Below are 115343 nucleotides of genomic sequence, written 5' to 3' on the forward strand. Positions count from 1 at the left end.
TCTTTTTATTTCTTCTGACTTTGCCTCTTGAGCTTTTGTCTCAGCAAGTTCTGCAAACAACCTTTGTAAAAAAACAAGCCCAATCACAGCCGGGAAAAGTTTGTAACATTGCCTTTTTTATTCAGAATAATTCGGAAAATGAGCTGCAGGCGATACCTACCTTTACTTTGCCTGACGGGTGGAAACTGGTTACCCAAACAAATACTATTCAGCTAAAACCTTCTGAAAAAAAGTTTAATATACTGTCGATGCAGATTCCTGTAGCTTATGCCGTTGGAAATTATACGGTGGGGGCGCAGTTTAAATCGGTAGTAAACGGTGCTGTTCTGCAACGTGATTCGATAAAAGTGCAGGTTTTAGAGCTTGAAAAAATAGATGTCCAAAAACTGGACAAGCCAGACTATGTTTATGCCGGCGAAGAGATTCGTGCCAGCTACCTTCTGCAAAATAGAGGAAATACCGACAAAAGCTTTTTTATCGAAACCCAGAATTGCCAGGTGGAAGGCGGGGCTGAAGTACGGCTAAAAGTTGGCGAGTCGAAAACCATAACAGTGGTAAAACCTACTTCGGAGGAATTGGTGAACAGCGAAAGGGAATATTACTCCATCCGCGTAAGTTCCGGAAACCGTGTTTTGCAGAGTGTTAACAGTTGGTCGCAGATATTTCCATCGAAAAATATGAAAAAGGACCTGTTTTTTCGGTTTCCGGTTTCGGTTTCGGGAACCTACCTGGCAGTTAACAGGGATGAAAAATACGAGTCGACTTACCAACTGCAGGTCCAGGGGCAGGGAGCTTTAGACGAGGCAGGTAAACATCAGCTGGAGTTTCTGGCACGCGGGCCAAGTAGCACCAATTTGAGCTACCTCGGGTTGTACGATCAGTATTACATGATGTACCAAAACCCTAATTTTATGCTATTCGGCGGTCAGAAGAATTATATGTTCACACCATTAACCGAGTCTTCCCGATACGGAATGGGTGTTGAAAGCCGGGTTCGGTTAAATAATGGTTTGGAGTTGGGATTTACCTATGTCGATCCGCGCTTCTTCGAAGAAATAAAGGACGAAATGGCCGGTGTGCTGGGGTATCATTTTAATGAGGGTAATAAAGTTGAAGCTTATTACATCTCGAAACAATTTGCGGTTAACGACGACCGGGCACAGTTGGTGAGTTTAATGTCGGAGTTCTCGCCTTTTAAAGGAACTGATGTTGAGCTGGAACTTTCGCGCGGTTATTTTAATAATGATGCTGACAACGCGTACCGGTTGAACATCAACTCGCAGTTTTCGGTGTTTAATGTTGCCGGAAACTACTATAATGCCGGAAAGAATTACCCGGGATATTACAATAACTCAAAGTTTTATTCGGCCAATGTTTCAGCAAGGATGAGCAAGAAACTGAATTTAAGTGTATACGCCCGACGCGATTTTATGAATGCACAGCTCGACACCTTTTTTGCAACGGCTCCGATAACTGAATCGTATCAGGGAAGTGTTGATTATAAATTAGGTTTGCAAAGTCACCTTAAACTTTTTGTACGACAGTACGAGCGAAAAGACAGGTTGAGTTTTAATAAATTTCATTATAAAACGCGTTCGGCAAATATCCGTTTCAGCCAGAAATATCGTTGGATTAGGTACAGTTTAACCGGAGAAGCCGGAAAAACGACCAACTTTCTACTCGAACCGGGCGAGAATGAACAAAACAGCTTCAGGGGAACGGGTGATTTTACCATCAAAATAAATTCACGGCATTACATCAGTGCTTTTGGAACCTGGTCGAATATCAACGAATTTGTGTCGGGGAAGCAGCAAAATCTAACAGCAGGTTTGTCGGCATCAAGCCAGATATCAGATAATTTTAACGCCAATTTTTACGTGCAAAACGCTTACGATATCGACGATTATTACAAAAACCGCAACCTGATGCAGCTCAGCCTTAATTACAATTTCCTGAAAAGCCATAGCATTTCGCTGCGTAGTTTCTACACCATTTTTAAAACCGAACTTGAAGAGGCCGAGTTTACCCTTTCGGCCACTTATGCCTACAAATTTGGTGTGCCGCTTAAGCAGGTAATAAAAGCCGGTGTTATCAGTGGTAGGGTAAGCAACGAGCAAGGCGAACCGGTTGAGGGCGTTTGGGTGCGACTGCTAAATCAAACGGCAGTTACCGATAAAAACGGGGTTTATACGTTTGATTTAGTGCGGCCGGGAACACATTTGGTTTCGTTTGACGAAAGTAATTTTCAACTTGATGAATTAACAAATATTCCCAACCCGGTGGAAGTGAATGTTTTTGAAGATCAGGTTTCAACTATCGATGTACGGATTTTAAAAGGTGCCGTGCTCAAAGGAAAAATTCTACTCGAGGAAGCCAGATTAAAAGCAGCCGCAGATGAAAATGCCACTCCGGCGAACATCATTATCGAGGCAAAATCAGCGCTGGATGAATACCGGATAACCACCGAAAAAGATGGATCATTTGTATTTCCATTGCTAAAACCGGGTGAGTTTACTTTTGAAATCTACGCCAATTCAATTCCGGGCGGGTATAAAATCGATCAATTGGAATATAAGTTTTCGCTCTCCGAAGGCGAAACCAAAGAAATGGAGATTGTACTGCCCACCAAAAAGAACAATATAATTTTTAAGCCAGCCGGAAATACGATGCTAAAAAGTGGTTTAGGATTGAAGTTACAGTCGGAAGCAAAGAAGAAGGAACCTGAAGTATCGGAAGATGAAACGTTTTACAGTATACAGATTGGGGCTTTTAGCCGGAAGATTCCTGATGGAGATCCGTTTTTTCAGAATGAGCAGTTTTATTTCGAAAAACAAATTGATAACTTACACAAATATTATATTGGGCGCTATCCGGATAAAAAAACAGCGAGAAAAGAGCTAGGCCGATTAAAGGTTAAATTCAGTAATCCGTTTATAGTTGTGTTTGATAAGGGACAGGTATTTAACTTGTACCGTTACAAAAAATAGGACAAAAGAAATGAAGACAATAACTACCATAATAGTTGCTTTGTTATTGGGGCTGGTGTTGTGCCGGAATGCCAGCGCGCAGTTTGATGAAAAAAATGTTCATATTGGATTTTCGCTTCCCGAAGTGGCTTTAATGGATGTTGAATACATTGGAAACGGGACCATCGAGTTTGAACTTTTGCCTGCTGCCGAATCTGGTGGATCTCCGGTGATACGTCAGTTAACATCACAGGAATTCTGGATTAACTATTCATCAGCATTAGGTAAATTCAGTCCCGATCGGTCAATTGTGGCGCAGATCGCGGGAGGAACTGTGCCCGAAGGTCTGGAGTTGTATATTCTGGCTGCCGATTATTCGGGTAATGGGGAAGGAAAGACAGGTGCTTCAGCCGGTAAGGTGTTGGTTGGGAGCGATCCACGGCCAATAATAACCGGTATTGGAAGCGCTTATACCGGCAACGGAATTGGCAACGGGCACCAGCTAAATTTCGAGATCGATATTAGCCAAATGGAAAAGGTTTCGGCAAGCGGCTCACACGATTTTACCATTTTGTATACCTTAACCGATAACTAATAGTATGAAACGTTTTTCCTTTTTAATAGTGCTGTGTTTTTTTGCCTTTGGTATTTATGCCCAGGGTTTACAGTTGGCATTAACAGGCATGGTAACTTTTAACGAGGTGCAGATAAAAGTTAGCGATCCGGGTGAGGATATAGAAGCAGTAATTACAGCTAATTCGGGCGTTCAGTTATCGGTAGAATCACAGAATTATTGGGAGCAGAATAATGAAAAGTGGCGCATTTATGTGCACAAAACCAATGTGGAATGGGCAGATGAAATTAGGCTGGAGGTAAGACGTCAGGGCGATGGCGATAAATTAAATAAAAAGAGTGGAGGCAATGTACATGATGGATCCACTTTTGCGGAAATTAAAGACAATCCCACTTATTTTTTCCGTGGAATGGGATTGATTTCAAACATTCCGCTGGATTTCAGAATTAACGATATTTCGTTGTCGTTGGGAGCCAACAATTTTGAAACCGATGTGGTTTTTACCATTTATGATGATTAACTTTATCGATAGTAAAGCGTTCTTGCTGAATAAGAAATCTTAACTTAGGAAAAAAGTAGTGAGCACATGCGAAAACTTCTCTACATAGCTCTTTTTATTGTTGCCATGCTGGCTTGCGAAGATCGCGAGCCGGAGCCAATTATTGTACCCAGTTGGATGAAAGCACAACTTGCTGAACTTGAAGATTCGGGCAATTGTTACGGGTGTAGGGTGCAGCGCTGGACCTACAACGAAGAATATTTCTATCACCTTTACTGCGATCACTGGTCGTGTTCCAATTGCGAAGTTTATCACAATAACGGAACTCTTGTGGAGTGGGGTGTTACGGTTGATCCGGTTGATTTTGATTCACTCAAGTATCGCCCCACCATAGTTTGGGAGTGTGGCGATGAACTGGAATAGGACATTCTTCTTATAGAGTCGTTGGACTTAAATCTGCGCGGAATACTAAATCAGGCCATAATTTCAACCCGGTTCCCATCCGGATCTAAAATAATACTTTCGTAATATCCGTCGCCGGTTGAGCGTGGCTCACCAATAATCTTAAACCCATCTTTCCGAAGTGTATCAGTTAATTCATTTACTTTATCTCGCGAGCCCACTTTAATGGCAAAATGAATGAGTCCGGTAAACTGTTTTTGCGGATTATCTTTCGATTTCGGAATCCCCGGCATTTCCATCAGCTCAATACGGCAATCCCCGTTAAACGATAAAAAATACGAGCGATATTCGCGGCTGTGGTTGTGGTACACGTCACTCGACGATGCATCGAAATAGTGCATATAAAAACTGCGCATTCCCTCAAGGTTGTAGGTCCAAATGGCCAGATGTTCGACTTTCATACATAATTGTTTTTAGGCTTCCTAAATTTACAAAAGCAAACGCTTAAAAAACAATAGTGGCACTTATTTTTTGCAATCCCATTCAGAAAAAAACTGTGCGAGGAAATTTTCCATAAAAACATGGCGTTTTTCAGCAATTTTCTGCGCGGCTTTTGTGTTCATGCGGTCTTTTAACAACAACAACTTTTCGTAGAAGTGATTGATGGTTGGCGCCGTGGTCTTTTTATATTCTTCAAAACTGTTGTGAAGTTGCGGCTCGATATCGGGGTGATGGAGCAAACGCCCCTTATTGCCTCCGTAAGCGAATGTTCGTGCAATGCCTATGGCGCCAATGGCATCCAGCCGGTCGGCATCCTGAACAATTTGTGCTTCAAGGCTTGAGGTTTTTGTTTCAACACCGGCCCCCTTAAACGATACCTGTTCAATAATCTGTTCAATTTTATCCGCGTCTTTTTTGCTTATGGAAATCTGTTCTAACCAGCTTTTTGTTCTTGAAGAGTTTTCTCCATTGCCCAGCTTCCAGTCGTCGAGATCGTGAAGCAAAGCTGCCATTTCAATCAGAAAAAGATCACCGCCTTCGTTTTCTGCCAGGTGAACAGCCATATTTCGTACCCGGTGAATATGCCACCAGTCGTGCCCCGAACTATCGGATGCAAAGTGCTGTTTTATAAAGTTTTCCGTGGCTGAAATCAGCTCATTTTGTTGAATATTAGACCCCATAATTCGAATTTTAGCTGTTAAAACTAGTGTTTTAAACCATAAAAAACGTTAATATTTCATTCTGAATATTGTAATAGGCAGAAATTCAATACATTGGAAGTGGACGGTTTTTAGTGCTTAGTTATCGAAGTCACATTGAAGAATTGATTTTTTGCTATTTTTGCCGCGTTTATTTAAGCAGACAGACTTGCTTTAAGAGGGACAGAAAAAATATGATTGACAAAACAAGATTGACTTTGCCGGCATTGTTTTACAATTCGGTAGAGAAATTTGCAAATAATACCTCGGTAAAATTTGCCGGTGAGGAGGATTTCACCTACAGGCAAATGGGAGAGGATGTGGAACTTTTGGCCGAGCTTTTAGTTGAGCTGGGCATTGGAAAAGGCGATAAGGTTGCCATTTTAAGCGCCAACATGCCCAACTGGGGGAAAGCCTTTTTTGCCGTTTCGGTAATTGGAGCGGTGGCCGTTCCAATTTTACCTGATTTTCATTCGAACGAGATTGAAACCATTATAGAACATTCCGAATCGAAATTACTTTTTGTTTCCGAAGGTTTATATAAGTCGGTGAGCCAGGGAGTTACAGAGATTGTTCAACACATGATTTTGGTGGATAATTTTGCGGTTATTCCAAAAGAAACTCCGGCCGATCATTTGAAAAAGTTAGAATCTTCGATACCGCAAACAACCCGGAAATTTTTGCCGGTAAATGTGGAGGAAGAAGAACTGGCTTCGATAATTTATACATCGGGTACCACGGGAAATTCAAAAGGTGTGATGTTAACGCACAAAAACCTGGCGTGGACAGCACAGCAAAGCCGCACTCTACAGGAAATTAATCCGGATGACCGGTTTATCTCAATCCTGCCATTGTCGCACACACTCGAAAATACCGTTGGATTTTTGTTGCCAATGATGTATGGTGCATCAGTGCATTACCTGCGTAAACCGCCGGTAGCCTCGGTATTAATGCCCGCTTTACAGCAGGTAAAACCTACAATAATGTTGTTGGTCCCGCTGATTATCGAAAAAGTATACAAAGGAAAAATTCAGCCGACTTTTGAAAAAAGCGGACTGATGCGTTTTTTAAGTTCCTTTGCTCCAACACGCAAATTATTGCACAAGGTTGCAGCTAAAAAATTGCATAAAACTTTTGGTGGCGAACTGCGCTTTTTCGGAATTGGAGGAGCAAAACTCGATCCAACAGTTGAGCGCTTTCTTTTTGAAGGAGGGTTTCCGTACGCTATTGGTTACGGTTTAACCGAAACGGCACCTCTTTTGGCCGGAGCAGTTGGTAAAAACCGCAAAGTGGGGTCAACCGGAATTGCCATGAAAGGTGTTTCGCTGCGAATTGCCAATCCCGATCCGTCAACCGGAGAAGGTGAAATTCAGGCCAAAGGCGAAAATGTAATGAAAGGTTATTACAAAGCACCGGACATTACAAAAGACGTGTTTACCGAAGATGGCTGGTTTCGAACCGGCGACCGTGGAATGTTCGATAAGAACAATTTGCTGTACATAAAAGGCCGCATCAAAACAATGATTGTTGGAGCCAGCGGCGAAAATATTTACCCGGAGGAAATCGAATCGGTGATCAACAAAATGCGTTTTGTATTGGAATCGCTGGTAGTGGAGAAAAAAGGTAAACTGGTTGCCATGATTCATTTGAACACCGAGGAAATTGAAGAACATTTTAAGCAGTTGAAAGAGGATGCTCAGAATTATATTTCGGAGCGATCGGAAGAAATTCTTGAGGAGATCATGAAAAAAGTGAACCAGGAAGTAAATAAGTTCTCGAGGATCAACAAGGTGGTGTTGCAGCCAAGTCCGTTTGAACGTACGCCAACACGAAAGATTAAGCGCTTTTTATACGCTTAGCAATCACGATATTTTAACAAAAGGGAGAGACTTATGAAGTCTTTCCTTTTTTTGTTTGCCTGCAAAGGAATAATTCAGGACAATCTATTAGAATTTGTTACTTTTGTAGCCACAAAAATCACTTAGTAAATGGTAACGGAATCAAGATATAGTGCAAGGGGTGTTTCGGCCTCGAAAGAAGATGTGCATGAAGCGATTAAGAATGTAGACAAAGGACTTTTCCCAAAGGCATTCTGTAAGATCGTTCCCGATATTTTAGGGGGCGACGACGAATGGTGCAATATTATGCACGCCGATGGTGCAGGAACAAAGTCGGCATTGGCTTATATGTACTGGAAAGAAACCGGTGACGTATCAGTTTGGAAAGGAATTGCACAGGATGCACTTATCATGAATGTTGACGACCTGCTTTGTGTGGGTGCCACCGATAATATTTTGGTGTCGTCGACCATTGGCCGCAACAAAAACAATATTCCGGGCGAGGTTATCGCAGCCATTATTAACGGAACCGAAGAGTTGTTGGCCAATCTTCGCGAAATGGGTGTTAGCATTTATTCAACCGGTGGCGAAACTGCCGATGTTGGCGATTTGGTTCGTACCATCATTGTTGATTCTACCGTTACCTGCCGCATGAAAAAAGCGGATGTGGTTTCGGCCGATAAAATTGCTGCCGGCGATGTAATTGTTGGTTTGTCATCGTCAGGAACCGCAAGCTATGAGACAGAGTACAACGGCGGAATGGGAAGCAACGGATTAACTTCAGCCCGTCACGATGTTTTTGCCAATTACCTGGCCGAAAAATATCCGGAGAGTTTTGATCCGGCAGTGCCTGCGGATTTGGTTTATTCAGGAGGAAAGAAATTAACCGATGCTGTTGAAGGTTTGGATATTGATGCCGGGAAACTGGTGCTTTCACCAACACGTACTTATGCACCTGTAGTAAAAAAAGTACTGGATAAATACCGCTCACAAATATCAGGAATGATTCATTGTTCGGGTGGAGCTCAAACAAAAGTGCTGCATTTTGTCGACAATGTTCATGTGATTAAAGATAATATGTTTCCGGTGCCTCCGCTATTCAAATTGATTCAGGAGCAATCGGGAACCGACTGGAAAGAAATGTACAAGGTGTTCAACATGGGGCACCGTTACGAAATATACTGCAGTGCCGATGTGGCCGATGAGATCATTGAAATCTCAAAATCGTTTAACATCGATGCACAAATTATTGGAAAAGTTGAACCTTTCGACGGTAAGAAATTGACAATTAAGTCGGAGAAAGGCGAGTTTATTTATTAAAGAAAACCATGGCAGAATACGCATTATTAGAAAAATTTGAATCGATAAAGCACCGCTTCGAGGAAGTAGAACAGCAGATTACCGATCCCGAGGTGATTGCTGATATGCAGCGTTACGTAAAGCTGAACCAGGAATATAAACACCTGCAGAAGTTAGTGGCTAAATTTCAGGAATATAAGAACATGGTCGATAATATATTGACCGGAAAAGAAATGCTGGCCGAAGAAAGCGATGAAGAAATGCGCGAAATGGCGCGTGAGGAAATCGAGGAATCGGAAAAACGCATACCTGCTATTGAGAAAGAGGTTAAGTTATTGCTTGTTCCTGCTGATCCTGAAGACGCCAAAAATGCCATTCTTGAAATCCGTGCCGGTACCGGTGGCGACGAGGCAAGTATTTTTGCCGGCGACCTGTTCCGTATGTACAGCAAGTTTTGCGAACAAAAAGGTTGGCGTATGGAAGTTACCAATGCCAATGAAGGTACGGCTGGCGGTTTTAAAGAAATCGTTGCTAACATTACCGGCGAAGGTGTTTATGGCGTTATGAAATACGAATCGGGAGTACACCGTGTGCAACGTGTACCACAAACCGAAACGCAGGGCCGTGTGCATACATCGGCAGCAACTGTGGCTGTTCTTCCTGAAGCTGACGAGTTTGATGTGGAATTAAGAACCGAAGATATCCGTCGTGATGAATACTGTTCGTCAGGTCCCGGTGGACAGTCGGTGAACACCACGTACTCGGCAATTCGTTTAACACACATTCCAACAGGAATTGTGGTGACTTGTCAGGATCAGAAATCGAAATTGAAAAACCTCGACAAAGCAATGGCCGAATTACGTACGCGTTTGTACAACATGGAGTACCAGAAATACATCGACGAGATTTCATCGAAACGTAAAACGATGGTATCAACCGGCGACCGTTCGGCAAAAATCCGCACTTATAACTGGCCGCAAGGACGTGTAACCGATCACCGAATTAACCTTACATTGTACAACCTGCAGGCAATTATTGGCGGCGAAATCGATGAGATTATCGACAAACTGATGATTGAAGAAAACGCCGCAAAACTAAAAGAAGCAGAAATTTAAAAACAATAAAATGGGAGTCTTCGGACTTCGGTCTTCCGGCTTCCGACTTTTTTAATCATGAATCAACAGCAACTATTTGAGCAGATCCAAAAAAAGCGCAGTTTCCTTTGTGTAGGTTTGGATACCGATATTCAAAAAATCCCGCAACACCTGAAAGACACATCCGATCCGATCTTTTCATTCAATAAAGAAATTATTGATTCAACCGCCGAATTCTCGGTGGCCTATAAACCCAACCTGGCGTTTTACGAAAGTTTGGGATCAAAAGGAATGGAAAGCCTGGAAAAAACGGTGATGTATGTGAAATCGAAATACCCTGAAATTTTTGTGATTGCCGATGCCAAACGTGGCGATATCGGTAACACATCAAATTTATATGCAAGGGCATTTTTCGATCATCAGGATTTTGATGCGGTAACAGTTGCACCTTACATGGGCGAAGATTCAGTAAAGCCGTTTATGACTTACCTCGACAAATGGGTGATTCTTTTGGCACTGACATCGAATAAAGGAGCTTACGATTTCCAGTTTATCGAAGACAAAGAAAGTGGTGACAAGCTGTTTGAAACTGTTTTAAAAACATCGCAAAACTGGGGAACTACAGAAAACCTGATGTATGTGGTTGGCGCTACAAAAGCGGAGAAGCTGAAAGAAATTCGTGAGATCGTTCCTGATCACTTTTTGTTGGTACCCGGCGTTGGCGCGCAGGGAGGCAGCTTGCAGGAAGTGGCTAAAAATGGAATGAACAGCAAATGTGGTTTATTGGTGAACTCATCGCGTGGAATCATTTATGCATCGTCGGAAGCTGATTTTGCAGAGAAAGCCGGTGCTGCTGCTGAAGAAGTTCAGAAAGAAATGGAAGTATTGCTGCAGGAAGCAGGATTGATTTAGATCGTAAAAATACAAGCATAGAAAAGGGATGTCGTTTATTCGGCATCCCTTTTTATTTAAATCGAAATTATTATTCTAAATCTGCTCCCAACCTCTTCGGTAAGTGTGCCTGATCCACTCTTCGGCCATTTTTAATGCAGGTAGTGTTTCGTATTGTTTATCAAATGTTGGGTCACCGTTTATTACCTCAAAATTGTCTTTTTTCAATACGCGGATAGTATCCGACGGGCTGATATTTTTAAAACGCATATTTGGACCGTCCCACTCCAGTTTGCGCTGAAGACTTTGCAAACGAACGGCCAGCACACCCATAACAACCATTTCGTTCAGTGGTCCGGCATACGAAAAGTTCGAAGAAGCTTCAACACGCGCGTCTTTACTTTCTTTGCAAGCTCTAATCCAGTCTTGTTCGTGGCCACCTTCCATGGCATTCGAAATACGTCGGATGGTTTTATCCGGCTCCTGGAAATGCGCCATCTCCGAAGTTGGTAACAAGGTTGGATTTGCCGCGTAAGTACCACACATAATTTTTCCACGTGTGCCGTAAAAAATACAACCGCCACCATCGTCACCCATTTGTTCGCCGTCTTTTAACTCATCGGGGCGGGGAGGCATAAAACCACCGTCGTACCAGTGAACGGTAACTTCGGGCATGGCAACTTTTGGCAGGTTATCGCGACGATCGAATTCGTAGCGAACAAACTCTGCATTTGGTGCCGAATCGTTGTTAAAAGGCGTTGAACTGCCTTCAACAGTTTTCGGATATTGTAAATTAAGTGCTTTAAAAACAGGATCGAGAATATGGCATCCCATATCGCCGAGTGCTCCGGTGCCAAAGTCCCACCAGCCACGCCAGTTCCACGGGTGGTAAATGGGGTTGTATTCGGTAAATTTTGCCGGCCCGATAAACAAATCCCAATCCAGAGTTTTGGGAATACGTTTTCCTTTTTCGGGGCGTGTTAATCCTTGTGGCCAGATCGGGCGGTTCGTCCAGGTGTCAACATGCGTAACTTCGCCAATTTTGCCGGCCCAAATCCATTCGCAAATTTGACGGATACCGTCAGCCGAATTTCCCTGGTTACCCATTTGTGTGGCAACGCCGTAACGTGTTGCTGTTTCAGTCATAATCCGCGATTCGTAAACTGAATGCGTCAATGGCTTTTGCAGAAAAACATGTTTCCCTTCTCGCATGGCCATTAAAGCCGGAAGGGCGTGCGTATGATCCGGAGTGGCAATCATCACTGCATCAATATCTTTCCGCTCTTCCAGCATCACCCTGAAATCTTTGTACTGTTTGGCGCGGTACCAACGCTCAAAAGCATTACGTCCGGCGTATTCCCAATCCACATCGCATAAAGCCACGATGTTTTCGGTTTCCATAAATTTCAGGTTGGTAAAACCTTTTCCGCCAACACCAATTCCGGCAATGTTGAGTTTGTCGCTGGGAGCTTTATGCCCCAAACCAGCTATAACGTTTGATGGAAGAATTGTGGCAGCAGCAATACTCGTTGCTGTTGTGCCTATGAATTTTCTGCGTGATAAATTGCTCATTTTCTTGTTTTCGAAAAAATACCCGGAAAAATAGAAAAAATCTTAGGCTTAACCTACTGTTTAAGGTTTTTGAAGAAAGATTAACACTAATTTGCTGTCAGCAAAAAAAAAGAAGCGACTGTTAACAGTCGCTTCTTTGAAGTTTCATGGCGTTGAAATTATTTTAGACTATTCAATTGGCAGAATAACTGCATCAATTACATGGATGATTCCATTTGATGCTGAGATGTTCACAAAACCGGGTACCAGCATCGCGGTATTTCCAACTGCCCAAATTTTCAGGTCCTTGTCAACATTAAATGTAGCACCTTCCAGTAGTGTTTCAATTGTTTTCGGATTCTTTTTAGGAACTACACTGTTTGCAGCTCTTCTTCCGTCAGTTACATGATATAATAAAACATTCAAAACTAAATCGGCCGGTAGATCATTAATGCTATCCACTCCCAAAGCATCGTAAAGGGCCATAAATGCGTCGTTTGTCGGAGCAAATACGGTGTATTGGTCGGTACCGTTTAAAAACATGTCAACCAATCCGGTTCCCAATTCCCCGTCAACATAAAAAAGTGCACCAACTAATTCTGAAAAACCAGCATCAATTGCAATTGCAGCAATAGAAGCATCACCCGGAGGTAACGATTTTCCGGCTTTTAGCATCGAGTCATCACTAAGTTCACTTTGAGGGATGTAATCATCGTTTTCTTTTTCGCAGCTAACAAATGCCATACTTACAATTATTGCTGCGGCGAAAGCCAAACTTCTTAAGTTTAACATGTTCTTAAAATTTACTGTTTTCATTGTTGTAGATATTTAATGAGTATTAAAAGTATTTACCTGAACAACAAAAATTTCTTTAATAATGTTTAAGAAAAAATGTAAAACAGTAAACAAAAAATATAAAATTGCCTGAGTAATAATCTATAATACCTATTAATACCGGCTTTTGGTTTAAATGTTAAGAAAAGTTAAAAATGCATTATGCATGCATGCTGGATTAACAACAATAAAAAAACCGAACTAAAAAGTCCGGTTTTTTTGCTGCGATATTTTATAAGCTATTAGCTTGCTTTTAAACGTCTGATACCCGATTTGTCGATCTGACTTTCGGCGTATTCTTTGGTAATGCGTAGCTCTGATATTTCATCTGAAGGCGCATCAAACATGGCATCGTTCATAATGTTCTCGCAAATCGAACGCAAACCACGTGCACCGAGTTTAAACTCTATGGCTTTGTCAACAATGTATTCCAACGCCTCTTCGTCAAATTCCAATTCTATGTCATCCAGCTTAAAAAGTTTTTTGTACTGCTTGATAACTGAGTTTTTTGGCTCGGTTAAAATGTTGCGCAGCGTTTCTTTGTCTAATGGATTCAGGTAGGTGAGCACCGGCAAACGACCGATGATCTCCGGAATCAGACCGAAAGATTTTAAATCCTGTGGCGAAACATACTGAAGCAGGTTTTCGCGCTCGATGCGGTCGGCATCTTTTGCGGCGCTGTAACCAATTACTTTTGTATTCAGTCGGTTGGCAATTTTGCGCTCGATACCGTCAAACGCACCACCACAAACAAACAATATGTTTTTAGTATCAACAGGAATTAGCTTTTGTTCCGGGTGTTTACGTCCTCCCTGCGGCGGAACATTTACAATGGAGCCTTCAAGCAGTTTTAGTAAACCTTGCTGAACACCTTCGCCTGAAACATCACGCGTTATCGATGGATTATCACTTTTGCGTGCGATCTTATCAATTTCATCAACAAACACAATTCCGCGCTCGGCAGCTTCCACATTGTAGTCGGCAGCTTGTAACAAGCGTGTTAACAAACTTTCAATGTCTTCGCCAACATAACCGGCTTCGGTAAGTACAGTTGCGTCAACTATTGTAAACGGAACGTGCAGCATTTTTGCAATGGTGCGTGCCAGCAACGTTTTCCCTGTTCCGGTTTCGCCAACCATGATGATGTTCGACTTTTCGATCTCGGTCTCGTCGTCTTCAACTTTTTGAGTCAATCGTTTATAATGATTGTAAACCGAAACCGAAAGCACACGTTTGGCACGATCTTGCCCGATAACGTATTGATCAAGAAAATCCTTGATCTCTTTTGGCTTAAGCAGTTTGATGTCATCCAGGTCGAAAGAGTTTGATGTTTTTACCTCTTCCTGGATAATTGAATGAGCCTGATCGGCACAACGGTCGCAAATGTGTCCGTCAATCCCTGCAATCAGAAGATTTACTTCCTTCTTTTCCCGTCCGCAAAACGAACACTTATCCATCTTCTCTTTATTTGACATTATTTGTTATTTCTAACTAAAATTTCATCAATCATACCATAGTCTACTGCCTCTTGTGCGGTCATCCAGTAGTCGCGGTCTGAATCTTTTTCAATTTGTTCTAGTGTTTGTCCCGAGTGGTCGGCAATTATGGTATACAATTCTTTTTTGATCTTCATGATCTCGCGGGCTGTGATCTCAATATCTGAAGCCTGTCCCTGAGCACCGCCCATTGGTTGGTGAATCATTATGCGGGAATGTGTTAATGCCGAACGTTTTCCTTTCTGTCCGGCTGTCATCAACACGGCAGCCATCGATGCAGCCATACCTGTACAAATGGTTGCAACATCGGCCGAAATGTATTGCATGGTATCGTAAATACCTAAACCGGCATAAACAGAACCTCCGGGCGAGTTAAAATAGATCTGAATGTCTTTCGACGGATCGGTTGACTCGAGGAACAGCAACTGTGCCTGAATAATGTTAGCTACAGTATCGTCGATTGGTACACCGAGGAAAATAATACGGTCCATCATCAAACGCGAAAACACATCCATTGACGCGATGTTTAACTGGCGCTCTTCAATAATTGTTGGCGAAATATAGTTGCCATAGGCCGATGTATATCTGTCCATTGTTAAGCTGCTGATACCGGCATGCTTAGTTGCGTATTTTCTAAATTCGTTGTTGTCCATTTTTTATAAGTGCTTGTGTAAAAAAAATAACTTTGCAAATACGTTTATCACGATTCACAAAGTTATAAAAAAGATTCATGCTGATGCACTCAGCAAAATATTTTCAGATGATTGCAGCGCCTATTGGGCAGTTTGCATCATTTCGTTGAATTTTTCCTGCGATACTTCTTCTTCCTGAATGGTAACTTTCTCTTTCACCACTTCTACCACTTTGTCTTCCAACAATTTTTTGTAGATGCGTTCTTTTTCTTCAGGTTTTTCAAGCATCATTTTTGCGAACGATTCCAGCTGTTCCTCCGGTGCATCGTAGATTCCGTACTGTTGAAACTGTGCCATTGCCATTTTCTTGGCAAAGTCTTCAGCTTCTTCAGCGTCAACTTTCAGTTCGTTTTCTTTTGCGATGGCATCTTTAATCAATTGCCATTTCAAATCAAGAATAAATGCAGGGAATTCGTTTTCGATTTGCTCCTGTGTTAATTCTTTGTTTACTGCCACCAACCAACGCTTCAAAAATTCCTCCGGCATTTCCAGCTCAGCTTTTTCAACCAGCGCGTCGCGGGTGTCTAATGCAAATTTATGATCAGATGAGAATACCAGGTTTTTAGACAGGTCTTCTTTGATTTTTGCTTTGAAATCCTCAAGCGTTTTAATTTCAGTCTCTTCGCCGTAAAGCTTTTTAAACAACTCTTCGTTTAATTCAGCTTTTTGGAACTGAAGAATTTCGGTAACAGTGTATCTGAATTCGCTTTCCAAAGTTTCGGCTTCTTCAGGCTTAATGTTAAGCATGTGCGCAACTTCGTGGTTATTTTCGAACGCTTTTACCGGGTTGAAAACGATGATATCGTCTTTTTTGCAACCAACAAATGCGTTTTTAATTTCTTCGTCTTTGATTTTGTCAACCGCTAAAAGTACACCTTCAGGAGCAATTCCGCCTTCCACTTCGTTGCCTTCAGCATCAAGCAGAACAAAGTTACCGCGAACAGTGCTGTCTTCTTTTGCTTCGTCGGCAGGAAGATTTTCTCCCAGCTGAGAAGCTGCCATGTCAACCTGTTGTTGAACCATCTCGTCAGAAACGGCAATATTGTAATAAGTGTATTTGTTGCGTTTGTCGAGCGAAACTTTTACTTCAGGAGCCAAAGCCACATCGAAAGCAAACTCAAACGACTCATCTTTTTCCCAGTCGATTGGTTTTTGTTTTTCCTCGTTTGGCATTGGCTCACCAAGTATCGGAAGTTTTTCATCAATCATATATTTCGACAGGTTTTGAGAGATCAGTTTATTTACCTCTTCAACCAAAACAGCTGTTCCAAATCTTTTCTTGATAAGGCCTGCCGGAACTTTTCCGGGGCGGAATCCTGGAATTGAAGCTTTTTGACGATAGTCTTTTAAAACATCGGCAACTTGTTTTTCATAATCAGTTTTTTCGATGGTAAGGTTGATTACCGCATTAACCTGGTCGATGTTTTCTAAATTAATATTCATGATGATAAATTTATTTATACCCCTAAAATGCAAAAAACGCCAACCCATTTTAAAAATTAGGGTCGGCGGTTTTTTTTGAGTGCGGATGAAGGGACTCGAACCCCCACACCATAGGTACTAGATCCTAAGTCTAGCGCGTCTACCAATTCCGCCACATCCGCGAATTGCGGCGCAAAGATATATAAAAAATTTATTCTGCAATAGCTTCCGCAAGAAAAATTCGGAAGTAAGATTTATTTAACAATCAATTCTTTCTTCTGAACGTTCTTTTTTGAAAATCCTGCCTCTTCAATTACATTATATCCTCCGGCTTCCTTCGTCAGCCAACTTCTTCAAAAGGAGGATTATCCAATTTCTACTGCACCGAGTTAGTGCGAATTCCTCGTCGAAGGGGAAAAGAAGGGGATGAAAAAATAGCCATTTCTAATCCGTATTCTTCGGTTTAATTAATTTTACGCTAGCGCCATTCTACAATCGTTCCGCGGTTTTCATCCTGCAATTCTTTTGGAACCGAGTCTTTAATTTCGCGCCAAAGCAGGTTAATTAATTTGTGTTTTGCATAGTGCCGCGAGTACACCAGGCTAACTTCACGCAAGGGTTTTATGCTGGTGAAATTCTCCACGTTGTAAGCTCTTTTTTGCGACATGGTAGCTTTTGCCAACTCTGGAATAAGTGTTATTCCACCTTCACGGTCAACAATGTTCATCAATGTCTCCAACGAGCCGGCTTCAAAATGGAATGGCAACTGGCTATCGGTTGTTCCCAGGTACGAACACAGGTTAATTACCTGGTCGCGGAAACAGTGCCCGTCGCTCAGCAGCCATATTTCGGGTGTTGCAATATCTTCAACCGTAATTTCTTTTTGCTTGTGCAATTTGTGTCCGCTATTGGCATAAATCAGCATTTCCTCGTAAAACAGTGGTTTCTCCAATATTTTTTCTTCATGCAGCGGAGTTACCAGAATACCAACGTCGATAAGGTCTTTGTGCAAAAGATTGATAATATTTTCGGTGGTTGCTTCCACCACCTTTATAAAAATATTCGGGTATTTCTTTTTGTAGTTTCCAACAAAAATAGGAAGTAAGTAGGGCGCCAGCGTTGGAATAATGCCAATGCGCAACATGCCTGAAACCTGGTTTTTATGGTCTTTTACAATATTGTTTATTTCTTCGGCCTGTTTTAAAACCACCCGCGCCTGTTCAATTATTCGAACACCAACATCGGTTGGGATAAGCGGTTGTTTACTCCTGTCGAAAATGATGATTTCGAGGTCTTCTTCCAGCTTTTTAATTTGCATGGAAAGTGTTGGCTGAGTTATAAAACAAGCCTCAGCAGCTTTGCCAAAATGACGATGAGTGTCAACGGCAGTAATGTACTCTAATTGGGTTAGGGTAATCATGGCGTAAGTCGATTTTTGATTTAAAGATAGAAAAAATCTATTATTCCGAGCACGAAGCCGGGTTTATTTTAATATTGTAAAATGATAACGGTTTGACTGGCAATGGAATCACTGTTTTAAACTCGGGTCTGCTGGCGGTACCACTCGAATGCCGCAACCGACAATGCATTGGAAATATTTAACGATTTGCAGCCTCCGGGCATGGGAATATAAACACTTTTATTAGCCATTTTAATAATATTTTCCGGAAGGCCGTGCGATTCGCTTCCGGCAAGCAATATGGTTTTCTGTGGTAGATTTTCGCGGTAAATATTTGTGGCTCCGTCGCAGGTTTCAACAATGGTAAGCTGAAAACCGGAACCCAGCAGTTCAATAAAATCGTTTTCCGAAATAAAACGCCAATTCATCTGGTCGTACGAAAATCCGGCCGTCTTTTTAATTTTCGATTCACGATGATTTTCCGATTCGCGAACAAACAAAGCTTCAGTGGCTCCCAGGTTATGAGCCAGCCGAATGATTTTGCCGATATTCTCAGAATTCGACAGGTGCCAGGCCGCAATTATTATGGCGCTGGTATCAGGGAATTTTTCGTTGTCTTTGGTATTAAAAAACTCTACAGAATTGGTGTTCATGATAATAAACCGGCTTTTCTTCGTTACTGTAAATAGTATTAAAATACTACTTTTGTACAAATGGTGAATTGCCAAAAATAAACAATAATATACGAATGAAGATTTCTGTTCAATACCTGTTGCTTTTAGTGCTAATAATTTTTGTTTCATGCGGCCCGTCGGATGAAGATAAGGCGCGTGTAAAGATCGATCTGGCTAAAAACCTGCTGGCTAAAAACGATACGGCTGAAGCGATTCGTCAGTTAGACAGTATTCCAAAACTTTACCCCGAAGCAATGTATTCGGCCAATGCGGCAAAAAATCTGTTACAGGAAGTTCGTTTTGAGGTGATGCAGCGGAAGGAGGCTGAACTTGATTCGTTAGAAGTTCAGGTTGCAGAGCTGGAAAAATCGTTTGTAAAAGAAAAGACTGAATTCGACCGGTATACTCAATATACACACAAACGCCAGACTTTTACCCGGGCGTGGGACCGTTCGTATATTCAGGTGCATTTGGATGAGCGCGGCGAATTGTATTTAAGCAGTAATTACCACGGAGAAAACTGGTTGAATCACACCGGGCTTCGGGTGTACGACAGTGGAGACGATGCTAAAACCGAAGAGATTCCGATTGGTTCGGTTGATAACCACCGCAGCGATTTTATGGAAGCGAAATGGGAAAAGGTATCGTACCGAAACGGTAAAGACAATGGCGTAATTGAGTTTATTGCCAATCATGTCGACCGCAACCTTAAAGCTGTTTTTCTGGGTAAAGAGTACTATTATATTATTCTGGAAACCTACGACAAAGAAGCTGTTCGCGATGCACTGGCTTTATCGAAAGCCATAAAAAAACGCAATAAACTGGAGCAGGAGATAAAAGCGCTGGGGCAGAAGATTAATATTCAATAGCTTCACAGGAATAATTGTAAGTGTTTATATGAGTTTTTTTGTATAAACCATGCGCGTTATTTTTCAACCAATAAATCGAATAAAATGCAAAAGAACGTATTGTACATTTTTATCGGGTTTATTTTTCTCCTTGCCATTTCAGGATGTAACAATAAAAGCTCTGAAAAATTAAGTATTGAGGCATTGCCGATTGATGCTGTGGTTAATGGAAATATTCTTACCGGGCCTTCAGTGCTTAACGATCCCGATCGTTTTGTTTGGGGTGGTAGCGTATTAAAAGGCGACGACGGCAAATACCACATGATTTACAATGTTTTTGAATGTGGCGACTCATTGCCGGCATTTACCGATGGTTGGGTGCTGCATTCGAAACTGGCTTATGCCGTTTCTGATTATCCCGACCGTGATTTTAAGTTAAAAAAAATAGTATTGCGCGGGCAGGCGCTCAATGGCGACAGCACAGCCTGGGACGCTCAAATGGTGTCGAATCCGCACCTCAAAAAATTCAAAGGGAAATATTACCTGTATTATATTGGCTCGAAAGATCCGGGGGTGCAGCCCGTAGGTTCGCCCGGCGAAAAGCTGAGTAAACGCAACCGTGTTCAGCAAAACCAAAAAATTGCAGTAATTGAATTTGATAGTTTCGAGGATCTGATGGAAGGTAATTTTAGCCGCCCCGACGAGCCATTGTTGTCGCCCCGAACCCGGGTAAAACCGGATAATATTGTTAATCCGTCGCCGGAAGGAACGCAACCAAAACCCGACAATATTATTGTGGTGAATCCGGCAGTGACTTACCGCCCGGCTGATGGAAAATACCTGCTGTACTTTAAAGGAAACCTTTACGATCCGAACTGGCGCGGCGTGCATGGTGTGGCACTTTCCGACTCTCCAACAGGGCCGTTTACGCCACTTGATGATATTATTTTTGATTTCAGAACTGAGGATGGGAAAATCGCATCGGCCGAAGACCCGTATGTTTGGTACCACAAAACGCAGCAGAAATTTTATGCAGTGTTCAAGGATTTTTCGGGCAAAATAACCGGAGCAGATCCGGGTTTGGCAATTCTTGAATCAATCGACGGAATAAAATGGACAAAACCTGCCGATCCGTTTTTTATGAAAAAACAAGTGGTGCTGCAATCGGGCGACACTATAAAGGTCGATCGTTTGGAGCGTCCACAAATGTTAATTGACGAAGAAGGAAATCCACAGGTTCTCTACGCAGCTTGTTCCATCATCAATATCAACCCGACAAAGAAAGGTGAGTCGTTTAATGTGCAAATCCCACTTCAGGTAAAATAAGGCGAAATTCTGTTATTTTTGGCTCCAAAATTATAGCCGGAAAACCAAAAAGAGTTACGGCCAACTAACCATTTGTTTATTCGTATGAGCCAAAATCCCAGCAGAGCAAAACAAGCAAAACTGATTCGGAATTTCAGAAAGATACACCGGATTACAGGCCTTGTATTATTTGTATTTTTTTTATTCGTTGCCATTTCCGGAATTTTATTGACGTGGAAAAAGAACAGTGGCGGTCTTATTCTGCCCAAATCGCAAAAGGGAACTTCAACCGAGTTGAGCGAATGGCTGCCCCTGGAACGACTGCAAAGTATTGCGCTTCAGGTTTACCGTGACTCTATTTCTGCTGAAACCGTACCCGAGTTGGATAAAATTGATGTTCGGCAAAAGAAGGGGATGGTAAAATTTGTGTTTAACGAAGGCTACTGGGGTATTCAGTTAGACGGTGCAACGGGGGCGGTTTTACAAATTGAACGCCGCTGGTCGGATTTAATTGAAAATATACACGATGGCTCGGTGCTCGATCACTGGTTCAGGACCGATGGCGGGCTAAAACTTTTTTATTCCAGCATTACCGGTTTGGCGTTATTGTTGTTTAGTGTAACCGGATTTTGGTTGTGGTACGGGCCAAAACGTATGCGGAAGAAGTTGGCACGCTGATGACACAGATTTTTGGGATATTCGCCGATTTTGAATTACCCTTTACGTTTGATCTTTAATTTCTGCCCAATATACAATCCGCGGTCGTTTTTCAGCTCATTTAACCGCATAATCTCATCAGCCGAAATTCCTGCATATTTCTGGGCAATGTCCCATAAGGTATCGCCTTTACGCACGGTGTAATATTCAAAATTCGGATCAAGAGGTTTTGTTGTACGCGTTGTGTTTGGTGTTGACGATTTCCCGATCGAAGCCTGTTTTTCAGCAAAACTCATACTGGCAACCTGCTCGTATTTTTCCTTGTCTTTTTCAGGAACGTAAATGGCCAGTTTCTGGCCCACACGAATGATATCGCGGTTAATGTTGTTCCAATACCGTAAATCGGAAGTACGCACATGAAACCACGACGATATAAATCCAACATTGTCGCCTGCTTTAACGGTGTAAACCACCTTTGCTTTCCCTTTAATGTCAACAGGCGTAAAGTAACTGCTGTTGCTGCTTGTTGGGTCCATTAAGGTATTGTTGGGGAAGTATTTGTTGCGTTCGAAAGCAAAAATTGCAGTATCCTGATCAACAAAATCAAGGATCACATCATTGGGCAGCACCAAAGGATAAGGTTTGTTTGCTTTGGCCGGAATCACATCGCGGCGATACATTGGGTTAAGCGCGCGCAGTTGTTCCTTTTCGATATGCAGTTTTGCACTTACCTGGTCAAAGTGCAGGTAGTCGTTCACCATTACGGTATCAACCGACAGTTCGATCTCCGGGAAACGTGGTACTAAGTTGTGCTCCTTGTAATATTCGAAAGTATAAGTTGCCGCAATAAATGCCGGTACGTAACCTCTGGTTTCGCGTGGCAACCGATAATAGATTTCCCAGTAATTTCTTTTTCCTCCCGAGCGGCGGATGGCACGGTTTACGTTTCCGGGGCCACAGTTATAGGCTGCAATGGCTAAATGCCAGTCGCCATATATATCATGAAGTTTTGTAAGATAACGGGCAGCGGCATCGGTGGCTTTTATCGGGTCGCGGCGCTCGTCAACAAACGAGGTAATTTCCAGTTTCATGTTGCGGGCAGTGCCGTACATAAATTGCCACAGTCCGTTTGCGCCAACCCGCGAGCGTGCCGTTGGATTTAGTGCCGACTCAATAATAGCCAGGTATTTAATTTCCAGCGGCATATCGTATTTGTCCAGCGTTTCCTCAAAAATAGGGAAGTAATAGGCCGATAAACCAAGCATCACTTCAACCAGGTCGCGACGTTTTTCGGTGTACATCTTTATGTAGTTATTTACCACCGAATTGTAAGAAAGATCAACAACCTGTTCAATTTCTTTAAAACGGTTGATGTAAACCGAGTCGGGCAGGTTTTTTGGGTAATCGAGTGTTCTTACTTCCGAATTGTCGAAATGAAAACGGTTCTGAATATCCCACGAGCTCATCATGCTGTCCATCTGATCCGAGAAAATAGGATTCAGCATGTCATCAACATCCAATGCGTTAAAACCGGTAGTGTCTGCTTCCAGTTGCAGGTCATCTAAAGTATGTGCGGTGTCAGCTTCCTGCGCCAAGGCGTTGGTAAAAAGTAGTAGCGAAAATATATAAATGATAATGTGTTTCATCTTAAAAAGTAAAAGTACAACTTACACCATAAACGTATTGAAAATCCTGGTATTGCATTGTAGGCTGCCAGTTAAATGTAAGGTCTTCGCTGATATCAAAATCGTACAGGTGCGCATCTACGCTGGCATCGATAATGTTCAGTCCGTAAAATCCAATAATACTGATAATTAGCAAATCGCGATTACGCCGGTAATAACTTCGTTGTTTGTCGAGCCCGGTTTTAAAATTGTTGTAATACGTAGGATTATTTAAATCGTAATACTGCGTGGCTTCCAAATCCATATATGAATTTGTTGGATCCTCTGGTCCGTATGGTCCGGGGCCGTCGGTTAAATCTGCATAGGCCTGACGCATAATTTTATAGTTGTCGTTGTTCCAGTGAATAAAATAACCGATGGTTCCAAAACCGGCATAAATCAACGGAATCTTCCAGTATTTTTTGTTGTAGGCCTGTCCAAGTCCCGGTAAAAAAGTTGAATAAAGGGTAGCTTTTTTAGGCGAATGTTCAACCTTCGTGGTTACTTCATTTGCCTGTGCAATAAAAGCAGAATCCTGCGCAGTGGTTTGCCCCAGCAAATTAAAACTGAAAAACAATGGCAGGCTAAAAAGCAATATTTTTGAAAAAAAACCGCGTTTAATCACACTAATAATTTTGCGCAAAAATAGAAAATACCCTTAGTAATTGTGTGATTCTTAAGGTTTATTTTTGATTTTCAAATATTTTAACAATTCTTTCCAGATCAGCTTCCGAGGTAAAAGGAATGGTAATCTTTCCTTTTCCTTTGTCGTTCATCGAAAAATCGATACGTCGGCTGAAAATCTTGTCAAGCTGCGTTTTTATTAGCTTAAACTCTTTTGGGAACTTAGGTTTTTTAGTCTCGATTGTTTTTTCTTCGCCTGAATTTAAATCGCGAACAACCTCTTCCACTTTCCGAACCGAAAGCCCGTGTTTTATAATCTGTTCGAAGATCATGATCTGCGTATCGGCATCATCAATGTTAATGATGGCACGTGCATGACCCATCGATATTTCTTTGTCGATCAATCCCTTTTGTACAATGGCCGGAAGTTTTAACAAACGCAGGTAGTTGGCAATTGTAGAGCGTTTTTTACCTACACGGCCACTCAGTTCTTCCTGCGTGTATTCCAACTCGTCCATCAGGCGTTGGTAGCTTAGCGCAATCTCAATGGAGTCGAGGTCTTCGCGCTGAATGTTTTCAACCAGCGCCATTTCCAGCATACCATCGTCTTTGGCTTTGCGCACATAAGCCGGTATTTTATTCAGTCCTGCCAGTTGCGATGCTCTGAAACGACGCTCTCCGGCAATGATCTGGTATTTGTTGTCGCCAACTTTTCGTAAGGTAATGGGCTGTATCAATCCAATTTCTTTGATCGAAGCTGAAAGCTCTGCCAGTGCCTCTTCGTCAAATTTTGTGCGGGGTTGAAAAGGATTTGCTTCAATCTTGCTTAATTCAATTTCATCCAGTCCGGCGCCTTGCTGCATTTTCTCAGCATCGTCGATCAATGCGCCTAATCCTCTTCCAAGTGCATTCCTTTTTGCCATCATACTTACTTAAGAATGTTTAATTTATAACAACATTGTCTTTCGACATTTTAGTCATGGCATTGCGCTGTAATATTTCGCGCGCCAGGTTCATGTGGTTAATTGCTCCTTTTGAGCTTGCATCGTAAAGTACCACAGGTTTTCCGTAGCTGGGTGCTTCACTTAATTTTACGTTACGCTGAATTACAGTGTCGAATACCATTTCCTGGAAGTGGTGTTTTACTTCTTCCAAAACCTGGTTCGACAGGTTTAAACGGCCGTCGTACATGGTAAGCAGGAATCCTTCGATTTCCAGTTCCGGGTTCAAACGGTTCTGAATAATCTTAATTGTATTCAGCAGTTTTCCAAGTCCTTCCAGTGCAAAATATTCGCACTGAACGGGAATGATAACAGAATCAGACGCGGTAAGGGCATTTACCGTAATTAATCCCAATGATGGTGAGCAGTCGATAAAAATAAAATCGTACTTGTCTTTTATCGTTTCCAATGCTGATTTTAACACTTTCTCGCGGTTTGGCAGGTTTAGCATCTCAATTTCAGCACCAACCAAATCAATGTGAGACGGAATTAAATCCAGGTTATCGATACCTGTGTGTAAAACCGCTTTTTCGGCTTCGATTTCATTTACAATACATTCGTAAATACTCGATTGTACATTCCTCAGGTCGAATCCTAAACCCGACGTGGCATTTGCCTGCGGGTCGGCGTCAATAATCAGAACCTTCTGTTCAAGTACTGCCAGACTTGCAGCCAGATTAATTGTTGTGGTTGTTTTACCAACTCCTCCCTTCTGGTTTGCTAACGAAATTATTTTTCCCATTTATAGCGTCTTTTTTATTCTTGAGCGGTTTCAAAGTTAACAATTTACCATTAACCAAAGTGAAATTTTAGGGGTAGCCCGGGGGATAATTTGGTAAGCGCTTGGATTTGAACAGAAAAGCGCTCAAATTTTTTGAGATTTCATCTCTTTTTTTAGCTGTGTTTGATCAACCGGAACGACCCCGACTTTCTCGCAAACCAATCCGCCTGCCAGGTTCGACAGCAGTGCGATTATTTTTGGCGGAAGGCCTGCTGCCATTGCCAGACTGGCCACTGCGATTACCGTATCGCCGGCACCTGAAACATCAGCAATATCGCGAATGGCAACCGGGTAATATTGTTCTTCTTCACCATTGATGATAAAAACTCCCAGTTCTGAAAGTGTTATGAGTATCAACTTTAACTGGTGCTCTGCTTTAAAGGTTTCAGCTGCCTTTTTCAGGTTTTCGAGGTCGCCTTTTTTTAGCGGGAACCTTGTACCTTCAACAAACTCTTTAAAGTTGGGCTTAAAAAGCGATACATTTTTATAGTTGCTAAAGTTTCGTTTCTTTGGATCAACAGAAGTCGGGATGCCTTTTTCCTGCGCCAGTTCGTTAATGGTTTTGAATAAATTTGGCGTAACCACACCTTTGTCGTAATCAACAAAAACGATCACATCAACCTGATGTGTTTCCATTTCTGTTTTTATGGCATCGATCAATTTGTTTTCCATTTCTTCCGAAATGTAATCAATTGATTCTTCGTCGATTCGAACGATTTGTTTGCCGGAACTAATTACCCGGTTTTTTACCGTTGTATTTCGCGACGGATCGATAAATATCCCCTCGGAAGAGACTTTGCGTTTGTCTAAAAGATTTAGGAATTCTTTACCGTTGTCGTCGTCGCCAACCACCGCAAAAAGTTTTGGAGTAGCTCCCAGTTCCTGAATATTCCGGGATACGTTTGCCGCGCCGCCAAGACGGTTTTCGCGTGTTGTAACGGATACAATCGGTACCGGAGCTTCAGGAGATAAGCGGTCAACTTTTCCCCAAAGATAGGTGTCAACCATAGCGTCGCCAATTACAATGGCGCGTATTTTTGAAAACCGGTTGAATATTTCGTCTACTTCTGCTTTATTCACACAACGATGTTATGAGCACAAAATTAAGAAAAAACAACGGTAGGCAAATGTAAAAACCAGAAACTTATTCTGTTTTTATAAAATTGTTGAGCGTAAAATGTTTTGTGGGAGAGTTTGATACTGGATACTTGATGCTGGTTACTGGATTTTGGATGCTAGATCATTGATACAGGAGACTAGAAGTTATTAAAATGTTGAATATCCAATTTTCAATGTAGAATTTCCAAAGCAGAACTTGTTGGATATTGAATATTGATCATTCAATATTGGTTATTTATTCTTGATACTTGATGCTGGATCATCCTGTGTTTGTTATGCAGGATCAACATCAATATTAAAAACGCAGCTGCTGTTTGATGGAAGATGCCTGACTGCTTTTACGGCAGCGGTGATTTCTTTTTTTACCAGATCGAGGTTAAGTTTTCGATCAATTTTTATCCAGATCTCTTTGTGGTGCCACAGTTGTATACGGCTAATCAGTGGATATTCCGGCCCCATAACAATTAGCTGTTTATGTTTTTTTAGTTCTTGTGCCAGTTGGTTGGCAGCCCTGTCGACGCTTTGAACATTTTTGTGTTTCACCACAATTTTCACCAGGCGGTAAAAAGGCGGATATTTAAACAGCTGACGTTCTTCAAACTGTTCTTTTAGCGTGGCCTGGTAGTTTTGTTCGCGAATCAATCCAATAAGCGGATGATCGGGTTGCGAGGTCTGAATCACTACTTTTCCCTGTTTGTGTTTTCGTCCGGCGCGGCCGGCTACCTGCGAAATAAGCTGGTAAGCACGCTCGTGTGCCCTGAAATCGGGGAAGTTGATCAGGTTATCGGCATTTAAAATTCCCACTACACTTACATGTTCAAAATCCAGTCCTTTGGTTACCATTTGAGTCCCGATCAGGATATCCGTTTTTCGGTCCTCCAGGTTTTTAACGATTTTGGCAAATGCATTTTTCGATTGCGTGGTGTCCAAATCCATGCGCGCAATCCGAGCATTTCGGAACAAGGGTTTCAGCTCGTCCTCAATTTTCTCGGTACCGTAACCCCGGGTTTTTAATTCGGGCGAACCGCAATTATCGCATTTATCAGGCAATTGGTAACTAAAACCACAGTAATGGCAACTTAACCTCCGCTTGTATTTATGATAGGTGAGACTTACGTCGCAATTGCGGCATTTGGGAATATCGCCACAGGAGAAACATTCAACGTACGGCGAATAACCCCGCCGGTTTTGGAAAAGGATGATCTGTTCGTTTTTCTCCAGCGCAGTTTCCATCATTTCAAACAGCTCGGGCGTTAAAAACGAACGCATTTGTTTGCGTTTATAAGCACGTTTTATGTCGGCAACAAGAATCTCAGGAAGTTCCATTTCCGAGTGGCGCTTCATCAGATTTACCAGTCCGTATTTGTTCTTTAGTGCGTTGTAATACGATTCGAACGAAGGAGTTGCCGAACCCAGCAAAACTTTTGCATCGTTTTGGTAACCCAGAACTACGGCCATATCGCGGGCGTTGTAGCGTGGTGCCGGATCGAATTGTTTGAACGAATTTTCGTGTTCCTCGTCAACAATTACAATTCCCAGTTTCGAGAAGGGTAAAAACACCGCCGAACGTGCACCTAAAACCACCTGATAACCTTCTTTAGGATTGTCGTTGAATTGCAATACTTTCTCCCAAATCTCAACACGTTCCTGGCTGTTTAGTTTCGAGTGGTAAATGCCTACTTTGTTGCCAAAAACATTTTTTAAGCGTTTTACAATTTGCGTGGTAAGCGCTATTTCCGGAACAAGGTACAATGCCTGCCTTCCGGTTTTTATCATCTCATCGATAAGATGAATGTAAATCTCTGTTTTGCCGCTGGCCGTAATTCCGTGAATCAGCGTAACCTGCTGCGTTTCGAAAGTGGTTTTAATCTCCTCGTAAGCTTTTGCCTGGTATTTGTTTAGCAGATTAATGCTTACCTGTTCTATTTTTTCTTCCTCCAACCTCGAAACCTGTTTCTGGCGCTCAGTAAGTATTTTCTTTTTTACCAGCTCCTTTACAAGGTTAGGAGAAAAAGCAGTACCAACCAGCAACTCCTTTTTTGGAATTTCATTAATCTGATCGTCAGAAAAAGCATTGGTAAGCGAGCAAAAATGAAAAAGTAATTCCTGTTGTTTTTTTGCACGCTTCAACGAGTCGGACTTTTCCTGAAGCACTTTTTCGGAAGAAATGCTGCTGTGCAGTTTTATAAAAGCCTCGGTTTTGGGTTTGTATTTGCTGCTGATCTTTTCTTCGGCATAAACCACTTTTTTATCCATCAGCGAGCGCAATGCCTGGAACGAAAATTCAGTTCCCAGCTTGTGCTCGATATCCGAAAGTTGCGAAACATCTTCCTGCAGTTGCCGAATGATGAGCTCTTCCTTCGGACTCAGTTGTACCGGTTCGTCAACCCCGGTTAAAAAAAGTTTCGATTTGCTTTCGAGTTTTAACCCCGTTGGCAGCGCTGCCCGAAACACATCGCCCAGCGTACAGCAATAATACTGCGCGAGCCATTGCCACAGTTTAAAATTTACCGGAAAAATTATGGGATGGTCATCAAGGATTTCCTGAACTTCCTTTATTTCCATATCATCCGGCTTTTTATCCGAAAGCGAGATGACCAGAGCCGCATACAATTTCCTTTTGCCAAACTGCACAATTACCCGTTTCCCCGGAGCAATTTCGTTCTCCAGCGATGCAGGTACCTTGTAGGTAAAGCTATCGTGCAACGACAGGGGTAATATTACTTGTGCAAAAAGTTCAGGCATAAAAAATATTTGCCTAAAAGTACGGGATTTTATGGAATGCGCTTAATAATCTTAACCGAAGTTGGTGTGGATCCATTTTTCCACATCTTCCATCAGCCAGTTAGGTGTTGAGGTAGCACCACAGATACCCACCGACTTAACGCCATCAAACCATTCCTGTTTTATTTCGTCGAGATTTGAAATGAAATACGAATCGTCATTCACCTCTTTACAAATGGTGTAAAGGTATTGTCCGTTCGAGCTTTTTCGCCCGGCAACAAACAGGATCATATCAAAACGTTCTGCAAACTTTTTCAGGTTAGGAACGCGGTTCGACACCTGACGGCAAATGGTATCCTTTATTTCAACCGGAACTCCCGGCTCGGTGGTTTCTTTTACTTTTTGGGCAATTTCATGAAAGTCTTCTATTCGCTTGGTAGTTTGAGAATACAACGAAACCGGTCGGCTTTTGTCGATCTTGTCTACATCGGCAATACTTTCAATAATGATGGCATTGTGTTTGGTTTGCCCGTTGAGGCCTTCAATTTCGGCGTGCCCTTTTTTACCGTAGATAACTACCTGCCCTTCAATTTGCGAATGTTTGGAATACGAGCTTTTAACCTTTTCCTGTAAGGTTAGTACAACCGGACAGGTTGCATCAATTAGTTCCACGTTATTGGCTTTGGCATACTCGTAAGTCTCCGGCGGTTCTCCATGGGCGCGGATTAAAACTTTGCAGTTGCTGAGGGTAAAAAATTCCTCCTTCGAGATCGATTTTAATCCCATTCTCTCGAGGCGTTCCACTTCCATTCCGTTGTGAACGATATCGCCCAAACAATACAGTTGCTTCGCCTGCTTCAATTCATCCTCCGCTGCTTTGATTGCGTTGATCACGCCAAAACAGAATCCCGATCTTCTATCTATCTCAACAATCATTTTCCTTCAGTAATTTCTTTTACTTTCTTAACGGCCCAATCCAATTGTTGTTCGCGCGTTAGCTCACTATTATCAAGAATTAATGCATCGTCGGCTCGTTTTAAGGGACTTACGGCCCGTGTAGAATCAATTTTATCGCGCCCCTCAACATTAGCCAAAATCTCTTCGAAGTTTACGTTGTCGCCTTTTTCAGTGAGTTCGAGGTAACGTCGCTGTGCACGAATTTCGGGCGAGGCAGTCATAAATATTTTTAGTTCGGCATCGGGGAAGACCACGGTGCCAATATCGCGCCCATCCATAACAATGCCTTTGTTTATCCCGTTTTCGCGCTGCTGGCGTACCATTTCATGGCGCACTTCGGCAATGGTACTAATAGGGCTTACATTCTCTGAAACTTCCAACTGGCGGATCTCATCTTCCACATTTTCACCATTCAGGAAAGTGGTGTTTTTTCCGGCTTTTTCATCCCATTGAAATGTAATTTTAATGTCTTTCAATCCATCGATAACTTTTTGTGTGTCGGGAATCTTATTCTCAATCCATCCGTTGCGAAGGGCAACCAAAGTTACCACACGGTACATGGCTCCGGTGTCGATATAAACGTATCCAAGTCGCTGAGCAAGTGACTTGGCCATGGTGCTTTTGCCGCAAGACGAATGGCCATCAATGGCGATGATAATCTTTTTGTCGTTCATGTTTCTTTAGGAATTTGGAGCAAATATGGGGAAATTTTAATTAAGATTCAATTGTCTGATTTTAGAAATTATTGTTCAGGTTAACCGACACCGAAAACAGGTTAGATGAGCCAGCTAAATGAAATCTGGAAATGGCATAATCAAAATGAAAACGTTTGATTTTTAAGCCGAACCCGGCAGAAAACCCAACAGTTGATGCTTTGTTGTCGAATTTTAGCTCTTGACGCCGTTGGTAATTGTAACCCACTCGCAGGGTAAAATTTTCGGAAGGAAGAATCTCTGCTCCCAGCACCAGGTGACGCATCGTTTGTTTGGCAAAACCCTCCTCGCGCTGGTGAATGGTTTCGCCGTTAAAGTCCTTCTCTTCATCGCTTGATGCCAGATCCCAGTGGTTAAGGTGTTGCAAAGTAGCCGAAAAAACAAGCGGAGCGTGTTGTAAGCGTTTGCTGATTCCTGCCTGAATGTTCAGCGGAATGCGTTCGCTATCGGCTCCATCGTAGTACTTTGATATTTGTGTACCGAAGTTGCGCACCACAAAAGCCAGGTTTGTATAACCGTCTTTGCTGGCAAAACTTACCCCCAGGTCGGCAGCAATTCCAAACGACTGGTAGGTTTCGAACGACGATAAAATAGGTTTCAGGTTGATCCCGTAATTCAGCCTCTTGTAGCTGTTCGAATAAATGAGGTTAAGTGCGTATTCTGCCGCTTTAAAAGTGATTCCGGTAAGTTCGCCGGCTTCTGTGGCTTCATCGAACTGCCCGTAATTGATGTAGTGCATGCCCACCGCAAAATTTCCAATTCCATCGTAGGTTTTGGCGTACGAAGCATAACCATAATTTACATCGGCAAGGTAATTTACGTAATTTACCAAAAGGCGGTGGTCCATGTCTTCGTGAAGTAGTGCCGGGTTGGCGTAGGGCAGGTTCAGATCGCTTGAATCGTTTATGGCAATTTGAGTACCTCCCAAAGCAGCAATACGCGCCGAGTTCGTCAGCTCCAGAAACTGGTAGGTATATTCACCTCCAATTTGGGCCTTTCCCGCAAACATCGAAAAACAAAAGAATATAAAAAGGTAAATTTTTCGCTTCATGCGCGATCGTCATTTTTTCTAAAACGCCAAAGGTATTTAATTATTATTATAGGGGAAACACATTGGAGGAATTATCGGTATTGGAACACTGATGACGCGGATTGAAAAGATATTCGCTGTAATGTAACGATCAAAACATTTAATTGCCGTTAGTAAGCATATCTTTTCTCATTAAGGCATTTTCCAGCTCAACTCCTCTGACTTCAACTTTTTTACTTCTTATCGTTTTGAACCCAAAATTTTTAAAGAATGGCTGAGCTGCCAAACTAACATCAGAGCTTAATTCTGTTATGTCTTTCTTTTTAGCTTTTTGGAGAAGAAAATTCATTAGCTGTTTTCCAATTCCTCTGCCTGAATATCCTCCGCGCACAAAAAAATGATCGATATAACCTGAGGACTGCAAATCGGCGTATCCAAGAATTTTGTCATTATCGAGTATTACAAATGGATTGATTCGATGCATTTTATTTTTCCATTCTTCACGATCAATAGAATTGGGAGCCCATGCTTGTAACTGTTCCCGGTTGTAATAATTTGCTGCATTTTCTCTTACTGATGAAACAAAAACCTCCATCAGCTGAATTTCTTCCCCGGGTTTATATCTTCTAATCTTCATTGGAGTGGTATGATATTTCGGTATTTGCACACTGATAACGCGGGTTGTAATGATAGTCTTACTCCGGGTGAGACCATCAGCAGTTAATCAACCGGAAGCCGCTCCGGCCAGATATTGGGCAGCTCACCACTAAAACCAATTTCAGGGAGATTGTCGATTAAGTTCATCTCTTCCTTAGTAAGTTCGAAATCGAATAAGTTCAGATTGTCAAGAATTCGTTCGTGGGTAGTTGATTTTGGAATAACCACCACATGGTGTTGAGTGATCCAACGCAGGCAAACTTTTGCAATCGATTGATTATGGTTTTTTGCAATTTGCTGCAAGGTTTTATTATCGAACACACGCCCACGCGCCAGTGGCGACCAGGCTTCAATTACAATGTTGTATTTCTGGCAAAACGCTGTCAGTTCCGGCTGCCAGTACCCGGGGTGAAACTCAATTTGGTTTACCGCCGGTTTTACATTGGCAGTCTTAAAAAGTGCATCTAAATGTTCCTGCCAGAAATTACTTACACCAATCGATTTTATTTTTCCTTCGGCCTGCAGTTCTTCCATGGCACGCCAGGTGTCGGCATTGGCTTTTTGCCAGTTGTTGTAGTTTTTTGCATTGGCCGGCCAGTGTATCAGGTAGAGGTCGATGTAATCCAGGTCGAGCTTTTTTAGCGATTTTTCGAATTCTTTTTTGGCGGATCCGTATCCTAAACAATCGCGCCATAATTTAGTGGTTACAATAATCTCTTCGCGCGGAATACCACTGGCTTTTATGCCTTTGCCAACGGCTTCTTCGTTAAAGTAAAAGGCCGCCGTATCAATTAAACGGTAACCGTTTTGCAGGGCAAATTTTACCGCATCAACTCCTTCTTCTTCGTTTGATTTATAGGTTCCGAAACCAATTATTGGTAGTTCGTTTCCGTCGTTTAATAGTAGTTTTTTCATAGGGTGTAATTTTTAGGTGGATGACGGGGATTTTAAAATAAATCGAAGTGGTCGTTAAAGTATACAAATATTAGAAATACTATTACCAGTCCAATTGCAACACTCATCATTATCTTCCAATTGTTGATTCTTGTCTCTTCTTGCAGTTTCGATTGAAGTTCTTTTTTGTAGCTATCGGAATAAGTTTTGTTTTTTAGAAAGGTAAAGTCGCGTTTTTTTATGTGGTAGTAGCTGTTTACTTCCGGACCTACTGATGCAGCACCGCCACCTCCATCAGGTTTACTGCGTCTTCCAAGGTATTTTCTGGGTTTCATCGTTGAAATCCAGCGTTGCATTCCGAGGCCGTTGTATCCCATGGTGTTGGTTTTTATGATTTGCCTTAAAGTTAGAAATTTTCTATTTAATCTGTTTGTCGATTGCTCCGACTCACATCCTTTCGGGAATAGTTTGACTTAGTTACTGATTTATAAAAAGATGGTGTATAACATAAAGAAAAGACTGAAAATAAGGTTATTCACGGATAAAAGCAATTGAACATTGTATTATTTATTTCTACATTTATAGCTGAATCAACAGAAACTAAAAAATAAACCAATGCGCTCTCCTTTAACATGGTTATTTCTGTTTTTACTCTCCACTCATAACCTTTACTCACAAGGTAATCCGGATTTCGATGCTGCTAAAAACCGTCCTGATTTTCAAAAACTGTATGTACAAACCGACCGTGAGATCTACTTTTTGGGCGATACCATTTGGTTGAGTGCTTATCTGCTCGACGCGAAAACGCATATTCCGGTTAAAAATGATCAGAACTTGCATGTTGATTTAATTGACTCAACAGGAACGATAGTGAAGTCTGAAATTTTTCCTGTGTGCAACGGATTCGGGGAAGGGAATATTCCAATTGCCGATTCGGTGCTCACCGGTAATTTTGTATTCCGGGCTTACACCAACTACCTCCGAAACTTTGGCGACGATAGTTATTTTTACAAATCGCTGCCCATTGAGCGAACCAAAAACTCGTTTGAGATTGAAGATGATGCCCCGGATGAAAATAACAGATCGGAAGTGGAACCTCTGGTTCGTTTTTTCCCTGAAGGTGGTATTTTGCTGGAACATACCCCGAATATTATTGGCGTAAAAATTACGGGGAAGAATGGTGAAAGTATAAACACCAATGGAGTAGTGTTGAATGAAGACAAAAAAACTGTAGCCCGTTTCGAGACCAACTACAAAGGGCTGGGCAAGTTTGATTTTTACCCAAACAGCGGCGAAAAATACACCGTGGTTTTAAATGCCTTTCCAAGGTTAAAAGTTGCGTTTTGGGAACCGGAGGAAGAGGGCATAAAACTTCAGCTGTATAACAATTCCGAAGATCTTTTGCATGTTGGTATTTTAAGTAACTCTAAAAATTATTTGCGCGAGAAATACACGCTGGCCTGCATGAATCGGGGAGAAGTTATCTTCTACAAAAAGGTAAAACCAAGCCAAAACGATTTTAGTGTAAAAATTGAGAAGACTAAATTTGGCGCCGGAATAAACCGCCTCGTGTTATTAAACGAAGATTTAAATCCGGTTTCGGAACGTTTGTATTTTAACAACCATGTTGAAACAAATTCCATCCGGGTGGCATTGCAGGATCAAGTTTATTCAAATCGTAGTTTGGTAAATTTTAAGTTGATTCCCGATGAAAAATTCCTATCGGATAGCGTGAGGCTTTCCGTTGCTGTTGTTAACGAAAATAGTTTGAATGCTTTCGGTGAATCGCAAACCATGTTGTCGCAGTTGTACCTCGATGCTGAGCTTATTGGCCGCATTGAATCGCCGGCCGATTATTTCAACGATGAACCCGAAATTTCTTCCGAACAAAAACTCGATTTACTGATGTTAACGCACGGCTGGAGCAGCTATTTCTGGAATAAAATTGAGGACTCCGATGAAAAGGATTTTAAGTATCCTCTTACTGCAGGTTTTACTATTGAAGGTTATGTAACAAACTTGTGGAATAAGAAACGGGTGGGCAATAGTGAAGTACTTCTTATGGTGCAAAACGATAGTTTATTTACCTCATGGGAAACCACTGACGAAGAAGGCCGCTTCGTTTTTCAGCATATCAATCTGGCCGATTCGGCAGCTATTACCTTGCAGGCCCGAAAAAGTGATGAAAGTGAAAACACAAGGGTAACGCTTGAACCGTTGACTACCATTTCGGCGGCCTTTAATCCGAATATATTCAAACAGTATTCAGAACGAAATAAAATTCCGCTCGAACTCTACCGACAGAACTATTATGCAAGTATGGCCGAAAAGGAATTTGAACCTGAAAAAGATGTGATAATGATTGATGTGGTAGAAGTTACGGCCAATGCCCCGGAGCAGGAGGAAGTAAAATTTTCGCAGATTTATTCGGAACCTGATATAATGATTAAACCCAAAGAGGGTGATTTTATGGCTAATTATTTAGAGGATTTTCTACTCGAAAAAGCGCCTGCATTTTTTGGGAATAATATGCCAATGTCGTTGCTTGGTGGAAGTGCTAAATTTAGTTTTATCGTATACTTGGATGGTATTCTTTGGACGAATGAATTTAATCCAATATTACCTCCGATATCTGTTAGCAATATTGATAGGGTAGATATAATTGATACGCATAACCCAACAGGCATGGCTTTGTTGGGTTCCAGAGGATCAGGAGGTGCCGTTTTTATTTACACCAAACGTGGTGCTCCGGATGAGGTGCGTGAAAAACATTTAAAAGGGGTAATCAAACAAAAGATAAATGGTTTTTCGAAATACCGGGAGTTTTATTCTCCAATTTATACCGCCGAAAACAGGAATTCGGAAAAACCGGATTACCGAACCACGCTATACTGGAATCCTTCGGTGAAACTTTATAACGGAGAGGCGAATATTTCGTTTTTTACATCGGATGATATTGCCCGCTACAAAGTTTTGGTGGAAGGGATTACAACTACTGGTACCGTATGTTTTGGAGAAATGAATTTTGAGGTTACACCGGAAGCAGAAAATTAGCATTGTTCCCGGAGTAACTCTTAAAAATTTTCCTTCTTCAGCTCTTCAAAAACGTCCAAAACCACCGGGCAGGTTTCGCAGTTTTTGTGCGACAGATCGAGAATCTGGTAAAAACGTTTTCGGTCGGTGTGTGGGTATTCGCGACAGGCTTTTGGCCGGCTTTCGTACACCATGCAGTAGTTGTCGGGCATCAGAAAAGGGCAGGGGTGCTCATTAAAAACAAAGTCGCCGTCTTCGTCAGTCTTTATGTATTGCCCCATAAAATCGGGCACTTTCATTTTCAGGTGTTTGGCCAGTCGTTCAATGTCTTTGTCAATCAGCCGCGGGCCGATAGTTTTGCAACAGTTGGCGCAATCCAGGCAATCGAAATTATCAAAGGCTTCGTAATGCAGGGCATGCACCACGTCATCAAGCCGCCTGGGTTTTTTCTTTTTCAGCTTTTTCAACAAAGCATTGGTTTCCGGCCGGCTTTTGTCGGTCAGCAGTTTTAATTCTTCCGGTGTTTTATAATTGATGTTCATTTGTGCTGCTATTTATTTCCGGTGTACTTCAACCGCTTTTAGGCGTCCGTTCGTATCTTTTTTCTTTATTTGAGAAAGGAATAGCCCCGAGACAACCACAATAATACCAACGATTTTTTGAAGTCCCAGTTCATCTTTCAGAATAAAAAATGATAAAACGGCCACAAACACCGGTATAAGGTTTATAAACGTATTTGTGCGCGTAACTCCAATTTGTCGTACACTTTGGGTGAAAAATACAAAGGCCAGCGTTGACGAGAAAACGGCCAGCAAAACAATTGCCCGGAAGGCCTGCGGATGGAAAGGAGTTTGAATAAAGTCTTTTACATCAACAATAAGCCAGATGGGTAAAAACAATACTACACCGATAAAATTCTGATAAGCAATAATGGTTAGCGTGTTATAGCGCGATGCCAGATTTTTAAGAATAATGGCATAAGCTATTGCTGATAAAACGGCCATAAATTCAAGCCCAACGCCCAATGGCGAAGCATCGAACCTAAAACTGCCGTTTAGCACAACAAGAGCAACACCGACAAATGAAAAAAGGAGCCCTAAAAGGTTCATCGCTCTTACTTTTTCTTTGTGGAAATACCAGGCGGCTACGGGTGTAAGTAATGGAATTGTAGCCACAATTACTGCGGCCACTGTTGACGACACGTATTGCAATCCGTAACTTTCTCCTAAAAAGTACAGGAAGGGTTCGAACATCGACATAAAGAAAAACAGTTTGTAGTCTCGTTTTTCAGGCCTTTGTAAGCGTTTTAAGAACCATGCAATTACAGTTATAAGCAGCGCGGCTATGGCCAGCCTTAGTATTACCACTGTTATTGGTTTGTAGGCAATAAACGCTATTTTGAACCATACAAACGAGAAACTCCAGAAAAAAGCGGCGCCCAAGGCTGAAAGTATCGCTGTCAGGTCTTTATTTTTCATGTGGTAAATTTGAAGAAGCAAAAGTAGCGATTAAGTGTGCTCGATTGTGGGAATAATAGCTGAAAAAAGCCATCTTTGTGACAAAATCACTTTTTTGTGATAAGATTTAAATACCTAAAACCAATTTAAAAATGATTTCAAAAAGAATTAGTTTAAAATTAGTGGCAGTAGTTGCTGTTGCTGCGTTGTTTATGCAGGGACTTACTTCTTGCAATTCTGCACCCAAAAAAGCCGAAGAAAAAAGTACTGAGGTTGAAAAAGAATTATTTATCGGGCTACAACTCTGGTCGGTAAGAAACAACATGGGAGAGGATGTTGCCGCCACCTTGAAAGCAGTGGGCGAAAGCGGATACAAATTTGTTGAAACCGCGGGTTATGGCGATGGAAAAATGTATGGCATCGATCCGGTAGAGTTTAAAAACCTGTGTGAAAGTAGTGGCCTGCAGTTTTTGGGAGCGCACACCGGTCAATCGGTTCCAACTGAAGAAACCTGGGACGAAACCATGGCCTGGTGGGATACCTGTATTGCCGCACACAAAGCAGCGGGTGTAAAATGGATCGTTCAGCCATCGATGGGTGGTTCGGCTTACGAAAGTCTCGACGGAATTAAAGCATACTGTGACTATTTTAATGCAGTTGGTGAAAAATGTAATGCCGCCGGCATTCGTTTTGGCTACCATAATCATGATAAAGAATTTACTACAGAATACGAAGGCAAACCACTTTACGACTGGATGTTGGAATTGACTGATCCTGAAAAGGTGATGTTTCAGCTTGACCTTTACTGGATTGCAGAAGGTGGTAAAAACGCCGTTGATTATTTTGAAAAATATCCCGGACGTTTTGAGCTTTGGCACATAAAAGACGAAAAAGAACTGGGCGAAAGCGGAAAAATGGATTTTGCTTCGGTTTTTGCTGAGCGCGAAAAATCAGGTGCTAAATACGGTATTGTGGAGGTTGAGCGTTACAATTTCGAGCCGCTTGAAAGCTGTAAAAAAAGCTTTGAGTATTTGAAAACTCAAGATTACGTTGATTTTTACGAATAAACGGAATTATACCAATTGAAATAAAAAAGCGGTTGCCCGATAAATGTCGGGCAACCGCTTTTTGTTTTTAGGGAGTATCCTGTCTATATCCAAAAATGTATGATCATTCCGGAGATCAATTCGTTTACCCTTATCCGCCAGCTGGCGGAAGCGAATTGATTGTTGCTGCTCGGGGTATTCAGCGACAATCAATTTGCGGATTGGATAATAAACCGGAACTCATTCTGTTATCAGAAAATTTAAAACTTCCCAAATTTAAATGTCATTCCCACATTAAAACCTCGCAGTACATCCGGATTGGTATCGTATAATTCAATGTCGGAAGTGAGGCGGTAACTTCCGTAGGCTGCCATGCGGAAAAAGCGGGTAAGGTTGAATTCCAACTCTACACCGGGTTCGAAAACAAAAAACAGGTCAGTGTCGTATTCCTGGTAATCGTGGTAGTAATCCCGGTCCCAGTTGGTGTGTTCTACCAGCGATATTCCTCCCATTCCCACTACAATTGGAAAAGAAACATGTACAGGTTTTGTGCCTCCAACAATAGGCTCGAAAAATACACCGCCGTAACCACCGGCCAAAAAGAAGCGGTCTTCCGGATTTGACTGGTAGTTGTGGTACTCCAGGTCGTTAACAAAACCGTATCCGGCCACTCCAATGGCAAATGAGTGGTCGAAAATAAAAGCACCACGCGCTCCGGCAACCATGGCATCGCGCCCGTCAATTTGAGTATAACCAATTGTAAAAGCACCGTAACCTCCGTTACTTCTTTGGTTCGAAAAAATGGTTTCTACCTCGTGGTTTTGATAATCGTCTTGCGCAAAGGCAAAACCGGCGGCCATTAAAAAGGCCAGTAAAAGTGTTAATGTCTTCATTTTTCTGAATGTGTTAAATAGTTGTTTTGGCTTAAAAATGATATTTTATGGTAAAGGCAAAATCGAATAGTTCGAGGTCGAAAAAATCGCGTCCCAGCACATCAACATAAGGTTTTACCTCGAATCCGATGGAGAGCGGTACCTCGTAGAACAGGTATTCAACGCCAACAACGGCGTCGACACCTGCCAGCAGTGCTGTTCGTTCTTCGTACCAGCTGGTATTGTTTTGCACATAGTGTTTGTCCCATTGTTCGTAACCGAAATGGACTCCCAGTCCGTAGAACAGCGATAATTGCTCGGAGAAGGTAAACAGATCGTACTCGTGAAATTCTTTCATTGCATGTAGCTGAATCCCATCGTCGCGGGTGGCCAAAAGGAATTTGTACGAATTGGCATCGTCGGTGTAAAAGCGGTATTCGAAACCCGCCGAGTATCCACCGCGGATACCGATTGCTTTATCAAAAGTTTGAGCAGACAAGGCCAGTGGCAGGCAAAATAACAAGATAATGAGGAAACGTTTCATAGTGGTTATTTTTAGTTTTCGCTGATTACACTGCCTGAGCCCGAAATATGGGTTTCAATGTCCGGATTCCCGGAATAAAATACATTCCCGCTTCCTGAAATATTTGAGCGAAGGTGCCGCGAAACAGTAACATACATATCGCCCGATCCGGATGTGGAAGTGGTGCAATTGTACAGATCGAGCTGGTGGGCATCAATCGTTCCCGATCCGCTGATTACAAAATCAGCATCGTCGGCAAAGCCCGAGAATTCAATGGTTCCCGATCCTGAGAGTAAAGCATCAACTTCTTCGGCTTCAAAGGCAGTAACTATACTTCCCGATCCGGACAGGACTACATCCATTTCGTTGCTCACAAAATAATCGGTGGTAATAATTCCCGATCCACTTTGTTTAATCCCTCGCAGGGTTGGAGTCGAGATAAATACTTCCATGGGTAAACGGTTTTTCAAATTCCGGATTCCTTTTACATCAATGTGCAAAGTTTCGCCCGAAACATACGTTTCAATGTACTGCAACAGGTTTTCCTCGGCACTTATTAACACATCGTGGCTTTGTGCTTCGGTAATGTGTACCTCAAAATCTCCAGATGATTTTACTTTTTCAAAGGAGGTAACAATACGGCTTTCCGATTCGCGGATTCCATTTCCTTCAACAGTAAATTCATCGATACAACTGGTGGCGCTAAAGAATATAGCAAGCCCACAAATGAATAGTTTAATCGTTTTCATAACAAGTAGTTTTCTGGTGGGAAGTTTGCTTAATTGTTTTCATGGCTTTGGCAAACAATTCCCGTGTGGTTAATAATTGTTTTCTTTCTGCTTTTAAAAGACAGGTGTTTTTGGGAGAGGTTGCAAAATGCGTGCTAAAAATTTATTTAATAGGTGGTACGCAGGTTAATATTGCCCGAGTTCGCCCTGATATAAAGCTTTTCAGAAGGATTTTGTGTTTCTCTAAAATTTCCGGTAATCTTTATTTCATTTTCTTTTTCATCCAGCACGTCTTCCTTTTCTATTGAAAAATCGGAGTCAAAACTTACATCAGCTTTTGTATGCTGAATATCGAAACTGAATGCTGATTCGCTGTTAAAATACAGGTTAATGTCGGTTGACCGCGATTCGATATTTACGCCACTAAAATCAGCCTCGGTTCCTTCCATTTCAATATCTCCGTATTCCGCCTGAATTTTTGCGCGGTCAACAAGCTTGTTTATTCGGAACGTGGTAAAACTGCTTTGTGCATCAAGAAGTTCAATCTGGCGGATTCTGAATTTATCGCGGCGCGATGACGCCGAAAGGCTTTCCACTTCCTGGAACTCAAACTCGGTTGATTTGCTTTGCAGGTGTATGGTTCCCATTTCTTTGGTGAACAGCTCGCTGAAATTACAATCAAGGCGCCCCTTTTCTATTTTGTTGATGGTGGCATCTGCAAAGTTCAGCGTAAGATTCAGGTGGCGGAAATCGTGAGCTTTCATGTTTCCATTCGACAGGGTGATGTCGGCTTCTCCCTTGTAGTCGCCAATGTAGATGTCGCCAAATTTATTGTCCACTTTCAAGCGGTTCGAGTCGGGCAGCCAAACCGTGTAATCCACCTGGATATTTCCATCCGAGCTTAGTAAGGTCTCCTTAAACTTTTTGATCTCGCGGCCCAGTGTGCCCAGGTTTTTTTCAACTATTGTGCGCACTATCAGGTAGTGTTCGCTGTTGGTAATGTCAAAATCAATCTCTTCAATCGATTCTTCCAGCTTCGACAGTTTTTTTTCTTCAACCCTGATGTTGATGAGGAATTTTACCGAGTCCTTGTCCCAGCTCTTGAAATCGATTTTCCCGTATTTGTTGGTAATTTCAATTTGTGTTTCGGGTGTAATGGCATACGATTTCCGAATCTCTTTGGTGTCGGTAAACTGGGCATTTACCAATAACGGAGCAAGTAAAACAAACAATCCGGCAACTAATTTCCACTTTATTTTTATCATTTTTCCTCCTTGTCTAACATTTAACCTGGTTCAGCACATCGTCGCAAAGTTGCAGCCTGTATCGGTTGTTTTCAATCATTGCTTCAATTACGCTTTTATTCGAAATATTTTCTTCCAAATCGTTTTTAAGCAGCTGGTACATACCTTCCAGTTCGTTTAAATCGGTTTCAATTTCGTGTTTCAGCTCCGGAAAAGTATAGTAACATTTTTGTATTTCTTTCAGTTTCTGATTCACCTGCGACGAGTAAAATGCTTCAGCTTCGATTAGTTCCTTTAGTTCCGGATCTGCATTCTCTGCAAGGCGCACAGGATTGTTCAGATTGTTTTGCCAAAGTATCACTCCCGTTGCGATTAGAATAACCGCTACAGCTGCTGCGCGAATAAAATAGTGGCGCAGCGAAACAACTTTTGTCTCCTTTGTGGCAGTGTTAATTTTGTCCCACACTTCCGGCGATGGTGTTCTGAAATCGAACTCCCCGCGGTTTGCTTTTATAAATTCCTCTAATCTATTCTTCTCCATATGGCTTATATTTTATCCATAGCATCTCCATGGGTTTGTTTTAATAGTTCAACAACACGGCGTTTGGCGCGCATAAACTGGGTTTTCGATGTTGATTCTTTAATCTTCAGTATTTGCGCAATTTCGCCGTGATCGTACCCCTCGAGCAGATAAAGTGAAAAAATCATTCGTCCGCCTTCGGGTAATTGTTCCATTGCCTGTGTAATATTTGCTATTGTATATTCCGGCTCGTATTCGTTGTTTTCCTCTTCACTGTCGTAGTCGTAAATCTCCTCGCAATAGGTAAGATCCACTTTTCGTTTGTTAATGGCATTAATGCAGGTATTTACAACTATTCGTTTTAGCCACGACCCGAAATTCGATTCGTAACGGAACGATTCCAGTTTGGTAAATGCCTGTGTAAATGCTTCCTGCAACATGTCTTCGGCCTCCTCCCGGTTATTCATCATCCGGTAACAAATATTGAACATGGCTTTAGAGTACAATCCATATAGCTCGTATCGTGCCCGGTTATCTCCCTTCTTACTGGCCTCGATAATTTTTTTATGTATGTGCTCTTTTTGTCTCAACTGTTCATCTTTCAATTTTAATGACAGGAATATTTTGCAGTGGTTGCAAAATGCAGGATTTCTTTTTTTGATATGGAAAACAATCTTAAACAAAAATACCATTCAAAATTTAATTCATTTTGAATTGTAGAAAGAATAAAATATTTATATTTGCACCCGCAAACAAAATGGTGGTTGTAGTTCAGTTGGTTAGAACGCCGGATTGTGGTTCCGGAGGTCGTGGGTTCAAATCCCATCATCCACCCGATAAAAGCTTCAGATTTTTCTGAAGCTTTTTTTATTTCTGTACATTTAGCACATGCAAATAACCACAATAATTCTTGCCGGCGGCTTAAGTAAACGAATGGGCACCGACAAAGCCTTGTTGGAACTCGATGGAAGAACTTTGCTCGAACGTGCAATAGACCTTTGCAAACCTTTTTCTTCTGAGTTACTAATCAGTTCAAATCATCAGGCTCACACAACTTTTGGTTACCCTGTTATCGAGGACGAGATTAAAAACTGTGGACCGATTGGCGGCATTTATTCCTGTTTAAAGCGCTCTTCAAATGATTGGAATTTAGTGTTGAGTGTTGACACCCCTTTTGTTCAAAAAAGTTTTATTGACTTTTTGAAAGAAGAAACCCGCAATTTTGAGGCAGTGGTTCCGGTTCATGAAGGAAAGAAAGAACCATTGATTGCATTTTACCATAAAAGTACATTGCCGGAAATTAGAACAATGATAGAGGGTGGTGATTATAAACTTCATTTTCTTTTGCAACGGCTTAATACAAACTTTGTAGAGTCGGGGGAGTGGTTGGAAAAGTATCCCAAATTATTTCAAAACCTGAATTGTCCAGAAGATATATAATAATATGTTATATAGCTTGTTTTAGACAGAACAATTATTATATCTTTATAACCCTCAACTTTGAACCTAATAAATATTATTATGAAACTCAAAACACTCATTCTTTTTGCACTGATTCTTACTCTTTTTAGTTTTAAAAGTGAGAAAACAAAACTCAACGGTACATGGAAACTTATCAGCCAGGAATTGGTAAGGAACGGGCAAAGCCAGATATCAATTCTGGATCAGGCCAATGGCAGTCAACTAAAAACCTGGTCGGATAAATATTTTATGTTTGTTGGCGCCAGTGTACACGGGCAACAAAAGATGCATAATTTTGGTGGTGGAACCTACGATTTATCGGGGCATCTTTATACCGAAGAAGTTCTCTATCACAATGTGCCTTCTTTCCTTGGAAGAAAAGTTCAACAATATCTCGAAATAAAGGGAGATACCCTATATTAGGTTTACCTGTTTTCTCCACTCGATGAAAATGGCAATTATGACAAGGACAATTGCAACATAGAAAAATACGTTCGTGTCGATTAGGTAGGGGTGTTTCGTTAAATTCCAAAGTTTTTTGTTAGTAATTAGAAGTCACCTTTGTGCAAAGATGGCTTCTAAAATTAACCTAATTGATTTTTATCATTACGGAATCATCCAAAATCTGAAATGCTCTTCAGGCGTTTTTTATCGGCAATAAGAATGTCCTTTCCAAATATTTTAATGATTTCATCTTTCCTGAATTCAGATAAGGTGCGGATCACATTTTCAGTCGTCATTCCGATATATTCGGCAATTTCGCGCCTCGAAATGGGAAGTTCAAACTCATCCTTTTTATATATGTAGTCGGAAAAATACAGCAGTACATGCGCAATGCGTCCTTTCAGGTGTTTGCGTTTTATCTCCAGGTTGTCGAGGATAATTTTATCGGTCATCTGACTAATATTCGACATCATATCCATCGCAAACAGTGCATTTTCTTCGGCATATTTTCGCACCACATCCAATTGCAAAATACAAACCGTAGTTTGCTCAATGGCCGTAACTGAATATTTGTACTGTGTGGATGAAAATACCGACAAAAGGCTGACAAAGTCGAAAGGTTTCGAGAAACTGATAATTTGGTCTTTGCCGTCGATTGAAGCTTTTGAGAGTTTCACCAACCCTTTTTTCATGTATACAAATTCTGTAATCGGGTCGCCTTCCTGTATAATCGATTCTCCTTTAGAGTAACTTCTTTCTACTTTTAAATCGCAAATATTGGTGAGTTCATCACTTTTTACATGTGCAAAAAAAATGTTTTTTAACTGGCAATATTCGCAAGTGCAAGATGTGTTTCCCATAGCCCGGTTTACTCGTGTTTCATTAACCCGCAATGTACCAATTTATTATGATATTTATTACTCTCTGATAATTATCATAGCAGGTTTTACAGCACATTGTTCGCCCGCACATAACTTTAAAACGCAGATAAACCAATAGAACGATTCAAAATGAAGAAGATAGTAATTCTTGGCGCCGGGACTGCGGGAACAATGATGGCGAATAAACTACGAAAAGCCCTCGACAGAGAAGAATGGGAGATTACCATTGTCGACCAGTTTAAAACACATTACTACCAACCCGGATTTTTGTTTATTCCTTTTGGTATTTACCAGAAGGAAGATGTGATAAAACCAAAGGCTGATTTTATTCCGGCCGGTGTGAACATGATTTATTCTGCAATTGACAGAATTGAGGGCGAGGCCAATAAAGTGCATCTTGAAGGAGGGCAGGTATTGAATTACGATTTCCTGATCGTGGCAACCGGTACCAAAACCAATCCGGATGAAACTGCGGGTTTGAAAGACAAACTGTGGTACAAGGAGATATTCGATTTTTATACCATCGACGGAGCTGTGGCGCTGCAAAAGTTCTTAAAAGGCTGGGAAGGTGGAAAACTGGTAATGGCCATTACCGAATTGCCTTACAAATGCCCGGTTGCACCACTGGAGTTTGTGTTTCTGGCCGACGCTTATTTTACCGAACTGGGCATGCGCGATAAGGTGGAGATAGCCTACGTTACGCCAATGCCGGGAGCTTTTACCAAACCGGTAGCCACCAAAATGCTTTCGGAGCTGTTGGCTGAAAAAAACATCGAAGTAATTCCTGATTTTTACATCGAAAGGGTGGACAACGACCAGAAGAAACTTATTTCGTACGACGAAAAGGAAATTGATTTTGATGTGCTTACCGTAGTGCCTGTGAACATGGGCGACGAAATGATTGAAAGAAGCGGTTTGGGCGACGATCTGAATTTTGTTCCAACCGATAAACACACGCTGCAGTCGGTGGCACACGAAAATATTTTTGTGTTGGGCGATGCTTCAAATATTCCAACATCGAAAGCCGGATCGGTAGCTCACTTTGCCGCCGATATCTTATTCGAGAATCTGATGAGCGCCATTGAAGGCCGTCCGTTGCACGCCAAATTCGATGGCCATGCCAACTGTTATATCGAGACAGGTTTTGGTAAAGGCGCACTTATCGATTTTAATTACGATACAGAACCACTTCCGGGAACTTTCCCGCTGCCGGGCATCGGGCCGTTTGGCTTGCTGAAAAATACCAAAATCAACCACTACGGCAAGGTTATGTTCCGCTGGATTTACTGGCACATCCTGCTAAAAGGAAAAGAGTTGCCGGTGGAACCATTGATGACCATGGCCGGGAAAAAGAAGGTGAATTAATTAAAGGAGCCTGATTATGGAAGAGAAATCATTACAAGTACAAATATCGGAGCTGAACCAAAAGGTTGACTTGCTGCTGGAGTACGTAAACCAGCAGCGGCTTAAAACCAACGAGGTTGAAGATTTAATCTCCGATCTGTCGATAGTGGGAAAGGACATGTACGATACAGCGGTGGAAGATCTGGATAACCGGATGGTACATCTTGATATTGATGAGGTGAAGGGGCTAATGCTGCGTATTCTGCGTAACATCGATAACATGAACCGCTTTCTGGAACTATTCGAAAGTATGAATGATCTGGTTAAAGATGCCTCGCCAATTCTTAACGAGGTGATCATCGACTTCTCCAAAAAACTGAATGAGCTGGATCAAAAAGGCTACTTCGAATTCTTTGTCGAGGCCGGACAGATCTTTGATAATATTATTACCCACTACAAACCGTCGGATGTGAAAGAGCTGGCAGATAACATTGTAACGATTATGGAGACGGTGCGCTCGGCAACGCAGCCCGAAATGATGAGTGCGATGAACAATGGCCTTAAAATTTACGGAAGTATGGAAATGGAAAATGTTCCCGAGTATTCCATTTTTAAGGTTATGCGCGAAATGAATCAACCGGAGATGAAACGTGCACTGGGATTCTTTGTAACCTTTATGAAGAACATGGCTGCAGAAACCAATAAAAACAACAATTAAAAATAAAATTATGGCAGAAAAAACTTTCGCAGGAAAAACTGTTGAGGTAACCGCAGAAGGCTACCTGGTAAACAAATCGGACTGGAGCAAGGAAGTTGCTGCAGAAATGGCAAAAGAAGATGGTATTGAACTGACCGATAAACACTACGAGGTGTTGGATTATTTGCGTGAGCAGGAGGCATCAGGTGCCAGCCTTACAATACGAAAAGTTGGTAAATCGGGTATTGTTGATATTAAGGGATTGTACGAATTGTTTCCCGGTGGTCCGCTAAAACTATCTTCGAAATACGCTGGTATTTCCAAACCGGCAAGCTGCGTTTAAAAACCAAAAACTTAAGAATATGACTGAAGTAAAAGAAACGCCTTTAAAAAAGGTGATGATAATTGTAGCCAAAGCCAATATTGAAGATGTATATGCAGGTTTGATAATGGCGAATGGAGCAGTCATGGAAGGTATTGAGGCCAAGTTGTTTTTTACATTTTTTGGGCTGGATGCCATTACCAAAAAGCAGATGAACAAGTTGCACACGGCAACAGTTGGCAATCCGGGAATGCGAATGCCAAACGGATGGGCTTTCCCAACTTTGCTTGGAGCGATTCCCGGAGTGGAAGCCGGAGTTTCGGCCATGATGAAAAAACAAATGGACGAGCTGGATGTGCCACCCGTTGACGAATTTTTGGATATGATAACCGCAGGCGGCGGCGAGATTTATGCCTGTAAAATGGCCGCTGATATGTTCAAACTCACAAAAGACGACTTGTGTGAGCATGTAAAAGCTATTATAACAGTTGGAGACTTATACGCTATGTCGGGAGGCGACGGAACACAGATTATTTTTACTTAATCTAGTATACGAGGAAGTTAAGCGTCATCTGTTTTCAGGTGGCGCTTTTTTTATTTCCATTCGGGAAGAATACAGGCAGAGCTTCGTTTTTGTAGCTGCTCTTCAAAATTGTTAAGCGTGGCTTGCATTATTTTCGAGTCATCATCATGGCAGGTAAGGCAGGCGCCAACAGTTAATATGGCCTGTTGTTGTTTAACACTTAGCGGAGAAACGTTGGAGCGTGTTGCTACTTTTCCGGTTCGTGTTTGCAGAAAATCGATCCATGCATCGGCAGGCAAACCATCGTTTACATCGCGTTGGTAAAGCGGAGAAAAGGTCCATTTACCCTTTCCGTCTGCCATTTCGTATTCCAGTTTCCCTTCGCCGTAGCCAATCGCAAGCGAACTATTATGGCAGCTTTTGCAATCTCGTCCTTCTTTGGTGGTGGTATGCGGTGCAACCGGCGCATACAAACGATGAAAAATAGTAGAATTATCAGCGTCGTCGGTGTACGCGCTTTTGTCGATGGTAAGAATCATTCCCGGTGCAACAGGTATAACTTCTGATTTTTCGCCTTCAGTCCGCATTCCCAACGACGGAAGTTTGGCTTCATACTCGCCAAAAAATTCAACCCAGCCGCCGGTTTGCTCTTTGTTGGCTACCATGTTGTACGATGGCTCATTCGGATCGTATTCGTTGTGGCAGCCAATACAAGTTGGTACCCACGACGAGTGACAGCTTGAACAGGCCAGGTCAGAGTGGGCATTGCTTCTTGTACAAACTTCTGCCGGACGGGTTAACGCCATTTTAATCTTGCTGTTTTTGGTTTGCAGAAACGCCGTGTCGTTTTCAACAAAAGTATTTACCAGCGCGTGGTTGCGTTTGCCGGTTAGCAAAAATTCTTTCCCTGAAATATTGCCAAGGCGCAAGGCAGCAATTATTGCCGATTCATTGTCAAGATTTTCAGCTTTTATCGTTTTTGCATCGCCGTCAAAATGGCAATCAATACATTGCACATCAGCCTGATCTTCCTGGTGGGCATAAAGTGTTCCGTCGCCCATAACTTCATACGAGTGGTGGCAATCGATACATTCCATTCCCAGCTCGTGGTGCACATCTTGCTGTTTTTTTATAAATACACGTTCACCCTCAATCAGGCGATAGTTATTGTCGTTAGTAGGCATTTGTTTGGCTTCAAGTGTTGTTTCATGCCATCCTTCGTAGCTGGTAGAAATCCTGCCCGAGCGGCTGTGGCATCCAAAACAGTGGTTGTTGCTAATGGCCAAACTAATCGACGGGTGTGCATTAATAATGGTGTCGCGAACCATGGCGAGTGCTGCTTCTGCCTCGGGGCTGTAATTCAGGTGGCAGGCCAGGCAACCTCCGCCGCGGCTGCCTTCGTTAACCGGGCCATATTCTGTTTTTGGATTTCCAAGATGGCAGCGAACGCATAAATTACGCAGATGCTCGTCGGCAGCCGAATTCCCGAGATGGTGCACATTGGCCAGTTCATCGGGATTATCCTGTTCGTTGAAGACAAAACGATCAACACTGATCATTCCGCTCAGTGTCGCCATTAAACCGGTGGGTACACGTTCAACAATTTCCGGATGACACTGCGTTGTTCCGCACGATTGTGGCGCGGTAGCCAGATTTCCCGGAATAAGGATCATATTATTATGCGACTGATTTTTACCCGTTGCAAACGGATTTCCGCCATGACAGGAAACACAACCAATGGCTTCAGGCGAATGCGAATCGGTAAGGCCATGCGTTTCCGAGTGGCAGGCCAGGCAGCTTTCTTTTCGTCCCTGGATAACCGGGGAGACAATTGCAGTTCTCAGTTCAAATTGGGGAGTAAGCTTTACTCGCGGCGATTTAAAATTATTCAGTACTTCGTAGCGGTAATTTTCCTGCCACGGATTTTTCCATTGCCAGCGCTCTCCTCTGAAAAACAAACCGATTATCGTTAAAACCAGGTAGAAAGCGGTAAAAACCAATAAACTTCGTTTGCTGAGAAACATGGTTTTTCCCTGCGCTGAATTAACCAGGTAAAGTAAAACGAGCAAAAGCAGAAAAAGCAGTAACGACCAGGCCGGGTGGCTCAGCCAATGCAATATTTCCTGGAAACCGACAAAGTACCACGGGCCTTTTACTGCAGGATTCAGATTGTCGTGCAAGGGTGCGCTGAAAAGATAGCTAAATGCCAAAACGGCAACTGCCGAAACTACAAAATCAAGCACCGGCGGCCAGTATTTTCTTCGGCTGTGCTCAATCATTATTACCGCAATAAAAACGGTAAATGTGGCTATGTGGTGCACGTAAATTAACTGGTAACTTTCCGGGTGCCCCAGCAATGAAAATGCCAGCGACTGGCCAATTAACGGAACGCGCTCGGCAAGTGTTTGTAATATTTGTCGGGCCTGCTCACTGTCGGAATCGCCTTTCAGCAAAAAGCCGGTGATCATGGCCAGGAATATGATTAAAACACCAATGCTCAGCCGGAATGCCATTCCTTTTTTGAGGCCGATTTTTTCTTTGTAATGAAAATGATCGTAAAGGTGAATAAGGCTGAAAACAATGAAGAACTGCGAGCTCCAGTAATGGTAGTTACGGATAAGCGCAGCCCACGGATTGGCGACGATCATTGTGCTTACACTCAGGTAAGGCGATTCCACATTAAAAGGAACGGCAAGCAGAATGCCGGATAAAATAACCAGCCAGAACAGGGCCACTGCCACTGTCCCAAATGTTGTTTTATCATTCTTCTTTGCCATTTTATCCTTTAATTGTTATTGATTTTCCGTCGTCGGAAACCGATGAGTCGAGTATCGTAAGATTTTTGTATGCCGGTCCTTTTATAACCTGCCCTTGCAGATCGTATTCCGAACCATGACAGGGACAAACCAGTTTGCCGCTTTCCATTTTATCAATTTTACATCCCAGGTGGCTGCAATGCGATGAAAAAACCTTTGTTTGATGATCTGAATTTACAATAATGTATTTGTCGAAAAACTGCACTTCCTTGTTCATGTTCAGCGGAACCGACACTTCTTCAGCACCGGAAGTTGCAATATGTTGGAGCGTTAATTTATTCCAGACGAATGCAAAAAACGAAACAAATCCTACCGCCGCAACTTTCAAAAAAACTCTTCGGTTTTTGGTTTTCATTCCCATTTTCTTTGAGACAAATGTAATAAATTGAGAAAACTAGGAAATTGGAAATTTTTCTGTTTAATAAATGTTAAGAAAGTGACCCAGATCACATAGTGCTATTAAGTCAAATTTTATGACTAAACAGATCAAATAAACTCTGTTTCGAAAGAATGGGCTATATGTTAAAAAACCTGTTTCCCGATAAGGTCGCACTGTTATTTATGGCTATTTTTATCTCCTCTTAATGATTAGGGTAAGTGTTTGTAAATAAGTGCTATGGAATTGGTAGGATGAGATGTTCCTTCAAAGATATCGTGCTTATTTTTAATGGTTTCAAATTAAGCACGTTAATAACCATTGTACAAAATGATTTCTATATTTGCGCCCATATCTAAAAATATAGATAGGTATATATGAATAACTGTAAAAAGATGCTAAACTCTTATTCTTTGGCGCTTTTTAGAAACAGTTTTGGAAGAATGAGAAACGTGTTCAACATTAAAGAAATAGAAAGATAAATAACCATGTGAGAAAGCATTTTTCATGCTGAGTTTGAAGAAAGCGTGTTACATGAGTTACCAATAAAATAAACTATTTAGACGAATGAAGACAAGACGGGATTTTATCAAAATTTCAACTGCCGGTGCCGGAGCTGCTGCCATAAGTTTTAAGGCTTTGGGATCAAAAGGTTTCGGGCTCTTCGAATCGAAGACCGAAGGTCCGGTAAGTGATGAGGATCTTACTCCGTATCCAACTTATTGCGAAGTATGTTTTTGGAAATGTGCTGCGTGGGCTTATGTCGATAAAAACGGAACTATACGAAAAGTTGTTGGTAATAAGAACGACCCGCATTGTAACGGTCGTTTGTGTCCGCGAGGAACAGGCGGCGTTGGTATGGTTTACGACGAAGATCGTTTAAAAACACCGCTGATAAGAGATACGCGCAAGGATGGTACTCAATATTTCAGAGAAGCAACATGGGATGAGGCACTGAACAAAGTTGCCGATAAGATGAAGGAAGTTAAAGAAAAGTACGGTCCTGAAGCTTTTGGTTTGTTCAATCACGGAACTCCCGGAGGTCATTTTCACCATTTGCTACGTGCTTATGGTTCGGAAAGTAATGCCGAGCCTGCGTTTGCCAATTGTCGTGGTCCGCGTTCGTCGGCTTATTTTTCAACTTTTGGAGCCTATGTTGGCTCGCCCGAATGTACCGATATCAGAGATACCAAATGTTTGGTGTTAATTGGTTCGCACCTTGGCGAAAACATGCACAACTCGCAGGTGCAGGAAATGTCGGATGCCATTGATAACGGCGCAACCATTATTACGGTTGATCCACGTTTCTCAACGGCAGCAGCGCATTCAAATCACTGGTTGCCAATCAAACCGTCAACCGATATCGCTTTGTTAATGGCATGGATTCATGTGCTGATTTACGAAGGTTTATACGATAAAGATTACGTTGAGCAATATACATTTGGTCTTGATTATTTAAAAGATCATGTGAAAAATATGACTCCGGAGTGGGCTTATGGCATCACTACCATCGAGCCGGAAGAAATCAGAAGAACTGCACGCGCAATGGCTGATGCAGCTCCGGCGGTAATCATTCACCCGGGACGCCACGTTGTTTGGTACGGCGACGATACACAACGCGGACGCGCCATGGCAATTCTTACTGCCTTGTTGGGATCATGGGGAAAACGCGGAGGATTATATTTCCCTGAGGGCGTTTCTGTTCCAGCTTACCCGCACCCACATTTCCCTGAACCGAAATGGACATGGAAAGACTGGAATGCCGGTCGTTACCCGCTGGCAACAATGGGAATTACCACCGAGGCTTTAAAAGCATCAATTCCAAGATACAATTATAAACACCAGCTAAAAGCATGGTTGGTGGCCGGAACAAACCTGCCACTGTCGATGCCGGATAAACCCTTGTTTAAAGAAGCTGCTGATTCAGTTGAGTTTATTGCGGTAATGGATACCATGCCTATGGACATTACGGGTTATGCCGATGTGATTTTCCCGGAAGCAACTTACCTGGAGCGTTACGATGTAATACGTTCGGCCGCTAACCGCGAGCCAAACATTGCATTGCGTATGCCGGCTATCGAACCAAAATACGATTCGAAACCGGGTTGGTGGATTGCCAAACAAATTGGCGAACGTTTGGGTTTGCACGATTACTTTAACTACGATGACTATTCGGAAGTAATCGACTGGCAGTTAAAACAGCTGGGAACTTCGCTGGAAGAGATGAAAAAAATTGGTGTTAAAAAATACCCGAGAAAAACCGGCCCGCTTTATTTGGGTGATGGCGAAGATTATGATTTCAATACCACAACCGGAAAAATTGAACTGTATTCAGTTGATTTTGCCGACCACGGTTTTGATCCGATTCCAAATTATACGAAACATCCGGAGCCACCACAGAATTTCTACCGTTTGATTTATGGTCGTGCGCCAATGCACACTTTTAGCCGCACATCGAACAATCCGCATTTATCAGATCTGATGAGCGAAAACAGCGTTTGGGTAAATCCAAAAGTTGCCGACTTGTGGGGACTGAAAAACGGACAGGAAGTGTGGTTGAAAAACCAGGACGATGCGATTACTTCGTTCCCTGTAAAAGTTCGGGTAACCGAACGAATTCGCTGGGACTCGGTGTACATGGTTCACGGATTTGGTCATAAAAACAAAAAACTCTCGAGGGCTTTTGGAAAAGGAGCCGCCGATACCGAAATGATTACCAACGTTGCCGTTGACCCGATTATGGGCGGTACCGGAATGAGAGGAAACTTTATAACATTTTTAACAGAAGATCCTGCACTGGAAGAAAAGGAGGTTAAAGCATGAGATATGCAATGGCGATCGACACAAAAAAATGTGTTGGGTGTGGCGACTGTGTAGTGGCCTGTCAAACAGAAAATAATGTACCGCATGGTTACTGTCGCGACTGGATAGTTGAACGCGTTGACGGAACTTACCCAAGTTTAAGTCTCGAATTTCGTTCGGAGCGTTGTAATCACTGCGATAATTCTCCGTGTGTGAGATGCTGTCCAACCGGGGCAAGTCATATCGAAGAAGGGGGAATTGTTTCCGTAACTCCCCATAAATGTATTGGTTGTGGCGCCTGTATTCAGTCGTGCCCGTACGATGCACGTTACTCGCATCCTGATGGTTATGTTGATAAATGTACCTTCTGTTTGCACCGCGTTCAGAAAGGACAAAAAACGGCTTGTGTTGATGTGTGTCCTACCAAGTGTTTGCATTTTGGCGATTTGGACGATCCGAACAGCGATGTTTCGCTGGCTATCAAAGACCGTTCATGGAAAGTACTGGCTCCGGAAGCCGGAACAAAACCACAATTGTATTTTCTTACCTAACACTTAAACCTGATAGAAAATGAAAGAAGAATTATTTGTAAGCGGACGAAATATTCCGAACATCGATCCATACCTTAATATATGGCACTGGCAAATTCCACTCTATTTGTTTTTAGGTGGTTTGGCCGCAGGCATATTGTTTTTTGCCGGATATTTTGTTGTCAGGGGGAAAGAGAAAGAAATGAAAACAACCGTAAAAATTGCGCCAATCATTGCTCCAATAGCACTGATATTGGGCTTATTTGCGCTGTTTCTTGATTTAAAACACAAACTTTTCTTTTGGCAATTGTACACCACCATCCGATTGGAATCGCCAATGGGTTGGGGAGCCTGGACATTGATGATCATTACTCCGATATCGTTTATCTGGGTTGCCAGTTACATGAAAGAACTGATACCGGGCTGGAACTGGAAATTTGATTTCCTGGAGAAGTTCGAAGCTTTTGTAATAAAACACAGAGTTAGCTTGGCGTGGATTATGATGATTTATGCAATCATCCTGGGTGTTTATACCGGTATATTGCTTTCAGCATTTAATGCGCGTCCGTTGTGGAATACATCCATACTTGGGCCACTGTTCCTTGTTTCGGGATTCTCTACCGGACTTGCAACCATCATTTGGATGAGTAAAGACGCCAACGAACGGAAAATACTAAGCCGGATCGACCTTGTTTTTATTATCATCGAAATCTTTCTCATCGTTCACCTTTTTATGGGATTCCTGGCCGGTTCAGAAACAGCAATCGAAGCTGCAAACTTGTTCCTTGGCGGAGAATTTACTGTAAGTTTCTGGGTGTTTGTGGTGGTTATCGGATTAATCTTTCCTGCATTATTCGAGACACTCGAAATTTGGGGAATGCACGTACCAAAATGGTTACCTCCGGTAATGATATTGTTTGGTGGTTTTATGTTCCGTTTTATTATGGTTGAAGCCGGACAGATAACACGTTACCTCTATTGATAATTTTATAAGTATAGAAAATGAATTTAGAAAAAGATACAATACAACAACCGAAATACATCAATCCTTATCTGGGTGGTGTTTTACTCGGGTTAGTGGTTCTGGCAACCGTATTTATTACCGGTCGTGGGTTGGGTGCCAGCGGAGCAGTTAAAAGTGCAGTTGTAACAACATCAAATACTATTGCGCCAAAAGCTACTGAGGCAAACCATTATATGAGCCAGTTTATTAGCGACGATCATTCGCCAATGTATACCTGGCTGGTATTCGAATCGCTGGGGCTTTTACTGGGTGGTGTTCTTTCGGGAATTGTCTTCGGAAGGATCAAGAAATTCAGAATTGACAAAGGACCTCGTATTTCCAATAGAAAGCGACTCATTTTGGCCCTTATCGGCGGAGCACTTTTTGGATTGGGAAGTCAGTTTGGCCGCGGATGTACCAGTGGAGCCGCATTAAGTGGTACAGCAACTTTTGCCTTGGGGGGCGTAATTGTAATGTTTGCCATTTTTGGTACCGGGTACGCAGTGGCTTACTTTTTCAGAAAATATTGGATCTAAGGAAAGTTGACAGTTAACAGTAGCAGTTACCAGTAATTTCTGAAAACTGAGACTGAAAACTGAAACTGAGAACTGAATACCGGGTATCAAAAAAAAAGATGAATTATCATTCAAACAATAGAACATTAAAAAAATAAGATATGGGACCTTTAATTCCTAATGGTGTAATTGGCGGCGGATGGGATTTTGTTATCGCAATTTTGCTGGGAGTCGCTTTTGGATTTGTTCTCGAAGCATCAGGATTTTCTTCTTCAAGAAACCTGGCCGGTGTATTTTACGGCTACAACTTTGTTGTGCTTCGCGTATTTTTTACTGCCTTAATCGTAGCAATGGTTGGTCTGCTGTATTTCGATTATGTGGGTTGGCTGAATCTCTCGCAAATATTTATTCTACCAACGTTTTTAACCCCAATGATAGTTGGTGGCGTAATAATGGGAGTTGGTTTTGTGCTGGGGGGCTTTTGCCCGGGAACCAGCTTTACCGGAATTGCAATTGGTAAACTCGATGCATTGTTTTTTACAATAGGACTTTATCTGGGAATCTTCGGATTTTCACTGGCATATCCTCTTTTCGAAGACTTCTTTACCAGCGGAGACATGGGAAATGTAACGCTTATGGAAATCACCGGACTTCCGGCTCCGTACTTTGCCGTGGCATTTACAGTGGTGGCACTTGCTGCCTTTTGGGGAACAATGTTTGTCGAGAAGCGCGTGCGTAAAAACATGAAGCAGTATAAATTCTAAACGACTGAAAAAGATGAATAGAAACTATATTTTACTAACCGTACTTATGCTTGTGTTGGCGGTAGGCACCTTGTTTTTAACCACTGATGACGAGCCAAAACAAATTGCTCCGGAGGAGTTGTTGCAGCAAATTATTCAGCCTACACGATATGTAACAACCGACCAGGTAGCTAAGATGATCATTCAGGGCGACCCTTCGTTGTTGATGGTTGACGTACGTTCGGCAGATGAGTATGACGAATATGCATTGCCGGGTTCGGTAAATATTCCTCTTGAGGAACTTTTAAACGAAGGCAATATGGGATACTTCGGAGTACCCGGAGTTAAAGTGGTATTTATTTCCAACGACGATATCCGCGCCGATCAAACTTGGGTGTTAACCAAACGTTTGGGAGTTGATGGCACGTACGTAATGAAAGGTGGCTTAAACTGCTGGATGCAAACCATAATTGAGCCTTCGCAACCTGATGCCGATGCACCTTCTGTTGACCATGCGCTTTATGCCTTTCGCAAGGGAGCACAAATTTATTTCACAGGCGCCGAGTCGGCAACTACCGACGACGGTAATGTTGAAGTACAGGTTCGCCGAAGAGAAAAAACTAATGTTGCAGCCGGTGGTTGCTAAATTCTAACTATCGAAAAAATTAATAGCATGCATATACATGAACGAAATCCGTGGAGAACATTAATCGCAGTATCCGTATTTGTGGTTATTCTCGTTATTGGTTTTTTAACCATGCCAAAACCGTTGTTTGAATACGAAAAAAGCATGGACGAAAGCATAGAGGCTTTGCTCAATGGAGAGGACTATTTCTACCCCTGGGAGCTGGAAGATGTGATTGCCAATAAACCCGACAGTATCGTTTTGTTTGATATCCGCGACAACTTCGTGTTCGGACAGGGACATATTCCAGGGGCCGAGAATTTATCGGCAAGTACTTTGGCCGATCCCGATAACCTGGAGCGTTTAACCGCACTTCGCGATATGGGTGTAAGCATCGTTTTATATGGCGAAAACGAACTACAGGCCAATGGCCCATGGATGTTTTTCCGCCAGGTAGGTTTTAACAACATCAAACTGTTACTGGGTGGTTACGAGTATTACAAAGCCAATGAAGATGATTTGTACAGTACTATTGACGACGATGCATATTTTAGCGGATTTCCGCGGTTTAACTATGCTGAAATGGCCGCCCCAAAAGACGGTTCGGAGCTAAATGCCGATCAGGACAACAAACCTGTTCAGGTACGCCGCCGCGAAAAAACAAGTGTTGCCGCAGGAGGTTGCTAAAAAACCATATTATACCAATTGTATTTCAACGTGAGCTTTAAGCGAAATGTTGAGATTACAATGGTTAATGCCGATAATAAACGAAAGAGACTTTAGGAGTTTGCGAACTAAAGACTCATTTCGATATTAAATCGGTATTAGTATATATTAAAAGTCCCGTTGAAATTTTTCATCGGGATTTTTTTTGTCTTATGCTGAAATGAAATTCTCCCGAATTTGCGCTACATTTTGGTGATGGTCTCACTCCAAGCGAGGCTATCACTGGAGAAGTGTCAGCAGGTTGATAAGTAAATACGCAACGATATTTTATTGGAATCATTTTTGTAAAGCGTTCTGCTGTAATAATTGTTATATTCGAAATTAAAATAGAAACGCATGTCAAAGATTCTGGTAATAGACGACGAGAGAAGCATCAGAAATACGCTAAAAGATATTCTTGAATACGAGAAATATGAAGTAGATCTGGCAGAAGATGGAACTAAAGGAATTGAGAAAATTCGTTCGGCCGAGTACGATATTGTACTTTGTGACATAAAAATGCCGGGACTGGATGGCATTGAAGTTTTGGAACGCCTGGTGGTTTTGGCGCCCGATACTCCGGTGGTAATGATATCCGGACACGGAAATATTGATACCGCTGTTGATTCGATAAAAAAAGGAGCTTTCGATTATATTGAAAAGCCATTGGATTTGAACCGTTTGCTGATTACCATCCGCAATGCCATGGATAAATCAACGCTGGTTACCGAAACCAAAATTCTGAAGAAAAAGGTTAATAAGAAATTTGAAATCGTGGGCGAGTCAAAAGCCATTACCGAAATTATTGAAATGGCCGACCGCGTTGCGCCAACCGATGCCCGGGTGCTGATTACCGGTGCCAACGGATCGGGGAAAGAGCTGGTAGCCCGCCGTATTCACGATCACAGCAATCGCGCGTCAGGGCCATTTGTTGAAGTGAATTGTGCAGCTATTCCCTCTGAATTGATCGAAAGTGAGTTGTTTGGTCACGAAAAAGGAGCCTTTACTTCGGCAGTGAAACAACGCAAGGGTAAATTTGAGCAGGCCAATGGCGGAACACTTTTTCTTGATGAGATTGGCGATATGAGCCTTTCGGCACAAGCCAAAGTGTTACGTGCGTTGCAGGAAAGTATTATCAGCCGTGTAGGTGGCGATAAACACATAAAAGTTGATGTACGCGTAGTGGCTGCTACCAATAAAAACCTGGCCAACGAGATCGATCAGAATAAATTTCGCGAAGACCTTTATCACCGTTTAAGTGTGATTCTGATTCATGTTCCAACACTTAACGAGCGGCTTGATGATATTCCTTTGCTGGCCAATCATTTTATTAAACAAATTTGTGGCGAGTACGGTATGCAGGAAAAAACAATTACCGAAAAGGGCATAACCGAGTTGCAAAAAATTAACTGGACCGGTAATATCCGCGAGTTCCGGAATGTAATTGAAAGGCTTATTATTTTGTGCGATAAGGAAATTACCGAGGCTGATGTATTAAAATTCGCCGCTCCTTTAAAATAGAATTCTTTAAATTATTCCTCAATCTAAAAACATCTTGACTGATTTGTTGTTAAGTATGTAACAAAGTAGTTTATAACGTTCTGTAACGTTTGCTGCTAAAGATATTAGCCTCTGGTTTCGGAAGTCAATTTGTCATGGCGTATTATTAATCTTTCCCTCGGGAAAATATTTTCTTCCGTTTTCAGAGGCTTTTCTTTTGGAAATTTCCCACTGATATTAAATAGAAATTTCACGCAGAGAACGCAGATCACCCGTAAAATCCGGTGGATTAATATAGAGATTAACTATTATTCCATGCCTGCCGGCGGCCTTCATTTTTGTCTTACCACAAAAACGAAGCAAAAAAGGCAAGGCTGCTTTTGATCGTTACCCTGCGTTTTCATAAAACCCAAGTTCGGACGGGTGATCTCCTCGCCCACTCAGAGCTTCCCGCTCTCACTAAGGCTTTATTTCAACTCCAGGCAACGACCAAAAGAGGCCGTCCACTAATGCAGCGTTAGCAACATCGGAGCCTGGCCTCGTCCGGTGAGCCGGAAAACAAGCGGTGTCGGCGTTAAAAAATTACTGTTGTTTGAGGAGGTACGACGAGTTTCAGAAATTTTAGCCGGCATCGAGTAGCTTTTCCGAGCGAAGTGGGCGCAGCCTTGGGTTTTCTGTCTACTCTTTGGGCTAAACCAAAGAGTAGAATCCGGCTGATAAGCCAAATCATTGTTGCTTATGCTTGGTTGTTTTTATTCAATATCGAAACTTATCGGTGAGATATTTTTACTTCTCCACCTACTTTTCAATGTGATCCGAGAATGCTAAGTTTTTCGCGAAGGACGCAAATCAGATTTCAGCACCTTTGCGAACTTTGCGCTTCTTTTTTTTGCTTTGCGTGAAACGATACTACTCTTTAAAAACTCCGTAGGAGTTCGATTATAATAAGGATTTGAAAAACAAAAGTACACAACCCGGTACGGGTTGGATAACCAATATTGTCTCGGTTTAAAATTCCACCTTAAACAAGTAAAAAATCACATTCAGAATAATGTAGAGCAGAATGATCAGCGCCAATCCGTAAACGTTTAAAACGATTAATAAAATGGCTGATATCGCCAGGAAAAGGTAACGATACCAGTTATCTTTTAAACGCAGGTTTTTCACTTTCAGCGAAAACATGGGCATGTTGATCACCATCATCCCCGACATAAAAATACCCAGAAAAACCAGGTTTTTTGTTGAATACAGCGATTGAAAAATATCGTGGTATTTCGGGAATTCGAGCATCAACCCAAGTGAAGCCCAAAAAATTCCGTTGGATGGAATAGGCAAACCTCTGAAAAATGGTTCGTCGCTGGTAAACACATTAAATTTTGCCAGGCGGATAGCTCCAAAAACCGGCACTAAAAATGCCGAGAAAAGAATAATCCACTGCCACCAATCTGCAGTAATCTCGTGTATCGGTTGGTTTTCTCCGAATAACGAAAACTCGAGCAAAGTAAAAAGAATAGCACCCGGTGCCACACCAAACGAAACCAGATCGGATAAGGAATCGAGCTGTTTCCCGATTTCAGAATAAGCTTTTAACGCTCGTGCTGCCAGCCCGTCGGCAAAGTCGAAAACCGATGCGGCACAAATAAAAATCCCTGCCCAGATCAGGTGCCCGTCGATGGCAAAAATGGTAGCAATTACTCCTGATAAAAGGTTGAGGGTGGTAATAAAATTGGGTATCTGTTTAATAATGTTCTTCATTTGTTGTTACGCTTTACACGTTTCCGGTAAAAATGAGCCAAATAAATATTGCAGGGATAACAAAAAGCAAACTATCCAAACGGTCTAAAAATCCGCCGTGACCGGGTAAAAATGTGCCCGAATCCTTTACATCGATTTCGCGTTTTATCTTCGATTCGAATAAGTCGCCCAAAGTGCCAAAAGCCACGGTAAGTACTGCAATAACAATCCAGCTAAGCATACTTACAGCCTGGAACATAACCGCATTTACAATGCCCATAATAATGGCAAAAACGGCACCTCCAATCAGGCCTTCCCACGATTTTGCCGGCGATATATTTTTACACATTTTGTGTTTGCCAAACTGTGTACCCACCAGGTAAGCTGCCGAATCGTTTATCCACAAAATAAAAAATACGCCAACCATTATCCACGGATAAAAGGTATTTTGCCCATTAATTGAAGTGTGCACAACAAAGTTCATCAAACTAAACGGCAGCGCAATGTAGGCAAAGCCCAGTGTGCTTGAACCCGCATTCTTTAGGGTGTCTTTGTCGCTTCTGAAAATTTCGACAATAAGCAGTATTACAACTATGACAATAAAACTAAAGCCAAACTGGCGCGGCAGATAATTATTTGATAAGCCAAAACAAATCAGGAAAAAGATAACGCCAAATATACTTCCGACAATGCGCGAAGGATGATGACCGGCTTTTTCCACCATGGCATAAAATTCATATTGGGTGATAAACAAAAGAGTTGCAAATACCACCGCAAAGACGATCGGATGCAACAGCGTTCCGCCTAGCATTACGGCTATATAAATAACTCCGGTAAGAGAGCGTTTAAGTAAATTACTCACCTTTTAATTCTTTGATTAGGTTAATAGCTTCGTTACGGTTTTCATCGGCAACATAAATTCTGTACTCGCCAAAATTCCGGTATGCCGAATCGTGTTGGTTAAGAACAACAATTTTTATCCCGGCACTTTCAAGCAGGTCTTTGGCCATTTCTGCTTTGTATTCGTGTGCTGTCATAAAAATCATTTCCCAACCTTTCTCCATGCTGCAAAGTTAACAAAATCTGCTTTCCGAGAAGTTAATAAGTGTGAAGCTAGTACAGAAACACATGCAGTTCGCGCGGTCCGTGAGCCCCCATAACCAGCGTTTTTTCAATATCCGCTGTTCGGCTTGGGCCGGTAATTAGGGTAATTTGTGAAGGCAGCTGATCGGGATATTTCTCGCGGATTTTAGTATAAGCGGAATGAAGGTAGTCAACCAGTTGGTCTTTACGGGCAATAACAATGTGTTGCGGCGCATACACCGATAGTTGCCGGCCTCCCTGTAATGCAGAGCTTACCATTACCGATCCGGTGTGTGCAATTAAAAACTCACAGGAAGTGATTCCTGCTTCTATCGCTTGTTGCCTTTCCCTGTAATTTTGATGTTCAATTTCGTTTTTTGTGAGTAATTCCTGAAGTTCTTTTTCAGCACAAACCACTTCTGTTTTTGGAACATCCTGCAACACCGTTTTTAGCTTCTCAATAAGCTCTTCTTCCGATTTGCACAAATAAACACTCCCGTTTACCGCCTCCAGATTTTCTTTAAATGCCTGACTTAAAGATTTTTCAATAGAGTGATAAACGGGAGCGTCAAAATCTGGCATCTCCGGCTCGGGGTGAATAGCTTTTTTAAGCTTGTTCAGTATTTCTTCTCGAGCCGATGCCATTTATTCTGTTGTTGTTTCCTCCTCGTGATTTTCTTCGGTTTTTGCCTGTGTATCTTTGATAAGATCTGTTTTCACGGGTTTTTCACCGTTTCCGTTTTCCGAAATTACGTGTTTTTTATCCCACGGGCGTTTTCCAAAAATTTCTTCCAGATCTTCACTAAATATCACCTCGCGTTCAAGCAGCAGGTTGGCCAGTTTTGTATGTCCTTCCGTATTATCTTTCAGAATTTGTTTTGCACGCACATACTGGCTGTCAATCAGGATTTTTACTTCTTCGTCAATCAGTTCTGCCGTTTTTTCGCTGTACGGTTTGGTAAATGTAAAGTCTGATTGGCCGGTTGAGTCGTAAAAGCTAATGTTCCCAACTTTTTCGCTCATTCCGAAAATACTCACCATGGCATAAGCCTGCTTGGTTACTTTTTCCAGGTCGTTTTGTGCGCCCGACGAAATTTTACCAAAAATAATTTCCTCCGCTGCACGTCCGCCCAGTGCCGATGCCATTTCATCCAGCAATTGATCTTTTGTGGTGATCGAACGTTCTTCAGGCAAATACCAGGCAGCTCCCAGCGCTTTCCCGCGCGGAACAATAGTTACCTTAACCAGTGGATGTGCATATTCCAGCAACCAGCTAATGGTGGCGTGACCTGCTTCGTGGAAAGCAATTGTTTTCTTTTCTTCCTGCGAAATGATTTTATTTTTCTTTTCCAAACCTCCGATAATACGGTCAACGGCGTCAAGGAAATCCTGTTTAACAATAGCATCCCTGTTTCTGCGGGCTGCTATTAAGGCTGCTTCGTTACAAACGTTGGCGATATCGGCACCTGAGAATCCCGGTGTTTGTTTGGCCAGAAAATCAACTTTTACCTCTTCGCTCAGTTTTAAGGGACGTAAATGAACATTGAAAATCTCACCACGCTCATTCAGATCGGGTAACTCAACGTGAATCTGGCGGTCGAAACGTCCGGCACGCATTAAGGCACGGTCCAGAATATCGGCACGGTTGGTAGCTGCCAAAATGATTACCCCGCTGTTGGTGTCAAAACCATCCATTTCGGTGAGCAGCTGGTTTAGCGTATTTTCGCGTTCGTCGTTCGATCCCATATTTGGGTTTTTACCACGGGCACGTCCGATGGCGTCAATCTCGTCAATAAACACAATACACGGTGCTTTTTCTTTGGCTTGCTTAAACAAATCGCGAACACGCGATGCTCCAACTCCTACAAACATTTCCACAAAATCGGAACCCGACATGCTGAAAAACGGAACGTTTGCTTCGCCTGCAACAGCCTTGGCAAGCAGGGTTTTACCTGTTCCCGGAGGGCCAACCAAAAGTGCACCTTTCGGAATTTTACCACCTAGCTTGGTATATTTTGCCGGGCTTTTCAGGAATTCTACAATCTCTTCCACCTCCTGTTTGGCTTCTGCCAGTCCGGCAACATCTTTAAAGTTTGTCGATACTCTCTGGTCTTTATCAAAAACTTTTGCCTGCGATTTTCCAACATTAAAAATACCGCCGGCACCTCCTCCTCCGGCACCACCACGACTCATTCTACGGAAAATCCACCACCACAGCAAAATTATCAGTACAAAAGGCCCGATCGACCAGATAATGTCGCGCGCCCAATTCTGCTCATCTTCGTACACCGGAAAGACTTTGTCTTCCATATTTTCCTGAGCAACCTTAAGGTCGTCGGCAAAATTCTCAATGGGTCCGGTGTTCAGTTTAAAATGCGGGCCAATATCTGATGGTTTCGAGAAGTTCCCTTCAAACTGCGATTCGTAATTTTTTATCCGGTCTTCTTTCAAATAGATCCGGGCAATTTTTTCATTTATTACTACAATACGTTTAACATCGCCGTTTTGCAACATTTGTTTTACCTCGGGCCACGATGTGTCAACAGGGCCTTTGCTGGTGCTGATGTAATATTGTACAATAAGAAAAACAACAGCTATAATCCCGTAAATCCAATAGGCATTGAATTTTGGCGGTTTTCCGTTGTTTTTGGGATTTAGTTTCCCAAAAGGGTTGTTCAGATTGTTCTGATCTTTTTTGTTATTTTGTTTATCTGTCATGGTCTTTTAATCTTCTTCTTCAATTTGTGTAATTTTTGCATCAGCCCAAAGTCCTTCAAGGTTGTAAAACCGGCGTGCTTCTTCCTGGAAAACATGTACCATAACATCTCCGTAATCCAACAATATCCAAAGTGCATTTCGGTAGCCGTCGCGATGCCAAACATCTTCGCCGGTAATTTCTTTTACCGTTTCTTCTACCGTGTGTGCAATTGAATCAACATGTGTTGAGGAGGTTCCGTGGCATATAATAAAATGTCCACATTCAGTGTGGCCGATACTTTCCAGATCAACGTGTTTTATCTCTTTTCCTTTTATCCGATGAATACCTTCAAGAATTGCTTCTATTAAAACCTTTGATTCTTCTGCTTTATTCATAAAAATTTATTGTACCCTACAAAGATAATCTTTTTGTCCATTAACCATTTTTTAAGAGAATGGTTTACTTTTGAAATTATATGTTTTTAACGGACAAAAATATCATTGTTTTTAATGAGCTCGATAGTACCAACAACTATGCCAAGCAACTGGTGCGGGAAAAGGCGGCTCAAGGCACTGTCGTTTTGGCACATTACCAGGAAAGTGGACGTGGGCAGGTTGGTAATTTTTGGGAAAGCGAACGCGATAAAAATTTGCTTTTTAGTGTGCTATTATACCCCGGTTTTTTAGAAGCGGGGAAACAGTTTTATATCTCGAAAGTTGTAAGCCTGGCTTTGGCCGACGTACTTAAACAGCATTTAAATGATGTAAAAATTAAGTGGCCCAATGATATTTATGTGGGCGAAAAGAAAATTGCCGGCATTTTAATTGAAAACACGGTGAAGGGCATAGCACTTGATTCTTCGATAGTTGGAGTGGGGGTGAACGTTAATCAGGAGGAATTTCTGTCGGATGCACCCAACCCGGTATCGATGAAACAGCTTTTGAAAAAAGAATTTGAAATTCAGGATATTTTAAAAGCTTTTTTGCAGAAGCTTGAGAATTATATCGAGATTTTGCGAGAGGGAAGACTCGAAAAAGTAGATGCGGAATATTTTCAAGCTTTATTCAGAAACGAGGGTTTGCATCCGTACCGCAAAGACGGCAAAGAGTTTAGCGCCAGAATTGCAGGCATTGGCAGTTTTGGGCAGCTCCAGTTGGAAGAGCCCGACGGAAATGTAACGGAATATATGTTTAAAGAGGTGGAGTTTGTTGTGTAAAAAAGATTGATGGGATTGAAAGGAAGATTGAATCAGATTGATTAATTGAAAAATTGTTGAATGCTACTTTGCAAAATAGTGAGTTACATTCAACTATAATATCTCAGCGTTGCTCTGTGAAAATCTCTGTGTTACTCTGTGGTAAAAAAATTGCCTACTAATTTGCCAGCTGCCTATTCCTTCTAAAATCTACAATCGTTAATCATCATTCGAAATTCTTTCTGAGCTGAAAACTGAAAACTGCGACTGAAAACTGTTACTGATAGGGCAACTTCGAAAGCGTGTCGGCCAATTGATTAATGCCTTCTTCCAGTTTGCTTCCGGCCATCATTTTAATCATCATACTCATTTCTGCATGCAGCGTTAAGCGCATTTTTGTTTTGTATTCATTAACCGGCATTAATTGAATCCAGAACGTAAAACTCAGCGGTAAACCACCCGAACTTTTCACTTTTATTGTTTTAAATGGTTCGCGGTTAACAATCTTAATTTCGGCAAGTCCCAGTCCGGTGATGTTGAATTTACACGAATCGCGGTCCGACTCAAAATCGGTAATTTTAATTTGCGGAACCTTTTCAGTTATTTTCTCTATCAACCCAGAATTAAGGTAAGTAGACAGGTTTTCGAAATTCGACAGGTAATTAAAAACCACCTGCTGGTTGTGCTCGATAACTTTTACTTCGCTAACGTATTTGTTGAGTGCCATAGTAGTAATAAAAAATCCCGCCCCCAATAACCATCAGGAGCGGGAAATATTTAATGTCTTTATTTTCTGTTATTTTCCCCAGTTTGCAGGGTCTTCGCGCCACTCCATCAGCGACTCCACCTGGTCTTTTGAAATGTCGCCTCTTTCCAGCGAAAAGTCGATCAGGATCTGGTAACGGCTTAATGAAGTAAGTTCAATACCCGCTTTCTCGAAGTTTTCTTTTGCCAATGGGAAGTTGTAAGTGAAAATTGAAACCATTCCCACAACATCGCCACCAAAGTTGTTAACGGCCTCGGCAGCTTTCAAACTGCTGATTCCAGTAGAAACAAGGTCTTCAACCACAACAACTTTTTTGAATGGTTTCAGGTCGCCTTCGATCAGGTTTTCCAATCCGTGACCTTTTGGTTTCGAACGAACATAAATAAAGGGAAGTCCTAATTTGTCGGCTACCAATGCTCCAATTGCAATGGCTCCGGTAGCTACCCCTGCAATTACTTCTGCCTCCGGGTATTTTTCCTGAATCAGCTGAACAAATGCGTCGCGAATAAAAGCGCGGGTATCAGGATAAGATAGCGTTTTTCTGTTGTCGCAATAAATTGGAGATTTCCAACCCGATGCCCATGTAAATGGATTATCTGGTTGTATCTTTATCGTGTTAATTTCAAGTAATCGCTTGGTTACTTCTGTTTGTATATTTTCCATAATGATGTGCAATTTTAATTCAATGCAAAAGTATAAAGTTTTTTTGAATGAAAAGAGGATCGGTTTTGTGCCGGGCGCGAATATAACATTGAGTAAACTATGCCAAATTTTGACCGAAAACAGCGGCATTGACGAGATAATGCGCTGGTTATCGGATTTTGAAAACAGTGATATCCCGGAAACTGTTGTAGAACATCCTGAGATTGAGAAACTGTTTCAAAATTTCAGATCGGCATTTTTGCCGGTTGATGCTGCAGGCGGTATTGTAAAACGTGACGAGAAATTGCTGTTTATTTTCAGAAACGGTAAGTGGGATCTGCCCAAAGGAAAAATTGATGAAGGAGAAAGTATTGAAACAGCCGCTTTACGCGAAGTGGAAGAAGAATGTGGCATTACAAATCATTCCATTGTAAAAGCGCTGCCATCAACCTATCATATTTACAAATCGCCGTACAAAAATACACTGGGGCAGTGGATTTTTAAAGAAACCTTTTGGTTTGAAATGGACTATCAAGGAATGGAAACACCAATTCCTCAGGAGGAAGAAGGCATTACCGAGGTGCGCTGGTTTCAGCCGAATGAGCTGGACGAGGTACTCGAAAATACCTACGAAAACCTTAAAGAACTGATTGAGCTTTACCGGGCCTGATTGCGCTGACGCATAAACAGTTCGTTGCGCAGCCAGGTGCCAAATTGTTGCTCGAAACCGTTAAGCGGTGCTTTGGCATCATCGAAAACGACCTGGTGTTTTTCGTTTAGCAGAAAACATTGTGGAAACGACCGGACTTTATATTCTGCAATGGTCTTATTTTCTGTGTCGATTAACACGGTTGCGGGCACCTTATTTTCTTCAAAAAAACTGTCAATTCCCGCTCTGTCGGTGTTTCGCAGCACCACAAAAATATCGAGGTTTTTATTAAACAGTTCGTTCAGGCGGCTCAGGTATTTTAAGTGCTCCTGACAAATTACTGTTTCAACATCGGCGAAAACAATGTATTTAAATTTCTCCTGGCTGTTGTTGGTACAAAGCTTTTTGCCGCTAATGTCGCTTAAACAAATGGCCGGTGCTTCGCTTCCTTTTTCCAGAAATGAGATTTTGGCGGCAACGTTTTTTGCTGCCTCACGGATTTTTGTTTCGCGGTTGCCTGTAAAGTGTTTGCTGGCAATCATATTTTTTATGGCTTTCACCGGAAACTCTTTGGAGTAAAAACCATCGTGCAGCATTTTTAATAAAACCAAATCGGCCATGGTTCCGGAGAGTTTATATTTCGTCGAAATAAAATCAAGCAAAGCGCTAATGTTTTCGCCGGCAACTGCAGCTGATACTTTTGCTCCTCCAATGGCTTTTGCCGAAAAGCTAAGTTGCTTGTTGAAAGTTTTGTCGAATAAGGTTTTAAACGACTGATGTCCCCAGAATTTCGGTGAAATTGATTGGAAAACAGCGGAATAATCTTCTGGACTCATTCTGAAAATATCAGCTTCCATAAGTTTTAAGCGCAAGGTTTTATGCAGCTCAAAACTTTCTGATCCTTTTTCAGGGAAAGCCTCGTCGATGCCGGCTTTTAGTCGGTTAAAGGCAGCTTCGGATTGCTGAAAGTATAAGGCGTTAAAATCTCTGTCTGTCAGTTCGTTAAGTTTTTGCTCAAAGCGGCTGATCTTGTCGTTGAGCATATCGCCATTGTTGGTATAAATCCAAAAAGCAATGGGCTGGAAGTAAGGATTTTTTTGGTCGGCAAACGATTTCTTTTTTAATGGAGGAAGTTTTAAATCAATGCTTACTCCCGGCTCCAGCAATAACATTCCGCGGTAAATACCAAATTCGGAGAAAGTAAAAAACGGCTCATCAATTTGTATAGAAGCCTCGCATGTTCCTTCGCTGTTGAATTTTAAAGTGAAAGCCACTTTATTGTTGTTCGAAATCGGGTCGGCAAAGGCATAAAAAGTAAGCTCTTCGTTGGCGTATTCGGGATTGGTACAACGAATGCTTGTGCTCCTTCCATTTAACGAAAAGCTCAGCGCCGCGATGAGGATTATCAGAAAACGTATGCTATGGTTCATAGGTGTTATTCAATTTTAAACTCGCTCATATCCAGTCCTTTTGGCAGGAACAGGCTTGCATCGCCGCCATGCGAGACAATATCGCGAATTATACTTGCGTTAACCGGTGTATGTTCCGGCAGGGTGAGCAGAAATACCGATTCAATCTCGGGATGCATTTTTTTATTGATCTGGGCAATAGAGCGTTCGTATTCAAAATCGGACGAGGTACGTATACCTCGTAAAATGTATTTTGCGCCCACCTCTTTACAAAAATCTACGGTCAAACCTTCGTGTAAGCGAACCTCAATGGTAGGTTCGTTTTCAAAAACCTGGTTGATCCATTTCATCCTTTTTTCAATGGGAAAGAATGGTTTCTTATTGGCGTTAAAACCGATCATGATATAGATCTTATCGAACATAGAAATGGCACGCCGAACAATCGACTCGTGTCCTACTGTAAATGGATCAAAAGATCCGGGGAATATGGCTATTCTTTCCATTTTGAATCGTTTAAAGTGCTTCAAAATTAGCTAAAAATGCTAAGTGTAAAAAACGAAGATGGCGACTAGTTTATTGCTTTTGCCCGGTTTGAGCTCACAAACAGGATGTTACCCAGATCGTTGTAGCCTTCGCTGAATTCTTCAATATTTCTCAATGCATCAGTAGAAAAACCAATGATTGTAAGGTCGGCATCGGCCGAGTATTTCATGATTTTGCTTTTTCGGTCGCCCGACTCAAACGTTACCATCGATATATTCGACGGGCTGATTGGCAAACGTCCGGCTTTTATCAATTCCAAAAGTTGATTGCGTTTTTCCTCAACTTCCTGTTCGGGATACAGCGCAAATATTTTAATTTTTCCTTTTTTCCACTCGGGGTGGCCTAAAATAATGTAGCCCAGCAAAATCATTAGATTAGCGTTTACATAGTCTTCCGGGCTTATCCAGATATGTATCTCCTTCTTATAACCAAAACTTTTGTACGATGTATTCAGAATACAAATGTCGAAACCTGCCGATTCAACAATCTGGTAGTTGCCCGTAATTTCTTTCAGATTCCCCGGATCGGTTCTCGAGAATTCAAACAGAATAAGGTTGTTTCCTTTGCCTGATATTCCTGAAAGTTGTACCACCTGCGCAATTGCAGAAGTATATGATGGCGAAATTATCGTGTCGAGATAAACGCGGTTCTGACTGCCGGCCGAAAGTTGAATCAGGCGGTCGAGAATTTTCTTCGATTCGGTTGTATTCTTCTCGTTCAGCAAACCTTTTATAAAATGGATGTAGGTTCCAAAACCGTATTTGTACGAAATCCAGCGCATAATATCGAATGCCGAGCGGCGTTTAAACGTATCGTGCGAAATACAAACACCAAATGGTCGCCAGCTTTTATCTTTTTCGCTGTCGGCACGCTGCAGCATAATTTGCAATTGGCGGCTAAGCTGGAAGATTACTCCACGGAACAATTTGTTAAGTCCCTGGTTCTCCTCGTTGTTTAGCATGATAACGTAATATATTATTGCCATAATTACCACCGAAACAGCTGCATAAGTGGCATTCATCTGAAACATTAACCACAACGACGAAAGCGTTCCGATAAGCGATAAATGCCAGCTTGAACGGAAGGTTGGACGGTAGGCCGGATCGGCGGCAAAGTGCTCCAGCAAGGAGATGAGGCAGATGGCACTGTAGGTTACCATAAAGAACATGGAGATGATTTGCGCCACAAAATCAACATCGCCAACTACCACAAAAACAAAGGCAATAATAATAGTTATCAGCGATCCGTTAATGGGTTCGTTATCATTTTGCCTTCCTTTGGCAAACCAGCGGTTTAAATGGCTTTGTGGAAAAATATCGTCGTAGCCGATGGCTTGTAATGTTCGTGGTGCAACCATTATCGATCCTAATGCCGAACTTAAGGACGCAGCTGCCAGTCCGATTGGGATTATTGGCCCCCAAATGGCAATTTTGCTCATAATCAGCTGGTCGGCCACTAAATCTTCGGGTGTTGCTGAAACGGCAAATTTGTAGGCAACAGCAATATATACCAACATGCCAACTACGGTTGCCCACAAGGTCCCGCGTGGAATGGATTTTTTAGGATCTTTTAAATCGCCCGAAAGTCCCAATCCTGCTGCAAGCCCGGTAAATGCCGGGAAGATAATGGTGAAAACAAAAAAGAAATTCAGGTTATTGGGAATTCTGCTGTGAAAATTAACCACTTCGGGTTTTATCGTTGAATCGCCTAAAAAGAACATGGCGATAGATGTCAATAAAATGGCAACTACCACGTACAGCGCTTTCATTCCTACATTTGCCCCTTTTGTAAGAATTAATCCCGAAAGTAAAACCATGGTCGGAATGGAAATCCACCTTCGGTCGGGGATGAAAAAGTTATAAGTTTCACCAATCCATTTTATTACCGGCTCAAAGGCTTCGCCAAAAGCAATTACATAAAAAGCTACACTAATGGCCTGCGAAAGGTATAGGGCAATTCCAATTGCTCCTCCAATATTCAATCCGAACGAGCGGCTGATAATGTAATAGGCACCACCACCTTGCACGCGTTGGTTGGTAGCAATTTCAGCAACTGCGAAAGCAGTAGGAATGGTAACAATATGACCTAAAACGATAATGCCAATAACGCCTATAAAACCAACCTGCCCAACAGCCCAGCCAAAACGCAGAAATAATATTGCTCCGAGTATGGTAGAAAGTGCCGTTAAAAAAACCGGCAGGGTGCCAAATTTTGCATTTGTGTTTACCAGCGATTTTGCCATAGTAACTCTGTTTGTGATTTTAAAGGTGAAATATAATTCTGAAATTTCAAACGATTTTAGGATATTTAGTCGGATTCATATAGATAAGAAACATTTTTATAACGGGTAGTTGTTGAAAAAATTCTGATTGGATGTTTTTACCAGAACTTTAGCATTTAAAGGCATTACCAGAAGGTTGTCAACCGAAACATATTCGTCGTTAATTACCAGTTGGAGGGTATCTTCGTGGTGTAGTTCTACTATTTCCGAAACACGAATCCATCCGTGATACGTGTCGTGCACGTGTCGGGTGTTCATTTGTCTGTAAAACTTCTGCTTACCTTCTGTATTAAACACTTTCACCTCTGCTTTGGGCATGTCGTATTTTCTGCTGTCGACAAAAAGCCAGAATGACAATTCGTACTTTCCTTCCTGAAATTGAGCGCCAATCTTTTTATCGAGTAAAACTTGTTGGTCTTCTCTACTGTAAAAAGAGGCATTCCCACTAAAAACGGTTGTAGCAGAACCCTCTTCAAAACCATTAAATAGAATTGAGTTTATAGCTGTATCAGTTGCAATTTCTCCAAACGACTGTAAGTTTGGAATCTCCGATTCGACGCTATCGTGCCACTCATTGTAACTGTCATGAAATATGGACAACGGCAGACGGGACAGCGTGATATATTTATCTTCCCAAAAAACTTCAGCTTTATTTTGCAGCCATTTTTCCCGTTCGTTCAACTTTTCTTTTGTGCAGACCAGCAAAATGGGTTTATCGTTCATATCGTCGAGCCGGGTTTTTCGAATGGCCGGAGCTGCCAGCATTTGAATACTGCTGAGTGCCTGCGAAAAAGAAAGCCTTGGCGAAAAGCTTTGAATAAGTGGTAATCCGGTGTGATAGGAACATTTCATGGCTTCGGAAAAACCATTCAGGCTGTGTTCAAATAGCAGCTTGTCTCCGCAGGTGCTGGCAAAGGGTAAAAAGAAAATTGCCTGAAACTCGTTGGGATCCACTTTTGCTTCCTGAAAACGTGCCAGATATTCGCTATCGATCGATTCAAATTTGTCGTTCTTATTCAATAATCCGCGTGTGCTTCGTTTTATATTTACTCCGGCATCTATGGCCCAGTAGCCAATTACCAATACCAGCAATAGGGTTGCCACAGCCGGTAATCCTTTCATTTTTAACAAACGGAACAAACGATAAATAAACCAGGCGGTGTAAGCCGTAAACACATAGTAAAAAATCCATGTAAATCGTCCCAAAGCCCGAAACTGTTTTACCGGAGGAAACACATCCAATAACCAATCGAAACCATATTGAAACGGAATACACATTGAGAATAAAAGAATCAGGATGGAAGCGTAAAAAAATACTTCGATCTTTTTTGTGGGTTTAAAAATCTTCCAGCTGCTTTTCCTTTTACTGATCAGGTTGTAGAAACCGGTAATGAAAATTGAGACAGCAAGTAAAGCAGACGGTAGCCCAACATATGCGCGTCCTTCCCATTGAAAATCCATATTGATATGATTTCCCAGAATATTTTTCAGTTGCGAACCCGGAGGCAGGAAGATGCTAAAAAAGTTGGCGTGGAAAATGTAAAACCCATAGGGATTATCTGGCCGGTCGGAAACCCAATCGGTTGCAGAAACCATACCTTTTACAATAATCAAGGGTATTACTGCAATTGCAAATAAATACAGACCGGTTTTCCAATATTCCGAGAGTTTTTTTCTGTGGTTCCAGCACTCCACGATCAAAACACCGAAGAGTAAAATGGTATAAAAAGCCACAAAATAGGCGCTCGTAAATCCTCCGATTAAGGCGGCAAGAACCAGAAGGATCGACCAAAGTATTCGTTTATCACCTAGCCTCCAGCGGATTAAAAAGTACCAGGACATGGGCAGAAAAACGGCATAAACCATTTCGAAGTGACCATGAACCCGGTCGAATTGAGGACTAAGAAACAGTATGATGAGTGATATGATTCCGGCATACCAACGGGGGAGCGAATAGTGCCGGAGAATAAGAAAAATAAAGGGTAGTGCAAGAAGAAAGAGTGCCAGCATTGTAAGGTTTAAAACAGCTATACCGTGATTGGCAAGCGGGTAAATAATGTTGTCGATAAACTTTACAATCTGTACATAAAATGGATGCGAATTAATGTATTGCAAATGGTCGCCGTAAGGATAGTTGATTCCATCGTGACGAATGCCATCGTCGTATTTTAAATAGTAAGAGAAATTGAAATAGCTTTTTAGTGCATCGCCACCTTTCGAATATAAAATAGAATTTGGGTGTTGAAAAACGGGTTTAAGGTTTAAGAAAAGTATTAGTATTGCTATTAGAGTAAGGAAAAATATTATTAGCCAATTTTTTTTCATGAATAGTTATTTAGGAACCAATTTTCAAGTATGGCTTAAATTAAAGTTTAAAAATACTGACGTTTTTATATTCGCCAATTTTATTTTGAAGATAGGGTTTGAATTCCTGATGTCCTATTTCATCAATGTCGTTAACAATCAGGTATTTTGCGCCAATTGATTTGAACTCTTCTATTCGTTCTTTAGGTTTCCCTTTAGTAGGAACATAACCATAATCTGTAAATCCTTTTTGATCCATAAGTACCAGTGAGATGTTAATACTGTTGTCAGGAATACTTATTACGAGATCTTCCCTGTTTATTCCTAGCGATCGCAAATACGGAGTTATTGACTCTAATGCTTCTGTTGTATTGCGATATTTGTATTGTTTATAAGCGTATAATTCCTTCTCGGCTTCCGATAAGGCAATATCATATTTTAGTATCGGATCATTTACATCATATTTCAATCTGTTCATCATACTTGTTAGGTAGATTAATGTCACTACTCCTGCAAATGCAATTAATTTCAGGAGTTTACTCTTAAAAACCACTGTAAACCTGTTTTTAAATTCACTTAAGAATCCCAGTAAAATAAGAGGGATTAGAATGAGTAAATTGATAAGGTAATAGTCGTGAACATCGAAAGCTTTGAACCATAGTAAGATGTAGAGTGTAGCGCCGATAAAAGAAATAAAGATGATTAGTAAGTAATTGCTCCCCTTTTTTACCAAAAAAATAACATTAATCAATAAGAGAATACCAATAACCGCCAAAGCTTTTTTATTGAAAAATGACGGAAGTAATGTAAAATACAAGCTTTTCCATATTTCATTTCTTTCTTCCTGATTTAAATCCCAAATGGGAAATAAATCTTGAAGAAAGATTCGATTGTTGGTAGAATTATAGTGGTCGGTATATTTTACCCAAACAAAAATAATAGTACCAATTAGAATGTATGGGACGAATTTACTAAGCTGTTTGGTTATTTGGAAACCGGATTTTCGAAAATCAGTTATGGTTTGTAGTAGTTGAAATGAAAAAAATGCAACCACAATGATTAAAGAAGTTATTTTTAATAATCCGGCAATTGTGAAACATGCAACTGCTATCCAAATCCATTTCTTTTTGCCGGTATCGTTAAATAAAAAGTAGCACAATATTCCTGTTAATGAAAGCCCAAAAGCCGGAGCGTTGGGAAGAAAGTTGTTGGTGTAAAATACCAGTGCCGGTGATGAAAAAAGAAAAATGGGAATAAATATGGCCCAAAAGTTATCTTTAAGTATTCTGTAAGATATTTTATAAAGCGAAAATAATCCGCTAAAAACAAGTAAGATATTTAACCCTCTGTATATAAAATATTGTTTGCCAAATAATGTCCAAAGTTTAGCTACCGTATAATATATAATCGGGAATTCGGATATGGTTTTCCCATTTCCATTGGGGCCGGTCCAATGAACTTCAGGTTCGAAAAAGTTTAAGCCTTCCTTGTAATAATTAACAGCAATCGACAAACAGTCGGTAGCCCTCCACATATGCGGAAACCATGGCCCTTTTAGAATAATCTCGTGGTAATTGTAAAGTAAACTTACCAGTAATAAAATGAACAGAAATAGTACATTCTTATTTTTTATTTCCACTTTCATCCTTTTTCGTTTGAGTTGGCAGATTGTTTATAACTTACTTCTCTTTTATATAAAGTTTTAGCTCACGCTCTGTAGGCAGATCTACTTTTTTATACCCGTTTTTTTGTGCAAACTCAACAAGTTTTAACTCTAAATCTCCAGGGTAATAGCCTGTTAAAATGGCATCCGGTTGATTGGTTTGCATAAAATTATCCACCTCTTTTTTCGAGATAATATTAAACTCTTTTCTTGTATCATCAGGAATTGAGTGTGAGGTACGCCAAATGAACGGGCTGCTTACAAATTCTTTATAAATTTTAATGGAATCACTTTCTAAAATCTCCGCAGGCGATAGCGTCAACACTTTTGCTTCACCATTTATTGCTTCATCAACCAAAATGCTTATTCTGTGTCGGCTAAGCGCGTACCATGATTCCGTTGTTTTCATGTCATATGCTTTTTTATAGTTCACCTCTAAAGGTGGAATTATCGATAACACAAAAAACAGGATGGCTACATAGTTGAAGTATTTCTTTTGCGTGCCAATAGTATAAAAGATAACAACAATCAGAAAAATCGATAGCGGATATACATATTGAATAATAAGTAATTTACCAACGGAGAGGTATACCAGAAATGGTAAAGTAAGGAGCAGAACATTAATCTTGAAATTTAACCTGTTGTCTTTTACAAGGTTGAAAGCTTTGAGTATCATCACCAAAATTAGCCCTGCAAGAAGAACTGATGATTGCCATTTTTCCAGCACCTTATCGATAAGTTCCGTTAATTTTTCACCTAAGGAAAGTGCTGCTCCGGGTTGAGCCTTCATATCGATTTTAAAATGAAACTGGTAGATATCGAAAAGAAAGCCTTTGGGGGCAATCGAAATTAGAATGAACACAGGAATCAGTCCTGCAAAAACACCAAGCGAAAAGTATAGGAACTGTTTCAGCTTAACTGTTGTTGTCTCTTTTTGAAACAATAAAATACTAAGTGCAAACGGGATGATGAAAAAAATGAAATGCATTCTGAACCCAACTGCAACTCCCAACAACAATCCACTAATTGCTGCTTTTAGCGGAAGCCGTCTGCTTCTGCCGGTTGACGAAAGCACTAAAAATGACAGCATTGAAAGCAATAACGGGAAGTCGTAGGTAAATCGTGCAAAGGCATATTGTACAAAAGGATTGTACATTATAAATAATAGAGCAGAAGCTCCAACAATGAATCTGAATATTTGGTTTTTACGATATAGTGAGTTTTGTATAGAATAAAAAATAAGTACAAGCATGGTAAAAAAAGATGCCAGGCTAATAATTCTAGCACTTAATGTAAGCGATGGTGTAAACTCAAGAATTAAGGCGTATGTAAAAACATAGTAGGGCATGTGTATTAACCGGTAATCTTTGTAGGGAAGTAGTCCTTCGTCAGCTGTTACCTTGGCTCCTGCATTATAAGGATTGTCATCATGATCAGTATAGTTCTGCATATTCCTTAAAAATGCAGACTGAAGGATAAAAGCAAACAGAACCACAATCAAAACCTTGTATAAAGTTGCTACAAATCTGTTTTCTGACGGACTATCAAGAAATCCAAGATCAAAAATTCTCATTTTCTCTTGCTACTTATGATTAAAAATTTTGTTCTTAAGCAACCCCCACTTCTGCAAACGATATTGGCAAGCGGTTCTTAACACACCAATGGCATAAATCGTACTGTTTTTAATGCTGATTGATGAAGCATCATCAAAATATTTAGTTGGGCACGTTATTTCGGCAATTTCGTAACCGGCATACCAGGTTTGAGCCAGCATTTGGTTATCAAAAACAAAATTATCAGAGTTGGCATTGTAGTTTATTGTTTCCAGTACTTCGCGCGAAAAGGCCCGGTAACCGGTATGATATTCTGAAAGTTTTGCATTAAGAAGAATATTCTCAATAAAAGTAAGTCCGCGGTTGGCAATGTATTTTATCAGCGGCATGCCACCTTTAAGCGCTCCTGTTCCTAAAATCCTTGACCCCAAAACCACATGATACAATTCGTTTCCAAGTAAATTGGCCATTGCCGGAATAAGCTTTGGGGTGTACTGATAATCCGGATGAAGCATAATTACAATATCAGCTCCAATTTGCAGAGCTTTGTTGTAGCACGATTTTTGGTTTCCGCCGTAACCTTTGTTTTGCTCGTGAACCACAATGTGTTTAATACCGAGTTTTTTACCAACTTCAACGGTGTCGTCGTTGCTCATATCATCTACCAGAATTACGTCGTCAACAATATTGAAATCAATTTCATTATAGGTAATTTCAAGTGTTTTGGCAGCATTGTAGGCCGGAAGCACCACCACCACTTTTTTGTTGTTAATCATTCGGTTTATAGTTTTACCCTATAAAAATAAAAAGAGTTGGCAGATTTTATTGTTAATAGCGAAGTTTAGTTTACCTCGTTATTTATTAGCTACTTGTTTTGAAGCCTTATGCCAGAATTTTGCGCAATTTAATTCTCCCCGCTAAGCGTGTTGCAAAAGTTGCAAAAGCAACTACCGAAACCGATGAAATTGGCATTAAAATGGCAGCTACCACCGGAGAAAGATTTCCGCTGAGGGCAAAGGCAATTCCTACAATATTGTAGCAAAATGAAATAATGAAGCTGAGTTTTACGATCTTCAGCGAAGTTTTGGTGAAGCGGATAAAATTAGCCAGCTGATTAAACTGTTCGGCTTCCAAAACGGCGTCGCTGGCCGGCGAAAAATGGTAAACTTTATCGGCAATGGTTAAGGCCACGTCGCTTTGCATTAGCGCACCGGCATCGTTTAAGCCATCACCGGTCATCAACACGGTATTTCCTTTGTCTTGTTGCGATTTTATAAACGCAGCTTTATCGCCGGGTTTCTGATTGAAAAGCATGTGCTCACGATCGAAAAATGACGAGAGGTTTTCAGCTTCAGCATTGTTGTCGCCCGAAATTAGGAAAAGGTTAAAACCTTGTTTCAATGAGCTTAACACGTTTTTAAAACCTGAGCGGTAATGATTGCTGATGGTAAAGTGTCCTTTCAGTTCGTCTTCAATCGCTACATATACAACCGATGTTTTTTTCTTTGTTGTGGTTGGTGTATTTGTTACATATTCTTCCGATCCGATTCGCAGATTCAAGTCATTTACTTTCCCAAAAATCCCCCGCCCGGCAACTTCTACAAAGTGCTCCGGATTATGGTATGCTGATCCGTTGAACGATTGCGAAAGCGCTGTACTCAACGGGTGTGTCGATTGACGCGTAAGCGAAAAAACAGCTTCTTTTTCCGATGCCGAAAGTTCTGTTCCTGAATACACCACTTTGTTTTGATTGGGCTGAGTTAAGGTGCCTGTTTTGTCAAAAACAATGCTGTTGATGTGCGATAGTTTTTCAATTACATCGGTGTTTTTAATGTACAAACCGCGCTTACCAAAAATGCGCATGGTGTTGCCAAAGGTAAACGGAATAGACAACGCCAGGGCACACGGGCAGGCTACAATTAGTACAGCCGTGAATACAAAAATAGCCGTGTGGTATTCACCCCGAAGCGCCCAAAAAGTAAAGCCAAAAATAGCGATGGCAATTACTATCAGGGTGAAGTATTGGCTAATCCGGTCGGACAAGGTTTTTAATGAGTCGCTGGGTTTTTCGTACGATTTATCCTGGTTCCAAAGTTTGGTGAGGTGACTCTGATTTACCTCTTTCTTCACCTTTATCCGTATAATTCCACCCATTTGTCGTCCGCCGGCGTAAATAAAGTCGCCGGGCTTTTTAACAATTGGTGTCGATTCTCCTGTAACAAAACTGTAATCGATTCGGCCCTCTCCGTCAACCAGCTCTGCATCTGCCGGAACGAGTTCTTTGTTGCGGATGATCAGTTCATCATCCACTTCAATCTTTTCAATCAGAATGCTCTCTTCAATCTGTTTATTGATTTTGGTAACCGCAATGGGGAAATACGATTTGTAATTCCGGTCGAACGAAAGCGCTTCGTAGGTTTTGCTTTGGTACCATTTCCCTACCAACAGGAAAAAAATGAGGCCCGATAAACTGTCGCTGTAACCCGGTCCGCCGGTAAAAATCACTTCGTAACTGGTTACCAGGAAGAGCACAATAATCCCTAGTGCAATAGGCAGATCGATGCTGATGTTCTTTTTTATCAGGTTTTTAATGGCCGATATGTAGTAGTCGCTGCCACTGTAAAAAGCCACAGGAATGACCAAAATATAACTGAGAATACTAAACAACGATTGTAGTTTATCACTCAGTGGTTCGCCGTTAAAATAAGCCGGCAAACTGTAGGTCATTACATTAATAAAAACAAAACCCGCAACCCCAATTTTATACAAAAGCTTTTTGTACGATTTGTCGTCTTTTTTGTCGCTTAAACTTTGCGACAGATCGGGGATGTAATGAATGGATGCCAGCAACTCAACCACTTGCCGCAGCGAAATTTCCTTTTCGTCGAAAGTTATGTCTACCTCTTTGCGGGTAAAATTTACAAACGAATGGCGGATTCCCTTGTGCAGTTTATGCAGATGCTCGAGCAACCAAATACAAGAGGCGCAGTGGATAACGGGCACATAAAATTTTACTTTCGATATGCTGCCTTCAGAAAACGAGATCAGCTTTTCCTTTACTTCATCGTTATCAAGAAAAGCATATTTATTGCCGAATTCAGTTATGGTCTCCACCTTTATTCCAGGCGTTTCTTCCAGTTTGTAGTAGTTGTAAAGTTTGTTTTCGTTTAGCAGCTGGTAAACCGTTTTGCAACCGGTGCAACAAAAATTCAGTTCGTTCCACACCACCGGGTTACTTCCGCAATCGGCACCACAATGTACACAGTTATTCTCCTCCTTTTTCCCCATTTCCCAAGATCCTTTTTCTGCTAATCTACTTTACAGCAATCTCCTTTTGTTTCAGTATGCATTGTTGCACTTTCTTTTTCCAGACTTTTTTCAAATTTCTGCTCAATTTTTTGTTTTGGCGGACTCAAATAGGGGATGCCCAAACTTAATCCGCGCAATACAAACAAAATTCCAACCACAACAACCAATATAGGAATTAATTTGTTGATTCTTTTTCGTACCGCTAAACTCAGTACGTTTCCTGCCAGCGAGATGGCCAGCAGCATGGGGATAGTTCCCAAACCAAACAGGATCATATACAACGATCCTTCGGCAATACCGCCTGTGCCGATGGCTCCGGCAATGGCCATGTAAACCAACCCACACGGAAGTAAACCATTAAGCATGCCAATAAAAAACAGACTTTGGAAAGAGCGGATCGAGAACATTTCACCGATTTTCTTTTTCAGTTTACCCACTGCCGAAAACCAGCTTTTATCCATCTTGTACTGATTTTTGAACAATGTGGGAAACAGCACCGAAATGATCATCAAAGCTCCCATAATCACCGATACCTTTTGCTGAAATCCGATGAGTTGAAGACCTTGTCCGAGAAGCCCGAAAATAGCTCCCATCATTCCGTAGGTTAAGGTGCGCCCCAGGTTATAAAGGGTTCCTCCGAATATTTTTTGCGGAACGGTGTTGCCATGTAGTGGCAAAGCAATGGCGATTGGTCCACACATTCCGGCACAGTGAAAACTGCCCATCAATCCTAAAATAAGTGCTGATATAAAAATGGTCATGGCGCTATTGATTTGAACAAAAGGTTGTAATTGATTTAAAGGTAGTAAATTTACTGAATATTTACCGGGCGGTCGATTTCATATCGTAAACCGTTGGTATACCATGTGAATTTTAGAATGTACCGGCCGGCTATCAATTCGGTTTTTGGGAATTGGACCAGAGTGTTTCCCGCTAAAATTTTGCACCTGATATCTTTTGTATAATCCGACGGGCGATACAATTGCATATTGCCGGAATCGATTTTTGTCGCCAGATTATTCTCAATATTGACTATCAATGCCTCGTTGTTAAGGTTCACATCAAACGACCGGGAATATGGTTTCGAGCGGGCATTTACATTCATCTGTTCGGTGTGATCAACACCTTTTTCGTAATAATTTTTATGCACCAGGTTTACCGGTTGGCGCACTGCAAATACAATAAAAACAGCCGATCCGGCTAAAAACAACGCCAGAAAAAGAAATATCCCTGTTCCCCAATTAAACTTCATTTGTTTTCTTTTTTATTATTCCTGTTTCCTTCTTTATTTTTTACTGAAAAACTGCGACTGTCAACTGTCAGCTTCTTTATGGCCCTACAAAACTGGCTTTATAGGTTTCAATTAATTCATTATTGCTGAAAACTCCAAACTCAACCTCGGTTTTGTCACTCGTAACTTCGCTTTTAGGCAAGAAAAGAATAAATGTTGATTCGTACATATCCTGATCTTTCAAAATTATCGTGTTTCCGGCCATTTGAATTTTGCCATCATGAGAGATAACACGCAATTCAAGCGGAAGTTCGTCGTGTGTTTTATTTACTATTTTAATGTTGTAAACGTTCGATAAAGTTGTGTCCTGCTCCTGGTAAAGTAAACCCGGCGAGCGTAAAATAGTCGTTTCCAGTACCGGTCTCGAAAACAGTGTGTAAACAAAAAATGAGAAAATAAATAGCAGCACAACCGAATAGGCCCGGTTACGTGCATTCCATATTGAATTTTGCTGACCTTTTATTTGCGCTTCAGAAGCGTAACGAATTAAACCCGGCGGTTTTCCGGTAACATGCATAATTTTGTTACACTGATCGATACAGGCTGTGCAGTTAATACATTCCAGCTGCGAGCCGTTGCGGATATCGATACCCGTTGGGCACACCGAAATACACTGTTTACAATCGGTACAATCACCATCGCCCTGCCCGCCACGAGGTTCGCCCCGCACATAATCGTAAGTAACAGCTATTGATTTCGAGTCGAGCAAAACACCCTGCATACGTCCGTAAGGACAAACCATAGTGCAAATTTGCTCACGGAAAAACGAATACACCCAATAAAAGAATGCCGAAACCAGCAGCATAACCAAAAAACCAGAAATGTTTTGACTGATCGGTTCCCGTATCATTTCAAGCCAACGATCGCTGCCAATAAACCACATCAGAAAAACATTGGTCATGGCAACCGAGATAAGCATGAAAATACCGTGTTTCAGCGTTTTCTTAACAATTTTTTTTGTGGTCCACGGACTGTTGTCGAGTTTATGACGCTCGCGGTAATCGCCTTCAATCAGGTATTCGATTTTGCGAAACACCATTTCCAGAAATATGGTTTGCGGGCAAGTCCAACCGCACCACAGCCGGCCAAAAGTTACCGTAAACAACACTACAAAAAGAACAAACGAGAGCATTAAAAGTGCCAGGATAAAGGTATCCTGTGCCCAAAAAATGGCTCCGAAAATGATAAATTTCCGGTGGGCAATATCAAGTAAAATCAGTGGATTGCCGTTTACCCGAATAAATGGTACTCCAACCCAGAACAACAATAAAATGTAGCTAACGATGGTTCGGCGGTTAAACCATTTTCCCGAAGGCTTTTTGGCATATATCCATTTTCGTCCGCCCCGCTCGTTCCAGTTTATGGGGTAGTCTCTGAAGTCGAGTTTTTGATTTGCCATATGTTCAATTTGCAGATAAAAAAGATGGGAAACACTGTTCCCCACCATTTTTCGAGGTATTTATTTTCTATTCACATTTTTCTCCTTGCGGCTCCTTGGCATTGGCCGGATTTGTTCCTCTAAGAGTCATTATATAACTGGCCACTTTTTGGATTTTCTCGTCGCTCATTTGCGTTTTATAAGCGGTCATTCCTTTTGCCGGCACACCTTCTTTTATGGTATGAAACGCGCTTTCGAAATCGCATCCGTGCAGCGTGTAATCATCCGTTAGGTTGGGGCCGATCGCATTTCCTTCACCATTCATTCCGTGGCAGGCCATACAGGCCAAATCGGTGTAAATTTGCTTTCCTTCAGCAATCGATTCTTCATCGGTAAAAGCCACAAGATCTTCAGCAGAGATTGACGCAATTTGGTATTTTTCGTCGTGCTTCATTGATTTGTGCGCATATTCTTCATCCTGCAGGTTGCCTTCTTTTAACCAGAAATAGTAAGCTCCGTAAATAATCGACCAGCCGATGGTAATGTAGAATAACATCATTATCCATCGTGGCGGCGGATTATCCAACTCCTTAATCCCGTCGTAATCGTGATCCATCAGGTGCTCATCCTGCTCCAATATTTGTTTATTTTTATCTGACATAGCTGTATTTTTTAAGAATTGATATCGCGAGAATCGCCATCTGTTAGAATAGAGTTCTTTATATCTTCCATTTCCTGGTTTGGAATGCGCATGGTTCGAATAAAGATTACGATAAAGAGCAATACAAAAATGAGTAATCCGACGATGTAAAAAATCTGGATTCCTTCGATACTTGTTAATAGATTACTTACGATCTTCATTTTACTTGTTTTGCAGAGTTGTTAATACGTAGCTTGTAAGCTGTGTAATCTGTTTTTCGGAAAATTGCGTTTTATAAGGCACCATTCCCTTAGCTACATTTCCTTCTGAAATTGAATGGAACACTTCCTCAGGAGAGTTGCCGTGCAGCCACTCATCATCAACAAGGCTTGGGAATGTTGCGACTCCCTTTCCTTCCGGGCCGTGACAAACTACGCAGGTTGTCTGGAACATTTTCTCGCCGGCAGCCAGATCTTCAGCACTTGTTAAAAGCTTAACTTCTTTTTGATCGGTAGCCTCAGTGAATGATTCAGAATGTAATTCTACCTGGGCTACTTCCGGCTGCTCCGAAATGTCTTTTCCCAGTTTGTGCATGTAGGCGATCATTGCCACGATTTGTTTTTTCGCATCAGTTTCAATACCCGAAGCTTTTAGGTCGGCAACAATACCTTCGGCTTGTGCCAGGTAATCGTCAACAGCTTTTTCGTCGTATCCTTCGGGGTAAGGAACGCCAAGTGTTTGCATGGCCCTGATCTTTTTCGGTGTTTGCGAAAGATCGGTATTTTTAACCGCCAGCCACGCATAATTCGGCATTATCGACTGTTCGTTCATCTTTTGCGGATCCATAAAATGGTTGTAGTGCCATGCCGCATTTTTGTACATCGGGCCGCCAACCACTCCGGCGCGCGCCAAATCGGGACCGGTACGTTTCGATCCCCACTGGAACGGATAGTCGTAAACGAATTCTCCGATTTTTGAGTACTCGCCGTAACGATCGGTTTCCCAACGGAACGGGCGAACCATTTGCGAGTGACACACATAACAACCTTCTTTTACATAAAGGTCGCGGCCTTCGAGTTCAAGCGGTGTATATGGTTTTACCGATTCGATGGTTGGTACGTTCGATTTTATAAATATCATCGGGATGATCTCAACAGCTCCACCAATAGCCAGTGCAATAAATACGAGGATAGAGAAACGAACACCTTTTCTTTCCATCCAACGGTGTACGGTTTCTTTCATCGGGTTGCGGGCTCCGGCCAATACAAGGGCAGGTGCTTCGGCAGCTTCGTCGTTAACAAAACTTCCGGCAGCCATTGTTTTTGCCAGGTTGTAAACCATAATAAGGAATCCAACCAGGAAGAGAATTCCGGCAAAAATACGAGCTACGTACATCGGAATCAGCTGGGTTACTGTTTCCAGGAAGTTCGGGTACTGAAGGAAACCTTCCTCGGTGAAGTTTCTCCACATTAACCATTGTGTTACGGCAGCCCAATAAAGCGGGATGGCATAAACCAAAATGGCCAGTGTTGACAACCAAAAGTGTGTATTGGCTAATTTCTCGGAGAATAGTTTTGTTTTAAACAGTTTTGGTACCAGCCAGTAAAGCATACCAAATACAAGACCGCCGTTCCAGCCCATACCTCCAATGTGTACGTGAGCGATGGTCCAGTCGGTAAAGTGGGTAATTTGGTTTACTGATTTCAGCGACATCATCGGCCCTTCGAAAGTTGACATACCGTAAGCCGTTACGGCCACAACCATAAACTTAAGTGCGGCACTATCGCGAACACGATCCCAGGCGCCACGCAGGGTGAGCAAACCGTTTATCATACCACCCCAGCTTGGGGCAATAAGCATTATCGAGAACGTGGTTCCCAAAGCCTGAGCCCAGTTTGGCAAAGCCTGGTATAACAAGTGGTGTGGCCCTGCCCACATGTACAAAAATATAAGCGACCAAAAGTGAATAATCGACAGTTTGTACGAATAAATCGGGCGGTTAGCTGCTTTTGGCAGGTAGTAGTACATTAAACCAAGGAACGGTGTTGTTAGGAAAAATGCTACAGCATTGTGACCGTACCACCATTGTACCACCGCATCTTGCGCACCGGCATAAATGGAGTAACTTTTAAACAGCGAGATAGGCAGTTCAAAAGAGTTTACCACGTGCAACATGGCCACGCCAAGAAAAGTTGCCAGGTACCACCAAATGGCTGCATAAATGTGCTGAACCCGGCGAACAACAATTGTCCCGATCATGTTCCAACCAAAAACTACCCAAATTAGGGTAATCAAAATATCAATTGGCCATTCCAGTTCGGCATATTCTTTCGAGGTGGTAAATCCGGCCAGCAGCGTAACGGCTGCCAGTACAATAATGAGTTGCCAGCCCCAAAAGTGTATCTTACTTAAGGTATCGCTAAACATCCGGGTTTTTAGCAATTTCTGCATCGAGTAATACACTCCGGCAAAAATGGCATTTCCCACAAATGCAAAAATTATGGCATTGGTATGCAGTGGCCTCACCCTGCCAAAAGTGGTATATTCCAGACCAAAGTTGAATATAGGAAAGGCCAGCTGTGCCGCAGCAAGGATGCCCACCAGTACGCCAACAACACCCCAAACCAGTGTAGCCAGTATAAACAACTTAACTATTTTGTTGTCGTAATTAAATTTTTGATTTTCCATGAGTTGGATAATTATTTTTTATTATTCTTTTTTTCTTCATTGATTTCAGATTCCGATTCCACATCGTCGTCGTCAAAAAGCATCCGCATCGATGGAGTTTCGTTATCATCATACTGCCCCGATCGGACCGACCAGATAAAAGCGCCCAAAAAAATGAGTGCCACCAGTAAACTTACTCCTATAAGCAGATAAAAAATGTTCATCTTATTAAAACTGTTCTTTTTCAAACGTATAAGATGGAACTACCATGATTTCAATTCTATGTATAAATGATAAAAGTTTTATCATGGTCGTTTCATTTATTCCTCTTTGCCGGCCCGGCTAATTTTAAAAATCTGAAATACAACATAGCCAATGGTTCCCCAGGCACCTAAAACAGCTGCCAGGTACGATAGCAAAAGCCAGGTTTGTATATTTTCGTTGGTCGACCAAAGTATCTCTTCTTTAATAAGTACCGGAGTCGGTTTTGGCTGTCCTACTTTTGATGCGTCAAGCACCACATCTTCGGTAATGAATCCCTCGCCTAAGTCAACAACCAGTGTTACCATTCCCTGTTCGTCACCAATCAGGCTTTCCGGAATGGCATATTCCGCACGGCCTTCTTTGTTGGTAAGAACTTCTCCGATTGGGAGTGTTCCAAAGGCTTTTTGTGCACCAATTGAAATTGGGGTTTCAGCAAGAGCAACATAAACACTATCCTTGTTCTGATACTCGGCAAAAACTTCAACAATACGCTCGGCCTCGTTTACCGATGCCAGTACTTTTGCTTTTTTCGGCGGTTCTTCCACCAATAACGGTTCGGTATCGGGGCTGTAATTACGAATGTAATTTACCAAACGCCAGCGGTCGTCATCCGAAATGGTGGTTTCGAATTGTGGCATACCGCCGCGCCCGTGTGTAATTTTATAAAACAACTCGCCCTCGCTGTTGGCCTGCATAATGTCGCTGCTTACATCGGGTGGGGGAGGAATCAATGGTAAACCGTTGTTTTTCCCCGGATCACCGTGGCACGATTTACAATTGAGCAGGTAAAGGTCTTTACCCTTTTTTACATTCGCAAGATTATATTCTGACGGGTTCTCAATATTTTTCTGATCTTCAGGAACCAACCATTCCTGTGCCATTCCCTGCTGGGCAAGAAAAACTAACGCTACAAATAATAGTTTGATCTTCATGTTTTTTATTTTTTCGGTTCAGCAAGAATTTCTTTGTCAATACCTTTTTCCTCGGCGTACTCCCAAATGGTAATAACCGGGAACATTTTGGCCAGCACAGTAATAATAAGCAGCGCGGCCATGAAAGAGAAAATGGTGATCATGATCTCGATACTGGTTGGCGAATAATGTTTAAAATAGTCGGGCACATTCTGCACAGGCAAAAACGGGTGCTCCAGCGTTGGCACAACAATAATATATCGTTTTAACCACGAGGCTATAAGCACAAAAACCGAAATAATCGTTAGCGGCAAAGGTTTTCTGAAAAACCGGAAAAGCATCAAAAGTATGGGAAGAATTAATCCCAGCATTTGTGCCGACCAGAACATCGGAGCATAGCTTCCGGTAAACAGAGTACGCAGGTGAATACCTTCTGCGGTTTTCATTTTGTAGGCCGGAACCCAAAATTCGTTGATGTTGAAGTAGAGGTAAACCAGGCAAACAAAAACCAGTAATTTCCCCATGTAATCGAAGTGCAGGTCTTCAAAATATTCGCCTAAACGGTAACGAACTCGGTAGGCAAACATTAATATAACCACAGCGGCAGCACCGGCCACAAACGCACCGGCCACAAAGTAGGGCCCAAAAATGGTAGTATCCCAACCCGAGCGTAGTGTGGCGGCAAATAACCACGATGTTACGGTGTGGATAGATAAACCAACCGGAAGAATAAGTATCATAAGCACGCGCATGGAGTGTGCCACGAGCTTGTATTGTTTATCATTTCCTTTCCAGCCTAAAGCGAGTATTTTATACAACTGCATTTTCCATTTTGGAATATCGTCGCCGCCACGGTCGCGCAAAAGGGCAAGGTCGGGGATGAGTGGTATATAATATAACAATACCGAAATGGTTAAATAGGTGGTTACAACAGTAACATCCCATATAATTGGCGATGCAAAACGTCCGTGCAAGAATACGTTGAGAAAACGATCGGGGCGCCCCATGTCCATTACAATAATAATTCCGGCCAGTGCCACTGCAGCAATTGCAATCTGTTCGGCAACACGTGAAATAGGTTTCGACCAGCTAATTTTTAGCAGCTGTAACGACGAGCTGATTAAAAATCCGATCAAACTAACAGCCACAAAAAATACAAAGTTGGCAATGTACATTCCCCACGACACGTAATCGCGCATTCCGGTTACTCCCAGTCCGTCGCGAATTTGTATAAACCAACCCCACAAACCAACCGCGGCAAACATAACAAGTATGAAATACCAAAAACGGGTGAGCTCATCGCGTTTTACAATCGAGCGGGTGAGATCGAAAGTTATCTTATCCAATAATTTCCGGGATTCTTCCGGCGATTTTGTTTTTTCCATCGTTTAAAGTTTAGTCTGTTATGAGTGGTGATCTTCAATTTCGCCCTGAAATGGGAAAGCCCTGTCTTTTGGCGGCAGGTAATAAACACGCGGTTTGGTTCCCAGTTCTTCCATTAAAGTATAAGCAGCGTTATCTTTAATCAATTTGCTGAAACTGGTAGTTTCGTGCGTGGTTCCGTTTGTAACCGCATCTTCGTTTTGGTCGCCAAACCAGTAAACTCCGTTGGGGCACGACGAAACACATGTTGGTAGTTTACCGTCGCGTAAACGGTCGGCGCTAAACAAACATTTCGAAATGGTACCTTTTTTCTGCGGAACGTTAGCCTCGATATTGTAGGTAACGCCTTCGTATTTTTCGGCATCGCGTGGCTCAAACCAGTTGAAAACCCTTGCTGAATAAGGACAGGCAGCAATACAGAAACGACAACCAATGCAGCGTTCATTGTCAATAAGAACAATGCCGTCTTCGCGTTTAAACGTAGCGTTTACCGGGCATACCTTTGTACATGGCGGGTTATCGCAATGCTGACATGGTTTTGGCATGTAATACGGAGCTGTGTGCTCGGCATCCTGCATTTGCAACACATTAATATGGTGTTGTTCCGGACGCAGCTGGTGGTGTTTCTGGCAACCTTTCATACACTCGCGTGCATTCCGGCATTTCGATAAATCGATTACCATCACAAATTTACGGCCCGGCAAGCCTTTTCTTCCCCGTTTTTGATTTTCGGTAAGACTTGGCATATCAGCAGGTTTTAGCTGTGCTTTGTTTACTTCAACAAGTTCTCCACTCGATGTAAGCAGCTTAATTGTATCTCCCGAGGCGGTCTCCACCTGGTTACATGAACTTAAAAGACTGGAGCCTCCTACTAGTCCGGCTGCACCAACTGATACACCCAACTTTTTCACGAAACTTCTGCGTGATTTATTTTCCATAAACAGACATTTTTTTAGAACTATAGTGCTGAAATCAATACTTTTTTCAGCTGAATTTAGTTTCTCAACCTTACGAATTTATAAAATAAGCGCAAAGCGGCAAACTAATCCGGTCCTCTCAATAATAAAAGACTAAATTGACTTTAAATGTTATAAGTGAGTAAGTTACAGTGTTTTTGTGTATTTGTAAAATTTTATTTTTGGTATAATAACTTGATATCTGATGAGATAGGTTTTAGGGTTGAAAAAAATATTTTTTTCGGGTGAACAAATGCATTTTCGTGTTGTTTATAAAGGATTTTTTTGAAGACCTGAACGATGCATAAGTGTGACTAAGGTTACATAAAAATATGCTGTAAAACATATTCTAAATAAACCTTCATTGCCTTGCGCATGGCATAAAGATACAGGATTCTCTGAAAATTCAGGCCTCAAATATCCTGTATTTTCAGCGAAAATATTGCACGCAAGAAGTCAATTTGTAAAAAATCAAAAGAAACTTATTCTTTACATAAACATTATCAGTCTTTTGTGGTTTTAAGATATGAAATCAGGTAAAAAGGTATTATTGTATTTCGCCGGAATCGTGAAAATGATAAAACTTAAAACCTGTTATAACGTACTATTCATTTAAAAACTAAAATAAACCTTGCCGTATTGGTCTGGCTTCTATGAAAAAAACTGTAAATTATATTACAACGTTTCTTGCAGGTATCATTCTGCTACTTGCCAATGTTTCAAATGCTCAAAGCGTAATCAATCCTGCCGCTACCGACGATGATGTTGAAATCGGGGTGGTGGAACATCTTGACGATTATTTGCCCGACAGTATTTCGCTGATAAATGAAGCCGGCGAGCAGGTTTGGTTATCAGATTTAATTGATAAGCCAACAATATTGAATTTTGTTTACTATCGCTGTCCCGGAATTTGCAGCCCGCTAATGGAAGCTGTTGCCGGTGTGATGGACAAATCGGATCTTGTTCCCGGAGAGGATTACCAGGTATTAACCATTAGTTTTGATCCCAGTGAAACAATTGATTTGGGAATCAGGAAAAAAACAAATTACCTGCAGCTGATGAATAATGCCGACAAGGTGGAAGAAGCCAAAACCGGTTGGTTATTTTTTGTTTCCGACAGTGCAAGTATAATAAGGGCAACCTCGGCAACAGGTTTTAAATACAAAAAAACAGGTAACGATTTTCTGCATGCCGCATCGTTAATCGTTGTAAGCCCCGATGAAAAAATTACCCGATATTTAAATGGACTGTACTTTTTGCCTTTTGAATGGAAAATGGCCATTGTAGAAGCCTCGAAAGGCCAGTCGGGACCAACACTGAACAAAGTATTGCGTTTTTGTTATTCCTACGATCCGCAAGGACAAACATATGTATTAAATGTAACTAAAGTAAGCGGAACCATAATTATGTTTTTCGCGCTGGTTTTACTGCTGTACCTGGTATTAAAACCAAAGAAAAAAGTAAATTAAACTAAACTTTATGCATACAACAAATGCTGTTAATGGAGCAAACTACTTAACCTATCAGGGAAAATACAAAGGTTTGCTCGGATGGATTTTTTCCACTGACCATAAACGTATTGGTCTTCTTTATCTGTATTCGATAGCTACCATGTTTGCAACCGGTGTTTTGTTGGGGCTTGCCATGAAATTTGAACTGCTGGCTCCCGGTAAAACCATTATGGATGCACAAACCTATAACGCTACGTTTACCGTTCATGGTGTTATAATGATTTTTATGGTGGTGGTGCCCGGTTTACCCGCGGTTTTCGGAAACCTGATGTTGCCCATAATGATTGGCGCAAAAGATGTGGCTTTCCCAAAACTCAACCTGCTTTCGTGGTGGTTGTACGTTACCGGAGTGGTTTTGGTACTTTGTGCCCTGCTGTTCGGATCGGGAACTCCCGACACCGGCTGGACCTTTTACGCACCCTACAGTTTTAAAAGCGGAACCAACCTGCTGCCTGCCATATTCGGGGCATTTGTGTTAGGTTTTTCATCCATTCTTACCGGTTTGAACTTTTTGGTGACCATTCACCGTTTGCGTTGTCCCGGCATGAAATGGTCGAAACTTCCGTTATTCGTTTGGACCTTGTACGGAACCGCCTGGATTCAGTTACTGGCAACGCCGGTTGTGGGTATTACCCTGGTGTTGGTAGCCCTCGAACGAGTGTTCGGAGTAGGCATTTTTGATCCGGCTTTGGGCGGCGATCCTGTTCTGTATCAACACCTGTTCTGGATTTATTCGCACCCGGCAGTTTATATTATGATTCTGCCTGCTATGGGAGCCATTTCAGAGATTATTCCAACTTTCTCGCAAAAACATATTTTTGGATATAAAGCAATTATCGCGTCAACAATGGCCATTGCTTTTGTGGGCTACCTGGTTTGGGGGCACCACATGTTTACGGCCGGAATGAGCGGTACTGCACAATATTATTTTTCACTCCTCACATTTATAGTTGCCATACCAAGTGCAATTAAAGTTTTTAACTGGATATCGACGATGTATAAGGGATCGATCAATATCCAAACGCCCTTTTACTGGGCAGTGTCATTTATTTTTGTGTTTATGGTTGGTGGTTTAAGCGGCCTGGTTTTGGGGGCACTGGCTACCGATATTTATGTGCACGACACTGCCTTTGTTGTTGCCCATTTCCATTACATTGTTTTTGGCGGTACCGGCTTTGCCTTTTTTGCGGCAATGCACTACTGGTTCCCAAAAATATTTGGAAGAATGTATGATAAGGCCTGGGCCAATATTGGCTGGCTGGTTTTCTTTATTGGTTTTCTGGCGTTGTATTCGCCCATGTTCTATCTCGGAATGATGGGAATGCCAAGGCGTTATTACGACTACCTGGAAGAGTTCCATGGAGGAAATATCCTGAGCACGCTGGGCTCGTGGGTATTGGTAACCGGTTTTATCATCATTGTTGTAAACCTGGTTCGTTCGGCACGAAAAGGAGCACCTGCAGAGGTGAATCCGTGGCACAGTAAAACACTGGAATGGACAGTTCCATCGCCGCCGCCTGTATTGAATTTCGATAAAGAACCGGTATTAGGAGAAAAAGACGGACCTTATAACTATGAATAATATGGCTGAACATCAACATGCACATGTAGAGCACCCCGACATGTACGATCCAGAATCGTCGAAAATCGGAATGTGGCTGTTTATTTTTACAGAACTACTGTTGTTTGGCGGCCTGTTTATCGTTTATTCGGTTTATCGGTACATGAATCCCGACGCCTTTCACCTGGCAGCTGAAGAACTAAACACCTTTATTGGCGCGTTTAACACCGTTATTCTTCTGGTAAGTAGTATGACGATTGCCATGTCGACCACCGCTTTGCAGAAAGGACACAAAAAAGTGGCCATTGCACTGGTAGTAATAACTTTTATTATCGGCATTGGCTTTTTGGTGAATAAGTACTTTGAGTGGGGCATAAAATTCTCGCACGGAATATGGCCGGGATCAGAACAAATGCTGAATGAAATGAGCCAGGGCGAAATCCTTTTCTTTGGTTTGTACTTTGTAATGACCGGATTGCATGCACTGCACATTATTGTGGGCCTCATAATTATGGGATTTGCCATTAAAGGTGTTGCCAACGGAAAAGTAAATGCCAAACGCCCGTCGTTACTCGATAACTGCGGCTTGTACTGGCACCTTGTCGATTTGATTTGGATTTTCCTGTTCCCGCTATTTTATCTCATCCATTAAAACTAACACTATGTCAGAAGATAAACATCATCATATCGTTCCGTACCGTTTATACGTAATTGTACTGGTTGCATTGCTGGTACTTACTTTTGCGTCGATAGGAATTACCTCGATAGAACTGGGCGAATTTACCGTTGCCGCAGCCTTGTTGTTTGCTGTTGTAAAATCAGTTCTGGTGTTAACTTATTTTATGCACCTGAAATACGACAAACCATACATAAAACTTATGGTGGCCTTTGTATTTGCCATTTTTGTGGTTGTGATTGTGATAACCTTTTTAGATTACCTCTATAGAGTATAACTATGTATAGCTCAGAAATAACCAAAGCCTCAAATTTTGTTCAGGGTGTCGACACTGCATTTCTTGTCATAATGGGCATATCGTTTTTGTTCCTTATCGGGCTAACGGTAGTAATGCTTGTCTTCATTTTTAAGTACAATAAGAAAAAGAATCCAAAAGCAACCCAGATTGAAGGAAGTACAAAACTCGAAATCATTTGGACCGTTATTCCTTTTCTTATTACCATGCTGATGTTTTACTACGGCTGGGCAGGGTGGAAGCCCATGCAGCGTGCGCCAAAAGACGCGATGGAAATTACGGCTTACGGACGAATGTGGAACTTTAGTTTTGAATATGAAAACGGTCGACGTACCGATACACTTTTTCTGCCAAAAGACCAGCCGGTAAAATTAAACCTGGTGGCCATGGATGTGCTGCATAGTCTTTACATTCCGGCGTTTCGTGTAAAGCAGGATATGGTACCCGGAAAGAAGGATAACTTTATGTGGTTTGAGCCGCAAAAAGTGGGTACGTACGAGTTGTATTGTGCCGAGTATTGCGGATTGCAACACTCCTACATGTACACTTATGTGGAGGTGATGGAAGATTCGGCATTCCAAACGTGGATAGCCGATACAACAAATGTTGCAGCCACGGCAGCCGCGATAGATTCGCCGGCGGCAACGGGTAAACGAATTATGCAGAATATTGGCTGTTTTGCCTGCCACACGCTGGATGGAACCAAACTGGTTGGCCCAAGTTTTAAAGGTATTTGGGGCGCCGAACATACAGTCCAAACCGGGCGCGAAACACGTCAGGTTACGGTGGACGAAGATTACATTCGGAAATCGATTTACGAACCTAATGCCGATGTTGTGGACGGATACAATAAAGGATTAATGGTAACGTACGAAGGACAGCTTTCGGACGACGATATTGATAATATTATTGAGTACCTGAAAACATTGAAGTAGATTTTATAAGGCAAAAGGCAAAAGTAGAAAGGCAAAAAGAAAAAAGTAGGCAGTAGGCAAAGAGTCATCCTGAGCGTACTTGTCCCGATCAGAGCATCGGGAGTCGAAGGATGGACTGGGAAGAATAGTAAAAAAGTGATTGAGTGAATGAGGAGGGAAAAAGAAGATTGCAGAATGAAGATTAACGATTTAAGATTTCAGGATTAGTAGGCAGTAGACAAAAGCATTAGGCAAAATACTAATGTGTCCGATGTGCCTAATGTGGTTCGAAAATCTTTGAGTTTATGTGGTTCAAATAATAATGAAACAGCAGCTAAGAATAATATACGAATTGGGCAAAGTGCGAATTTCGCTACCCATTGCTTTATCGGCACTAACCGGTTATGTGCTTTTTACGCACAATGTTGATGCACAGGGCTGGTGGTTGTTGCTGGGCGTATTTTTTATGGCTTGCAGTTCGAGTGTTCTCAACCACTGGCAGGAACGCGATATTGATGCACAAATGCCACGCACAAAAGACCGGCCGTTACCAAGCGGAAAAATCAGCCCCCAAAATGCATTGTTGGTAGCCATTGCTTTTGCGCTTGTTGGTTCAATCGTTCTTATTCTTAGTAATCCGCCAATGGCGTTGGTTTTAAGCTGGCTTACACTTTTCTTTTACAACGGCGTTTACACACCACTAAAAAAAGTATCGGCTTTTGCCGTAATTCCCGGATCGATGGTTGGCGCAATTCCTCCTATGATCGGTTGGGCCGGAGCAGGTGGAAGTCTTTCCTCTGAAATAATATTATTGGTAGCAGCCTTCTTTTTTATCGGGCAAATTCCACATTTCTGGTTGCTGCTGCTGATGTTTGGCGAGCAATATAAACTGGCAAAAATGCCCAGCCTGAACCAGCTTTTTTCCGAAGTACAAATAAAACGGGTAACCTACACCTGGATTCTCACAACAATAGCATCCGCATTCCTGGTTATCTTTTTTGTTATTGGCAACAAACTCATCATGTTCTTGCTAATGTTTTATATCTTTTACCTGCTGTCGTCGCTCACCATGGCAGTATTTGTTCAGGACGAGTTTAAAGTACGCCCCTCATTCTACAAACTCAACTTCCTCTACCTTTTTATGATGATCTTTTTAATTGTTGACAGTTTGGTTCATACATAAGGTGGTGTAATCCTACTGTGCCGTTTATTTTAACTACATTTGTAAGCACATATTAAAAGTATTGAATGACGTTTGAAGAACTTGGCATTAATTACGATTTATTAGATGCCATAGAATACATGGGATTTAAAAATGCTACTCCGATTCAGGAGCAGGCAATTCCCATTATATTGGAAGGTAGCGACCTTATTGCCTGTGCCCAAACCGGAACAGGAAAAACCGCAGCTTTTTTGCTCCCTATTCTTGATTTAATTGCCGATTTGCCCGGCGGAGAAACCTCAACACTGATTATTGTACCAACGCGCGAGCTGGCCATGCAAATCGATCAGCAGGTGCAGGGAATTGGCTATACCATGGGCATCCATTCTATAGCCTTGTACGGCGGTGGCGATGGAGACGAATGGGGCCAACAAAAACGAGCATTGACCAAAGGAGCCGACATTATTATTGCTACTCCCGGAAAATTGATCTCGCACCTGAACCTTGGGTACGTAAAATTTGATAAGATCGAATTTCTGATTCTCGATGAGGCCGACCGGATGCTGGATATTGGTTTTTACGAAGACATTACGAAGATTATTTCATACCTGCCAAAAGAGCGCCAAACGCTGATGTTCAGTGCAACCATGGCACCGAAGATCAGGAAGCTGGCTTCGGAGATCCTGAATAATCCAAAGGAGATAAACATTGCCATGTCGAAACCGGCAGAAGGCGTGTTACAGGCCGCGTACCTTATTTACGATAAACAAAAGGGCGATTTGGTGGCGCACCTCATTTCGGAGAACCCGGATTACAGCAGTGTTATCATTTTCTGCTCAACCAAGCGTGTAACCAACGAATTGGCAAAAAGGCTAAAAAAGAAAGGTTTTGATGCCGAAGCTATTTCCTCGGATCTTGAACAGCGTGAGCGCGAAAATGTACTGAACGGATTCCGATCCAGACGGATTCGAATTTTGGTGGCTACCGATGTAATGAGCCGTGGTATTGATATTAAAGATATTAACCTGGTGATCAACTACGATGTGCCGGGCGATGCCGAAGATTACGTGCACCGCGTTGGACGAACTGCGCGTGCCGATTCAACAGGTGTGGCACTTACCTTGGTGAACGAAGACGATATGTACAAGTTCCATCGTATTGAGGAGCTGATCGAGCGCGAAGTATTTAAAATTCCGCTACCCGAGCAGTTTGGCGAAGGCCCGGCATGGCGAACTCCTTCGAAAGGGAAAAAGCACGGGCACGGGAAATTTCATAAATACAAAAAAGGCAACAGCCAGCACAAACACCGTCAGTCGTACCAGAAAAAAAAGAAACAATGAATTGGAAAGGATTGGCCACTTTCATTTTAGTTGTAGTCTCATTTAGCTTGTTTGCACAGGAAAATCCTTTAAGCCGTTTTGAAGATATAATTGGAAAGTGGGAAGGTACCGGCGAGGGTTTTGGAAATGCCAAATCAAAAATTACAGCCGATTATTCGTGGCTGATGAACAAACAATACATCGAAGTAAAACACCATTCGGAGTTTGAACCAACAGCACAAAATGCAGATGGTGAAGTGCACGACGACAAAGGAATTATAAGTTTCGACCGTGCCCGAGAAATGGTACTATTTCGTCAGTATCACAACGAAGGTTATTTTACTGAATATGCTTTGAATGATTCCATCTCAACACCAAAACATCTTGTTTTTGAAACCGAACGGATTGAAAACTTTGTTCCGGGAGGCCGGGCGCGTTTTACCATAAATATTATTGCCGATAACGAAATTGAAACCGTTTTCGATGTTGGTTTCCCGGAAAGGGAAATGGCTTGTTTTGGCACCAACCGAATGAAAAAACAATAAAAGTTTTGAACACTGATAAGACTGATTTAGCTGATTCTCGCTGGAAGACGAGTTTAAACACAAAGACGCAAAGACACAAAGCTGTTTTCAACCACATTAGACACATAGAACACATTACTTTTGCCGACTGTTTTTTGCTTACTGCCTACTCATTCTGAAATCAAAAATCGTTAATCATCATTTGAAATTCTTTTCGCTGTTGGTTTCCAGGAAAGGGAAATGGCTTGTTTTGGCACCAACCGAATGAAAAAACAATAAAAGTTTTGAACACTGATAAGACTGATTTAGCTGATTCTCGCTGAAAAGAAGAGTTAAATCACAAAGATCCTAAAGCACAATTTTTTTTGAACCACATAGATCACATAAGACACATTAGAATTTTGGCGACTGTTTTTAGCCTATTGCCTATTCATTCTGAAATCAAAATTCATAATTCTTTTTGATGTAGGTTTTTCCATGACGCCAGATGTATTGTTTCAGCAGGAACCATTTAAAAAGGCAATAAAAAAATCCACCGGCTTTCACCGGCGGATTCTTTGCTCTCATTTTCCCTCGCACCTATACCGATGAGCAATTGAATTAAGCCTTAACATCGTTTCACTCTTTAACGCTTTTCAATTGTCTATCGGCATAAACCATTGTAATTCTAAAGTTTCGCTTAAAGCTCACTTTAAAAACAATTGGTACTACTTACTTTTTCTGATTGTTACCTTAATAATTTTATCTACGTCAGGATACATAAAGCCATCGTCGAGCAAACGAACTACGCCGCCTTCATCTTCATCCATCGATTTTGTTCCCGGGTATTCGTTCACTTCGGTACCGGCATCCCACAGCATAATTTCGTCAGTTATATCCTGGGCGTCGTTTCCAAAGTTCAACTTAATACCACTGTCGCCAAAGGCAAAGAAAATATCGTTGGAGTTGCCCAACATACTGGCAATACTCAGGTATTGGTTCGGCTGGGCATCAATGCTAAAGGTGTATGTATCGCCTGGGAAAAGCGGACCTGCACTGTTTTTTCCGTCAGGAACAGCGTAAGCACCTGCGTGATATCCCATTCCAATCAGGCTGGCTGCCAGATCTCCCGGATTTCCGGTTTCTGCCAATAACTCCAAACCTTCGCCACGATCGGCTGTGTTGTTGGTGAAGATGGGCATTTCGTCTTTTGCGTGTACCGCCCAAAGAACGGGTGCCACAGGCGAAACATAACCGCTGTGCATTTCCAGGTATTCACCCAGCGGACCTGCATTTCCGGTTTCTGCCAAAGCTTCCAGTCCCATTCCGTAATCCAGTTCACCATTCATAAAAATCGGGTGCTGATCCATTGAATGAACCACCCAGGCAGTAGGTGAAAGTGGTGTCGCCGATCCGGGAAGCACATTGATCGTTAGTGTAAACATGCTTTCTCCGTTGTATTCAAGAAGCACCTGAATATTTTCTTCTGTGGTTGAAACCATGCCGACGGGATTACTTTCCACCTCATCGGTAGTCGATCCGTCAACCTCTGTTCCGGCATCCCATAAATAGATCATACTTGTAATGTCGCCCTCCAGTGCCGTTCCTCCGGGAAATAGTTCAATTCCATCGTCGCCCGGAGCATAAAACCAGTCGTTTGATGCGCCGTACATCGAGGCAAATGATAATTTGTGACTTGGTCCGGCATGAAAATGAACCGTAATGGTTTCGCCGGGATGTGCAGGAGGAGCTGCATCGCCGCCGGTTACGCCAAATTCGGCTCCTGCTTCAAAATAGTGGTAGGGTACAGAAACGTTTTCAACCGTTATCGTGTACATTTTTGCAGGAACCACATCGGGTAACATACCGCTTTTTGTTTCCGGTTCCATCATTTCGTCTTTCTCGCAACTTGTAAAAAGGAATACAGCCAAAGCTGCGACCATTGTAAATTTTAATGCTTTCATTTTTTTTTAGATTTTAATGTTAACTCACATCAAAATTCCGAAGAAAGTATCACAGCAAAGTCACAAGAAGCTCAAGCTTTTATAAACTTTTTAATGGTGTGGTAAAACTTTAAGATTACTGTACTTCGTTGCCAATGATAAATACAGGTTAAATAAAAGTTAGAAAGATTGCTTCGGTCACAAGCTCCCTCGCAATGACGATTAGTCGTAAAAATACCGGCAGCGGACATCAACGAAAGTGGTTCCGGCAGGATTTTCTCCTGTCCGCTGCCCTACACTCTTCCAGTTAGTATGTCATTGCAAACGAAGTGAAGCAATCTCTTTGTATGTATTTATTTTAGTCGGACAGCGGTGAAAAGATTTATTTCTTATCTGGATCAATCTGTGTTTTATGCCGAAAACGCCTTAGGCAGATCGAAAATAAATTTAGCTCCTTTTCCGTACTGGCTTTGCACCCGGATGTTTGAATGGTGCAGATCGATGATCTTTTTAACAATGGCCAGCCCGAGGCCGGTGCTGTTCTCGTCGTTACGTCCTTTAAAGTAACGCTGAAAAACGTTCGGCAGATCTTCTTGTTTAATCCCCGGTCCGGAATCAACAACGCGGACTTCCACTCTTTCAGGTTCTTTGGTGTCAATTTCAATGAGGATACTGTCGCCCTCGCGGCAGAATTTCATGGCATTATCGATGAGGTTTTGCAACACCCGGTTGATCAGCGAAATATCGGCCTCCACCACCGGAACATTTTTGGCAATTACCGTGTCGATATTAATACCTTTCTTTTGCGAGAGGATACGGTATTTATTCACGATGTCGTACACCAGCTCCGAAATGGAAAATGGCTCGGTGTGCAATTCAATCTGGTTGGTTTCCAGTTTCGATAATTGGAACAATTCCTCCACCAGTCGCTGCAAACGACCACAACTTTTAAAAATGATTTGATGGTACTTATTCCGTTCTTCATCCGAAATATTATCCTGTTTTAGTATCAGCGTTTCGGCATATCCCTGAATGGAAGCCACCGGCGTACGCAAATCGTGCGATACATTGCTGATCAACTCTCTCCGAAGGTTATCAACGCCTTCCAGTTCGCGGATGTTTTGTTCAATGGTGTCGGCCATTTGGTTAAAAACCAAAGCAATCCTGTCGAGTTCTCCTTCGCTTTTCACGTCGATACGCGATGCCAGGTTCCCGGTTTTAAATTCCTGAATTCCGTCGATGATCGGGTTTAGTTTTTTGGTAATACCCCAAATGGCGAGCAAACCCACCAGCGCCGAAATGATGAGGATAATAATAACCGAGCGGATGGACAATCCCAGAATATAACTGCCGATTACGGTTTGCGCCGCCGAAACATATTTCTGGCTGGCCAACACGATATAGATGTATCCTTTCAGTTCTCCGTCTTCGGTAATGGTGGCTGCCGAGAATGTTTTAAATTCGCCCGGATTGCGCGGATCGTCGCCGTAAATAATGCTGTGATCCGGGTCGGCAATAAATTCCCTGATCGGTTCCAGGTTTACGCTTTCTAGTTTTACCACTTTTTCAGGCGCTACGTAATTCAGGATCTTTCCGTCGGGATCGAGCAAATACACTTCAACGATGGGATTGATTACCATCATCGAGTGCATCAGGTCGGCAATAGCTTCGTCGCTGGCAATTTCGTCTTTCATTAGCGGTTGAATACTTTCAACGGTACTGGTAGCCAGTTCGCGGTTTAAGCGCTGGTTCACCTCTACCGAATATTTGGCCGACGATTGTACCGAAATGTACAGCGCGATGGCCGTAAACATAAAAAGCACCAGCAAAAATATGGCTGACACCTGCAGGTATAATCGGTTAAATATTTTAGTCTTCATCTTTTTTTGCTTTTAATTTTCTCTGAATTTGTATCCAACTCCCCAGGTGGTAAGTATATATTGTGGTTCGTTCATATTGGTTTCAATTTTCGAGCGCAGGCGGTTAATATGCGAGTTTACAGTATGCTCAAATCCTTCGAACTCGTAGCCCCAAATCTGGTTGAGCAGCTGCATGCGGGTGTAGGTTCTGCCTGGGTGCGATGCAAGGTGAATCAGCAGGTCGAATTCTTTTGGCGAAAGCTCAATCCGGGTTCCGTTTAATTCAACAATACGCATCCCTACATTGATGTACAGATCATCAAAACGAATTTCTTTTTCTTCCGTTTCACTACTCGTCTGTGCCGAATCGTAACGCCGGAGTACCGCTTTTATACGTGCCAGCAATTCGCGAATACCAAAAGGTTTCGAGATATAATCGTCGGCACCCATTTCAAGCCCGAGCACCTTGTCGATCTCTTCCGATTTCGATGTGAGCATTAAAATGGGGGTGTTTACCTTTTCCATTCGCAGGCGTTTACAAATCTCAAAACCGTCGAGCAGCGGAAGCCGGAGATCGAGCAAAATAAAGCGATACTGGTTGTTCAGCGCTTTCATTAATCCGTCTTTCCCGTCGAAAGCTTTGTCAACTTCCAGGTCCATATCGCTTAGATGAATGGCAACCAATTCGGAAATATCCTTGTCGTCTTCGATGATCAATGCCTTTTCCATGATAATGTTTTCTTTGTTGAACATCCGAAAGGTAGTTTGGGTTTATCACAGAAGTATCACAAAAGGGTAATTGTTGTGTCTCAGGGTGTTCTTTTTCAGGAAAATACGGTTTATTTCTGAACAGAGTGATGGGTTTAAGCGAGGTTGATAAGATAATTGCCCTGCACCTCCCGGCTTTTTATTATAATTATTATATTAATGCACTAAAGATTATAACCATTGATACACGCATTAAAACAGCAAGCAACAAATTTGGATAGAATAACCCTGAGGTTGACAATAATTTCGGTGTTAGGGGTTATGGTTGCTTTTGGTTGATGGGGAAGCAGTTAGCATTCGTATAATGAAAATCAGCATTCTGACTATATTATTGATTTTAATTTCCGGTTTTGTTTTAAAAGGACAAATCAGAGATGAAATAATATTGGCAGTGAATGAATATCCTGAATCATTATCAAACTGCGTTGACTTAGCAGAAAAAATTAGTCGTGATTTTGATTCTCCACAAGACCGAGCTTGTGCAATATATTTATGGATTGCGAATAATATTGGATACGACACAAAAGCATTTAAATCAAAAAAGAAACCTAAGGCCTATAGCTATCGGACACACAAACAAAAAATAAAGCGGGAGGAAAAATATAATAACAAAACAGTACAGAAGGTTTTTCATAAAAGAAAGGCAATTTGTGATGGGTATTCCAGATTGTTTAAAAAGCTCTGTGATTTGAATAACATTGAATGTGTTATGATTAGTGGAGCAGCTAAAACAAGATATTACGAGATAGGAAATTCTGGCGGAGAGAAGCACACCTGGAATGCTGTTAAAATAAATGATAAGTGGCAGCTTGTTGATGTAACCTGGGGTGCCGGATATGTTGATTTGGACGCCGGCACTTTTATTCATTCATTAAATACAACCTACCTGTTTACTGAGCCAGAACTATTTTTCTTAAATCATTATCCTTTCAATAATGACTGGTTATTTATTCAAAGAACAAAGCAAGATTTTGCAAACTTACCATTGTACTATTCAGCTTTTTTTAACTCAGAAATCAAAATATACTCTCCTGAGAATGGCGTTATACAAAAAGACAATAATGGTAAGATACAAATTGATTTAGACTGCAATACTGATAATCATTCTTTTTCTTATTGTTTTAAGGATCAACAATATTCAACAAGAATAGAGGCAGAGAAGAACGACCACATCATGACATTAAATATTCCTCTTGATGGAAGAAAGTCTGGGTATTTGACAATATTCTATAATCATAAAGCAATTGTAGTGTATAAGCTAAATATAAATTAAATATGTGTGGCAACACGTGGAATAAAGCATGGTTTGGATCGTACGCCCCAAAGCTTCAGGGCGGCAAGTCGAATCTCGTCCCAACCTCAGTTTCGGTCGGACTGTTCAGACTCTCGTCTGACCGCCACGACCTCATACCACCATCGTTCGCCAACATACTGATCAGTACTAAAATGAGAATTATTACCATCACAATATTAGCTGTACTTCTTTCAAGTTTGAACCTCAACGGACAAACCCGAAGTATTTACGGAAGAGTAATTTCTGAATATTTAGAACCACTTCCAGGAGTATATATTGAAAACTCTGACAATGTGCTCCTTGGGGAAACAGATATGCATGGTCAATTTAGAATTAGCATTCCACAAGAAACTGATAGTTTGCTGTTTCGCTTCGTAGGTATGGAGTGGACTGACATTAGACTGAAGAAAGATTGTGACACTGTTGAAGTTGTAATGATATACGATGGAACTTACAATTTTATGTCGTTTAAAAAAATAGATAGAATACGTAAGAAAAGATTTGATGAATTACTCAACATACATTCCGATGCTTTAGATAAAGGACTTTTTACAACTAAGACAATTTGTTATGAAAGAGAATTTGAACCTGATAAACCGAAACTGGATGCGGTAAGAAAAAAACTAAAAGAATTAAGTAAAACCAATAAAAGTGATTTTAAGGATTTAAGTATCGGTGATAGTGTGAAAATCCCATTTGGAATAGATTCATCAAAAAAAAGAGTAAGAACTACATATGCAACATGCAGGAATTGTACAGAAGAAGATTATGACTATTTAATTGAAGGGGAGATTATTAATAAACGGAGAAAAAAGTTAACTCTCGAAATTAAGATTACAGAAATGCAGCCTTATGGCTCGTTGGAATTTAGAGGAAAGATCTTAATTGTGGGCAGTGATTTTAAATATGAGATGAAATATTTTGAAGTGATAATTGATTGATAAAGGAATACGGTTGCTATATATATTGCATAGGACAGGCTGGGGTTTTAGCGGTCTAACAAGTCAGACCTTTCGCCCTCATTCCTGCGGGGCTGACACTTCCGATTGCATCGGGGGCGCGTGGCAACTTGAAGATGAGCGTTAGCAGCAAACATAAAATCGCATTTAATGAAAGTTACTTTACTATTAATCGGAATACTGTTTTATCTAAATTGTAATGCATGTAGATGCCCAAAAGAAGAACGGGACAGTACTGTTCATAGAGCGATTCTCAATTCAGACATAATATTTACCGGAGAATTAATCTCGTGCGAATAAAATGACCCATTTGTTTTAGCTTATCAGTTTAAAATCAATGAACTTTTTAAGGGTGACTACCAGCGAGATACAATTAATGGGTGTATAACAGGAATGTGCTCCGAAATTCCAAGAGAACCTGGACTTTGGATTGTTTACGCATCACAAATAAATGATTCAACAATTGAAATAAACAATTGTAGTCCGACAATTTCTCTGACAAAAACAAATATTTTAATTCCACCAACTTCAATATTTCCTGAGTTTAAAGACCAAACTTCAGATTCACTAAAAGTGAAGATTTATAAACTTGAAAGAAAAACTGATGGGTTAAATTATTGGTTGTCTGACTTAGAAAAACTTCGAAAATATAAGGGAGAACACAATATAATAATGGAAACAAGAAATGAAAACAGACAAATTTATTTGATAGCATTTCTTGTTTTGGTGAATATAGTTTTACTGTCAAAAGTATTAAAAAAAAGAAGAAAATAATTTAAACCGCTAACAAGTTGTAATAGGCAGGCGGGAGTAAGAGCAGTCTGGCAAGTCCGAACTCGTACCCGATCTCCTGCGTATCTGCCGGTCCCGATTGCGTCGGGAGCGCCCGGCAACTTGCAAGTGAACGATTCCCAATTCATTAATCGTCATTCATCATCTTTTTTTACTTCCTCATTCACTCAATAACTCATTTACTAATTCGCACAATTACTATTTTATCCTAAATCACTAAACCTTCCTTTGTCCTTTCCACTTTTTCCTTGTATTTTTGCCGCCCTAAAAATGTATAAATGAGCAGGGTAGTAGTAGGACTTTCCGGAGGTGTTGATTCGAGTGTGGCGGCCTGGCTGTTGAAAGAGCAGGGGCACGAGGTAATCGGTTTGTTTATGATTAACTACCGCGAACGCGAAGGTGTGCTTACCAGTTCGTGTACGTGGGAAGAAGATTCGCTGATTGCCAAAATGGTGGCCAAAAAGCTCAATATCCCATTTCATATTGTCGATTTGAGCGAGGATTACAAAAAACGCGTGGTGGATTATATGTTTGCCGAATACCAGGCCGGGCGCACGCCAAATCCCGATGTGCTGTGTAACCGCGAGATTAAATTCGACACTTTTATGGAAGAAGCCCTGAAGTTTGATGCCGATTTTGTGGCAACAGGGCATTACTGCCGCAAGTCGGAAGTAGAAGTGGATGGAGAAACCATTCATCAGCTTTTGGCCGGTAAAGATCCGAATAAAGACCAGAGTTATTTCCTGTGTCAGTTGAACCAGAAACAGCTGTCGAAAGCCATGTTTCCGGTGGGTGAGTTGTTAAAACCTAAGGTGCGCGATATTGCACGCCGGCAAAACCTGCCAACTGCCGAGCGTAAAGATTCGCAGGGTATTTGTTTTGTTGGGAAAGTTGATCTGCCTACCTTTTTGCAGCAGCAACTGGAACCGAAAGTGGGTAATGTTATTGAGATTCCGGCCAAATTCATGGAAAAGAAAAAGAATATTGAGGTTTCGGAAGAAAACTATAAAAAGCTGTGTTTTCAGTTTCCGTATAAACCGTGGAATGGTGAAGTGATCGGCGAACATCAGGGCGCACATTTTTATACCGTCGGTCAGCGTAAAGGGTTAAATATTGGTGGCCGCAAAGAGCCGCTTTTTGTTCTTGGCACCGATGTAAAACGCAACATAATATATGTGGGCGAAGGTTTTGAGCATCCCGGTTTGTACCGCAAAGGACTGTTTGTAGCCACTGAAAATATGCACTGGATACGTCCTGATCTGAAAATGCAGGTTGGCGAAAAACGCGATTTTGATATCCGTATTCGTTACCGTCAGCCGCTGGAAAAAGGAACGATACATATAAAAGAAGACGGTGCCTGGTTCCTGTTCGAAAACGAACAACGGGGAATCACCTCCGGGCAATTTGCTGCCTGGTATCTCGATGATGAACTGATCGGTTCCGGAGCGATTTTATAAGATGGAGGGACTGAGGGATTGAAGGACTGAAGGGAAGGAATGGTTAAATGCGATAATGCTTTAATGATGATCCGGCATCCAGCATCTAGAATCCAATATCGAGCATCCGGCATCCAGGATCGAGTATCGAGCATCCAGTTTTCAACATCAGGAATCCGTTCGGCTGTTTTTACAGACTTTATACTAAATTTGAATAAAATTATTTTCACATGATAAAATCAATGACCGGCTTTGGTAAAGCCGAATTCGAGGTAAACAACAAAAAGATTACCATTGAAATTAAATCGCTAAACAGTAAACAAATCGATATTAACACCCGTACTCCCGCCTTGTATCGCGAAAAAGATATTATAATTCGTAAAGCGATTGCCGAAAAACTGGTACGCGGTAAAGTTGATTTTAACATCTATGTTGAAAACCTGGGCGACGAAACCAATTCGAAAATTAACGAGCCCATTCTGAAAGGTTATTACAATCAACTGAACGAGATCAGCAAAGAACTGGGATTGGCTGTTGACCAAAGTACTTTGCAGGCAGCTATGCGTTTGCCCGATGTGGTAAAAACCGAATACGAAACACTCGACGAAGCAGAATGGGAAACCATTTATGCCAATATTCTTGCCGCACTTGGCGATATTAACGATTTCCGCGAGAACGAAGGAAAAGCATTGGAGGCTGATATTATTGGCAATGTGGAGAACATCAGTACTTTGTTAAAACAGGTTGAACCGTTCGAGAAGCAGCGGATTGAAGCGTTGAAGGTTCGTTTAACGGATAACCTGGAAGCCCTGAAGATGAATGGCAATGTAGATGAAAACCGTTTTGAGCAGGAACTGATCTTTTACCTTGAAAAACTGGACATTAACGAGGAGAAAGTTCGTTTGGCCAACCATTGCGAGTATTTCTTCGAAACCGCAAAACAAAACGGCGCGTCGGGTAAAAAACTTGGTTTTATATCGCAGGAGATCGGTCGCGAGATTAACACCATCGGATCAAAAGCCAACGAAACCAATATTCAGCGTATCGTTGTACAAATGAAAGACCATCTGGAGCGCGTTAAAGAACAATTGTTAAACGTACTTTAGTGAGTAAAATCTCGTAGCTAGCAGCTCGAGGCTCGTAGCTTAAAATCATGAAAGGAAAATTGATCATCTTCTCAGCTCCATCAGGGGCAGGAAAAACTACCATCGTAAAACATTTGTTAAAGCAAGGTTTCGATCTTGAATTTTCGATATCGGCCACCAGCCGTGAACCACGCCACACCGAAATGCACGGTAAAGATTACTACTTTTTATCGGGAGAAGAGTTTTTGGCAAAAGTGGAAAACGATGAGTTTCTGGAGTGGGAAGAAGTTTACAAAGGAACCAGTTACGGAACGCTGAAAAGTGAAGTGGAACGTATTCGCGAACAAGGCAAAAACGTGATCTTTGATGTGGATGTTGTTGGCGGCCTGAATATTAAAAAATATTACGGCGATGAGGCTCTGGCTGTTTTTGTTCAGCCTCCTTCGGTGGAAGAGTTGCGTAACCGCCTGGTTGGCCGCTCAACCGACAGCGAAGAAAAAATTGCCATGCGCGTAGCCAAAGCCGAGCACGAATTAAGCTTTGCCCCACAGTTTGATGTGGTAATTGTAAACGACAAGCTGGAAGACGCTTTTGTGGAGGCTGAAAAAATTATCACGGAATTTCTGAGGAAGTAAAAAAATCCAATAATGAATGTTCAATGTAGAATTTCTAAATTTGGATATTGAATATTCAGTATTGGGAGTTTTAAAATGATATGAATAACCTGGTTAACGACATACTCGCACCCAAAACCAATCTGAAGTTAAAGATCGGGTTATATTTTGGTAGCTACAATCCCATACATATCGGGCATTTGGCCATTGCCAACTATATGGTGGAATACACCGACATCGACCAGCTTTGGTTTGTGGTGTCGCCGCATAATCCGCTAAAAAAGAAAAATAATCTGCTTGACGATTACCAGCGTTTGGAGCTTGTGCACCGTGCTGTTGAAGGCGATGACCGCTTTCGGGCTTCAAATATCGAATTCAGCCTGCCAAAACCCAGTTATACGGTCGACACATTGGCTTATTTAAAAGAACAGCACCCGAACTATCATTTTAAAATATTGATGGGCTCGGACAATCTCGAAAACTTTCATAAGTGGAAAAATTACGAAACCATACTCAGGGATTACGGAATAATAGTTTATCCACGCCCCGGTTTCGATCCGGATAAGGTGCTGGTGGAGAAAAATATAACGATGGCCAAAGATGCTCCGTTAATGGAAATCTCTTCATCGTTTATTCGTAAGGCCATAAAAGAGGGAAAAGATGTGCGTCATTTTCTTCCGCAGAAAAGCTGGGAGTACCTCGAGGAAATGAATTTTTACCGATAGCTAAATTACTCCTTCGCGAACGCAACGTGCAATCAATTCGGTGGTGTTGTTGCAATCCGTTTTTTTCAGAATATTTTTTTTGTGGGTATTAATGGTGTGTGGCGAAATATTTAAAACTTCGGCTATTTCGGCGAATGTTTTTCCTTTGGCAACATTAGAGAGAATTTCTTTCTCCCGGGCAGTAAAAAGTGTATGATAGTTGAGTTCCTCCGGATGAAAATCATCGTCGGTAGATAAGGAGTAGTAGGATGGAAGACCATCGCCGATAAACGAAATTTTATGATCCACAGCCATATTCAGGTAAGTAACATCGGTATGAATTCCTAACACTTGTTGGACTTTGCCATCTTCCGAAACAGTAAGTGTTTTCGATTGTTGCAGAATAGTTTTATAATTTCCGTTGGCGTGTCGTAGCCGCAACAAATACACCACTTTATATTTTAAAATATCTTCGGTTGCCAGGTGGTTTAGAATAAAATCAACCGCTTTGGCCTCTTTTCGATGCATTTGTTTCAGGTCTTCAGGATGCACTAACTCAAACAGTGTGTCAAGACTCCATTCTTTGGTGCTTAACCCTAAAACGTCTTCAATGCGCGAATCGACATACTCCATTTCGAGCGTATCGAAGTTCATGATGTAGTAATAGAAACTTCCGGCAGAAAATAAATTGGCCACTTGTTCAATGATGTTTAGGTATAACTCCGATTTCACCGGGCGCCCAACTTTGTTAGGTTCCCAGGCTTTTTTTATTTTGTTTATACTCTTTTCATCCATAACCGAAACATGATGTCCCAAATTTCCAACCTACAATGTACGTAAAAATACCCAATATTAGGTATTTACTTTTTGGCTTTCCTGCTATAACTTGCAGGAGCTTTAAAAAAAAGCAAAAAACAAGAATTAAGACGTTCTCCGGTCACACGAAATTATAAAAGCAGGATTCCAGGCTCCTGCTTTTTTTTTTATCGTGTTCGGGTCATATCCTCATCCACACAAATTGTAAAATCTGCAGCACCCGTATTTTTTTCTGTTAATTCCGAAATATCATCCTGAGTAACCGAATGTATCGTAACAATGTTCAGCTCCGGTTTTTCGTGTTTGAGGTACCAGTAAATACTTTCAAAATTTTGCGAGTGATAGGCGCCATGGTAATGCAAAAGTACTTTTCCCGGCTCCCAGTTCTGCAGTATGAAGTGTGCCATGGTGGCATCTTTTATGGCTTGTGCTTTCGGGAAATTGGCCGTAACATGGCTACCCATTCCTTCCATTTTCATCATACTGGCATAACAATTCAACGTTGAATCGTAAGCAGGCGGCAGCGGTGGTAAAAAAGCTTTTGCTTCGTCCGAAAGTTCTTCCAATCCTTCAAAACCTTTTGTATTAACCAGCGATGCATAACGACGCGGAACGTTGGTGGCCACAAAATAAAGGCCACTGTCTTTGGCAAATTCCACCAGCGGTTTGTAATCGGTTTTAAAATTGGGCCACAAACGTATTTCGTCTTCAAAATTCCGGTTCGATATTTTTCCCGAAAGGTATTCATCCATAATCACCTGGTTATCGCTTTCAAACATTTCGGCACCCAGAACCAGGTTTTTACCCTGTTGTTGATACAGGTCTTTTGTGAGTTCCAGCTGCAGCCAGTGCGAAATAGGATTGTCGTGCAACTCGCCAAACAATACAATGTCGGCGTCTTCCATTTGCTTCAGCATTTTTTCGTATTTCACCGGCTTGCCATCTTTATTAAAAAGCACGTAGGCCGGTTTGTCGGATTTAAACGAGGAGAATAAAAACAAAGCGAGAGTACTTAGAATCAGAAAGTTCTTCATTTTTTTAATTTTAAACATTGATAACAACAAAAAAAACTTCATAGAGTTTATGAAGTAAAGCAATTGCCTGAAATGTACAAAATCCTGCTTTCAATAACGCTTGTTTTTCTTACTGAACTCACTTTTTCGCAACGATGGACGGAAACGATGCATGTTGAAGTTGACGGGCTGGAGCGAAACTACGAGTTGTTTGTACCCGAAAATTATTCGGAGGGAAACGATTATCCGGTAGTGTTTGTTTTACACGGCGGAGGCGGAAAAGCCGGCCGCATGCCACGATTTACAAAGTATCGTTTTAATGAGCTGGCTGAGCGCGATGGTTTTATTGCCGTTTATCCGAATGGCTATAAAAAAGGGTGGAACGATGGCGACCGCGACACGCTGGCTGTTGCACGCAGATTGAATATCGATGATGTGGGCTTTTTTGATGTTTTGATCGACGATCTCGATGCAAAACTTTCAATTGATAGAGATCGTGTTTTTGCCTGTGGAATTTCTAATGGTGGATTTATGGTGCAGCGATTGGCGCTTGAACGCTCCGAAGTTTTTAAAGCTATTGCTATTGTGGCGGCAAATATGAGTGAAGATCAGCAGCAAATTGTCCCTGAAAATCCTGTTTCGGTGTTATTTATTTGCGGCACTGCTGATCCGTTGGTTCCATACAACGGCGGGCCGGTAACCGTTTTAAAACAAAAAAGGGGAGAGGTGGTGAGCGTTGATAAAAGCTTAAACTTCTGGAAACAACAAAATGGATGTTTCGAATTAGCCGAAGAGAGCGAACTGCCCGATACAAATACGTCAGACGATTGTAAGGTTCACAAAACGGTTTGGAAAAATCCGGATGATCCGAACATCCGTGTGGTTAATCTCCGGGTTGAAAACGGTGGACATACCTGGCCGGGAGCCCGACAATATTTGCCTGAAACGTTAATTGGCAATGTAAATCAGGATATCGATGGCTGCGATGTGATATGGGAGTTTTTTAAATCAGTGAGTCTTTGATTTTAATGAGTCAAAATCAGCTAGCCGAACTGATCCCAAGCAAAGTCGAGGGATCTTATGACGTTTTATGGATAGCATGGAATGGGTACTTCTTAATAAAAATAAATTAGCTTAAATGTTGGAAACCGGCTTTGTTTACAGTACAATAATCGATCCGCTGCTCGGAAATCTGCGCAAACGGCTTGCTCTTGAAATTAACAAAGGCGATACCGTAATTGACATCGCTTGCGGAACAGGTGCGCAGTTGTTTGAGCTTGCCGATAAAGCCAAATCGCTAACCGGCGTTGATCTTTCCGCATCGATGATAAGTTATGCTACCAACCACGCCCAAAAGAAAAAGATTAACAATGCTTCTTTTGTTGTTTGCGATGCCACTGACTTAAGTTTGTTTTATCAGCAAAAATTTGATGTGGCTATACTTTCCATGGCTTTGCACCAGTTTGAGCCGGGCTTATATAAAGTCATTCTTGGTGAGGTAAAAAAAGTTGCTGAAAAAATTGTAGTGTTGGACTATGCTGTTCCCTTGCCCAAAAATTATGTGGGTGTTGGCAGCAAAGTTGCCGAGTTTCTGGCAGGAGTTGAACACAGCCGTAATTTTAAAAGCTATACAAAAGCAGGTGGTTTAACTACTATTTTACCGGCCAACGGATTTGTGATCAAACGATCAAAATTTATCGGTAAAGGAGCCTTCCAATTGGTTGTTGCACAAAATTGTGCCGTGTAATTTGTACTCTGTTAGCTTTTTACCTGAATTAACACTTTTAACATTCCTAAAAACAGTTTAACAATAATTTACCTTAGTTAAATCGCCTTAACAGAATTATGCTCTATTTTTGAAATGTGGTTAAGAAATTTTTAAAGCTGTAGGAATACAGGAAAAGTATTCAGAAAACGTCAGAAACTATGGGTTGTCTTTTAACAAAAGGCAGCCCTTTTTTGTGATTTGAATGAAGAATGGTGATTAACGATTTGTGAAGGCAGAAGTAGTGCCGGCACAAAATCTACTCCTGGTTTCTAATGAAAACGAAGCAGTATCAAGCACAAGAGTCCACTTTTTTATTGATTCATTTGTTCTTTCAGCCATTTGGGGCGGTTGGTTGTAATTCCGGTTACGCCAATGTTGGTAAGGCGCTGTGCTTCTTCCGGGTCGTCGATGGTCCACGAAAGCACTTCCAGATCAAGATCTTTGGCCTGTGCCATAATTTCTTCGTCGATAACCGAATATTTTAAGTTAACTCCGGCAAGTCCTTCAGCCACGGCCTC

At 41.7% G+C, this 115343-nt stretch carries 110 protein-coding genes and 2 tRNA genes (2 of these 112 only partly in view); 47 read left to right on the forward strand and 65 right to left on the reverse strand.

Annotation, left to right across the window (positions count from 1 at the left end; genetic code table 11):
* The 4 genes from LH29_RS03025 to LH29_RS03040 form a co-directional block, all read left to right on the forward strand.
* Positions 1 to 2987: the 3' portion of a carboxypeptidase-like regulatory domain-containing protein gene (locus tag LH29_RS03025; RefSeq protein ID WP_045026052.1), read on the forward strand. Its footprint begins 22 nt before the window's first position; only the last 2987 of its 3009 coding nucleotides appear in the window; its start codon lies off the left edge, out of view; the stop codon is at positions 2985 to 2987.
* Between the two features lie 10 nt (positions 2988 to 2997).
* Positions 2998 to 3561 (forward strand): hypothetical protein, encoded by a 564-nt coding sequence (locus LH29_RS03030; protein WP_045026053.1) that lies wholly within the window; start codon positions 2998 to 3000, stop codon positions 3559 to 3561.
* Between the two features lie 4 nt (positions 3562 to 3565).
* Entirely contained in the window at positions 3566 to 4060 is a 495-nt protein-coding gene (locus LH29_RS03035; protein WP_045026054.1) for a hypothetical protein, read from the forward strand.
* A gap of 66 nt (positions 4061 to 4126) precedes the next feature.
* Complete coding sequence (locus tag LH29_RS03040; protein ID WP_157493546.1) at positions 4127 to 4462, forward strand: hypothetical protein; 336 nt, start codon at positions 4127 to 4129, stop codon at positions 4460 to 4462.
* 50 nt (positions 4463 to 4512) lie between these two features.
* Here the strand turns inward: LH29_RS03040 and LH29_RS03045 are convergent, their stop codons facing one another.
* Both LH29_RS03045 and LH29_RS03050 read right to left on the reverse strand, forming a co-directional pair.
* Positions 4513 to 4902, reverse strand: coding sequence for a VOC family protein (locus LH29_RS03045; protein ID WP_045026056.1), 390 nt, complete (start codon positions 4900 to 4902; stop codon positions 4513 to 4515).
* A gap of 63 nt (positions 4903 to 4965) precedes the next feature.
* Entirely contained in the window at positions 4966 to 5622 is a 657-nt protein-coding gene (locus LH29_RS03050; RefSeq protein ID WP_198152333.1) for an HD domain-containing protein, read from the reverse strand.
* Positions 5623 to 5834: 212 nt separating this feature from the next.
* Between LH29_RS03050 and LH29_RS03055 the strand changes: the two genes are divergently transcribed.
* From LH29_RS03055 to pyrF, 4 genes are all read left to right on the forward strand, one after another.
* Complete coding sequence (locus LH29_RS03055; protein WP_052670566.1) at positions 5835 to 7499, forward strand: AMP-binding protein; 1665 nt, start codon at positions 5835 to 5837, stop codon at positions 7497 to 7499.
* Positions 7500 to 7628: 129 nt separating this feature from the next.
* Positions 7629 to 8798, forward strand: coding sequence for an AIR synthase related protein (locus LH29_RS03060; RefSeq protein WP_045026057.1), 1170 nt, complete (start codon positions 7629 to 7631; stop codon positions 8796 to 8798).
* An 8-nt stretch (positions 8799 to 8806) separates the two neighbouring features.
* Positions 8807 to 9892, forward strand: a complete 1086-nt coding sequence (gene prfA / locus LH29_RS03065) for a peptide chain release factor 1 (protein WP_045026058.1) — start codon at positions 8807 to 8809, stop codon at positions 9890 to 9892.
* A gap of 57 nt (positions 9893 to 9949) precedes the next feature.
* Positions 9950 to 10783: an orotidine-5'-phosphate decarboxylase gene (gene pyrF / locus LH29_RS03070; protein WP_045026059.1), complete on the forward strand. Its 834-nt coding sequence runs from the start codon at positions 9950 to 9952 to the stop codon at positions 10781 to 10783.
* A gap of 75 nt (positions 10784 to 10858) precedes the next feature.
* On the opposite strand, the gene LH29_RS03075 is transcribed toward pyrF, so the two are convergent.
* From LH29_RS03075 to LH29_RS23595, 8 genes are all read right to left on the reverse strand, one after another.
* Positions 10859 to 12334 (reverse strand): Gfo/Idh/MocA family protein, encoded by a 1476-nt coding sequence (locus LH29_RS03075; RefSeq protein WP_045026060.1) that lies wholly within the window; start codon positions 12332 to 12334, stop codon positions 10859 to 10861.
* Between the two features lie 168 nt (positions 12335 to 12502).
* Positions 12503 to 13129: a fasciclin domain-containing protein gene (locus LH29_RS03080; protein ID WP_052670567.1), complete on the reverse strand. Its 627-nt coding sequence runs from the start codon at positions 13127 to 13129 to the stop codon at positions 12503 to 12505.
* Positions 13130 to 13389: 260 nt separating this feature from the next.
* Positions 13390 to 14622: an ATP-dependent Clp protease ATP-binding subunit ClpX gene (gene clpX, locus LH29_RS03085; protein WP_303921785.1), complete on the reverse strand. Its 1233-nt coding sequence runs from the start codon at positions 14620 to 14622 to the stop codon at positions 13390 to 13392.
* The gene (clpP, locus tag LH29_RS03090) at positions 14622 to 15296 is read right to left on the reverse strand and encodes an ATP-dependent Clp endopeptidase proteolytic subunit ClpP (RefSeq protein WP_045026061.1); all 675 of its coding nucleotides are present in this window, start codon (positions 15294 to 15296) and stop codon (positions 14622 to 14624) included. The genes clpX and clpP overlap by 1 nt, the downstream gene beginning before the upstream one ends.
* 120 nt (positions 15297 to 15416) lie before the next feature.
* Positions 15417 to 16778 carry a trigger factor gene (tig, locus tag LH29_RS03095; protein ID WP_045028575.1) on the reverse strand — a complete coding sequence of 454 codons (1362 nt, stop codon included), beginning with the start codon at positions 16776 to 16778 and terminating at the stop codon, positions 15417 to 15419.
* A gap of 80 nt (positions 16779 to 16858) precedes the next feature.
* Positions 16859 to 16939: transfer RNA gene (locus LH29_RS03100), tRNA-Leu, on the reverse strand.
* Positions 16940 to 17235: 296 nt separating this feature from the next.
* Positions 17236 to 18177: a LysR substrate-binding domain-containing protein gene (locus tag LH29_RS03105; RefSeq protein ID WP_232302813.1), complete on the reverse strand. Its 942-nt coding sequence runs from the start codon at positions 18175 to 18177 to the stop codon at positions 17236 to 17238.
* Positions 18178 to 18293: 116 nt separating this feature from the next.
* Complete coding sequence (locus LH29_RS23595; protein ID WP_198152334.1) at positions 18294 to 18809, reverse strand: TrmH family RNA methyltransferase; 516 nt, start codon at positions 18807 to 18809, stop codon at positions 18294 to 18296.
* A 95-nt stretch (positions 18810 to 18904) separates the two neighbouring features.
* On the opposite strand from LH29_RS23595, the gene LH29_RS03115 reads away from it, so the two are divergent.
* From LH29_RS03115 to LH29_RS03125, 3 genes are all read left to right on the forward strand, one after another.
* The gene (locus LH29_RS03115; protein ID WP_157493547.1) at positions 18905 to 19699 is read left to right on the forward strand and encodes a hypothetical protein; all 795 of its coding nucleotides are present in this window, start codon (positions 18905 to 18907) and stop codon (positions 19697 to 19699) included.
* A gap of 84 nt (positions 19700 to 19783) precedes the next feature.
* Positions 19784 to 21004 carry a glycoside hydrolase family protein gene (locus LH29_RS03120; protein WP_045026063.1) on the forward strand — a complete coding sequence of 407 codons (1221 nt, stop codon included), beginning with the start codon at positions 19784 to 19786 and terminating at the stop codon, positions 21002 to 21004.
* An 84-nt stretch (positions 21005 to 21088) separates the two neighbouring features.
* Positions 21089 to 21661, forward strand: a complete 573-nt coding sequence (locus LH29_RS03125; protein WP_045026064.1) for a PepSY domain-containing protein — start codon at positions 21089 to 21091, stop codon at positions 21659 to 21661.
* A gap of 35 nt (positions 21662 to 21696) precedes the next feature.
* Here the strand turns inward: LH29_RS03125 and LH29_RS03130 are convergent, their stop codons facing one another.
* The 12 genes from LH29_RS03130 to LH29_RS03185 all read right to left on the reverse strand — a co-directional run bounded on the left by LH29_RS03130 (position 21697) and on the right by LH29_RS03185 (position 34181).
* Positions 21697 to 23286, reverse strand: a complete 1590-nt coding sequence (locus LH29_RS03130) for a lytic transglycosylase domain-containing protein (RefSeq protein WP_052670570.1) — start codon at positions 23284 to 23286, stop codon at positions 21697 to 21699.
* Between the two features lies 1 nt (position 23287).
* The gene (locus LH29_RS03135) at positions 23288 to 23929 is read right to left on the reverse strand and encodes a DUF5683 domain-containing protein (protein ID WP_045028583.1); all 642 of its coding nucleotides are present in this window, start codon (positions 23927 to 23929) and stop codon (positions 23288 to 23290) included.
* Positions 23930 to 23987: 58 nt separating this feature from the next.
* Positions 23988 to 24854: a ParB/RepB/Spo0J family partition protein gene (locus tag LH29_RS03140; RefSeq protein ID WP_232302814.1), complete on the reverse strand. Its 867-nt coding sequence runs from the start codon at positions 24852 to 24854 to the stop codon at positions 23988 to 23990.
* 16 nt (positions 24855 to 24870) lie between these two features.
* Entirely contained in the window at positions 24871 to 25671 is an 801-nt protein-coding gene (locus tag LH29_RS03145; protein ID WP_045026065.1) for a ParA family protein, read from the reverse strand.
* A gap of 123 nt (positions 25672 to 25794) precedes the next feature.
* Positions 25795 to 26790 (reverse strand): bifunctional heptose 7-phosphate kinase/heptose 1-phosphate adenyltransferase, encoded by a 996-nt coding sequence (locus tag LH29_RS03150; protein ID WP_045026066.1) that lies wholly within the window; start codon positions 26788 to 26790, stop codon positions 25795 to 25797.
* 312 nt (positions 26791 to 27102) lie between these two features.
* Entirely contained in the window at positions 27103 to 29574 is a 2472-nt protein-coding gene (priA, locus tag LH29_RS03155) for a replication restart helicase PriA (protein WP_045026067.1), read from the reverse strand.
* Between the two features lie 51 nt (positions 29575 to 29625).
* Positions 29626 to 30489, reverse strand: a complete 864-nt coding sequence (locus LH29_RS03160; protein ID WP_045026068.1) for a 4-hydroxy-3-methylbut-2-enyl diphosphate reductase — start codon at positions 30487 to 30489, stop codon at positions 29626 to 29628.
* The gene (gene cmk, locus LH29_RS03165; RefSeq protein WP_045026069.1) at positions 30486 to 31184 is read right to left on the reverse strand and encodes a (d)CMP kinase; all 699 of its coding nucleotides are present in this window, start codon (positions 31182 to 31184) and stop codon (positions 30486 to 30488) included. The genes LH29_RS03160 and cmk overlap by 4 nt, the downstream gene beginning before the upstream one ends.
* Before the next feature lie 61 nt (positions 31185 to 31245).
* Positions 31246 to 32274 carry a type IX secretion system protein PorQ gene (gene porQ / locus LH29_RS03170; protein WP_045026070.1) on the reverse strand — a complete coding sequence of 343 codons (1029 nt, stop codon included), beginning with the start codon at positions 32272 to 32274 and terminating at the stop codon, positions 31246 to 31248.
* Between the two features lie 139 nt (positions 32275 to 32413).
* On the reverse strand, positions 32414 to 32890 hold the full coding sequence (locus tag LH29_RS03175) for a GNAT family N-acetyltransferase (protein ID WP_045026071.1): 477 nt from the start codon (positions 32888 to 32890) through the stop codon (positions 32414 to 32416).
* A gap of 83 nt (positions 32891 to 32973) precedes the next feature.
* Positions 32974 to 33825 carry an aldo/keto reductase gene (locus LH29_RS03180; protein ID WP_045026072.1) on the reverse strand — a complete coding sequence of 284 codons (852 nt, stop codon included), beginning with the start codon at positions 33823 to 33825 and terminating at the stop codon, positions 32974 to 32976.
* A 32-nt stretch (positions 33826 to 33857) separates the two neighbouring features.
* A complete protein-coding gene (locus LH29_RS03185; RefSeq protein ID WP_045026073.1) occupies positions 33858 to 34181 on the reverse strand; it encodes a hypothetical protein in 324 nt (107 codons plus the stop codon).
* A 238-nt stretch (positions 34182 to 34419) separates the two neighbouring features.
* On the opposite strand from LH29_RS03185, the gene LH29_RS03190 reads away from it, so the two are divergent.
* Positions 34420 to 36858, forward strand: a complete 2439-nt coding sequence (locus tag LH29_RS03190) for a hypothetical protein (protein WP_045026074.1) — start codon at positions 34420 to 34422, stop codon at positions 36856 to 36858.
* Positions 36859 to 36878: 20 nt separating this feature from the next.
* Here the strand turns inward: LH29_RS03190 and LH29_RS03195 are convergent, their stop codons facing one another.
* Positions 36879 to 37379: a YkgJ family cysteine cluster protein gene (locus LH29_RS03195; protein WP_045026075.1), complete on the reverse strand. Its 501-nt coding sequence runs from the start codon at positions 37377 to 37379 to the stop codon at positions 36879 to 36881.
* Between the two features lie 12 nt (positions 37380 to 37391).
* Positions 37392 to 38315 carry a DMT family transporter gene (locus LH29_RS03200; protein ID WP_045026076.1) on the reverse strand — a complete coding sequence of 308 codons (924 nt, stop codon included), beginning with the start codon at positions 38313 to 38315 and terminating at the stop codon, positions 37392 to 37394.
* Positions 38316 to 38446: 131 nt separating this feature from the next.
* On the opposite strand from LH29_RS03200, the gene LH29_RS03205 reads away from it, so the two are divergent.
* Positions 38447 to 39361, forward strand: coding sequence for a sugar phosphate isomerase/epimerase family protein (locus tag LH29_RS03205; protein WP_045026077.1), 915 nt, complete (start codon positions 38447 to 38449; stop codon positions 39359 to 39361).
* A 239-nt stretch (positions 39362 to 39600) separates the two neighbouring features.
* On the opposite strand, the gene LH29_RS03210 is transcribed toward LH29_RS03205, so the two are convergent.
* From LH29_RS03210 to LH29_RS03235, 6 genes are all read right to left on the reverse strand, one after another.
* Positions 39601 to 40233, reverse strand: a complete 633-nt coding sequence (locus tag LH29_RS03210) for a hypothetical protein (protein ID WP_045026078.1) — start codon at positions 40231 to 40233, stop codon at positions 39601 to 39603.
* 31 nt (positions 40234 to 40264) lie between these two features.
* Complete coding sequence (locus LH29_RS03215) at positions 40265 to 40756, reverse strand: hypothetical protein (RefSeq protein ID WP_157493548.1); 492 nt, start codon at positions 40754 to 40756, stop codon at positions 40265 to 40267.
* Positions 40757 to 40767: 11 nt separating this feature from the next.
* Entirely contained in the window at positions 40768 to 41484 is a 717-nt protein-coding gene (locus tag LH29_RS03220; RefSeq protein WP_045026080.1) for a head GIN domain-containing protein, read from the reverse strand.
* A 146-nt stretch (positions 41485 to 41630) separates the two neighbouring features.
* Positions 41631 to 42728 carry a DUF4097 family beta strand repeat-containing protein gene (locus LH29_RS03225; protein ID WP_045026081.1) on the reverse strand — a complete coding sequence of 366 codons (1098 nt, stop codon included), beginning with the start codon at positions 42726 to 42728 and terminating at the stop codon, positions 41631 to 41633.
* A gap of 13 nt (positions 42729 to 42741) precedes the next feature.
* On the reverse strand, positions 42742 to 43248 hold the full coding sequence (locus tag LH29_RS03230; RefSeq protein WP_045026082.1) for a hypothetical protein: 507 nt from the start codon (positions 43246 to 43248) through the stop codon (positions 42742 to 42744).
* Between the two features lie 5 nt (positions 43249 to 43253).
* Positions 43254 to 43817: an RNA polymerase sigma factor gene (locus tag LH29_RS03235; RefSeq protein WP_045028588.1), complete on the reverse strand. Its 564-nt coding sequence runs from the start codon at positions 43815 to 43817 to the stop codon at positions 43254 to 43256.
* A 170-nt stretch (positions 43818 to 43987) separates the two neighbouring features.
* Between LH29_RS03235 and LH29_RS03240 the strand changes: the two genes are divergently transcribed.
* The 3 genes from LH29_RS03240 to LH29_RS03250 all read left to right on the forward strand — a co-directional run bounded on the left by LH29_RS03240 (position 43988) and on the right by LH29_RS03250 (position 45111).
* Positions 43988 to 44061 (forward strand) — tRNA-His (locus LH29_RS03240).
* Positions 44062 to 44115: 54 nt separating this feature from the next.
* Positions 44116 to 44667, forward strand: coding sequence for a molybdenum cofactor guanylyltransferase (locus tag LH29_RS03245; RefSeq protein ID WP_045026083.1), 552 nt, complete (start codon positions 44116 to 44118; stop codon positions 44665 to 44667).
* Between the two features lie 81 nt (positions 44668 to 44748).
* Positions 44749 to 45111: a hypothetical protein gene (locus tag LH29_RS03250; protein WP_045026084.1), complete on the forward strand. Its 363-nt coding sequence runs from the start codon at positions 44749 to 44751 to the stop codon at positions 45109 to 45111.
* Between the two features lie 191 nt (positions 45112 to 45302).
* Here the strand turns inward: LH29_RS03250 and LH29_RS23600 are convergent, their stop codons facing one another.
* Complete coding sequence (locus LH29_RS23600) at positions 45303 to 45992, reverse strand: Crp/Fnr family transcriptional regulator (RefSeq protein ID WP_052670573.1); 690 nt, start codon at positions 45990 to 45992, stop codon at positions 45303 to 45305.
* Positions 45993 to 46142: 150 nt separating this feature from the next.
* Between LH29_RS23600 and sqr the strand changes: the two genes are divergently transcribed.
* Genes sqr through LH29_RS03275 form a run of 4 tightly spaced genes read left to right on the forward strand, consistent with a single transcriptional unit; the run spans position 46143 to position 48920 of the window.
* The gene (gene sqr / locus LH29_RS03260; protein WP_045026085.1) at positions 46143 to 47378 is read left to right on the forward strand and encodes a type III sulfide quinone reductase, selenoprotein subtype; all 1236 of its coding nucleotides are present in this window, start codon (positions 46143 to 46145) and stop codon (positions 47376 to 47378) included.
* Positions 47379 to 47394: 16 nt separating this feature from the next.
* On the forward strand, positions 47395 to 48075 hold the full coding sequence (locus tag LH29_RS03265; protein ID WP_045026086.1) for a DUF1641 domain-containing protein: 681 nt from the start codon (positions 47395 to 47397) through the stop codon (positions 48073 to 48075).
* Between the two features lie 10 nt (positions 48076 to 48085).
* Entirely contained in the window at positions 48086 to 48397 is a 312-nt protein-coding gene (locus LH29_RS03270) for a TusE/DsrC/DsvC family sulfur relay protein (RefSeq protein WP_045026087.1), read from the forward strand.
* A 19-nt stretch (positions 48398 to 48416) separates the two neighbouring features.
* A complete protein-coding gene (locus LH29_RS03275) occupies positions 48417 to 48920 on the forward strand; it encodes a DsrE/DsrF/DrsH-like family protein (RefSeq protein ID WP_045026088.1) in 504 nt (167 codons plus the stop codon).
* Positions 48921 to 48970: 50 nt separating this feature from the next.
* On the opposite strand, the gene LH29_RS03280 is transcribed toward LH29_RS03275, so the two are convergent.
* Both LH29_RS03280 and LH29_RS23605 read right to left on the reverse strand, forming a co-directional pair.
* The gene (locus LH29_RS03280) at positions 48971 to 51676 is read right to left on the reverse strand and encodes a multiheme c-type cytochrome (RefSeq protein ID WP_045026089.1); all 2706 of its coding nucleotides are present in this window, start codon (positions 51674 to 51676) and stop codon (positions 48971 to 48973) included.
* A 1-nt stretch (position 51677) separates the two neighbouring features.
* Positions 51678 to 52070, reverse strand: a complete 393-nt coding sequence (locus LH29_RS23605) for a QcrA and Rieske domain-containing protein (protein ID WP_198152335.1) — start codon at positions 52068 to 52070, stop codon at positions 51678 to 51680.
* Positions 52071 to 52658: 588 nt separating this feature from the next.
* Here LH29_RS23605 and LH29_RS03290 point away from each other — a divergent pair.
* The 8 genes from LH29_RS03290 to LH29_RS03325 all read left to right on the forward strand — a co-directional run bounded on the left by LH29_RS03290 (position 52659) and on the right by LH29_RS03325 (position 60535).
* Complete coding sequence (locus LH29_RS03290) at positions 52659 to 54914, forward strand: molybdopterin-containing oxidoreductase family protein (protein ID WP_045026090.1); 2256 nt, start codon at positions 52659 to 52661, stop codon at positions 54912 to 54914.
* Entirely contained in the window at positions 54911 to 55444 is a 534-nt protein-coding gene (locus LH29_RS03295) for a 4Fe-4S dicluster domain-containing protein (protein WP_045026091.1), read from the forward strand. The genes LH29_RS03290 and LH29_RS03295 overlap by 4 nt, the downstream gene beginning before the upstream one ends.
* Positions 55445 to 55463: 19 nt before the next feature.
* Positions 55464 to 56405 carry an NrfD/PsrC family molybdoenzyme membrane anchor subunit gene (gene nrfD / locus LH29_RS03300; RefSeq protein ID WP_045026092.1) on the forward strand — a complete coding sequence of 314 codons (942 nt, stop codon included), beginning with the start codon at positions 55464 to 55466 and terminating at the stop codon, positions 56403 to 56405.
* A 20-nt stretch (positions 56406 to 56425) separates the two neighbouring features.
* Positions 56426 to 56962, forward strand: coding sequence for a YeeE/YedE thiosulfate transporter family protein (locus LH29_RS03305; protein ID WP_045026093.1), 537 nt, complete (start codon positions 56426 to 56428; stop codon positions 56960 to 56962).
* Positions 56963 to 57102: 140 nt separating this feature from the next.
* Positions 57103 to 57705, forward strand: coding sequence for a YeeE/YedE thiosulfate transporter family protein (locus tag LH29_RS03310; protein ID WP_045026094.1), 603 nt, complete (start codon positions 57103 to 57105; stop codon positions 57703 to 57705).
* A gap of 13 nt (positions 57706 to 57718) precedes the next feature.
* A complete protein-coding gene (locus tag LH29_RS03315) occupies positions 57719 to 58330 on the forward strand; it encodes a rhodanese-like domain-containing protein (RefSeq protein ID WP_082063393.1) in 612 nt (203 codons plus the stop codon).
* Positions 58331 to 58357: 27 nt separating this feature from the next.
* A complete protein-coding gene (locus tag LH29_RS03320; protein WP_082063394.1) occupies positions 58358 to 58996 on the forward strand; it encodes a rhodanese-like domain-containing protein in 639 nt (212 codons plus the stop codon).
* 375 nt (positions 58997 to 59371) lie between these two features.
* Entirely contained in the window at positions 59372 to 60535 is a 1164-nt protein-coding gene (locus LH29_RS03325; protein ID WP_045026097.1) for a sigma-54-dependent transcriptional regulator, read from the forward strand.
* Between the two features lie 987 nt (positions 60536 to 61522).
* Here the strand turns inward: LH29_RS03325 and LH29_RS03330 are convergent.
* The 6 genes from LH29_RS03330 to rsfS are packed head-to-tail and all read right to left on the reverse strand — an operon-like array spanning position 61523 to position 66424.
* Entirely contained in the window at positions 61523 to 62269 is a 747-nt protein-coding gene (locus tag LH29_RS03330; RefSeq protein ID WP_045026098.1) for a CDP-alcohol phosphatidyltransferase family protein, read from the reverse strand.
* A gap of 13 nt (positions 62270 to 62282) precedes the next feature.
* A complete protein-coding gene (locus LH29_RS03335) occupies positions 62283 to 63110 on the reverse strand; it encodes a phosphatidate cytidylyltransferase (protein WP_157493549.1) in 828 nt (275 codons plus the stop codon).
* A complete protein-coding gene (locus LH29_RS03340) occupies positions 63103 to 63312 on the reverse strand; it encodes a putative signal transducing protein (RefSeq protein WP_052670575.1) in 210 nt (69 codons plus the stop codon). The genes LH29_RS03335 and LH29_RS03340 overlap by 8 nt, the downstream gene beginning before the upstream one ends.
* Before the next feature lie 49 nt (positions 63313 to 63361).
* A complete protein-coding gene (locus LH29_RS03345; protein WP_045026100.1) occupies positions 63362 to 63976 on the reverse strand; it encodes a LutC/YkgG family protein in 615 nt (204 codons plus the stop codon).
* Positions 63977 to 66049, reverse strand: a complete 2073-nt coding sequence (gene ftsH / locus LH29_RS03350; RefSeq protein ID WP_082063395.1) for an ATP-dependent zinc metalloprotease FtsH — start codon at positions 66047 to 66049, stop codon at positions 63977 to 63979.
* A 6-nt stretch (positions 66050 to 66055) separates the two neighbouring features.
* Complete coding sequence (rsfS, locus tag LH29_RS03355; RefSeq protein WP_045026101.1) at positions 66056 to 66424, reverse strand: ribosome silencing factor; 369 nt, start codon at positions 66422 to 66424, stop codon at positions 66056 to 66058.
* Positions 66425 to 66504: 80 nt separating this feature from the next.
* Here rsfS and LH29_RS03360 point away from each other — a divergent pair, with 80 nt between their 5' ends.
* On the forward strand, positions 66505 to 67245 hold the full coding sequence (locus tag LH29_RS03360; protein WP_045026102.1) for a biotin--[acetyl-CoA-carboxylase] ligase: 741 nt from the start codon (positions 66505 to 66507) through the stop codon (positions 67243 to 67245).
* A gap of 256 nt (positions 67246 to 67501) precedes the next feature.
* Here LH29_RS03360 and LH29_RS03365 read toward each other — a convergent pair whose 3' ends face one another.
* Positions 67502 to 67951 carry a hypothetical protein gene (locus LH29_RS03365; protein ID WP_045026103.1) on the reverse strand — a complete coding sequence of 150 codons (450 nt, stop codon included), beginning with the start codon at positions 67949 to 67951 and terminating at the stop codon, positions 67502 to 67504.
* Between the two features lie 69 nt (positions 67952 to 68020).
* A complete protein-coding gene (pyrE, locus tag LH29_RS03370) occupies positions 68021 to 68653 on the reverse strand; it encodes an orotate phosphoribosyltransferase (RefSeq protein ID WP_045026104.1) in 633 nt (210 codons plus the stop codon).
* 109 nt (positions 68654 to 68762) lie between these two features.
* Here pyrE and LH29_RS03375 point away from each other — a divergent pair, with 109 nt between their 5' ends.
* The gene (locus tag LH29_RS03375; protein ID WP_198152336.1) at positions 68763 to 69302 is read left to right on the forward strand and encodes an NUDIX hydrolase; all 540 of its coding nucleotides are present in this window, start codon (positions 68763 to 68765) and stop codon (positions 69300 to 69302) included.
* Here the strand turns inward: LH29_RS03375 and LH29_RS03380 are convergent.
* The 18 genes from LH29_RS03380 to LH29_RS03465 all read right to left on the reverse strand — a co-directional run bounded on the left by LH29_RS03380 (position 69290) and on the right by LH29_RS03465 (position 91815).
* Entirely contained in the window at positions 69290 to 70711 is a 1422-nt protein-coding gene (locus tag LH29_RS03380; protein WP_045026105.1) for a peroxiredoxin family protein, read from the reverse strand. The genes LH29_RS03375 and LH29_RS03380 overlap by 13 nt on opposite strands.
* Before the next feature lie 5 nt (positions 70712 to 70716).
* Positions 70717 to 71193: a pantetheine-phosphate adenylyltransferase gene (coaD, locus tag LH29_RS03385; RefSeq protein WP_045026106.1), complete on the reverse strand. Its 477-nt coding sequence runs from the start codon at positions 71191 to 71193 to the stop codon at positions 70717 to 70719.
* 65 nt (positions 71194 to 71258) lie between these two features.
* Positions 71259 to 73475: an APC family permease gene (locus tag LH29_RS03390; RefSeq protein ID WP_045026107.1), complete on the reverse strand. Its 2217-nt coding sequence runs from the start codon at positions 73473 to 73475 to the stop codon at positions 71259 to 71261.
* A 96-nt stretch (positions 73476 to 73571) separates the two neighbouring features.
* Positions 73572 to 75839, reverse strand: coding sequence for a glycosyltransferase family protein (locus tag LH29_RS03395; protein ID WP_045026108.1), 2268 nt, complete (start codon positions 75837 to 75839; stop codon positions 73572 to 73574).
* A 40-nt stretch (positions 75840 to 75879) separates the two neighbouring features.
* The gene (locus LH29_RS03400) at positions 75880 to 77463 is read right to left on the reverse strand and encodes an ArnT family glycosyltransferase (RefSeq protein ID WP_045026109.1); all 1584 of its coding nucleotides are present in this window, start codon (positions 77461 to 77463) and stop codon (positions 75880 to 75882) included.
* Between the two features lie 34 nt (positions 77464 to 77497).
* A complete protein-coding gene (locus LH29_RS03405; protein ID WP_045026110.1) occupies positions 77498 to 79054 on the reverse strand; it encodes a glycosyltransferase family protein in 1557 nt (518 codons plus the stop codon).
* 9 nt (positions 79055 to 79063) lie between these two features.
* Entirely contained in the window at positions 79064 to 79810 is a 747-nt protein-coding gene (locus LH29_RS03410; RefSeq protein ID WP_045026111.1) for a glycosyltransferase family 2 protein, read from the reverse strand.
* 106 nt (positions 79811 to 79916) lie between these two features.
* Positions 79917 to 82322, reverse strand: coding sequence for a heavy metal translocating P-type ATPase (locus LH29_RS03415; RefSeq protein ID WP_045026112.1), 2406 nt, complete (start codon positions 82320 to 82322; stop codon positions 79917 to 79919).
* Between the two features lie 20 nt (positions 82323 to 82342).
* Positions 82343 to 83104 carry a sulfite exporter TauE/SafE family protein gene (locus tag LH29_RS03420; RefSeq protein WP_198152337.1) on the reverse strand — a complete coding sequence of 254 codons (762 nt, stop codon included), beginning with the start codon at positions 83102 to 83104 and terminating at the stop codon, positions 82343 to 82345.
* A gap of 50 nt (positions 83105 to 83154) precedes the next feature.
* The gene (locus LH29_RS03425) at positions 83155 to 83595 is read right to left on the reverse strand and encodes a FixH family protein (protein ID WP_082063397.1); all 441 of its coding nucleotides are present in this window, start codon (positions 83593 to 83595) and stop codon (positions 83155 to 83157) included.
* Positions 83596 to 83671: 76 nt separating this feature from the next.
* Positions 83672 to 85033 carry a cytochrome c oxidase accessory protein CcoG gene (gene ccoG / locus LH29_RS03430; RefSeq protein ID WP_045026114.1) on the reverse strand — a complete coding sequence of 454 codons (1362 nt, stop codon included), beginning with the start codon at positions 85031 to 85033 and terminating at the stop codon, positions 83672 to 83674.
* Between the two features lie 67 nt (positions 85034 to 85100).
* The gene (locus tag LH29_RS03435) at positions 85101 to 85673 is read right to left on the reverse strand and encodes a cbb3-type cytochrome c oxidase N-terminal domain-containing protein (RefSeq protein ID WP_052670576.1); all 573 of its coding nucleotides are present in this window, start codon (positions 85671 to 85673) and stop codon (positions 85101 to 85103) included.
* Positions 85674 to 85684: 11 nt separating this feature from the next.
* Entirely contained in the window at positions 85685 to 85873 is a 189-nt protein-coding gene (locus LH29_RS03440; RefSeq protein WP_045026115.1) for a hypothetical protein, read from the reverse strand.
* A gap of 1 nt (position 85874) precedes the next feature.
* The gene (gene ccoN / locus LH29_RS03445; RefSeq protein ID WP_082063401.1) at positions 85875 to 88340 is read right to left on the reverse strand and encodes a cytochrome-c oxidase, cbb3-type subunit I; all 2466 of its coding nucleotides are present in this window, start codon (positions 88338 to 88340) and stop codon (positions 85875 to 85877) included.
* Positions 88341 to 88351: 11 nt separating this feature from the next.
* On the reverse strand, positions 88352 to 88543 hold the full coding sequence (gene ccoS / locus LH29_RS03450; RefSeq protein WP_045026116.1) for a cbb3-type cytochrome oxidase assembly protein CcoS: 192 nt from the start codon (positions 88541 to 88543) through the stop codon (positions 88352 to 88354).
* 96 nt (positions 88544 to 88639) lie between these two features.
* Positions 88640 to 89515 (reverse strand): c-type cytochrome, encoded by an 876-nt coding sequence (locus LH29_RS23610; RefSeq protein WP_082063402.1) that lies wholly within the window; start codon positions 89513 to 89515, stop codon positions 88640 to 88642.
* A 5-nt stretch (positions 89516 to 89520) separates the two neighbouring features.
* Positions 89521 to 90879: an NrfD/PsrC family molybdoenzyme membrane anchor subunit gene (gene nrfD, locus LH29_RS03460; protein WP_052670578.1), complete on the reverse strand. Its 1359-nt coding sequence runs from the start codon at positions 90877 to 90879 to the stop codon at positions 89521 to 89523.
* A gap of 18 nt (positions 90880 to 90897) precedes the next feature.
* Positions 90898 to 91815 (reverse strand): 4Fe-4S dicluster domain-containing protein, encoded by a 918-nt coding sequence (locus LH29_RS03465; protein ID WP_045026117.1) that lies wholly within the window; start codon positions 91813 to 91815, stop codon positions 90898 to 90900.
* Positions 91816 to 92486: 671 nt separating this feature from the next.
* On the opposite strand from LH29_RS03465, the gene LH29_RS03470 reads away from it, so the two are divergent.
* The 8 genes from LH29_RS03470 (at position 92487) to LH29_RS03505 (ending at position 99816) form a co-directional block, all read left to right on the forward strand.
* Positions 92487 to 93302, forward strand: coding sequence for an SCO family protein (locus LH29_RS03470; protein WP_052670579.1), 816 nt, complete (start codon positions 92487 to 92489; stop codon positions 93300 to 93302).
* A gap of 10 nt (positions 93303 to 93312) precedes the next feature.
* On the forward strand, positions 93313 to 94926 hold the full coding sequence (locus tag LH29_RS03475) for a cytochrome c oxidase subunit I (RefSeq protein ID WP_045026118.1): 1614 nt from the start codon (positions 93313 to 93315) through the stop codon (positions 94924 to 94926).
* Position 94927: 1 nt separating this feature from the next.
* Positions 94928 to 95557 (forward strand): cytochrome c oxidase subunit 3 family protein, encoded by a 630-nt coding sequence (locus LH29_RS03480; RefSeq protein WP_045028619.1) that lies wholly within the window; start codon positions 94928 to 94930, stop codon positions 95555 to 95557.
* Between the two features lie 10 nt (positions 95558 to 95567).
* Complete coding sequence (locus LH29_RS03485) at positions 95568 to 95858, forward strand: cytochrome C oxidase subunit IV family protein (RefSeq protein WP_045026119.1); 291 nt, start codon at positions 95568 to 95570, stop codon at positions 95856 to 95858.
* Positions 95859 to 95860: 2 nt separating this feature from the next.
* Positions 95861 to 96811, forward strand: coding sequence for a cytochrome c oxidase subunit II (coxB, locus tag LH29_RS03490; protein WP_045026120.1), 951 nt, complete (start codon positions 95861 to 95863; stop codon positions 96809 to 96811).
* Positions 96812 to 97112: 301 nt separating this feature from the next.
* A complete protein-coding gene (locus LH29_RS03495; protein WP_052670580.1) occupies positions 97113 to 97973 on the forward strand; it encodes a protoheme IX farnesyltransferase in 861 nt (286 codons plus the stop codon).
* Positions 97974 to 98038: 65 nt separating this feature from the next.
* Positions 98039 to 99292 carry a DEAD/DEAH box helicase gene (locus LH29_RS03500; RefSeq protein WP_045026121.1) on the forward strand — a complete coding sequence of 418 codons (1254 nt, stop codon included), beginning with the start codon at positions 98039 to 98041 and terminating at the stop codon, positions 99290 to 99292.
* On the forward strand, positions 99289 to 99816 hold the full coding sequence (locus LH29_RS03505) for a hypothetical protein (protein WP_157493550.1): 528 nt from the start codon (positions 99289 to 99291) through the stop codon (positions 99814 to 99816). Before LH29_RS03500 ends, LH29_RS03505 begins: the two co-directional genes overlap by 4 nt.
* A 686-nt stretch (positions 99817 to 100502) precedes the next feature.
* On the opposite strand, the gene LH29_RS03510 is transcribed toward LH29_RS03505, so the two are convergent.
* From LH29_RS03510 to LH29_RS03520, 3 genes are all read right to left on the reverse strand, one after another.
* A complete protein-coding gene (locus tag LH29_RS03510) occupies positions 100503 to 101738 on the reverse strand; it encodes a spondin domain-containing protein (protein WP_045026123.1) in 1236 nt (411 codons plus the stop codon).
* Between the two features lie 389 nt (positions 101739 to 102127).
* Positions 102128 to 103597, reverse strand: a complete 1470-nt coding sequence (locus LH29_RS03515; RefSeq protein WP_045026124.1) for a sensor histidine kinase — start codon at positions 103595 to 103597, stop codon at positions 102128 to 102130.
* Positions 103598 to 103609: 12 nt separating this feature from the next.
* Positions 103610 to 104329: a response regulator transcription factor gene (locus LH29_RS03520; RefSeq protein WP_198152338.1), complete on the reverse strand. Its 720-nt coding sequence runs from the start codon at positions 104327 to 104329 to the stop codon at positions 103610 to 103612.
* 319 nt (positions 104330 to 104648) lie between these two features.
* On the opposite strand from LH29_RS03520, the gene LH29_RS03525 reads away from it, so the two are divergent.
* The 7 genes from LH29_RS03525 (at position 104649) to nadD (ending at position 111249) form a co-directional block, all read left to right on the forward strand.
* The gene (locus tag LH29_RS03525) at positions 104649 to 105617 is read left to right on the forward strand and encodes a transglutaminase domain-containing protein (RefSeq protein WP_045026125.1); all 969 of its coding nucleotides are present in this window, start codon (positions 104649 to 104651) and stop codon (positions 105615 to 105617) included.
* Positions 105618 to 105790: 173 nt separating this feature from the next.
* The gene (locus tag LH29_RS03530; protein ID WP_157493551.1) at positions 105791 to 106579 is read left to right on the forward strand and encodes a hypothetical protein; all 789 of its coding nucleotides are present in this window, start codon (positions 105791 to 105793) and stop codon (positions 106577 to 106579) included.
* Positions 106580 to 106990: 411 nt separating this feature from the next.
* A complete protein-coding gene (locus LH29_RS03535) occupies positions 106991 to 107371 on the forward strand; it encodes a hypothetical protein (protein ID WP_045026127.1) in 381 nt (126 codons plus the stop codon).
* A gap of 296 nt (positions 107372 to 107667) precedes the next feature.
* Positions 107668 to 108846, forward strand: a complete 1179-nt coding sequence (gene mnmA, locus LH29_RS03540) for a tRNA 2-thiouridine(34) synthase MnmA (RefSeq protein WP_045026128.1) — start codon at positions 107668 to 107670, stop codon at positions 108844 to 108846.
* A gap of 209 nt (positions 108847 to 109055) precedes the next feature.
* Entirely contained in the window at positions 109056 to 109931 is an 876-nt protein-coding gene (locus LH29_RS03545) for a YicC/YloC family endoribonuclease (RefSeq protein WP_045026129.1), read from the forward strand.
* Positions 109932 to 109978: 47 nt separating this feature from the next.
* Positions 109979 to 110545, forward strand: a complete 567-nt coding sequence (gmk, locus tag LH29_RS03550; protein WP_045026130.1) for a guanylate kinase — start codon at positions 109979 to 109981, stop codon at positions 110543 to 110545.
* Between the two features lie 80 nt (positions 110546 to 110625).
* The gene (gene nadD, locus LH29_RS03555; RefSeq protein WP_045026131.1) at positions 110626 to 111249 is read left to right on the forward strand and encodes a nicotinate (nicotinamide) nucleotide adenylyltransferase; all 624 of its coding nucleotides are present in this window, start codon (positions 110626 to 110628) and stop codon (positions 111247 to 111249) included.
* Here nadD and LH29_RS03560 read toward each other — a convergent pair whose 3' ends face one another.
* Both LH29_RS03560 and LH29_RS03565 read right to left on the reverse strand, forming a co-directional pair.
* Positions 111250 to 112023, reverse strand: coding sequence for a LuxR C-terminal-related transcriptional regulator (locus LH29_RS03560; protein ID WP_045026132.1), 774 nt, complete (start codon positions 112021 to 112023; stop codon positions 111250 to 111252). It abuts the gene before it with no gap.
* A gap of 188 nt (positions 112024 to 112211) precedes the next feature.
* Positions 112212 to 113078, reverse strand: a complete 867-nt coding sequence (locus tag LH29_RS03565) for a ChaN family lipoprotein (RefSeq protein WP_045028624.1) — start codon at positions 113076 to 113078, stop codon at positions 112212 to 112214.
* A 72-nt stretch (positions 113079 to 113150) separates the two neighbouring features.
* Here LH29_RS03565 and LH29_RS03570 point away from each other — a divergent pair, with 72 nt between their 5' ends.
* On the forward strand, positions 113151 to 114080 hold the full coding sequence (locus LH29_RS03570) for an alpha/beta hydrolase family esterase (protein WP_052670581.1): 930 nt from the start codon (positions 113151 to 113153) through the stop codon (positions 114078 to 114080).
* Positions 114081 to 114195: 115 nt separating this feature from the next.
* Entirely contained in the window at positions 114196 to 114804 is a 609-nt protein-coding gene (locus LH29_RS03575) for a class I SAM-dependent methyltransferase (protein ID WP_045026133.1), read from the forward strand.
* A 332-nt stretch (positions 114805 to 115136) separates the two neighbouring features.
* On the opposite strand, the gene LH29_RS03580 is transcribed toward LH29_RS03575, so the two are convergent.
* Positions 115137 to 115343 carry the 3' end of a glycerophosphodiester phosphodiesterase gene (locus tag LH29_RS03580; protein WP_045026134.1) on the reverse strand. Its footprint extends 570 nt past the window's final position, so the window shows 207 of its 777 coding nt (coding positions 571–777); its start codon lies off the right edge, out of view; it ends in the stop codon at positions 115137 to 115139.

This window comes from Draconibacterium sediminis, from assembly GCF_000949475.1.
Classification (GTDB): domain Bacteria; phylum Bacteroidota; class Bacteroidia; order Bacteroidales; family Prolixibacteraceae; genus Draconibacterium; species Draconibacterium sediminis.

Coding starts and splice junctions, on each gene's coding strand:
- LH29_RS03030 (WP_045026053.1), top strand. CDS start 2,998: ATGAAGACAATAACTACCATAATAGTTGCTTTGTTATTGGGGCTGGTG.
- LH29_RS03035 (WP_045026054.1), top strand. CDS start 3,566: ATGAAACGTTTTTCCTTTTTAATAGTGCTGTGTTTTTTTGCCTTTGGT.
- LH29_RS03040 (WP_157493546.1), top strand. CDS start 4,127: ATGCGAAAACTTCTCTACATAGCTCTTTTTATTGTTGCCATGCTGGCT.
- LH29_RS03045 (WP_045026056.1), bottom strand. CDS start 4,902: ATGAAAGTCGAACATCTGGCCATTTGGACCTACAACCTTGAGGGAATG.
- LH29_RS03050 (WP_198152333.1), bottom strand. CDS start 5,622: ATGGGGTCTAATATTCAACAAAATGAGCTGATTTCAGCCACGGAAAAC.
- LH29_RS03055 (WP_052670566.1), top strand. CDS start 5,835: ATGATTGACAAAACAAGATTGACTTTGCCGGCATTGTTTTACAATTCG.
- LH29_RS03060 (WP_045026057.1), top strand. CDS start 7,629: ATGGTAACGGAATCAAGATATAGTGCAAGGGGTGTTTCGGCCTCGAAA.
- prfA (WP_045026058.1), top strand. CDS start 8,807: ATGGCAGAATACGCATTATTAGAAAAATTTGAATCGATAAAGCACCGC.
- pyrF (WP_045026059.1), top strand. CDS start 9,950: ATGAATCAACAGCAACTATTTGAGCAGATCCAAAAAAAGCGCAGTTTC.
- LH29_RS03075 (WP_045026060.1), bottom strand. CDS start 12,334: ATGAGCAATTTATCACGCAGAAAATTCATAGGCACAACAGCAACGAGT.
- LH29_RS03080 (WP_052670567.1), bottom strand. CDS start 13,129: ATGAAAACAGTAAATTTTAAGAACATGTTAAACTTAAGAAGTTTGGCT.
- clpX (WP_303921785.1), bottom strand. CDS start 14,622: ATGTCAAATAAAGAGAAGATGGATAAGTGTTCGTTTTGCGGACGGGAA.
- clpP (WP_045026061.1), bottom strand. CDS start 15,296: ATGGACAACAACGAATTTAGAAAATACGCAACTAAGCATGCCGGTATC.
- tig (WP_045028575.1), bottom strand. CDS start 16,778: ATGAATATTAATTTAGAAAACATCGACCAGGTTAATGCGGTAATCAAC.
- LH29_RS03105 (WP_232302813.1), bottom strand. CDS start 18,177: ATGATTACCCTAACCCAATTAGAGTACATTACTGCCGTTGACACTCAT.
- LH29_RS23595 (WP_198152334.1), bottom strand. CDS start 18,809: ATGAACACCAATTCTGTAGAGTTTTTTAATACCAAAGACAACGAAAAA.
- LH29_RS03115 (WP_157493547.1), top strand. CDS start 18,905: ATGAAGATTTCTGTTCAATACCTGTTGCTTTTAGTGCTAATAATTTTT.
- LH29_RS03120 (WP_045026063.1), top strand. CDS start 19,784: ATGCAAAAGAACGTATTGTACATTTTTATCGGGTTTATTTTTCTCCTT.
- LH29_RS03125 (WP_045026064.1), top strand. CDS start 21,089: ATGAGCCAAAATCCCAGCAGAGCAAAACAAGCAAAACTGATTCGGAAT.
- LH29_RS03130 (WP_052670570.1), bottom strand. CDS start 23,286: ATGAAACACATTATCATTTATATATTTTCGCTACTACTTTTTACCAAC.
- LH29_RS03140 (WP_232302814.1), bottom strand. CDS start 24,854: ATGATGGCAAAAAGGAATGCACTTGGAAGAGGATTAGGCGCATTGATC.
- LH29_RS03145 (WP_045026065.1), bottom strand. CDS start 25,671: ATGGGAAAAATAATTTCGTTAGCAAACCAGAAGGGAGGAGTTGGTAAA.
- priA (WP_045026067.1), bottom strand. CDS start 29,574: ATGCCTGAACTTTTTGCACAAGTAATATTACCCCTGTCGTTGCACGAT.
- LH29_RS03160 (WP_045026068.1), bottom strand. CDS start 30,489: ATGATTGTTGAGATAGATAGAAGATCGGGATTCTGTTTTGGCGTGATC.
- cmk (WP_045026069.1), bottom strand. CDS start 31,184: ATGAACGACAAAAAGATTATCATCGCCATTGATGGCCATTCGTCTTGC.
- porQ (WP_045026070.1), bottom strand. CDS start 32,274: ATGAAGCGAAAAATTTACCTTTTTATATTCTTTTGTTTTTCGATGTTT.
- LH29_RS03175 (WP_045026071.1), bottom strand. CDS start 32,890: ATGAAGATTAGAAGATATAAACCCGGGGAAGAAATTCAGCTGATGGAG.
- LH29_RS03180 (WP_045026072.1), bottom strand. CDS start 33,825: ATGAAAAAACTACTATTAAACGACGGAAACGAACTACCAATAATTGGT.
- LH29_RS03185 (WP_045026073.1), bottom strand. CDS start 34,181: ATGGGATACAACGGCCTCGGAATGCAACGCTGGATTTCAACGATGAAA.
- LH29_RS03190 (WP_045026074.1), top strand. CDS start 34,420: ATGCGCTCTCCTTTAACATGGTTATTTCTGTTTTTACTCTCCACTCAT.
- LH29_RS03195 (WP_045026075.1), bottom strand. CDS start 37,379: ATGAACATCAATTATAAAACACCGGAAGAATTAAAACTGCTGACCGAC.
- LH29_RS03200 (WP_045026076.1), bottom strand. CDS start 38,315: ATGAAAAATAAAGACCTGACAGCGATACTTTCAGCCTTGGGCGCCGCT.
- LH29_RS03205 (WP_045026077.1), top strand. CDS start 38,447: ATGATTTCAAAAAGAATTAGTTTAAAATTAGTGGCAGTAGTTGCTGTT.
- LH29_RS03210 (WP_045026078.1), bottom strand. CDS start 40,233: ATGAAGACATTAACACTTTTACTGGCCTTTTTAATGGCCGCCGGTTTT.
- LH29_RS03215 (WP_157493548.1), bottom strand. CDS start 40,756: ATGAAACGTTTCCTCATTATCTTGTTATTTTGCCTGCCACTGGCCTTG.
- LH29_RS03220 (WP_045026080.1), bottom strand. CDS start 41,484: ATGAAAACGATTAAACTATTCATTTGTGGGCTTGCTATATTCTTTAGC.
- LH29_RS03225 (WP_045026081.1), bottom strand. CDS start 42,728: ATGATAAAAATAAAGTGGAAATTAGTTGCCGGATTGTTTGTTTTACTT.
- LH29_RS03230 (WP_045026082.1), bottom strand. CDS start 43,248: ATGGAGAAGAATAGATTAGAGGAATTTATAAAAGCAAACCGCGGGGAG.
- LH29_RS03245 (WP_045026083.1), top strand. CDS start 44,116: ATGCAAATAACCACAATAATTCTTGCCGGCGGCTTAAGTAAACGAATG.
- LH29_RS03250 (WP_045026084.1), top strand. CDS start 44,749: ATGAAACTCAAAACACTCATTCTTTTTGCACTGATTCTTACTCTTTTT.
- LH29_RS23600 (WP_052670573.1), bottom strand. CDS start 45,992: ATGGGAAACACATCTTGCACTTGCGAATATTGCCAGTTAAAAAACATT.
- sqr (WP_045026085.1), top strand. CDS start 46,143: ATGAAGAAGATAGTAATTCTTGGCGCCGGGACTGCGGGAACAATGATG.
- LH29_RS03265 (WP_045026086.1), top strand. CDS start 47,395: ATGGAAGAGAAATCATTACAAGTACAAATATCGGAGCTGAACCAAAAG.
- LH29_RS03270 (WP_045026087.1), top strand. CDS start 48,086: ATGGCAGAAAAAACTTTCGCAGGAAAAACTGTTGAGGTAACCGCAGAA.
- LH29_RS03275 (WP_045026088.1), top strand. CDS start 48,417: ATGACTGAAGTAAAAGAAACGCCTTTAAAAAAGGTGATGATAATTGTA.
- LH29_RS03280 (WP_045026089.1), bottom strand. CDS start 51,676: ATGGCAAAGAAGAATGATAAAACAACATTTGGGACAGTGGCAGTGGCC.
- LH29_RS23605 (WP_198152335.1), bottom strand. CDS start 52,070: ATGAAAACCAAAAACCGAAGAGTTTTTTTGAAAGTTGCGGCGGTAGGA.
- LH29_RS03290 (WP_045026090.1), top strand. CDS start 52,659: ATGAAGACAAGACGGGATTTTATCAAAATTTCAACTGCCGGTGCCGGA.
- LH29_RS03295 (WP_045026091.1), top strand. CDS start 54,911: ATGAGATATGCAATGGCGATCGACACAAAAAAATGTGTTGGGTGTGGC.
- nrfD (WP_045026092.1), top strand. CDS start 55,464: ATGAAAGAAGAATTATTTGTAAGCGGACGAAATATTCCGAACATCGAT.
- LH29_RS03305 (WP_045026093.1), top strand. CDS start 56,426: ATGAATTTAGAAAAAGATACAATACAACAACCGAAATACATCAATCCT.
- LH29_RS03310 (WP_045026094.1), top strand. CDS start 57,103: ATGGGACCTTTAATTCCTAATGGTGTAATTGGCGGCGGATGGGATTTT.
- LH29_RS03315 (WP_082063393.1), top strand. CDS start 57,719: ATGAATAGAAACTATATTTTACTAACCGTACTTATGCTTGTGTTGGCG.
- LH29_RS03320 (WP_082063394.1), top strand. CDS start 58,358: ATGCATATACATGAACGAAATCCGTGGAGAACATTAATCGCAGTATCC.
- LH29_RS03325 (WP_045026097.1), top strand. CDS start 59,372: ATGTCAAAGATTCTGGTAATAGACGACGAGAGAAGCATCAGAAATACG.
- LH29_RS03330 (WP_045026098.1), bottom strand. CDS start 62,269: ATGAAGAACATTATTAAACAGATACCCAATTTTATTACCACCCTCAAC.
- LH29_RS03340 (WP_052670575.1), bottom strand. CDS start 63,312: ATGGAGAAAGGTTGGGAAATGATTTTTATGACAGCACACGAATACAAA.
- LH29_RS03345 (WP_045026100.1), bottom strand. CDS start 63,976: ATGGCATCGGCTCGAGAAGAAATACTGAACAAGCTTAAAAAAGCTATT.
- ftsH (WP_082063395.1), bottom strand. CDS start 66,049: ATGACAGATAAACAAAATAACAAAAAAGATCAGAACAATCTGAACAAC.
- rsfS (WP_045026101.1), bottom strand. CDS start 66,424: ATGAATAAAGCAGAAGAATCAAAGGTTTTAATAGAAGCAATTCTTGAA.
- LH29_RS03360 (WP_045026102.1), top strand. CDS start 66,505: ATGTTTTTAACGGACAAAAATATCATTGTTTTTAATGAGCTCGATAGT.
- LH29_RS03365 (WP_045026103.1), bottom strand. CDS start 67,951: ATGGCACTCAACAAATACGTTAGCGAAGTAAAAGTTATCGAGCACAAC.
- pyrE (WP_045026104.1), bottom strand. CDS start 68,653: ATGGAAAATATACAAACAGAAGTAACCAAGCGATTACTTGAAATTAAC.
- LH29_RS03380 (WP_045026105.1), bottom strand. CDS start 70,711: ATGAACCATAGCATACGTTTTCTGATAATCCTCATCGCGGCGCTGAGC.
- coaD (WP_045026106.1), bottom strand. CDS start 71,193: ATGGAAAGAATAGCCATATTCCCCGGATCTTTTGATCCATTTACAGTA.
- LH29_RS03390 (WP_045026107.1), bottom strand. CDS start 73,475: ATGGCAAAATCGCTGGTAAACACAAATGCAAAATTTGGCACCCTGCCG.
- LH29_RS03395 (WP_045026108.1), bottom strand. CDS start 75,839: ATGAAAAAAAATTGGCTAATAATATTTTTCCTTACTCTAATAGCAATA.
- LH29_RS03400 (WP_045026109.1), bottom strand. CDS start 77,463: ATGAAAGTGGAAATAAAAAATAAGAATGTACTATTTCTGTTCATTTTA.
- LH29_RS03405 (WP_045026110.1), bottom strand. CDS start 79,054: ATGAGAATTTTTGATCTTGGATTTCTTGATAGTCCGTCAGAAAACAGA.
- LH29_RS03410 (WP_045026111.1), bottom strand. CDS start 79,810: ATGATTAACAACAAAAAAGTGGTGGTGGTGCTTCCGGCCTACAATGCT.
- LH29_RS03415 (WP_045026112.1), bottom strand. CDS start 82,322: ATGGGGAAAAAGGAGGAGAATAACTGTGTACATTGTGGTGCCGATTGC.
- LH29_RS03420 (WP_198152337.1), bottom strand. CDS start 83,104: ATGACCATTTTTATATCAGCACTTATTTTAGGATTGATGGGCAGTTTT.
- LH29_RS03425 (WP_082063397.1), bottom strand. CDS start 83,595: ATGAAGTTTAATTGGGGAACAGGGATATTTCTTTTTCTGGCGTTGTTT.
- ccoG (WP_045026114.1), bottom strand. CDS start 85,033: ATGGCAAATCAAAAACTCGACTTCAGAGACTACCCCATAAACTGGAAC.
- LH29_RS03435 (WP_052670576.1), bottom strand. CDS start 85,673: ATGTCAGATAAAAATAAACAAATATTGGAGCAGGATGAGCACCTGATG.
- LH29_RS03440 (WP_045026115.1), bottom strand. CDS start 85,873: ATGAAGATCGTAAGTAATCTATTAACAAGTATCGAAGGAATCCAGATT.
- ccoN (WP_082063401.1), bottom strand. CDS start 88,340: ATGGAAAATCAAAAATTTAATTACGACAACAAAATAGTTAAGTTGTTT.
- ccoS (WP_045026116.1), bottom strand. CDS start 88,543: ATGAACATTTTTTATCTGCTTATAGGAGTAAGTTTACTGGTGGCACTC.
- LH29_RS23610 (WP_082063402.1), bottom strand. CDS start 89,515: ATGAAGATCAAACTATTATTTGTAGCGTTAGTTTTTCTTGCCCAGCAG.
- nrfD (WP_052670578.1), bottom strand. CDS start 90,879: ATGGAAAAAACAAAATCGCCGGAAGAATCCCGGAAATTATTGGATAAG.
- LH29_RS03465 (WP_045026117.1), bottom strand. CDS start 91,815: ATGGAAAATAAATCACGCAGAAGTTTCGTGAAAAAGTTGGGTGTATCA.
- LH29_RS03470 (WP_052670579.1), top strand. CDS start 92,487: ATGAAAAAAACTGTAAATTATATTACAACGTTTCTTGCAGGTATCATT.
- LH29_RS03475 (WP_045026118.1), top strand. CDS start 93,313: ATGCATACAACAAATGCTGTTAATGGAGCAAACTACTTAACCTATCAG.
- LH29_RS03480 (WP_045028619.1), top strand. CDS start 94,928: ATGGCTGAACATCAACATGCACATGTAGAGCACCCCGACATGTACGAT.
- LH29_RS03485 (WP_045026119.1), top strand. CDS start 95,568: ATGTCAGAAGATAAACATCATCATATCGTTCCGTACCGTTTATACGTA.
- coxB (WP_045026120.1), top strand. CDS start 95,861: ATGTATAGCTCAGAAATAACCAAAGCCTCAAATTTTGTTCAGGGTGTC.
- LH29_RS03495 (WP_052670580.1), top strand. CDS start 97,113: ATGAAACAGCAGCTAAGAATAATATACGAATTGGGCAAAGTGCGAATT.
- LH29_RS03500 (WP_045026121.1), top strand. CDS start 98,039: ATGACGTTTGAAGAACTTGGCATTAATTACGATTTATTAGATGCCATA.
- LH29_RS03505 (WP_157493550.1), top strand. CDS start 99,289: ATGAATTGGAAAGGATTGGCCACTTTCATTTTAGTTGTAGTCTCATTT.
- LH29_RS03510 (WP_045026123.1), bottom strand. CDS start 101,738: ATGAAAGCATTAAAATTTACAATGGTCGCAGCTTTGGCTGTATTCCTT.
- LH29_RS03515 (WP_045026124.1), bottom strand. CDS start 103,597: ATGAAGACTAAAATATTTAACCGATTATACCTGCAGGTGTCAGCCATA.
- LH29_RS03520 (WP_198152338.1), bottom strand. CDS start 104,329: ATGTTCAACAAAGAAAACATTATCATGGAAAAGGCATTGATCATCGAA.
- LH29_RS03525 (WP_045026125.1), top strand. CDS start 104,649: ATGAAAATCAGCATTCTGACTATATTATTGATTTTAATTTCCGGTTTT.
- LH29_RS03530 (WP_157493551.1), top strand. CDS start 105,791: ATGAGAATTATTACCATCACAATATTAGCTGTACTTCTTTCAAGTTTG.
- LH29_RS03535 (WP_045026127.1), top strand. CDS start 106,991: ATGTGCTCCGAAATTCCAAGAGAACCTGGACTTTGGATTGTTTACGCA.
- mnmA (WP_045026128.1), top strand. CDS start 107,668: ATGAGCAGGGTAGTAGTAGGACTTTCCGGAGGTGTTGATTCGAGTGTG.
- LH29_RS03545 (WP_045026129.1), top strand. CDS start 109,056: ATGATAAAATCAATGACCGGCTTTGGTAAAGCCGAATTCGAGGTAAAC.
- gmk (WP_045026130.1), top strand. CDS start 109,979: ATGAAAGGAAAATTGATCATCTTCTCAGCTCCATCAGGGGCAGGAAAA.
- nadD (WP_045026131.1), top strand. CDS start 110,626: ATGAATAACCTGGTTAACGACATACTCGCACCCAAAACCAATCTGAAG.
- LH29_RS03560 (WP_045026132.1), bottom strand. CDS start 112,023: ATGGATGAAAAGAGTATAAACAAAATAAAAAAAGCCTGGGAACCTAAC.
- LH29_RS03565 (WP_045028624.1), bottom strand. CDS start 113,078: ATGAAGAACTTTCTGATTCTAAGTACTCTCGCTTTGTTTTTATTCTCC.
- LH29_RS03570 (WP_052670581.1), top strand. CDS start 113,151: ATGTACAAAATCCTGCTTTCAATAACGCTTGTTTTTCTTACTGAACTC.
- LH29_RS03575 (WP_045026133.1), top strand. CDS start 114,196: ATGTTGGAAACCGGCTTTGTTTACAGTACAATAATCGATCCGCTGCTC.